Source organism: Kineosporia rhizophila, from assembly GCF_021277265.1.
Taxonomy (GTDB): domain Bacteria; phylum Actinomycetota; class Actinomycetes; order Actinomycetales; family Kineosporiaceae; genus Kineosporia; species Kineosporia rhizophila.
In genome coordinates this window covers 115,344-226,327 of sequence record NZ_JAJSOH010000010.1, presented here as the reverse complement: position 1 = coordinate 226,327, position 110,984 = coordinate 115,344, and the positions used below count along the sequence as shown (strand labels likewise).

Below are 110,984 nucleotides of genomic sequence, written 5' to 3'. Positions count from 1 at the left end.
TCGGCGGTGATGTCGAGGGCGTACTTGATCACCTTCCAGGGCCGGCCGTCGGGGTCCAGCACCGGGTTGTAGGTGGCCTGCAGCCAGATGTCGCGGCCGTCGCGGCCGAGCCGGTGGAACTCGCCGGAGACGAACTCCCCGGCCCGCAGACGTTCCCAGAAGTCCTGGTAGGCGGGCGAGGCCGCGTACTCGGGGTCGACGAACACCTGGTGGTGGAAGCCGACCACCTCGGCGCGGTCGTAGTCCATGATCGTCAGGAAGTTCTCGTTGGCCGCGGTCACCGTGCCGTCGAGGGCGAACTCGACCACGGCCTGCGAGCGGTCGATCGCGGTGACCCGGCCCTCCAGGTCGGTCTGGCGGCGCATCTCCCCGTCGATGTCCCGGGCGATCAGGACGACCCGGTCGATCTGCCCGTCCGGGCCGGGGATCGGTACGTAGTGCCCGCGCAGCCAGACCGCGGCGCCGGCGTGGTCACGGCGCCGGAACACCCCGCTCACACTGTGCCCGGTGCTGACGTGCGCCCACAGGTTGTGCAGGGCGACGCTGTCGGCTTCCTCGGGGGCGCAGAGGATCTGGTGCGGGCGCCCGGTCAGTTCGTCCTCGGAGTAGCCGAACCGGGCCCGGGCCCGGGCGTCGGCCTGGATGATCTCGCCGGCCGTGGTGAACTCGATCTGCAGCGTGTCCTCGGTCAGCGCCTGCAGTTCGGCCTGCCACTCGGCCATCGCGGCGACGGTCTCGCTGAGGTCGCGGAAGATCAGCAGGGTGCGCCCGTCGGTCTCGGCCCGGTGGGCCAGCCGCACCGCCCGCACGGTGCCGACCGTGCTCAGGGCCAGCGGCCGGTCGACCGACGACCAGCCCGGCCGGGGCTGCGGGGCCGGGAGCCCGGCCAGGTCCTGCCCGAGCAGGTCCTCCACGCTCACCCCGACCAGCTCCTGGGCCGGGACCCCGAGAGCGGCGGCGGTCTGCGGGGTCACCGAGACCACCCGTTCGCTGCCGGTCTCCACCGCCAGCACCAGGAAACCGGACAGCACCGTCTCCACACAGGCAGCGGTCAGCCCGGCCTCATCCACCTCGAGCACCTCGGTACGCCCCACGGGTGATGTCTCGACCCGGGCGGGCCCGGGGTTGAGTGATGCCGGGCACAGAGCTTGACCTCAAGTCGAGTTGAGGTTCTAGGTTCTTGACGGAATCAGCACCAGGAGGAAACCCGTCATGACGTCCGCACCCGCCGCATCGCTCGGCGAGCGCTTCCGGGCCGGTTTCCGGCTGCACGCCTCGGGGGTCAGTCTGGTGACCTGCGCCACCGCTGACGGGCCGGTCGGGCTCACCGCCTCCAGCCTGGCCTCGGTCAGCGCCACCCCGCCGATGCTGTCGTTCTCGGTGCGGCGCACCACCTCCGCGGGCGCAGCCCTGACCTCGAGCTCACGCCTGGCGGTCACCGTCCTCGGTGAGAACGACCTGGAGGTGGCGGCCGCGTTCGCCCGGCACGGGGCCGAGCGGTTCACCGCCGACCAGGGGTTCGTCGAGGAGGTCGAGGGGCTCCCGACGCTCAAGACGGCCCCGGTGGTGATGTGGGGACGTCCGTCGCGGGTGATCCCGGCCGGCGAGTCATGGCTGGTGCTGGCCGAGGTGACGGAGGTCGCGTTCGGGCCCGACGCCGGGCCGCTGATCTACTGGAACCGCGCCTACCGCACGTTCACCGCGCCGGAACCCCGGTGAACTTCGAGAACCCGATCGCCACGCTGTTTCCCGGAGCGGCCGGGCGCACGGTGTCGGAGCTGGCCCGGCGGCACGCCCGCGGTGAGAGCCAGGTCGAGGTGCTCGTGGCGGCCCGGTCCGCCGCGGTCGTGCCGGACCAGTTCGTCAAGGTGGCGACCCGGCTGGCGCTGCTCGGGCTGGTCGACTTCCCGGTGACCGAGAAGGTCACCCTGGTGCGCGAGAACATCGTCTGGCCGGCCCTGTACGACCTGGCCGACCAGGGCGCGCGGCTGGACGCGCTGCTGCGCGACGTGGCCGCCACCTGCCCGCCGGTGACCCGGATCGCGATCGCCGGGCCGGTCGCCGCGGGCACCGCGCGGACCTTTCCGGAGCGGCTCGAGGTGGCCCTGATCGCCCCGGACGGCACGGTCGGCGCCGAACAGTGCGACGAGATCGCCGCGCACCTGTCCCGGGCCCTGGGCAACGCCTGCCTGGTCACGGTGGCCGAGGACGAGCTCGCCGCCGCCGGAACCCTTTCCCCGCAAGGGTTCCGGATCGTCTAGACGTCCAGCGCGCCCGGGTCCACGTCCAGCTCACGCAGCAGCCGCACCGCGCGGTTGCCGGGCTCGGCCAGCAGCCGGCGCAGCAGCTCGGTGGTGCCCACCGGGAAGTTCTTCAGCTGGGTGCGCAGCGGCACCGCGTCCTGGCCCAGGTCGGTGCTCTCGATCACGGCCTGCACCCGCACGTGGTCCAGCCCGGCGGCGGTCAGGATCTCCCCGGCCCGGGAGTCCTCCTTCGAGTCGTCGATCATGTGCGGGTAGAGCTGGGCCAGGGCGTGGGTGCGCAGGATGGCCAGCAGCAGGTCGTCGCTGCGGACCCGGCCGCCGTGCCGCTCGGCCAGGTCGCCGGCCTCGAGGCGGGCCCACAGGCTGGGGGCGTGCCCCGGGTTCTGGGGGAAGAAGCGCACGAAGAACGTGGTCCAGAACTGACCCAGGTCGCGCGGCCGGTACTTGCGGCGCCCGAGCAGGGCCTCGCGGGTGCTGCGCAGCTCGACGGGCACCGCGTCGGCCCGCTGCACCGGCTCACCGGCGAGCAGCGACCCGCGCAGTTCGGCCACGTCGACGCCCACCTCGGCCAGGTTCCGGCCGGCCCGTGAGCCCGGGTCCTGCAGGATGGCGGCCAGCAGGTCCACCGGGGAGCGCCGGTCGCCCGCCCCGGAGAGCGACGGCTGCTGCCGGCACCGCTCCAGCGCCTGCAGCATCGGTGTACTGAAACCGATCCGGGCCTCGTCGTCCCAGCGGTCGGGCACGGTGACCTCGGTGCGGCCGGGCTCCTGCTGGGCCGGGTCCTCGTCCTGGGCGGCGAAGTCGCGGATCACCACCGCGAAGGTGACCTCGTAGGGGGCCAGGAACTGCGCCACCCGCTCGTTCTTGAGCAGCGTGGAGAGCATCCGCAGGGTGTCGACGGCCGGGACCAGGGCGTAGAACGGGCCGAAGGCAGAGACGAGGGCGGGGTCGGCCGGGAACGGGGCAAGGTCCGTGGTCATGACCCGAGCCTGGCCCAGCGGCGGACCGGACCGCGTCGGTCGGCAGGCGTAATCCACAATGCGACGAAAGTGTCATACCCCCTGGCCCGGGCCGAGAAGTACGCTGGGCCGCCTGATGGGGACATTCGGGTATCTGGTGATCAGCGCGGCCAAGGCCGTGCGCCGGGCGAGCTGGCAGCGGCGCACCTACGAGGCCGGTCTGGCGCTGTTCTGCGGCCTGGGCACGGCGGTGATCCACCTCTCGCTCACCTACGACCCACCGCAGGACCCGCTGGCCGAGGCGATCGCCTACGCGGTGCTCGGCTTCGTACTCTCGGTGACCCTGATCCCGCTGCGGCTGGTGCGCCCGCTGAGCGCGCTGATGATCTGCGGTCTGCTGGCCATCCCGATGGGCGGGGTCAGCCTGGCCCTGGTGCCGCTCAGCGCCGCCGTCGGCTACCGGTCCTGGCAGGCCGTCCCGATCGTGGTCGCCTACCTGACCGTGCTGGTCGGCTGCGTCGGCGGCATCTACCGGGTCAGCGGCTTCCCCCTGCTCACCTCGTTCCTGCTGGGCCTGATGGAGTTCAGCTCCTTCGTGCTGCTGCCGGGGGCGGTCGCCGCCATGGTGGCCCAGCGCCGGCTGCTGCTGACCACGATGCACGAGCGCAATCAGCAACTGCACGCCGAGCGCAAGCTGGCGGTGGGGCAGGCCCAGACCCGCGAGCGCAACCGGATCGCCGCCGAACTGCACGACTCGCTGGGCCACCGGCTCACGCTGATCTCGCTCTACGCCGGCGGACTGGCCCAGGCACCCAAGTCCGCGATCGGCACCGAGGCGAGTACCCCGTCCTCAATCGAGAGTCCGGAACGCCAGCAGGCGCTGGCGCTGCTGCGCGACACCTCGGCCCAGGCGATGGGCGAGCTGCGGCAGATCCTGAAGATCCTGCACCAGGACGGCGACGGTGACGGCGGGGGCCGCTCGCTGGCCGAGGTGGAAGAGACGGTGGCCTCGGCGCGGGGCACCGGGACACGGGTCGACCTGGCCCGGATCGGCGATCCCCGGCCGCTGCCGCTGATGGCCGAGCACGCGGCCTACCGGGTCGTTCAGGAGGGCCTGACCAACGCGCTGAAGCACGCCGGAGGGGCCGCGATCCGGGTGGAGGTGCGCTACGACGAAGACGCGTTGTTCGTCGAGGTGCGCAACGGCCCGGGCCGCCCCTACGAGGGGCAGAGCACCGGACAGGGGCTGGCCGGCCTGGCCGAGCGAGTCCGGCTCGCCGGCGGGGTGCTGTCTTCGGGGCCCCTGGTGCCGCAGACCCCCGGCAGTCGGGAGACGCCGTCGGACAGCGGGTTCCGGATCGGCGCCATCCTGCCCTACCAGGCCGAGGTGCCGGCCGCCGCTCCGTCGGCCGAGGACGACTTCCCCCAGCAGATGGCCCGCAACTCCCGCCGGCAGCGGATCGGTGCGATCGCCGTGGTCTCGGCCATCGTGCTCTCGCTGGGCTCGTGCATCGGCTCGATCCTGGCCCCGGTGCCGCAGGAGACGGTGTCGCAGACCGACTTCGACGCGGTCCGGGTGGGCGACGCCGAGGGGCGGGTGCGCGACCGGCTTCCCGAGGCGCCCTGGTACCCGCAGACCGGCGCCGACGGGGAGAGCTGCGAGATCTTCGTCGCCGGCGACGACGTGGAACCGGTCGGCAGCAACATCGCCGAGGTCCAGTTCGAGTTCTGCTTCCTGGCCGGGAAGCTGGTGAGCAAGGACCTCTGGGAGATCCCGGACTGACACCCGGGTGAACTCCTGAGATTCCCGAGGCGCCCGAACGCAATTGGGCCAAGGGGAGGATTCAGCGATCCGGCGAGTGTTGATTACCCTTCATCGAATGGATCCGACGTCGCACGGAGCCCTGAGCCTCCGCGGTGCAGCCGGCTACCTGGTGCATGACCCGGTGCACGACCTCGACCGGGCCTGTGCCGGGCCGCTCGAGGCCTGGCGCGAGGCCACCGCCCGCTCCGACCGGGCGCTGGCGCTGGCGCAGGTCGGGCGGCACGAGGAGGCCGACGCCGACATGGCCGAGGCGCTCGCGGTCACGCCGAACAGCGCCTGGGCCCACCTGCGCCGGGCTCGCCTGCACCTGCTGCGCGGCGACGTCGCGGGGATGGGGACGGCGGTGCAGCGGGCCCTGGAGACCGGCGAGCCGCCGCTCACCGGTCCCCAACGGGCCATGGCCGAGGCCCTGCTGCGCCTCGGCTGATCACTCGCGGGGGCCGGCCCCCCGGCTGGACGCGGCCAGGCTGGCCACCGTGGTGATCACCAGCGTGCCGATGATGACGGTGAGCGAGAGCCAGATCGGGATCTCGCCGCCGAACGGGGCCCAGTCGGCCCAGTGGTACTCGTGCATGGCGTGCAGCACGAGCTTGACGCCGATGAAGGCCAGGATGAACGACAGGCCCAGCGACAGGTAGATCAGCTTCTGCAGCAGGCCGCCGATCAGGAAGTACAGCTGGCGCAGCCCCATCAGCGCGAAGACGTTCGCGGTGAAGACCAGGTACGGCTCCTGGGTCAGGCCGTAGATGGCCGGGATCGAGTCCAGGGCGAAGAGCAGGTCGGTGCTGCCCAGGGCGATGATCACGAACATCATCGGGGTGATGTAGCGGCGGCCGTCGCGCACCACGGTCAGGGACCGGCCCTCGAAGTTCTCGGTGGAGGGGAAGCGTCGGTTCACGAACCGGGTCAGCGCGTTGTCGGCGGCGTCCTTCTCCTCCTCGTCGCCGTGGGCACGGTAGTCCAGGACCAGTTTCCAGGCGGTGTAGACCAGGAACGCCCCGAAGATGAAGAACACCCAGGAGAACCGGCTGATCGCGGCGGCGCCGACGGCGATGAAGACGGCCCGGAAGATCAGCGCCAGGATGATGCCGACGGTGAGCGCGTACTGCTGCAGCTCCCGCGGCACGGCCAGCTTGGACATGATGATCAGGAAGATGAACAGGTTGTCCACCGACAGGCTGTACTCGGTCAGCCACCCGGCGAAGAACTCACCGGCGTAGCGGCCGCCCGCAGTGGCCCACACCCCCAGCCCGAAGACGACCGCGGCGGCCACCACGATGCCGACGAAGGTCCCGGCCTCCTTCATCGTCGGTTCGTGCACGTTGCGGCCGATCACGAACACGTCGACGGCCAGCACGGCGATCAGCACGACCGCGGTGATGGCCCAGGTGTAGAGGTGTACGTCCACGAACGGGTCGATCGGCAGACCGGGGGCCGCCCTGTACTACTTCCGGCGGACGGCTGCTCCGAAGGCGTCTGCGACCGATGGGCGACGCGGTGACCGGCCTGGAACAGCAGGATCGTGGCCATGACGACGACCCCGTTCCCCGGTACCGACGACTTCGACCACGTCTTCGCCTGGGCCTTCCTGTACACGGACGACGAGGACGAGGTCGTCTGCACGCATCACCTGCTGCGGGGGATGCGCCGCCTGCCGCGGGTGGCCGAGGTGCTCGACGCCTACGACATCACCGCCTCGGTGATCGAGCGGACGGTGCGGGCCGAGGCCCCGGAGCCCGGAGCGGTCGAGCGCATGCTGACCTGCACGGTGAAGCCCACGCGGTTCTCCGACGCCGCGGCCGCGGCCCTGGACCGGGCCCAGGCCCAGCCGTCGCTCGACGGGGGCGCCGAGCGCACCCCGGTCGACGTGCTGCTGGCGATGCTGGGCGACTCCCAGAGCCGGGCCGTGGGCGTGCTCACCGAGTGCGGCGCCGACATCGGCGAGGTGCGGAACGCCCTGCGCGAAGGATCGGTCCCGGTGCGCCACGAGCGACTGCCGGTCGACCTGCACCGCACCCGGGACGCACTGGTGGGCCGGGAGCTCTACCGGCCGCAGGGACGCGGGATGATGGGCTGGCTGCGCCGTTTCATCCTGAAGATGACCAACGACGACTTCGGCGCCGAGCCGGTGTTCTGGGTGCGACTGGAGGCCGACCGGCTGGCCGCCGCCCGCGGCCGGCGGATGGCCACGGACGACGTCCTGCTGGCGCTGCTCACCACCCATGAGGTGGCCCTGGCCTACCCCCACCTGGTGGGCAACGCCCAGCCCCGCTACCGCGGTGGGCAGGCCCTGCTGGCGGCCGGCGTCGACCACGACCGGGTGCGGGCCGTGATGGACTCGACCGACCTGGGCAAGGACGCGGTGCCGCTGCCCGCCTTCGGCGACTGGCCGAAGGACACCGGGCAGATCCTCGAGCGCCTGCTGTGCGTGCCCGGCAGCCGCAGTGCCCGCCTGCTCGCGGAGCTCGGGGTGTCGTCGGACCTCACCCCGGTGCCGTGCTGGGCTCCCTAGGGCCTAGTTCTGGACCAGGCCGAGCCGGTGCGCGATCAGCGCCGCCTGCACCCGGTTCTCGCAGCCCAGCTTGGTCAGCACCCGGCTGACGTGGGTCTTCACCGTGGCCTCGCTGATCCACAGCTGGGAGCTGATGGCCGCGTTGGACAGGCCCTGGGCGACCAGCACCAGCACCTCCCGCTCACGGGCGCTGAGCTCCTCCAGGCCCTTCTCGGCGAACTCGGGCAGCACGATGCCCGGCGCCGCGTCGGGGGTGGCGGTTCTCGCCGCCGCCGGTGTGCTCATCCCGTCGAGCAGCTGGCGGGTCACCGCGGGGGAGAGGAACGCGTCGCCGTTCGCGGCGGCCCGGATCGCCCGGGCCAGGTCGTCGGCGGCCGCGTCCTTCAGCAGGAATCCGGCCGCGCCGCCGGCCAGGGCCCGGGTGACGTAGTCGCTCTCGCCGAACGTGGTCAGGATGATGACCACCGCTTCGGGCCACGCCTGACGCAGCTTGACCAGCGCGGTCAGGCCGTCGGTGCCGGGCATCTGGACGTCCATCAGCACCACGTCGGGGCGGTGGCGCAGCGCCTCGGTGATCGCCTCGGCGCCGTCGCCGGCCTCCCAGAGCACGTCGATGCCCTCGACCATCGACAGCACGAACCGGATCCCGCCACGCACCAGCGCGTCGTCGTCGGCGATGAGCACCCGGATCGGCCCCTGCGGGTCCGTGGGCTCGGGGGTCGGCTGGCTCATGGGAAAAGCTCCTCTTCCACTTTCCGCTTGCTGACCAGGATCTCGTCCCGGAAGCAGAGTTCGTAGTTGATCGTGGTGTTCTCGTCGTCGGTGTTCTCGAGCCCGTCGCCGGAGTAGGTCCGGCAGATCTCGCCGTTCTCCTTGGTGCGCTGCGACATCGGCTCGTCCGGCAGGAGGTGGCGCAGCCGCTCCATGTCGTCGCCCTTGCGCATCGAGCGGAACGCGCCCTGGTCGACCGGCTCGTCCACGCCGACCACCACGATCGAGGCGACGCACGAGGACATCGCGACCAGGACGGTCACCCCCACCCCGACCAGGCCGATCTTCTGCCGGCGGCTGGTGCGCCGGATCTCCTGCCGGAAGTCACCGGTGACAACCGGTGTGGGATCGGGGATCTCGGCGTCGTAGGGGAGCACCGCGCCGAGCCGGAACTCACCCGTCTCGAGCCGGCTGTGCGAGAGCACGCCACCGGCCAGGCGGACCCGCTCGGTGAGCCCGTGCAGCCCCTGCCCGGTGCTCTGCCCCTCGTAGGGCAGGCCGGGACGGTTGCGGACCTCGATGAACAGGGCCTCGTCGTCGTAGCGCACCTCGACCCGGACCGGCGCCCCCCGAGCGTGTTTCAGGGCGTTGGTGATGCCCTCCTGGACGACCCGGTAGGCGGCGTGCTCGGCCAGCATCGGCAGCGGACGGGGGTGGCCCAGACGCACCAGCTCGATCGCGGTGCCGGTCTGCCGGGCCGCCTCGACCGTCTGCTCGACCTCCTGCATCGAGCGGCCCGCGCCCTCGGCCGGCCCGTCCTGGTGCAGAACCTTGAGGATCTGCCGCAGTTCGCCCATCGCCTGGGCCGAGGTGTCGCGCAGCAGGCCGAGGGCCTGCTGGCGTTCCGGGCTCTCAATTGCGGACGGGGTGCTCGCCTGGGCGCTCAGGGCGGGCTTGGGTGCCTGGGCCAGTCCGCCGGCGTAGAGCGAGATCAGCGTGAGCCGGTGGCCCAGCGAGTCGTGCAGTTCGGCGGCGATCCGGTTGCGCTCGCGCGACTGGGCCTGCCCGGCCACCACCAGCTGCTGCTCGTGCAGCTCGATGTTGCGCTGGTTCATCGTCATCACCAGCAGCCGGCGCTGGGCCAGGATGGCCGCGATCGCGCCGGGCAGGATGCTCAGGAAGCAGAACAGCACGATCGCGATCAGGATGTTGAAGACCGGGTTGCCGGCCTCCTGGACGAACAGCCCGGCGGTGCAGGCGATCAGGGACACGAGGTAGCCGAAGGTGACCGCCAGTGCCTTCTTTGCCCGGTAGCCCACCGAGAATGACAGCACGCTCACGATCAGTGAGCTGCCGCCACCCGGAATGCTGATCAGCGAGCCGAGAACCAGCGCGGTGACCGGAAGGACCAGCCGCAGCGGGGTCAGCACGAGCGAGGCCAGACCGGTGAACAGGGCGGTCGCGATCTGCAGACCGTCCGACGTCCAGGGCATCAGGCCGACCACCGACCAGGCGGTGGTGAGCGCGCAGAACAGCGCCAGGCAGCACTCGAAGACCACCCGGCCGCGGCCGGCGGTACGAACCGCTCGCCACCAGGTGGTCACTGATCGGATCAGGGTCGGCATCAGGTGAACAGCCTAGTGGGCAGGCCGGGAAAGTTGGGCCAGGTCACATTTCGCCGTTCGCTGTGTCCGGCTTCGCCGGTTCTGTCACAGTGCTTCTCGCACTCGGGGAAACATCTGGAACCATGGAGGGTCCCAAAACCATGTCGCTGAAGAAGAGCCGGCGTCTGATCACGGCGGCGGCGGTCGCCGTCGGTGTTCTCGCGGTGGGTGGGGCCGCGCTGGTCTTCACCAACTCCGCGAGCGCGCAGGAGCCCACCGCCACGGTCTCGTTCGTCGACGGCAAGCTGAACTTCCAGGCGCTGCCGGGCCAGGTCAACAACCTGGTCGTGACCAAGGGTGAGACGTTCTACGAGGACGAGGGCCCCTACGGCAGTTCGGCGTACACCTACACGATCGACGACGACGTGGTCATCGAGGCGGTCGGCGACAGTGGTGTCTGCAAGCACCGGGAGGAGACCGACCGGACCCGCCTGGTCTGCTACTGGCGGATGCAGCACGGCAAGAACCCGGGCACGGTCACCGACTTCCGGCTCGGCGACCAGAACGACTCGGTGAAGTTCACGGTCAGCACCGACGACGCCTACCAGAACGACCTGTTCCACCTCGGCGCCGGTGACGACCAGTACGACAGCGCGGGCAGTGAGGACGGCAGCATCGTCCAGGGCGGGGCCGGCTCCGACACGATCAAGGGCGGCGTCCAGATCGGCGACCAGGCCCGTATCGAGGGCGGGTCGGGCAACGACTTCCTGTATGTGCGCGGCGAGGGTGGCCGGGCCTGGGGCAACGCCGGCTTCGACTTCCTGCGGGGCTACGGCAGCAAGCAGTACCTGTACGGCGGCGCCGGGATCGACACCCTCGAGGGCGGGCTCGGGAACGACGAGCTCCACGGCGGCCCGGACAAGGACCGGCTCAGCGGCCAGCGGGGCAACGACAAGCTCTGGGGCAACGGTGGCGACGACAGCCTGGCCGGTGGCCCGGGCGACGACACGCTGAACGGCGGCCTGGGCAAGGACAAGTTCTTCGACAAGGTGGGCAAGAACACGATCAAGCAGTAGTTCTCGCCGAATGGTGTGGCCCCCTGGTCGAAGGACCAGGGGGCCACAGCTGTTCTAGCGGCGGAGGACCCGGACCCCGCCGGCCGGGATCTTGGCGCTGTCCGAGACATTTTCACCGGTCAGCAGGTCGCTGCCGGCCACCGGCAGGTCGACCGGGGTGGCGGCGTGGTTGATCGCGAAAACGTACTCCGCGCCCTCGTTCCCGTGCCGGGACACCAGCTCCAGGTCCCAGGGCAGTTCGCGCTGCACCGAGACACCGGCCAGCTTCAGCACCGGGTCGAGCACGCCGGTCAGCGTCTCATGGTCCAGAACGGTCGAAACGTAGGTTGCGGTGCCGCTGCCCAGGGTGCGGCGGGTGACCGCGGCCTTCCCTGCGGCCGGGCCGTCCAGGTACTCCACCACCGTCTCGGCCTCGAGCGGGAGCAGGTCCTCGGTCCAGATGCTGCCCCTGAGGTCGCCGCTCAGCGTGACCTGGCCGTCGGCCGGCAGCGGCAGCACCTCTTCCACGCTGACCTGCAGCAGGTCTCGCACCGCGCCGTTCCAGCCGCCCTCGTGCACCGCGTCGTCCTGGTCGACCACGCCGGAGAACGGGCCGACCACCAGGTGCCCGCCGCCCTCCACGTAGGCCGTCAGGTTGGCCACCGCCTCGGCCGTGAGCAGGTACGAGGCCGGGGCGAGCACCACCTGGTACGCGCTGAGGTCGGCCGTGGGGTGGGCGAAGTCGACCGTGACCTTGTCGCGCCAGAGCCGCTCGTAGTACTCGCGTACCTGCTGGCGTGGGAAAAGGTCCACGGTGGGCCGCCAGTCGAGGTCCTGGGCCCACAGCGACTCCCAGTCCCAGAGGATCGCGGCCTGGGCCTTCACCTGCGAACCCCGCACCGCGTCGAGGCCCTGGAGGTCGGCGCCGAGCTGGACGATCTCCTGGAACACCCGGCTGTTGGCGCCGGCGTGCGGAAGCATGGCCGAATGGAACTTCTCGGCGCCCCGCCGGGAGGCCCGCCACTGGAAGAACAGGATGGCGTCGGCCCCGCGGGCCAGGTGGCTCAGCGAGTTCCGGGCCATCTCGCCGGGCGCCTTGGCCAGGTTGCGCGGCTGCCAGTTCACCGCCGAGGAGGAGTGCTCCATCAGGATCCACGGACGTCCGCCCGCCAGTGAGCGGGTCAGGTCGGCGTCCAGCGCCAGACCCACCTGGCTGCGCGGGTCGGCCGCGGTCAGGTAGTGGTCGTTGGCCACCACGTCGACCTCGCGCGACCACTTCCACAGGTCCATCGACGGGCAGTTGGTGGCCATGAAGTTGGTGGTCACCGGGATGCCGGGCGAGAGTTCGTGCAGCACGTCGCGCTCGCGGGTGAAGCAGCCGAGCAGTTCTTCGTTGGAGAACCGGGCGAAGTCCAGCCGGTGCGCGGGGTTCGAGGTGGTGGCCGACTGGGCCGGCACGCCCACCTGTGCCCACTCGCCGTAGGTCTGGCCCCAGAAGGCCGTGCCCCAGGCGTGGTTCAGCGCCTCCAGGGTCTGGTACCGGGCCTGCAGCCATTCACGGAAGGCGGCCGCGCTCACCTCGCAGTAGCACTCGGACACGGGCGCGCCGTACTCGTTGTGCACGTGCCAGAGCGAAAGGGCCGGGTGGTCGCCGTAACGACTGGCCAGCTCGGTGGTGATCCGCACCGCGGCCTCGGCGTACTCGGGGGACGAGGGGCAGCAGATGCCGCGGGAGGCGGTGGCCAGCACCGTGCCGTCGCGCATCACCGGGCGCACGTGCGGGTTCTGCTGCCAGAACCACTGCGGCGGAACGACGGTGGGAGTGCCCAGGTCGACCCGGATGCCGGCGCCGTGCAGGCCCTCGATCACCCGGTCGAGCCAGCCGAAGTCGAACTCGCCCGGCCGCGGTTCCAGCAGGCCCCAGGAGAAGATGCCGATGCTGACCAGGTTCACGCCCGCCCGGCGCATCAGCTCCAGGTCCTCGGCCCAGACCTCTTCCGGCCACTGCTCGGGGTTGTAGTCCCCGCCGAAACTCAGCGACCGCACCCCGGGCAGCCAGCCCTCCGTGAGCAGGCTCTGGTTGCTCATGAACTCACCCTCATTCGCAGACGACACGCGTCGACGTGCGGCGATGCAGGCCGTCGGGACTGTTCGTCGGCGCGTCGTCGCACGGCGCCGACCAGACCGGTCGACGAGACGTGTGTGCACGGTCCCATGAATTTGCGCTGAGGCAAAGCCCCAGGTGGTGAGCATGCGTGCGACCAATTCGTGACCTGACGAAACGTTGACACCGGCGTTTTTCAATGTCACGTTGTGACCGGTCACACGCGGCGCCGCACGACCGGCCGCCGCCCGCTTCAACGACGAAGCTGATGCTTCGCAAGGAGGACGTCATGCGGCGAACGCTGCGCGGCAGTCTGGTCACCCTCACCCTTTCCGCCCTGCTGCTGAGCGCCTGCGGCGGGTCCTCGGACTCCGACGCCGACAGCCAGACCGGTGACGCGCCCCGCAAGCCCGGCGAGAAGGTCGAGCTGAACTTCTGGTCGTGGGCGCCGGAGATGGACAAGACCGTCGAGGTCTTCAACCAGGCGCACCCCGACATCCACGTCACCGTCAACAAGCAGGACGGCGGCGACCCCGCGGTCACCAAGCTGCTCACCGCGATCAAGGCCGGCAGCGGCGCGCCCGACGTGATGCAGGCCGAGTACCAGGCGATCCCGACCATGGTGGGCGCCGGCGCCCTGGCCGACATCAAGGGCCAGCTGGGCGACGACGTGAAGGGTCACTTCGCCGAAGGCACCTGGAACGCGGTCACTCTGGGCACCGACGCGGTCTACGCGGTGCCCCAGGACGCCGCCCCGCTGATGTTCTACTACCGCGCCGACGTGTTCGAGAAGCTGGGCCTTGAGGTGCCCAAGACCTGGGACGAGTACGCCGAGGCGGCGCGGAAGATCAACGAGGACGACCCGAAGAAGTTCCTCGGTACCTTCTCGGCCAACGACGCCGGCCTGTTCGCCGGTCTCACCCAGCAGGCCGGGGCCAGCTGGTGGGGCATCGACGGTGACGCCTGGAGCGTCGCGATCGACTCCGAGCCCTCGAAGAAGGTCGCCCAGTACTGGGGCGGTCTGGTCGAGGAGGGCGTCATCGACAACACCCCGATGTACACCCCGGCCTGGAACGCCGCCCTGAACGACGGTTCTCAGGTGGGCTGGGTCAGTGCGGTCTGGGCGCCGGGCGTGCTGGCCGGCAACGCCGCCGACACCGAGGGCAAGTGGAAGGTCGCCCCGATCCCGCAGTGGAGCGCGGGCGAGAACGTCACCGGCGCCTGGGGCGGTTCGGCCACGGCGGTCACCTCCCAGTCCGAGAACAAGGCCGCTGCCGCCGAGTTCGCCACCTGGCTGAACACCAGCCCGGAGGGGGTCAAGGCGCTCGCCAGCATCAGCAACGTCTACCCGGCCGACACCGTCAACTCGGGCGCCGCGCTGACCGAGCCGCCGGCGTTCTTCAAGAGCCAGGCCGACTTCTACGACATCGCCGGTTCGGTGGCGGGCACCGTGAACAGCTTCACCTACGGCCCGAACACCAACGTCGCCTACAGCGCCTTCAACGACGCCTTCGGCAAGGCGGCCACCGCGAAGAAGGCCAGTTCCTTCGCCGAGGCGCTGACCACCATGCAGACCCAGACGCTGGACGACCTCAAGGCCAACGGGTTCAACGTCAAGTAAGAACCCGGTCGGCACAGTCCCGGGCCCGATGAGCAGGAGTCGACGATGACCAGCGTGACCAACGACCGCACGAGCGTGGTACCCGAACGGGTTCCCGACCCACCGCCCGGCCGGCGGCGGATCCGGGTCCCCCGGGCCCCGTACGTGTTCATGCTGCCCGCCGTCGCCCTGTTCGTGTTCTCGATCGCCGTCCCCATCCTGTACACGGCTTATCTCAGCCTGCGTACGGTGAAGGTCGAGGGTCTGGGACTCGGGCCCGGGGCCCGCACCGAGGTCTGGGGCGGGCTGTCCAACTACGGCCGCACCCTCTCCGACCCGGACTTCCTGTCCAGCGTGCTGCGGGTGCTCGGCTACGGCCTGGTCGTGATCCCGGTGATGCTCGGCCTGGCCCTGCTCTTCGCCCTGCTGCTGGACTCGGTGCGGGTGCGGGCCCGGCGCTTCGCCCGCCTGGTCATCTTCATGCCCTACGCGGTTCCGGCGGTGATCTCCTCGCTGCTGTGGGGCTTCCTCTACCTGCCGGCGGTCAGCCCCTTCAACTACGCCGCCGAGCAGGTGGACCTCACCCTGCCCGAGCCGATGGCGCCCGGCCTGGTGCTGTTCGCGATCGCCAACATCGCGGTCTGGGGCGGCGTCGGCTTCAACATGATCGTGCTCTACACCGCACTGCGCTCGATCCCCTCCGAGCTGTACGAGGCGGCCCGGATCGACGGCTGTTCCGAGCTGCAGATCGCCTGGCGGATCAAGGTCCCGATCATCGTCCCCTCGCTGATCATGACCTCGGTCTTCGGGATGATCACCACCCTGCAGGTGTTCGCCGAGCCCACCGTGCTGCGCCCGCTGACCAACAACATCTCCACCAGCTGGAGCCCGTTGATGATGATCTACCGGGACGCGTTCACCCGTAACGACATCTACGCCGCCTCGGCCACCTCGGTGGTGCTCGCCGTGGCCACGTTCGTGCTGTCCTTCGGCTTCCTGCGCCTGGTGCAGAAGCGAGCCTTCGCCCAGGAGGAGAACCGATGAGCACCGTCACCCTGGCGGGTACCCCGAAACCCCGTACCGCCCAGCAGAGGCCGAGTGTGTTCGGCACCGGCATCCTGGTGGTCGGCGCGATCTACTGCCTGATCCCGGTGGTCTGGGTGCTGATGGCCTCCAGCAAGGCCTCCAACGAGCTGTTCTCCACCTTCACCTACGCCCCCGGCGGCAGCCTGTTCAGCAACATCGCCGACCTGACGGCCTACCGCGACGGGCTGTTCTGGCGCTGGATGGCCAACACCGCGCTGTACGCCGGGGTCGGTGCCGCGCTCTCCACCCTGGTCTCGGCGATGGCCGGCTACGCGATGGCCAAGTACCGCTTCCCCGGCCGCGCCGCCCTGTTCAACATCCTGCTGGCCGGCGTGCTGGTGCCCGGCGTGATCCTGGCCGTGCCGCAGTACCTGCTGTTCGCGAAACTCGGCCTGACGAACACCTACTGGGCCGTCCTGCTGCCCAGCATCATCAGCCCCTACGGCATCTACCTGGCGCGGATCTACGTGTCCGCCGCGGTGCCGGACGAGGTGATCGAGGCGGCCCGCACCGACGGCGCCAAGGACTGGCGGGTGTTCCGCTCGGTGGTGCTCCCGATGATGGTGCCCGGCCTGGTCACGGTGTTCCTGTTCCAGTTCGTGGCGATCTGGAACAACTTCCTGCTGCCCTACGTGATGCTCGGCGACGACAAGCTGTTCCCGGTCACCGTGGGCCTGTCCGGTCTGCTCAACCAGGGGGCCCAGCAGCCGGCCATGTACGCGCTGGTGATCCCGGGAGCGCTGCTGTCGATCCTGCCCCTGCTGGCGCTGTTCCTGTTGCTGCAGCGGTTCTGGCAGGTCGATCTGGCCGCCGGCGCCGTGAAGAGCTGAAGTAGCCTTCCGACGTGCAGCTCAGACCGGGCGACAAGCGCCCCACCATCCGCGACGTGGCCAGCGTCGCGGGGGTTTCCCGAGGCACCGTCTCGCGGTTCCTCAACGGGGGCGAGCGGGTCAGCCCGGAGGCGATGGACGCGGTGGCCCGGGCGATCGCCGAGACCGGGTACACCGCCAACCACGCCGCCCGGACCCTCGCCCTGGGCCGCTCCAACACGGTCGCCTTCCTGCTCAGCGAGCCCCAGCACATCCTGTTCGAGGACCCGACGTTCGCCCGCCTGATGAGCGGCTGCACCCGGGCCCTGGCCGAGCACGGCATCCTGCTCACCCTGGTCACCGCGGGCACCCCGGCCGACCGGGAGCGGGCGGTCGGCTACGTCTCGGCCCGGCACGTCGACGGGGTGCTGCTGGTCTCCAGCCACGCCGTCGACCCGGTGGCCGAGGAGCTCCTGGCCACCGGGGTACCGACGGTGGTGTGCGGGCGGTTCCCCGGCCTGGAGTCGCGGATCAGCATGGTCGGCGCCGACGACCTCGACGGTGGCCGGCAGATGACCAGCCACCTGATCGCCCGCGGCGCCCGCACCATCGCGCACATCACCGGGCAGATGGACACGCCCGGTGGGTTCCAGCGGCTGGAGGGTTACAAGCAGGCCCTGGTGGCGGCCGGGCTGCCGGTCCGCCCGGAACTCATCGTGCACGGCGACTACTCGCGGCTCAGCGGTGAGGCCGGGATGCGGGCCCTGCTGGAGCGGGTGCCCGATCTGGACGGGGTGTTCGTGGCCTCCGACCTGATGGCCGCCGGGGCCTGTGCGGTGCTGCGCGAGGCGGGCCGGCGCATTCCGCAGGACGTACGGGTGGGCGGGTTCGACGACGCGGGCGTGGCCGAGCACCTCGACCCGGGCCTGACCACCATGCGCCAGCCGTTCGAGCGGATCAGCCGGGAGATGGTGCGTCTGCTGCTGGGCCGGATCGAGGGCGAGGGAGCCGCCTCGATGTTCCTGCCCTCTACGCTGATCCAGCGCTCCTCCACCTGACTTCACCTGAACTCCCTGAGAACCGAGACTGCTGAACCGATGAGCACCACCCCGGGCCGGGCCCGCTTCGCCGTGGCCGTCCTCTTCTTCACCAACGGCGGGCTCTTCGCCAACCTGCTGCCGCGCTACCCCGAGATCAAGGAGGGGCTGGACCTTTCCAACGCGGCGTTCGGCAGCGCGGTGGCCGCCTACCCGCTGGGCGCGCTGGTGGCCGGGCTGAGTGCGGGTGTGCTGATCCAGCGGTTCCGCTCGTCCCGAGTCGCTATCGCGGCCACCCTGCTGGCCGCCGTCGGTTTCGTCGGGGCCGGGCTGGCTCCGGCCTGGGCCGCCCTGGCCGCCGCGCTGTTCCTGGCCGGGGCGATGGACTCGATCACCGATGTTGCCCAGAACTCGCACGGCCTGCGGGTTCAGCGCCTCTACGGGCGGTCCATCCTCAACTCCTTCCACGCGGTCTGGAGCGCAGGCGCGGTGCTGGGCGGTGCGATGGGCGCGGGACTGGCCGCTCTCGGCGTGCCGGTGACCACTCACATGGTCATCTCCGCGGTGGTGTTCGGTGCTCTGTCGGCCTCCTCCTACCGCTGGCTCCTTCCCGGGCCGGAACCGCGGGAGCAGGCGGAGGCCGTCGAGCCGGGCAGCGTGGTCAGGGGTGCCTGGACCCTGGCCCGGGTCGGAGTGCTGCTGGCACTGGTGACGATCGCGGCCGGGGGAGCGGTGGCCGAGGACTCGGGAGCCTCGTGGGCGGCCATCTACCTGTCCGACTCGCTCGGCGCCACCACCTTCGTCGCCGGCCTGGGCTTCATCGCCCTCCAGGGCCTGCAGTTCGTCGGCCGGATGCTCGGCGACCCGCTGGTCGACCGCTTCAGCCAGCGCCAGGTGGCCCGCGCCGGTGGGCTGATCGTCACCCTGGGCATGGGCGCGGCCCTGCTGGTGCCCACGATCCCCGGCACCATCGCCGGTTTCGGCCTGGCCGGTCTGGGCATCGCCACGCTGATCCCGGCGGCCATGCACGGCGCCGACGAGATCCCCGGCCTGCCGCCAGGAGTCGGCCTGACCGTGGTGAGCTGGCTGCTGCGGGTGGGCTTCCTGGTCGCGCCTCCGGTGGTCGGCGCGGTCGCCGACGCCACCTCGCTCCGTGTGGGGCTGATCGTGGTGCCCATCGCCGGGCTGCTTGTGATCGCCTTTTCTGGAGTGCTTTCCAGCTCCACTCAGGAGCGGACCTCCGACTCCACCGCCCAGCAGAGCGCGTAGCCCACGCAGACCACCGCGTGCAGCACCCACTGCCACAGCAGCAGCCCGGTGATCACGCCGATGATCCCCAGCCCGCCGAACGGCCGCCCGAGATCGACCGGCAGGGCCAGGAACAGGGTGAAGCCCTGCAGGAAGCCGGAGAGGAAGGCGGCCGTGACGACGGCCGAGATCCAGGCCGCCCGCCAGCTCGGCCGGCCCGGTGCGATCACCCGGTACATCCAGGCCAGCGGCGCCCAGAGGATCACCCAGATCAGGTTCAGGCTGAGGTACGAGGCGGCCAGGGCGCCGGCCACGCCGTTCTGGTTCACCAGGTGCTCCACCGTCGGGCTGATCATCAGCAGGGCCACCAGCATCAGCGGCGCCAGGCCGACCAGCGGCAGGGTGAGCAACCGGGCCCGCAGCGAGGGCGGGGGAGCGGCCCGGTGCTTCTCCGGCACCAGCCGGACCAGCGCCTTGCTCAGCCCGCGGCCGTAGGCCGAGGCCATGAACACTGCGAACAGCACCGGCAGCAGCGACAGGGACAGGCCCGCCCCGAACAGCGCGTCCACCCAGCCGTCAGCGCCCTGCTCGTCCGGGATGGCGGCGGCCAGGCTGGCCCCGTAGTCGGCGATCCGCTCGCGGCCGAACATCAGCCCGGCCGCGGCGATCGCCACCAGGAAGGCGGGGATCGCGGCCAGGGTGCCGTACAGCGCGGCCCCGGCCGACAGTAGGGCCGTGTCCGTCTTCACCAGCCCGGCCCGGGTTCCCGACAGCACTCTGGTCACGGCTGACCGGGTCCGCGACCACCTGTTCTGCACCCGCACAGCATCACCTACCCGCTCAAGATCGGCAGCTCAGCCCCGTCGCGGGTCGGCGATCTCCCAGGTGATCGTGGGCGCCGGGCCGGTCCCCGGCCCGAGCGCGGCCTGCGCGCACAGCCGGCCCTGCTCACGCAGCGGGTTGGTGACCGACACGATGCCCGCCTCAAGAGCTTTTACGGACGCGTCCCAGCCAGTGACGACGGCGTCGTCACCGGCCGCTTCCCGGGCTCCCAGAGCCAGTTCGTCACTCATCGCGAGAATGACCGGAGACGAGCCGGAAAGCCGCTCGAGGACGTCCTCAATCGCGTTCCGGCCCTGAAGGCGGTGGTTCTGGGCGACCACGGCGACCAGGGTGTCGGACCAGCGCTCGCCGAGTGCGTCGCGATACCCGGCGAGCCGGTTGCGGGTGACCGGAAAAGGGATGTCCGACGGTAGTTCCCGGGCCGGGACCAAGGACGGCTCGCGGGTGCGGTCGAGCGGGAAACTGAGAACGACGGGAGTGCGCCCGTCTTCCAGTACGGCTCCGGCCAGGGCGGCCGCCGCCTGCCGGTCGTCGGGCGAGACGGCCGTGATGCCAGGGTGTTCCGGCCCACCCTGGATCGCCGCGGGACGGCCGCTGCCGGCCACCGCGGGCAGCACCGGGTCGTCGTCGCTCGTGGTCCACAGCACATACGCGTCGACCGCGGCGGCGAGAACCCGGTCCACGTCGCCGGCATCGCCGCGGGTGGGGATCAGCACCATGCCCAGCCCCTCCTCGACGCACACCTCGGCCACCCCGGCCAGGAACTGTGCGGCCTGCGGATCGTCGAAGGCGTAGGAGAGGTGCTCGCCGAGAACCACCCCGAGCTGGCCGGTGCGGCCCGAGCGCAGGGCCCGGGCGGTGCTGTCGGGGCGCCGGTAGCCGAGCCTCTCGGCAGCCTCGAGCACCCGGTGCCGGGTGGCCTCGGCCACCCGCGAGGGCTGGTTGAAGGTGTACGACACGGTCATCACGCCCACCCCGGCCGCGGCGGCCACGTCCTTGACGGTGGGGCGTCGGCTCCCGGTCCCGGGTCGCCCGGATTGGCCTGGCACGACCCCACCCTAGCTGTGTAACGTTACACAGATGAACTCGTCGCGACCGCACCCCAGCGCTCTCGCCGCGTACGCAGCCTTCGCCGGGATGGGCGTCTTCTGGGGCACCTGGGGCGCCGCCCTGCCCGCCCTGCGCACCCAGGCCGGGCTGACGGAGGGGCAGTTGGGCCGATCCCTGCTCTTCGTCGGCGTCGGTGCCCTCCCGGCCATGTTCCTCACCGGCCGGCTCACCGATCGTCTGGGCCTGCGCCTCACCGCCGTGCTGCTCGGCCTGCTGGGGGCCAGTGGTGTGGTGGTCGCGCTGGCGGCACAGGGGTTCGCCTGGGTCGTCGCCGGGATGCTGCTGGTGGGAGCCACCTCGGGGGCGACCGACGTGGCCATCAACACCCTGGCCGGCCAGGTCGAGCACCGCACGGCCCGCCCCCTGGTCACCCGCGCCCACGGAACCTTCTCGCTGGCGGTGGTCGGGTCCAGCCTCAGCGCCGGGGCCCTGCTCGGCGGCCCGGGCCTGACTGGCACGTTCACCGTCGCCCTGCTGGCCATCCTGCTGTTCAGCGCTCTGGTCTGGCGGGGCACCTCGTTCACCGGCGTCACCCCTGGGCCCGCACCGCGCCCTTCGTCTTCCCCGGGCCTGACCGCCCCCCTGCTCGCCCTCGGCCTGATCGGCGCCCTCGCCTACGCCACCGAGAACGCCCACCAGAGCTGGGGCGCCGTGTTCATCACCGAGTCGTTCGCTGCCTCACCCCAGCTTGCCGCCACCGCGCCGGCCACCTTCGCCGCCGCCGCAGCCCTGGCCCGCCTCATCCTGGCCCCGCTGTCCCGCAGCCATCCGGTGCAGCTCCTGATCGCCGGGGGAGCCGCAGCCACCGTGGGCACCGTCGTGCTCGCCACCGCCCCCAATGTGCCCGTGGCGCTGCTGGGCCTGGCCGTCGCCGCCCTGGGCACCGCAACCCTCTTCCCCACCCTGATCAGCTACGGCCTGCGCACCGTCGACCCCGCCCGCCGCGGGCGCGCCACCTCGGCCGTGGCCACCACCGCCTACCTGGGCTTCCTGCTCGGCCCCGGCTACGTGGGCCTGCTCGCCGACGCCTCCGGCCTGCGCACCGCCCTGCTCGGCATCGCCGCCCTGGCCCTGATCTTCACCGCGCTCGCCGCCCCCGCGAGCCGTTGGGCCGGTGCCCGGCCCGGTGCGGCGCCCTAGGCAAAGGGGTCACTGTCGTCTCGGGGATCCCGCTGCGGGGAGCGGTGCGCGCCCGGCTCCGAGGAGGCGCCCGAAGGGCCGCGGACCGGACGCGCACCTGCACCACGCCCGCGACGGAGGGAATGTCGGCGGGGTGGTGCCTTCCGACCGCGGCGCCGTTGGTGGGCGGCGCGCGCGGTGGGTCTGGAGCGTGCCCGCCGATCCCCTGCCTGTGTCAGGCGCCCCGTTGCGGGGATCGGCGGGTCACGTCACCCGTTCCTCCAGTTAGCCCGCTCCGGCGGCGGATTCCCATTGGTACGAAGCGGACATCGGCCTTGTCTTCTTGATCCGGGCGTCGTCGTGGATCAACGGTGAGTCATGAGTGCAGGTCGGTGGCCCGGTGAGGCCCGAGCGAAAAAAGTTTTCGCTGCGGGGGCAACCTTTCGGGCCCGGCGACGGACTTAGGGGGCGTCAGAAGCGCGGGGCGCCGGTGGTGCCCGATGGTCTCCCAGCCCGTTCAGGGCGGGCCGGGAAACCGCTCGGGCCTGTTCAGGGCAGGCCCGCCGAGCGACGCCGGTCGGGACCGTTCAGGGCGGACCCGGCCGGCTCACCGGCCCCGCGCGGCGAATCCTCCGTGAGGACTCCCGAGGTCACTTGACGGCCTCGGGCCCTCGCGGTCCTCTGCCCGGAAAGGTAACCGCATGAAAAGCCCCACGCGCGGTGGTCTGAAGCGTACGTTCACCGGCCGTCGCCGCCTCTGGAGCGGTCTGATCGCCGGTGTCGCGCTGGCCGCGGTGGCCGGTTCGGTCGCCACTGCCGCCAACTCGACGTCCTCGTCCTCGTCGGCCACGGTGAAGAGCGCGGCCGCGGCCGCGACGCCGAAGGCGCTGAGCACGACCTGGCCGACGCCCACCGGCACCACCAACCTGACCAAGACGCAGCCCGTCAGTGGCACTTTCGACGGTAAGGGCAAGCGGTTCCAGGGCTGGGGCGGCGACCAGGGCGAGAGCCAGGACCCGCTGTTCAAGGTGGCCGACGGCGGCACGGTGAAGAACGTCATCATCGGTGCCAAGGCCGGCGACGGCATCCACTGCGAGGGCACCTGCACGCTGTCCAACGTGTGGTGGGAGGACGTGGGCGAGGACGCCGCCACCCAGAAGGGCAAGAAGTCCGGTCAGGTCATGACCATCACCGGTGGTGGCGCGAAGAAGGCCAGCGACAAGGTCTTCCAGCACAACGGCACCGGCAAGCTGGTGATCAAGGACTTCGTGGTCCAGGACTTCGGCAAGCTGTACCGCTCCTGCGGCAACTGCTCGACCCAGTACCAGCGCTCGGTCGAGCTGGACAACATCCTGGTGGTGGAGCCCGGCAAGTCGCTGGTCGGGATCAACACCAACTACAAGGACACGGCCACGTTCAAGAACGTGCGCCTGTACGACAAGAACAAGAAGATCTCGATCTGCGACAAGTTCACCGGCAACAGCAGTGGCAAGGAGCCGAAGAAGACCGGCTCCGGGGCCGACGGTACGTACTGCAAGTACTCGTCCTCGGACATCACCTACAAGTAGGTCTTCCGGCGTCAAGGCCGGTCCCGCCCTCTATCCGGGGGCTGGACCGGCCTTTCGCGGTTCCGGGCCGGCGGCGCCGAGCAGCCGGTGCCCGAGTTCGCGGGCCCGGTCGGCCAGACCGGGCGGCTCCAGGACCTCGAAGGCGTGGCCGAGCAGCAGCACGTGCGCCAGCACGGTGTCGAGATGGGCTGCGCCGCTGGACACCTCGCAGCTGGATGCGTCCATCTCCACCACCGCGGCGGTGGAGGGCGGGATCTGATTGCGGACGACGGTGGCGGGGGAGTGCACTCGGAACCTCGCCTGTTGGGGGTAGACCCTTGTGGTCACTGCCTCCTGGACGTAGCGCGCGGCATCGGGTGCCGGGCGCGGGGTGAAACGCCAGGTGCGGGCGTGCACCTCGGACATGCGGTCGAGCCGGAAGGTGCGCCAGTCGTCGCGGTCGAGGTCGAAGGCGAACAGGTACCAGCGCCGGTCGGAGGCCACCAGGCGGTACGGCTCCACCCGCCGCTGCTGCGACACCGGCTCGGGAGCGCCGGTGCGGTAGCCGAATCCGGCCTCGACCTGGTCGCGGCAGGCCCGGGCCAGGGTCAGCAGCGCCTCCGGATCGAGCGGGGTCCGGCCGCCGCCGAACGACTCGACCGCCTCGGAAAGGGCGCGCACCTCCTGGCGCAGCCGGGCGGGCAGCACCTGGTCGAGCTTGCTCAGGGCGCGCAGGGTGGCGTCGGTCGCGTCCGGATTGGCCTGCGCGGTGGACGACGGCCCGCCTATCCAGCCGGCCCCGGCCAGCAGGGCCACCGCCGTGGCGATCGCCTCTTCGTCGTCGAGCAGGAGCGGCGGCAGTTCCTGACCGGGCCCCAGCCGGTAGCCGCCACCGGCCCCCGGGCCGGCCTGCACCGGATAGCCCAGGGCCCTCAGCCGGTCCACGTCGCGCCGCACCGTGCGCGACGTCACCGCCAGGCGCTCGGCCAACTCGGGGCCCGTCCACACCTGACGTTGCTGCAGCAGGCCGAGCAGCGTCAGCACCCGCTCGGTCGTCCGCAGATCCTGACCACCACCCTGGCCGACGTGGGCGCCCGAGGCGCTACCGACGTCCTCAATCGGTGCCCTACTGGACGCTGCGCCCGAGTGCGGCCGGTCGTTCGGCATCGATGCACCTAGCCCTTCTGGTCGGCCGACTTCACCCCCACTCTCGCATCCATTGCGGACCGACCCTGTCCGCATAGCCTGGCAGGCTGCCTCTCATGGACACACTGAACTGGAACGAAGTCCTGATCGAGCAGTGGGAACACCACTGGAACACCCAATTGCGAGACCGGCTGGAGGGTCTGACCGACGAGGAGTACCTCTGGGCCCCGGTCGCGGACGCCTGGAACGTCCGGGTCCGCAGTGATCTGACCACGCAGTTCGGGACCGGCGCGCACACCATCGACTTCGCCTTCCCGCAGCCCGAACCCGCCCCCTTCACCACGATCGCCTGGCGGCTGGGGCACGTGATCGTCGGGGTGCTGGCGATGCGCAATGCCGCTCATTTCGGTTTCGAGGCAGCCGATTACGAGACCTGGGAGTACGCCGGAGACGCCAGAACGGCTCTGACGCAACTGGAAACGCAGCTCGACCGCTGGCTGACCGGTCTGAAGGGGCTCAGTGAAGCCGATCTGGCGGTTCCGGTGGGCCCGAAGGAACCCGCCTATCCCGACCGGCCGATGGCCGACCTGGTGCTGCACATCAACCGGGAACTGATCCATCATCTGTCCGAGGTCTGCCTTCTGCGGGACCTCTACGTGCACACCCGACCCGAGAACGGAGCCTCGCGATGAGCCGCGGATTCCAGGTCACGATCGACGCCCACGACCCGGCCGGGCTCTCCCGGTTCTGGTCCGAGGTGCTCGGCTACGTCATCCCCGGCCCGCCCGGAGTCGCGCCGGCCGAGGGGGCCGACCCGCTCGAGGCCTGGCAGGAGTTCCTGGCCGGCATCGGGGTGCCGGCGGATCAGCGCAACACCCGCTCGGCCGTGGAAGACCCGCAGGGCCAGGGGCCGCGGGTGTTCTTCCAGCAGGTGCCCGAGAGCAAGACGGTCAAGAACCGGGTGCACCTGGACGTGCGGGTGGCGCCCGAACTGCGGGGGGAGGAACGGATGGCCGCGCTCGAGAAGGAGTGCGACCGGCTCAGCGGCCTGGGCGCGCGCCGGGTGCAGCGGGTGGAGCCGGAACCGCCGATGGGCTTCGGGCACATCGTGATGGCCGACCCGGAGGGCAACGAGTTCTGCCTCGACTGAGGTGTTCGAGAGGCGCAGAACGGGACAAGACCGCAGGATGGGCGCGGAGCGGGCACGACCGCTCCGGGTCCGTCCGAGCGAGCGCGGGAGCAACCTGGCGTGTCCATGACATCCTCCGACGTAACCACCCGGGTGCCCACCCGGCGCCTGTTCACCTCGGTCGGTCTGTGCGTGCTGCTGTCCCTGCCCGCCGTGGTCGTGCGGTTCTCGGGCCTGCACGTCGAGCCGGTGGTGGCGATGCTGGTGTTCGGGGCCGCGGTCTTCGCCGCCTCGTTCGTGCTGGCCTGGGCGGCCGAGGCGGCCCAGGTGGACATCTCCGGGGGCCTGGCGATCGCCATCCTGGCCCTGATCGCGGTGCTGCCCGAGTACGCGGTCGACCTGTACTACGCGTACACGGCGGGCAGTAATCCCGACTACGTGCAGTACGCGGCGGCGAACATGACCGGCTCGAACCGGTTGCTGCTCGGGCTGGGCTGGCCCGTGGTGGTGCTGGTCGGCCTGTGGGGTCTGGGCCGGGTGCACGACCGGCGCGGGCACGTGCTGCCGCTCGACGCGGGCAACCGTCTGGAGCTCGGATTCCTGCTGTTCGCGGGCATCTTCGCGTTCATCATGCCGCTCACCGCGCAGATCCACGTGTGGATGGGCGGGCTGCTGTTCATCTGGTTCGGCTACTACGCCTACCGGCTCAGCCGCGGCCCGGTCGAGGAGCCGAAGCTGCGCGGCACGTCGGCGGTGATCGGGGCACTGCCCACCACCACCCGGCGCTGGACGCTGGTGGCGCTGTTCGTGTTCGCGGCGGCGGTGGTGCTGATCGCCGCCGAGCCGTTCGCCCACAGCCTGGTGGAGGGCGGCGAGGACCTCGGGATCGACGAGTTCCTGCTGGTGCAGTGGGTGGCGCCGCTGGCCTCGGAGGCCCCGGAGTTCATCATCGCGATCATGTTCGCCGCGCGGGGCAACGCGACGGCGGCGATCGGCACGCTGATCTCGGCGAAGGTCAACCAGTGGACGCTCCTGGTGGGCTCCCTGCCGATGGCCTACTGGGCGGGTGGGGGCGAGCCGGCGCTGCCGCTCGACGACCGGCAGGTCGAGGAGATGCTGCTGACGGCCGCGCAGACCATGCTCGGCATCGCGCTGATCCTGGGGCTGCGGTTCCACCGCTGGTCCGCCTGGCTGCTCCTGGCCCTGTTCCTGGTGCAGTTCCCGGTCACCAGCACCGAGGGCCGGGTGATCCTGTGCGGCGTGTACGGCCTGGCCGCCCTGGTCGCCCTGGCGCTGAACTTCCGCCACCTGCTGCCCACGCTGCGGGCCCCGTTCACCAAGGACCTGATCCCCGAGTCGGAGTACGCCGGGCATCAGCCCTGATGGCCGGGAGCCAGCGTGTGGGCGTGCGGTCGTCGCCGGCCGGTGCCAGGGTCGCGGGTATGGCGAACAAGGAGAACCCCGAGCTGGTCGAGCAGCAGGGAGTGAACGAAGGAACCGGCGCCGAGCCCGCGGCCACCGACGCCCCGGCACCGGACGTGCTGCGCGGCGGCGACGTGAGCCAGGCCCCCGACCGGCGGCAGGCGCTGGCCGGCTACCCGGGCCAGAAGATCGATGAGCAGGCTGCCGGTGAGGCCCCGCCGCACCGTAAGGACGGGGTGTCGGGCCAGGACGCCGGGTTGATGGACTGATCAGGCCTCGCGCAACAGCTGGGCCAGGCTCTTGGCCGGGTGACCGGTGATGTCCTCGACGGCGGTGCTGACGGTGGCCAGCTCTCCGGCGGCGATGGCGGTGTAGGTGGAGATCCACGCCTCCACCAGCCACTCCGGGGCCCCGTAGCCCGCCCGAGAGGCCCGGGCCTGGGCCAGGGTCTCGTTCTCGAAGCGCACCGGCCGCCCGGTCACCTCGGTGATCGTGGCCGCGACCTCGCCCAGCGTAAGAGCCTCCGGCCCGGTGAGGTCCCAGCTGCGACCGGCATGCCCGGCTGGATCGCGCAGCACCGCGACGGCCACCTCGGCGATGTCGTCCTGGGCCACGGCCGCCACCCGCCCCTCGCCGGCCGGCCCCCGCATCACCCCGTCGTCGCCGGCCATCCCGGGGAGGAAGTCGGCGTACAGGTTGTCGCGCAGGAAGGTGAAGGCCACCCCGCTGGAGCGCAGATGCTGCTCGGTGTGCCAGTGGTCGCGGGCGTGCGTGAACGTGGCGTCGGGCGCGGCGCCGAAGAACGAGACGTAGACGATGTGCTCGACCCCGGAGGCGACGGCCGCGTCCACGAAGGCGCAGTGCTCGTCGACCCGAGTGGGCGACTCGGTGCCGGAGACCATGAACAGCGTCTTCAGGCCGGCCAGCGACTCGCGCACGGCGGGCGTGTCGGCGTAGGTGATCGGCCGCGCCTCGGAGAACTCGGGGGCGCGGGTGACATCGCGCACGAGCAGGCGCTGGGCCACGCCCGCCTCGGCCAGGCGGCGGGCGACGCAACCGCCCAGATTGCCGGTGGAGCCGGTGATACCAAGGGGCGCTGCGGTGACCGTCATGGGCCGCAGCCTGTCAGACGCCCTCCCGGCCGGCCTGCCGGCCATGCTGGTAGCCGGCAGACCGGAGGTGGCCGGAACCCGGTGCTGGTTCTGCTGAGCACCGGGTCCGTCCGCAACCGTAGAGGACTGTTTACTTCGTAGGGATCAGCCCTTGCGCGGGCTGCGGTTCTCCGAGGAGACCATCCAGGCCTGCTTCTCCAGGTCGTGGATGATGCTGTGCAGCAGGTCGGCCGTGGTCGGGTCCTCGTTGTCCACGTCGTCGTGCACGGCGCGCGCGGTGGCCGCGGTCTCGCGCAGCATCAGCGTGATCTTGTCCACCGCCTCGGCGGTGTCGACCTCGTCGGAGCCGAAGTCGCTCAGCGTGGTCTGGGCGCAGACCGCCTTGGGGCCGGCGTCGGGCACCACGTCGAGGGCGCGCATCCGCTCGGCGATCGTGTCGCTGTGCTCGCGGGCCAGGTCGACGATCTCGTCGAGCTGCAGGTGCAGGTCGCGGAAGTTCTTCCCCACGATGTTCCAGTGCGCCTGCTTGCCGTACAGGTGCAGGGCGACCAGGTCGACCAGCACGCGCTGGAGGTTGGCCCCCAGGATCGCGGAGGCGTGGAAACCGGTGTTCCCGGTGTTCTGGGACGCGAAGGTGGTCATGATCGGGCTCCTCTACGTTCGGCTGCTGAGGTCCACCCTGAACCCTTCTTTTGAATCTGTCAAAAGAAGTAGGTGAGGCTAACCTATCTCCATCACTGCAGGTCAGCGCCGGAACGACGGTTGTGCACCGGGTGGGTGGCTGTCACCTGCGTAACTTAGGTAGCACTAACTGTGAGTTGTCCCGCCGATGGGCCCAGCCTGCCGAGTGGCAGGGGCGGCGTTCCCGTGGTGCAGTGACCGACGGTGCAGAAAAGTGCCCCCTCGGTGACTCCCCGTTCGAGAAGAGAGCCTTCCTTGCCTGACGCCCCGGCACCTTCCACCCAACTGCAGGTCTGGCCCGGCAAGCCCTACCCGCTGGGCGCCTCCTACGACGGCTACGGCACCAACTTCGCCCTGTTCAGCGAGGTCGCCGAGCGGGTCGAGCTGTGCCTGTTCACCGAGGACGGCACCGAGACCCGGGTCGACCTGCCCGAGGTCGACGCCTTCGTCTGGCACGTCTTCGTGCCCGGGGTCGAGCCCGGCCAGCGCTACGGCTACCGGGTGCACGGCCCCTACGACCCGGCCGCCGGGCACCGCTGCAACCCGAACAAGCTACTGCTCGACCCCTACGCCAAGGCCATCGACGGCCAGTTCGACTGGGACCAGAGCCTGTTCAGCTACGACTTCGGCGACCCGGACAGCCGCAACGACGAGGACTCGGCCGCCGCGATGCCCCGTTCGGTGGTGATCAACCCGTTCTTCGACTGGGGCAACGACCGCCCGCCCCAGCACGAGTACGCGGACCTGGTGATCTACGAGACCCACGTGAAGGGCCTGACCCAGACCCACCCGGACATCCCCGAGGCGATGCGCGGCACCTACTCGGCGATGGCCCACCCGGCGATCATCGAACACCTCACCTCGCTCGGGGTCACCGCGGTCGAGCTGATGCCGGTGCACCACTTCGCCAACGACTCCACGCTGATCGACAAGGGCCTGTCGAACTACTGGGGCTACAACACCATCGGGTTCTTCGCGCCCGACCCCAAGTACAGCTCGATGCCCGCCCCCGGGTCGCAGGTGCAGGAGTTCAAGGCCATGGTGCGGGCCCTGCACGAGGCCAACATCGAGGTCATCCTCGACGTGGTCTACAACCACACCGCCGAGGGCAACCACCTGGGTCCCACGCTGTCGATGCGGGGGATCGACAACGCCGCGTACTACCGGCTGGTCGACGACGACCAGCAGTACTACATGGACTACACCGGTACCGGGAACTCGCTGAACGTGCGTCACCCGCACGCCCTTCAGCTGATCATGGACTCGCTGCGTTACTGGGTCACCGAGATGCACGTCGACGGCTTCCGTTTCGACCTGGCCTCCACCCTGGCCCGTGAGTTCTACGACGTGGATCGGCTTTCCAGCTTCTTCGAACTGGTGCAGCAGGATCCGACGGTCAGCCAGGTGAAACTGATTGCCGAGCCTTGGGACGTCGGTCCTGGCGGCTACCAGGTCGGTAACTTCCCGCCTCAGTGGACTGAGTGGAACGGCAAGTACCGCGACACCGTGCGGGACTTCTGGCGCGGCGAGCCGGCCACCCTGGGTGAGTTCGCGGCCCGGATCACCGGTTCGGCCGATCTCTACGAGCACTCGGCCCGGCGCCCGGTGGCCTCGGTCAACTTCGTCACCGCGCACGACGGCTTCACGCTGCGGGACCTGGTCTCGTACAACGAGAAGCACAACGAGGCCAACGGCGAGGACAACAACGACGGGGAGAGCCACAACCGGTCGTGGAACTGCGGGGTCGAGGGCCCGACCGAGGACGAGTCGGTGCTGGCTCTGCGGGCCCGGCAGCAGCGCAACTTCATCGCCACTCTGCTGCTCTCGCAGGGAGTTCCGATGATCTGCCACGGTGACGAGCTGGGCCGCACGCAGAACGGCAACAACAACGGGTTCTGCCAGGACAGCGAGCTCACCTGGATCGATTGGTCCACGCTGGACGAAGGGCTGCAGGAGTTCACCCGGCAGGCGGCCGCGCTGCGCGCGCAGCACCCGGTGTTCCGGCGCCGGCGCTTCTTCGACGGTCTGCCGGTGCGCCGGCGCGGCCGTGAGGGGGTTCCCGACATCAGCTGGTTCTCGCCCGGCGGTGAGGAGATGAGCGAGGAGGACTGGGGCAGCGGCTTCGGCAAGGCGGTGGCCATGTTCCTCAACGGCCGGGGCATCACCGGTACCGATGCCCGCGGTCAGCGGATCGTGGACGACTCGTTCGTGCTGATGTTCAATGCGCACCACGAGGACCTGCAGTTCGTGCTGCCGCCGGTGGAGTACGGCAAGCAGTGGCAGGTCGTGCTCGACTCGCAGCCCTCGGCGGAAGAGCCGACCACCGTTGACGCGGCCGGGAAGCTGCTCGTCGAGGCCCGTTCCCTGGTGGTCCTGGCCTGCGCCCACGCCTGAGTCTCAGGCGGCCGGGTCGTGCGAGGCTGTGGCCGGCGTCCAGGTGACGTCGAGCCACAGCCGGTCGCCGCTGACCAGCCGGCTCACCTCGACCCGGCCGGTCTCCTCATCACTCGTGCTCGCGGGGGTCTGGGGGATCTGCTCGGCCCCGTCGACCACCACGCTCAGTGAGACCTGGTCGGCCCGGGCCACCACGGCCACCCGGGCACTCGACCGGGCTCCGGTGAGTACTGCGATCACCGGTTCGGTGAGCGCCCGGCGGGCCGGCAGGGGCACCTCGGGCAGGGCGCCGCGCATCGAGGCCTGCACCGAGATGCCGCGGCGCTCGGCCACGTCGATGCAGGCGTGGATCTCGTGCTCCAGCGGGTCGGCCACCTCGTCGCTCTCGGCGAACAGCCGGCGCATCCGGGCGGCCTCGACCGAGCAGGCCTGCTGGACCTGGGGGTCGCCCGGGTCGTACCGGCCGTCGGCGATGCCCTCGAGCAGGGGAGCGGTGGTGGCGGCGAGCTCGTCGTAGCGGGTCTGCCGATCGGTGTGTACCTGCTCGGCGACCTGCTCGGAAAGGCGAAGCCGGGCCTCCTCGGCGGCCGTGTGCCGGGCCACCGCCCCGGACTGCTGCAGGGCCACCGCGGCTACCGCCACCGCCCCCTGCCAGCAGGCCACCAGCAGGCTGGTCACGCCCATCTCGACCAGCGTGGGCTCGTTGCCCTGCCCGGCCACGAGCACCTGCCCCAGGGTGATCAGCTGCTGCAGGCCCAGGGCGCCGAAGAACCAGCCCAGCGGCAGGTCCATCAGTAGCAGCACGGCGTACCAGCCGAAGATCTTCCACGACCAGTGCGGAGGCAGGATCAGCTGCTCGGGCTCGACCGACGCGGTGGCCAGCACCGTGGCCACCAGGGCCACCCCCACCATCGGCCAGCGGGCCCGGCCCCAGGGCCGGTCGAGGGCCACCATCGCGATGGCCGTGAACAGCAGCACGACCAGCGCGGCCAGACAGGCGTACTGCAGCGGGGCCGAGGTGTAGGCCTGCGGGCTGGTCAGCGCGATGGGCAGGAACCAGGCGCACAGCACCGCGGAGGTCACGCCGAGCACCGCGATCCGCAGCCCGCGCAGGAACTCGTCGGCGATGACCACCCCGGCCACCACCCCCGCCGTGGTCGTCGACTCAGGCATCGGCCCACTCCAGACGCACGACGGTGCCCCGGCCGGGGGCGGAGGTGACCGAGCCGGTGCCGCCGGCCCGGTGCATCCGGGAGACGATCGACTCGGCGATCCCCCGGCGGTGCAGGGGAACCTGCGAGGGGTCGAAACCACGCCCCCGGTCGCGGATCTCGACCACCAGCCGGCCGTGGTCGTGCTGCACCGACAGGTCGGCCTCGGAGACCGAGGCGTGCCGGGCGACGTTGGCGAGGGCCTCGCGCACGCTGTCGCGGATCGCGATGGCCGGCATCGAGGGCAGCATCAGGGTCTGCGGTGGGCGGTAGGAGACGGCCACCCCGCCCGCCGCGGTGGTCTCGGCGAGCATGGTGGCCAGGTCGAGCACCGGGGCCGGGCGCACCGCCCGGACCTCGGGGTCGAGCATCTGCAGGTCCCGGCGGGCCTGCTGCTGCAGCCACTCGCTGCGCCGGGGCACGGTGCCCTGCCCGACCATGAGCAGGGTGGCCGCCGCGGTGTCGTGCAGGGTGGCCAGGTGTTCACGCTCGTCGGCGCGCCGGGCCCGGCTCACCTCGGCAGCGGCCCGCTCCCGGTCACCGGCGGCCAGGACCTCGTCGGCCCGCCGTCCGCCTCGCCGCACCATCACGAACAGCCCGCGGGAGAGCACCGCGTCGGCGAGCAGCCAGATCGCCGGCGCGGGCCAGGTGCCGCCTTCGCCGCCGGTCGCCCCCTCGATGCCCACCCAGTAGCCGGCCACCAGCAGCACTGCGGCGAGCGCGCCCACCCGGGCCGAGGTGTGCCACTGGTAGCTGACGATCGTCATCGCCACCAGCGCGTTCATCCAGCCGGTGCCGTCCGGCACGCTGTTCGGCGGGATCAGCCAGTACTGCCCGGCCAGCACCCCGCACACCACCGCCAGGTCGGCGGTGAGCCAGAGCCCGCCGACCGGTTCGCCGCCGGGCAGTCGCAGCAGGCGCAGGCAGAACACCAGGGTCCAGGCGATCAGCCCGGCGGTGACTATCGCGGCGGTCAGCAGCCGGGTGCCCTCGACCAGGAACAGGCCGATGCTGCCGCAGCCCACGGTGACGACCAGACGGCTGTAGGCAGCCCACCGCCGGCTGATGCGCAGCATCGACCGCTCGACGGGCTGGGGTTCCGGCACGGGAGGAGTATCCCAGAACAGTCCTACTGGCGAGTCGGGGTTCGCAGGGCCGACGATGCAGCCGAGGGTCCGGCCGGCGGTCTAGCCGACGACGTGCTCGGCGGTGAAGGTGTCCGGGCCGGCCTGGACCAGGCGCCAGACCCGCAGGTCCTTCCCGGTGCCGCCGCTGTCCTTCTCGTAGAACTTCACGGTGCCCTCGTCGCGGCGCGAGCTGCCCCGGACCACGTAGCCGTTGCCGTGGTCGATGGTGAACTCGGAGACCGTGCCGAGCAGGTCCTCCAGGCTCTGGACGGGCTGCCCGCCACCCATGGCGAGGATTCGGTAGGCGCGGCCGGACACGATGGGTGAAGGTGTGGACATGCTGATCCTCCGGACCGCGGGGTTGGACTCTCGTCCATGGGTGACTCTTCAGTAAGAATCACCCCAAAGGCCCCAGGGCGCCAGGTCAGGTGCAGGCTGGGGCACCCGCCGGCGGATCTGGGCGCCGGACGGGCCGTCTGCGCCGGAAAGGGCCGAAACATTAGGTGAGTGAACGCTGACTAAATTGTCCGTTCATCGACTGTACGCATCGAGTCTGGTGTCTGCCCACCGTGGCCCCGTTAGCGTCCGGGTGACCCACGGCTGACCAGCACCCGTGGATGTGAAGTCCGGGAGATCCTGATGAGAAACCTGCCCATGCTCGGGCTGACGCACGGAAACCGAAGTGCCGTCACCTGTCACCTCAAGTGCGACAGCGCCTGCGCCCGCCCGGCTCCCAACTCCAGCTGCGAACCGTCCTTCCAGAGCATCGCCTCCGCCGCGCTGAGCCGCCGCACCCTGCTGGCCGGGGGCGGGGTTCTGGCTGCGGCCGTGGCCATGCCGGTGGTGCACGCGCAGGGCGCCGAGGCCGCTGCCTCGGGCACCTGGGCCACGCCCTCCCCGCTGCGGTTCACGCCGATCGAGTCGGTCGAGGCCACCGTCGACGCCTTCACGGTGCCCAAGGGCTTCCGCTGGGACCCGATCATCCGCTGGGGCGACCCGCTGTTCGAGAACTCCCCGGAGTTCGACCCGACCAAGCCCGACGCCAAGGCCCAGGCCCTGCAGTTCGGCTACAACAACGACTACCTCGACATCATCGAGACGAACAAGCGCGGCACCGAGGCGCTGCTGGTGTGCAACCACGAGTACACCAACCGTCAGATCATGTTCCCGCCCACCACTTCCGAGGCCGAAGAGGCCGAGGTGCTGCGCACGCTCAAGGCCGCGCACGGGATGGCCGTGGTCGAGCTGGAGCGCCGCCGCCGCGGTGAGAAGTGGGAGTACGTGCGCGGGGCGAAGAACAACCGGCGGATCACCGCCGACACCCCGTTCCTGATCGACGGCCCGGCGGCCGGCTCGGCCCTGCTGAAGACCAAGGACGACCCGGAGGGCGTGCTCGCGCTCGGCACCTTCGGCAACTGCGCCGGTGGCACGACCCCCTGGGGCACCGTGCTTTCCGGTGAGGAGAACTTCAACGGCTACTTCGTCGCCGACCCGGCGGCCCGGGGCAGCAAGCGCTACGGCCTGACCAACACCCCCAGCAGCTACGGCTGGGAGAAGGTCGACCCGCGCTTCGACGCCACCAAGGCCGGCTACGCCAACGAGCCCCACCGGTTCGGCTGGATCGTCGAGATCGACCCCACCGACCCGAAGTCCACGCCGGTCAAGCACACCGCGATGGGCCGGATGAAGCACGAGGGCGCCAACGTCCGGGTGGACTCCGACGGCACCGTGGTCGCCTACATGGGCGACGACGAGCGCTTCGACTACCTGTACAAGTTCGTCGCCAAGAACAAGTTCCGCAAGGGCGACTCCCGCGCGGCCCGCAAGCACAACCTCAAGCTGCTGAGCGAGGGCGACCTCTACGTCGCCAAGTTCACCGGTGAGATGCGCCAGGACAACGCGAACCTCGGCTCCGGCACCTGGATCCCGCTGACCAAGGACGGCAAGTCGGCGGTTCCCGGCTTCACCCTGGACGAGGTGCTGGTCTTCACCCGGGAGGCGGCCGACGCGGTCAAGGCCACCCCGATGGACCGTTGCGAGGACGTCCAGCCCTCGCTGAAGTCAGGCAAGGTCTACGTCGCCTGCACCAACAACACCAACCGGGGCGCCGACGGCAAGCCCGCCCCGGACGCGGCGAACCCGGTGAAGGGCAACAAGAACGGCCACATCATCGAGATCACCGAGCGCAAGAACAAGGCCGACGCCACGAAGTTCGAGTGGAACCTGTTCATGGTGTGCGGTGACACCGACGAGGCCGGCACGTACTTCGCCGGCTGGGACGGCCCGGTGGCGCCGATCTCCTGCCCGGACAACGTGGCCTTCGACTCGGCCGGCAACCTGTGGATCTCCACCGACGGCCAGCCGGGCACGATCAGCAAGAACGACGGCCTGTTCCGGGTGCCGGTGGCCGGCAAGGAGCGCGGCCACCTGGTGCAGTTCCTGGCTGTGCCGGTCGAGGCCGAGACCTGCGGCCCGGTCGTCCACGACAAGGACGGCTCGGTCTTCGTGGCGGTGCAGCACCCGGGTGAGAACGGCACCTGGGCCGCGCAGCACTCCTACTTCCCGGACTACGTGAAGGACGGCCAGAAGCCGGGCAAGGGCGACTGGCGCGGCCCGCGTCCGTCGGTCGTCCAGATCACCCGCAAGTAGGTCACCCGCAAAGAGCCGAGTGCGCCCCTGTCCCGGTCACAGGGGCAGGGGCGCACTCGTGTCGAGCCGGACGCTGAGAAGTGGCCCGGTCAGCACCTCTTCGGTGAGAACGGCCCGGATCTGCTGCTCGATCAGGGCCAGGGCGGCGGGTGCCCGCCGCACCCCGGGAACCAGCTTCTCCTGCAGGCGGTCCCAGTAGGGCCGGGGCTCCCACCTCGGCCGGGAGTAGGGCCGGCCGGGCTCGAAACCCTCCAGACGCTCGCTGTCGCGCCAGTGCTCGAAGCGCACCGATGAACCGCTGTCGTGCAGGACCAGCGTGTCCGTACCTTCCGAAAGTGCTTTAAGGACGATTGTTCGCAGCCCTTCAGTGCCCTGTTCCTCGTAGCCGAAGGCCCAGCGGTTGAGCAGACCTACGCGCAGCATCCGGGAATCGGCCGACCAGGGAACCGTGTGGGCCTCGCTCGCCGGTGCGCCGTAACCGGCCAGGACCTGCTCGGCGGAGATGCCGCGGGTGAAGGTGATGGTGAAGCCGGCTCCGGTGGGGGCGGTCAGGGTCCACGGAGCGCGCTCGGCCGCCATGCCGGAAATGGTAGACACGCCCTCCTCGCCGGAACAGGGCTCCCGGCGGCCCGGGCGGTGTCCGGCCCGTCTTTCGATCGGTGCTCGACTGGCGCTCGGTCGGGGATCGGGCATCCTGACCGGATGTCTGCACCCGAACCGGAACTGGACCCCGAGGTGTACCCGCCGATCGACCCGCGCGAGCCCGTCCCCGACGACCCGGGCGAACTGCTGCCGGACACCCCCGAGACGCTGCCGCCGGCTCCCGCCGAACCCGGGCCGGGAGACCCGGAGGACCCGGACGGGGTGCCCGAACCCATCTGAGCAGCTCCCAGGGGCGGAACTTGCCAAGGGGGTAAGGCTAGCCTTACCTTTCGTCGCCGGACCAAGTGACGGAAGAACCCTGACTGGAGAGCTCGTGACGCCTGCGATCGACGCGCCCGCAGGCGACCCGGTCGCGCGCACGCAGCACCGGATCACCCGGGTGCGGGTCAGCACCGGCCTGGCCGGCATCCTCGGCCTGGTCGTGCTGCTGGTCCTCTCGATTGCCCTCAGCCTGATGATCGGCTCCGGCAGCGTGCCGCTGAGCGACGTCTGGCAGGGTGTGTTCAGCCCCGACCGCTCGGTCGAGGGGCAGCTGATCATGCAGGAGCTGCGCATCCCGCGCACCGTGGCCGGGCTGCTCGCCGGGGCCGGCCTGGGCCTGGCCGGTGCGGTGATCCAGGGGGTGACCCGCAACCCGCTGGCCGACCCCGGACTGCTCGGGATCAACGCCGGCGCCTCTGCGGCCGTCGTGTTCGCCCTCGGCTGGCTCGGCCTGACCTCGGCCGACGTGTACATCTGGTTCGGCTTCCTGGGCGCCGCCCTCGCCGCCACCCTGGTCTACGGCATCGGCTCGCTGGGCCGCGAAGGCGCCACCCCGGTCAAGCTGGCCCTGGCCGGGCAGGCCGCCAGCGCCGCCCTGCTCGCCCTCACCACGGCGATGCTGCTGAAAGACACCGAGACCTACGACCGCTACCGGTTCTGGCAGGTCGGCTCGCTGGTCGGCCGGGACAGCGCGGTGCTCGGCCAGGCCGCGCCGTTCATCGCCGTGGGGGTGGTCCTCGCCCTGCTGCTCGGTCCGCAGCTGAACGCCCTGGCCCTGGGTGACGACGTGGCCCGCGGCCTGGGCCAGAAGGTCGGCCTGGTCCGGGTGGTCAGTGCGGTCGCGGTGGTGCTGCTCACCGGGGCGGCCACGGTGGTCGCCGGGCCGATCGCCTTCGTCGGGCTGGTGGTGCCGCACGCCGCCCGCATGCTGGCCGGGGCCGACTACCGCTGGCTGATCCCCTACAGCCTGCTGCTGGCGCCCTCGCTGCTGCTGGTCTCCGACGTGCTCGGCCGGCTGATCGCCCGGCCCGGTGAGCTGCAGGTCGGCATCATCACCGCCGCCGTCGGGGCGATCCCGTTCATCCTCCTGGTCCGCCGACGGAAGATGGCCGAGCTGTGAGCAGTACTGTCCTGGCCGACGTCGAGGTCCTGACCCGGGCCCGCCACAGCGGCCGCGGCCGGGAGATCGGCGTGACCGCCGTCCTGGTCACCGGCATCGTGGCGATGCTGGTGCTCAGCCTCTCGTTCGGCGACTTCCGCATCCCCTTCGCCGACGTGGTCAGCACCCTGCTCGGCCAGGGCGATGCCGGCAATCACTTCATCATCGTCGAACTGCGTCTGCCCCGGGCGGTCACCGGGCTCTGCGTCGGGCTGGCTCTCGGGCTGGCCGGCGCCCTGTTCCAGGCGCTCCTGCGCAACCCGCTGGCCAGCCCGGACATGATCGGGGTGACCCAGGGGGCGGGTGTGGGCGCGGTGGTGGCCGCGATCACCTTCGGGGTCAGCGGTTTCGCCCTGTCGGCCTCGGCCCTGACCGGCGCCCTGGTCACCTCGACCCTGATCTACCTGCTGGCCTGGCAGCGCGGTGTGGCCGGGTACCGGCTGATCCTGATCGGCATCGGCGTGGCCGGAGCCTCCGCCTCGGTCATCTCCTACCTGATGACCAGCGCCGACGTGACCGTGGCGCAGGACGCCCTGGTCTGGCTCACCGGCTCGCTGAACGGCTCCTCGCTGGAGGCGTTCTACCCGCTGCTGATCGGCCTGGTCGTGCTGCTGCCGCTGACCGTGGTGGCCGCCCGGCCGCTGCCCGCCCTGCAGATGGGCGACGACACCGCCGCCGGTCTCGGCGTGCCGGTCGAGCGCAGCCGCCGGTTCCTGCTGATCTGCGCGGTGGGGCTGACCGGGGTGGCGGTGGCCGCCGCCGGCCCGGTCAACTTCGTGGCGTTCGTGGCCGGGCCGGTGGCCCGCCGCCTGCTGCCGGCCAAGCCGGCCGCGCTGTTCCAGGCCGCGCTGGTCGGCGCACTCCTGATGCTGGTGGCGGACTTCGCCGCGCAGCACCTGCTGTGGTCCACGCAGTTCCCGGTGGGGGTGGTCACCAGCCTGATCGGTGCGCCCTACCTGCTGTGGCTGCTCTCGCGGGCCAACCGGATCGGCAAGGGTGGGTAGTACACGATGACGGCCGAACACACGCTCGGGGCTCGGGACCTGTACCTGGGCTACGACGGGCAGAAGGTGGTCGAGGGCCTCGACCTGGACGTCCCGCCGGGCCGGGTGACGATGATCGTCGGCCCGAACGCCTGCGGGAAGTCGACCACCCTGCGCGCGATGGCCCGCCTGCTGGCCCCCACCTCGGGGCAGATCCTGCTGGACGGCAAGGACATCCAGAAGACGCCCACCAAAGAGGTGGCGAGCGTGCTGGGCATTCTGCCGCAGACCCCGGTGGCCCCCGACGGCATCATCGTCAGCGACCTGGTCGGCCGCGGCCGCTACCCGCACCAGGGCTGGCTGCGCAAATGGACGGCCGAGGACGACCAGGCGGTCGCCGAGGCGATGCGCGCCACTAGCGTGCTGGAGCTGGCTTCCCGCCCGGTGGACGCGCTTTCGGGCGGTCAGCGCCAAAGAGTCTGGATCGCGATGGCTCTGGCCCAGCGCACCGACCTGCTGCTGCTCGACGAGCCCACCACCTACCTCGACGTGGCGCACCAGCTCGAGGTTCTCGACCTGCTGATCGACCTGAACACCACCCGGGGCACCACCGTGGTGGTGGTGTTGCACGACCTGAACCTGGCCTGCCGCTACGCCGATCACCTGATCGCGATGCGGGCCGGAAAGGTGATGGCGGTGGGGGATCCGCGGGAGGTGGTCACCGCCGGCCTGATCGAGGAGATGTTCGGGATGCGGTGTTCGGTTGTGCCCGACCCGATCTCGGGCAGCCCGATGATCGTGCCGATCGGCCGGCACCGTGTCGCAACCGAAACCGGTTGACAGCTTAGGTAATGCTAACCTGATCTCATGCGTTCCTCACTGCCCCAGCGGCGTTCGCGGCGTACGGTTCTCGTCGCTGTCGCCGCTGCCACCATGGTTGCCCTGACTGCCTGCGGCAGCGACTCGGACTCCGACGCCGAGGCCGCCTCGTTCGACTCCGAAACCAGCTCCAGCAGCGCCTTCCCGGCCACCGTCGCGACCAAGTTCGGTGACGTGACCATCGAGAAGAAGCCCGAGCGCGTCGTCGCCCTGGGCTGGTCCGACGCCGAAACGGCGCTCGCCCTGGGCGTCCAGCCGGTCGGCGCCAGCGACTGGCTGGCCTTCGGCGGTGAGGGTGTCGGCCCCTGGGCCGAGGGCAAGTACACCGAAGCCCCGCAGATCATCGGCACTCTCGAGCCGGAGTACGAGAAGATCGCCGCGCTCAAGCCCGACCTGATCCTCGACGTGAAGTCGAGCGGCGACCAGGAGCGGTACGACACGCTCAGCAAGATCGCCCCCACGGTCGGCATTCCCGAGGGGGCCGACGCCTACCTCACCCCGTGGGCCGACCAGACCACGATGATCGCCACGGCGCTCGGTGAGAAGGAGAAGGGCGAGCAGATCGTCGCCGACATCGACGCCGAGTACCAGAAGTACGCCGACGAGAACCCCGAGTTCGCCGGTAAGACCATCACCGTCGGCTCGAAGACCAGCGAGGGCTACGGCGCCTACGTCAGCGGCACCGGCCGGGTGAACTTCGCCGAGAAGCTCGGGTTCAAGAACAACCCGACCGTCGAGGAGCAGCGCGAGGCCGGCTCCTTCTCGGTCAGCGTCTCGAGCGAGAACCTCAAGATGCTCGACGCCGACCTGGTCACCATGGCGCCGATCGGCATCGAGGCCACCGACATCAGCGAAGACCCGCTGTTCCAGGCGGTTCCCGCGGTGAAGGCCGGCCACAGCGTGGTCATCGACGACAAGAACATCAGCTCGGCCTTCGCCACCGAGTCGCCGCTGTCGATCTCCTACGCCCTGGAGAACGTGGTGCCGCTCTGGAAGGCCGCCCTGGCCAAGTAGTCCCAGCTGTCTCTGCCCCACAGTCAGGTCCCGGCTGCGGGAAACGACCCCCGGTTCGCCTTGCGAACCGGGGGTCGTGCCTTTGGTGACCAAGGCGACCGGCGGACGTCCGCGGAGATGGTCGCCGCAAACGTCCATCGATTGATTTTCGATAGATAATCAGTGATACTCGATGCATGTTGATTGATCATCGAGTGGTCTTCGTGCTCAAGGGGTTCCTGGCGGTGCTGTTCGGCGTCCTGGTGATGCTGCAGACCTTCTCGTTCCCCGGTCAGTTCGCCTACATGGCCGAGCAGAATCCCGACGACGCGCACCTGCGCTGGCCGCTGACCGTCCTCACCGGGTTCTGGCTGCTGTGCGCCGAGGCCGTGGTGGTCTCCACCTGGAAGCTGCTCGGCCTGATCCGGCGCGACCGCATCTTCAGTGAAGACGCCTTCACCTGGGTGAACGTGATCCTGGCGGCGATCGCGGCGGCCTGGCTGGTGCTCACCGGCTTCTTCCTGTGGGTCGGCTTCAACGCCGACGACCCGGGCGTGCCGTTGTTGCTGTTCCTGCTCGTGGTCGGGCTCGCCGTGGCCGGGCTGCTGATGCTGGTGATGCGCGCACTGCTGCGTCAGGCCACCACTCTGCGCTCCGACCTGGAGGGGGTCATCTGATGCCGATCGTCGTGCGGATCGACGTCGAGCTGGCCAGGCGCAAGATGAGTGTGGGGGAGTTCGCCGAGAAGGTCGGCCTGAGCGCGGCCAACGTGGCGGTACTGAAGAACGGGCGGGCCAAGGCGGTTCGCTTCAGCACGCTCGACGCGATGTGCCGGGTGCTGGAGTGCCAGCCCGGCGACCTGCTGGAGTGGGTCGAGGAGGAATGATCCCCGACCCACTCCCAAGCCTTACAGGCCGTCTGCGATCGCGGCGGTCACCCGCAGCCAGGCTGCACGGCTGGCCGGCGAGAGCGCGTCGTAGGTGATCGGGCCGCCGGAGACCAGTGCCGGGTCGTGCGGCACGTCCAGCACCACCCGGGTCAGGCTGCCGAAGTGGGCGTGCAGCCGGTCGTGCAGCTGCGGATCCGCCCGCCGGCCGGGAGCACTCAGCACGGTGACGGCGTTGCGCACCACGTCGGTCTTGCCCGCGGCGGTCAGGCCGTCGGCCAGCCAGGCGGCCGAGGCCGCGGTGTCCTCCCGGATGGTCGAGACGATCACCAGCTGGTCGGCCGCATTGATCGCGGCCTGCCAGTTCGAGGCCCGCATGTTGTTGCCGGTGTCCACCACCAGCACCCGGTAGAACCGGGCCAGCGCCCGGTGCAACTGGTCGAAGGCCCGGTCGTCGATGCTCGCCGCCGAGGCCGCGTCCTCGTCACTGGCCAGCACGTCGAACTGGGCACTGCCCTGCGAGCGCACGTAGTTGTCCAGGTCGCCGACCCGTGACGAGCGCACGTCGGTGAACCGGTCGAGGTCGCGCAGCAGGTCGACGGCGGTGTTGCTGTGCCGGGCCGGGTTGGCGCGCCAGCCCAGGGTGCCCCGGGTCTCGTTGTTGTCCCAGGCCAGCGTGTAGCCGCCGCGGTGCATGCCGAAGGTGGCAGCGATCAGCAGTGTGGCCGTGGTCTTGTGGGCTCCCCCCTTCGGGTTGACCACCACCACGGTCTTCGGCCCCCGCAGGCTGCGCTGCACCGACGCCACCGACTCGCGGTACTCCAGTTCCTGCGGGCTCGGGGAGGGAGAGATCAGGCCGCCGGTCAGCCGACGCAGCACTCCCTGCCAGCCGTCCTGCGCCGGCCCGCTCGGAGCCGGGGGACGGGTGGCCAGCAGGTCGGGGAGTGTGGGTTTCGCCTGGGGCACACCGAGTTCCTTAGCCATCCGGTTGGTGGACGAAGGGGGCGGGATCGTGGGGATACCAGAGGACGTGGGTGGGCCACCAGGGGTGCTGGCGGCGGCTGCCGGAGTGGGCTGGTTGGTGATCGGGCCGGCCGGTCCGGTCGGGGCGGCGGGCTGGCTGTTGCCCGGGATGCCCGACGTCGGGCGGATCGGCAGCCCGGCCGCGGTGGTCTGCTCCGGCAGGGTCGGAGGAGAGATCGGGACGCTCGACGTGGGCGGCGGGTCGTCCGGGCCGAGTGCAGCGTCGGTGCCATTCTCCGGCAGGAGGGTCGGGCTCAGCGCGTCCGAGCCGGCCGTGCGGGGCCCCAGGGCATCGCGCAGCGGGCCGTGCTTCGAGCGGCCCAGCTTCGCCCGGCGGGCCGAGCCCGGCAGTGGGCCGGGAGCCACCTGTTCCCAGGCGCGTGCGGTGCTGTTGGGCGGCTGGTCCTCCAGCGGCAGAACCCGGCCGTCCGGATGCACCACCAGGTGTGAGTGACCCTCCGGGTCGACTGTCTCGACCCGCAGGGGCCGTCCCAGGCCTGCGGTCTGCACGCTCAGGTGCTCCAGCACGGCCGCCCGGGCCTGGGCGACGTCGCCCCCGCCACTGAGCACGGTCCGCGGGGAGCCGTTGATCGTGACTTCGGCGGAGCCGTCCTCGGCGATGTTCGCGCTGACCTTGGGCCAGTCCGGCACGGCGCCGTACGGATCGGTGATGCTCACGCGGCTGCCTTTCTTGTGCGGGGGTGAGGGAGGCGCCTGGAGGGGACGACGCCGGCCGCCGCTGCATCCGGAGGTCGAGCCACGGAGAACCCATGATCAACCTGGATGAAACGGGCAGGCACGTCACGGAAGATACGTCACGACTCAACGGAAAGTCACCAATCCACCGAAACGTGACACAAATGTTTGTGGGGATGAGCGCTGAGTGGCACAACCTAAGCTGCGGACGTGAGCAATGTTGAGGAAAGGCCCGTCGAGGTGGTCTGCGACAGTGCACCGGCCGACGGTGTGGAGGTGCTCGAACCGCGCGACGTTCCGCTGGGTGGCCCGCGGTCGATGTCGGTGCGGCGCGCGCTGCCCCAGCGTCAGCGCACCCTGATCGGGGCCTGGTGCTTCCTCGACCACTACGGCCCGGACGAGGTGGAGGCCACCGGCGGCATGCGGGTCGCCCGGCACCCGCACACCGGTCTGGCCACGGTCAGCTGGCTGTTCACCGGCGAGATCGACCACCTGGACTCGGCCGGTTTCGCCGCGCGGGTCAGGCCGGGCGAGGTGAATCTGATGGTGGCCGGGCACGGCATCTCGCACCAGGAGATCTCCACGCCCGAGACGACCACGCTGCACGGCGCCCAGCTGTGGTACGCGTTGCCGGAGGCCACCCGGGACATGCCGCCCACCTTCCATCACTACGCGCCCGAGCCGATCCGGTTGGGCGGGGCCGATGTTCGGGTGTTCATCGGCTCGCTGGCCGGCAGCAGCTCACCGGTGCCCACCTACACGCCGCCGCTGCTCGGCGCCGAGATCCTGCTTCCCGCCGGGGAAGTCCTGGAGTTGGCCATTGCCGAGGGTTTTGAGCACGGCGTGCTGGTCGATCAGGGCGCCGTGCAGGTGAACGATCACGCGGTGGCGGCCGACCACCTGGCCTATCTGCCACCGGGGCACCGGAAACTGGTACTCCGCGCAGACTCGTCCTCTGTTCGTCTGGTTCTGATCGGAGGTGAGCCGCTGGGCGAGCAGATCGTCATGTGGTGGAACTTCGTGGGCCGCGACCACGACGAGATCGCCGGGTTCCGGGCCGCCTGGCAGGCCGAGATCAGTGGCTCCGACGGTCCGAAGCGCTTCGGTGAGTTCCCTTCGGGGCAGCCGGATCCGCTTCCGGCCCCGGTACTTCCGCCGCTGCGTCTGCGACCCCGAGGCTGAGGGCCAGCAGGCGCAGGTTGTCGCCGGAGGCGCTGCCGGGGGCGGCGTTGTACACGAAGAGGGTCTGGTCGTCGTCGCCGGCCAGCGTCAGCGCCTCGAACTGCAGGGTGATCGGCCCGACCTCCGGATGCGTCATGCGCTTGGTGCCGTGCGTGCGCGCGTGCACCCGGTGCCCGTCCCAGGCCGCCCGGAACTCGGGGCTCCTGATCGTCAGTTCGCCGACCAGGGCGTTCAGGGCCGGGTCGTCCGGGCGCCGTCCGGCCTCCAGTCGCAGGGTGCCCACCGCGTCGGCCGCCACCTGCGCCCAGTCGGGGAACCGTTCGCGGGCCAGCGGGTCGAGCAGCACCCAGCGGGTGTAGTTGCGTTCTGCCGCAGGCAGTTTCCGCCAGTTCGTGAACAGGGCGGTGGCCAGGGGGTTGGAGGCCAGGACGTCGGTGCGCCGGCCCAGCAGCAGGGCCGGGTGGTCGACCAGCGAGGCCAGCATCTGCTGCACGGCCGGCCGGACCCGCTGACTCCGGGGCTGGGCCCCCGTCTGGCGGCGCACGGGCCGGGCGAGATCGATCAGGTGGGCGCGAGCGGCGTCGTCCAGGCGCAGGGCCCGGGCCAGCGCCTCCACCACCGACTCGGACGGGGTGCTGTGCCGGCCCTGTTCCAGCCGGGTGTAGTAGTCCACGCTCACCCCGGCCAGTTGCGCCACCTCTTCCCGGCGCAGCCCCTGCACCCGGCGCGGGGTGCCGTTCGGATCGGTGTCCAGGCCGACCTCCTCCGGCGTCCGGCCGGCCCGGCAGTTGCGCAGGAAGTCACCCAGATCGCTCATGTTCCCCATCCTCACGCGCCCCGGCCCTCGGGGGCAGCCTCCTGGGTGGGTGCGTCGTTCCCAGGCAGGGCTGGGCGAGGCAGACCGTGGTGACGTGGGTCCGGCGAGCGGGAACCTGGACCTAACGAAAGCAACCACAGATGAGGAGTTCTCATGTCCACCTGGCTCGTCACCGGCGCATCCCGCGGAATCGGCCTGGAACTGGTCCGCACCCTGCTCGAGCGCGGCGAGAACGTGGCGGCGACCACCCGCTCGGCCGAGCGGCTCGACCAGGCCCTGGGTGGCAGCGCCGACTGGCCCCGCCTGCTGCCGCTGGAGATCGACCTGGCCGACGAGAAGCAGGTCGGCGAGGCGGTGGCGGCCGTCACCGAGCGGTTCGGCGGCCTCGACGTGGTGGTGAACAATGCCGGCTACGGCCACCTCGGCGCGGTCGAGGAGATCTCCGACGCCGAGGTCCGGAAGATGTTCGACGTGCAGGTCTTCGGCGTCTGGAACGTGCTGCGCGCGGTCCTGCCGCAGATGCGGACCGCCCGGGCCGGGCACATCGTCAACGTCTCCTCGATCGTCGGCCTGGTCCCGTTCCCCGGGTGGGGCCTGTACACCGCGGGCAAGTTCGCCCTGGAGGGCCTGACCGACTCGCTCGCCGCCGAGGTCGCCCACCTGGGCATCCGGGTCAACCTGGTCGAGCCCGGCTACGTGCGCACCGACTTCCTGCGGGCCGGTTCCCTGGCCCTGCCGCAGGCGCCGGTGGAGGGGTACGAGGCCGTCCGGGAGATGATCGCCCAGCACCAGGCCATGCCCGGCACCCAGCTCGGTGACCCGGTGAAGGTGGCGGCCGCGATCGTCGAGGTGGTGGAACGGGGCGACGCGCCGCTGCACCAGCTGCTCGGCTCCGACTCCTACGCCCTGGCCGGCGGTCGCCTGGACACGCTGCGGGCCGAGGTGGAGGCGGGCAAGGCGCTGGCCTTCACAACCGACGTGTAGCGCATGAGGTCGTCCGGCGCTGGTAGTAGGCGTAGGTGGCCAGGCCCAGAGCGATTCCCCAGGGCAGCCACAGCAACCCGGGAACCCCGGCGCCGGTGAGGCCACCCTGGAGGGCGAACCGGAGCACCGAGAGACCGGCGACGGTGATCATCACGCTCATCACGGTTCCGGGGATGACGGCCAGCAGTACCGGCACCCGTCGCCCACCCAGCCCGGGCACCCAGCCCGGCAGGACCTCGCCCCAGCGCATGATCAGCCCCAGGGTCAGCACCGAGCCCAGAAGTGCGGATGCGGGCAGGCTGTAGGCGATGAGTGGGCTGACGTCCTTGGCCGACAGGTCGGCGCTCAGGTCTCGGATGAACTCGCGGTCCACTCCCAGCGGGATACCCAGGTTCCAGACCGCGCGTTGCACCGCGTAGGGCAAGGGGGCCAGGGCGGCAAAGATGGTGGCCCAGCGTCCGATCCGGACCCACTGCCGAGGTTCAGCCGGCCTGTGCAGGTCAGCCAGGGCGGTGGAGGCCAGGAGGATGGCGCCGGTCAGGCAGAAGAGCTGGTGCAGCACGGCGGCGTCCACTCGTCCGAAGTACCCGTGCATCCCGTAGGCCGCGGTCTGGAGCATGCGCACGTCCGGAACCAGGAGGAAGAGCAGGGCCGGCGCCAGGAGCCCGGCCGTCCGGACCCAACCCGGAAGGTCGCGTCGCGTCGCGGCCGTGAGCGCCGCCAGTGCGGTCAGGGCGGTGACCGACAGCACGGCGCTCACCGGCCGGGCAGAGGCGCCGGCCAGCCAGCTGCCCATGCTGGCGGCGTCGTCGTCGGCGGCGCCCAGCGGGGCGCCACCGGCGAAAACCCAGTAGCCGTGCAACAGGAAGGCGAGGATGCACCACAACTGGGTGGCGCGTTTGCGGATCGACATGGTCGGGCTCCTTGAGTGGGTGGGTGCCATCAGATTCGCGGCCGCCCGCCCGGGTGGACATCTGCCGATCGGGAGATACCGGGCGGCCGAGGCGCCGGATATCTTGAGCTGGTGGCAGCCTCGGCGATGGTGATGCGAGTGGCCCGGCGGATGGGGCGCCGGGCGCTCGCGGCGACGGCGGTCGTGGTCCCACTGATGACAACTGTCGTCGTGCATCCGCGACCCGACCCGCTGTTGGCGCTGCCACCCGTCCTCAATCTGGTGTTTCTGGCTCTCCTTCTAGGCCGCAGATCCGTCGACGTTCGTAGGTTTCCGTCCGCAGTGGTTGCGGCGAGCCTGGTCTCGGCAACTGCCACAGCCTTCTGGGTGTTCGACGAGCAGCGCACCCGGGCGGGGCCCTGGCCACTGCTGCAGACCCTGCTCCTGATGGTGCTGATCGCTCTGGTCTGCCGGCGGGGTGCCGTCCGGCTGGCGGTCGTCGCCGGTTCTCTGGGCGTTCTGGCTGTGGCCGTCCTGGGGATACCGGTCACCGGCGAGGTGGACGAAGGCTGGTGGAACCTCGTACTGGTCAGCGGATTCTGGTCGCTGGCCGGTCTGTTCGCGGTCGCCTCGGGGTGTTACCTGCGCTGGCTGGATGCCCGCCGGGTCCGCGCCGTCGCCCACGCCCATCGCACCCAGCGTCTCCGACTGGCCACCGATCTGCATGATTTCGTGGCCCACGACGTCAGTGCGATGGTGATCCGGGCGCAGGCTGCCCAGGTGCTGCTCGATACGGATCCCCAGGCGGCGGGCCGCCTGCTGCAGGAGATCGAGAGCGACGGAACTCAGGCGCTGGCGTCGATGGACCGCACCATCCAGGTGATGCGTGATCTGGAAGCCGGGGTAGGAACAACCTCTCGCACGCCGCTTCCCGGAGTCGAGGACCTGCCCGAACTCCTCGATCGTTACCGGAGTCCCGGTGCTGGAGCGGTTGAACTGGACCTGCACACCGATCTGATTCCTGCCCTGCCCCGGGAGACGTCGGCAACGGTGTACCGCATCGTCGTGGAAGCACTGACCAACGTCCGTCGTCATGCCGGCCCCGAGGCCCGGGTCACGGTGAGTCTTGTGCCGGAGGGGGAAGTCCTGGTGCTGCGCATCATCGATCAGGAACCTGAAGACGTCCGTGCGTCTGCTGTTCGGGGTCTCGCGAAACGCCGTTCCGGCGGGACCGGGCTACGCAACCTGGCCCAACGGGTGCAGGCGCTCGAGGGCACCTTCGCGGCCGGGCCCCTGCCCTCCGGCGGTTGGCAGGTCAGGGCAGAGTTGTTGCTCGGAAACAGAACTGGCGACGGGGGTGGTGGGCGATGAGGGTCAAGGTACTGATCGCGGACGATCAGGAGGCGGTGCGCTTCGGGTTCCGCACCATTCTGTCGGCCGCGCCCGACATCGACGTGGTGGGGGAGGCGGTCGACGGTGTTCAGGCGTTGGAGCTGGTGCGTCGGTTGCGGCCGGACGTGGTGGTGGCGGACATCCGGATGCCGCGGATGGACGGGCTGGAACTCACCCGCGTCCTGCGCGACAGCCTGCCCGCGGTCAGGGTGGTCGTGGTCACCACCTACGACCTGGACGCCTACGTGCACACCGCCCTGCGCAACGGCGCCTGCGGGTTCCTGCTCAAGCACTCCGGCAGCGCGCTGCTGACCGAGGCGGTGCGGGCGGCGATGGTCGGCGACTCCCTGATCAGCCCGGCCGTGACGGTCCGCCTGCTCCGGCAGCTGTCCCCGATCGAGGCGCCGTCGGTCGGCGGGACGCCGCTCACCGACCGGGAGCTCGACATCGTGGCCCTGGTGGCCGACGGCCTGACCAATCCCGAGATCGGGGTCGAACTCTTCATCACCGCGGGCACGGTGAAGACCCATCTGACCCACGTCCAGCAGAAGCTGGGGGTGCGCAACCGGGTCGGCATCGCGGCCTGGGCCTGGGAGACCGGGCACCGGCGAGGTGGACAGCCGCCCGGCAGCGAGGTCAGGTCGAGCCGCGGGTGAGCTCTCAGGTGCCCTCTGGGCTCGCGCGTCCGGAAACGGTCCGGATGATGGGCTGGACGGTTCAGCTTCCTGTTCCGCTTGTTTCGGTTGTCCCGGGTGTTCTGGATGGTACGGATGAGGCTTCGGCGCAGTTCTGCGCACCGGCCGGGCTGGACCCGCCGACGTAGCGGCAAGGGTTTCGTCTACCTGGACGAGCAGGGTGTCCGGCTGGCCGAGGCCGAACAGGTGCAGCGGATCCGCGAGCTGGTGATTCCGCCCGCCTGGCAGGATGTCTGGATCTGCCCCTGGCCCAACGGGCATCTGCAGGCCGTGGGTACCGACGCGGCCGGACGCCGTCAGTACCTCTACCACCCGCAGTGGCGTGAGAGCCGGGATGCCGACAAGCACGTCAAGGTCCTGGACTTCGCCCGTCGGCTGCCCACTGCCCGGCTGCGGGTGGCGGAGCACCTCGAGATGCCCGGCATGCCCCGGGAACGGGCGCTGGCCATCGCCTTCCGGCTGCTCGACGTGGGCCTCTTCCGGATCGGGGGTGAGGCCTACGCCGAGGAGAACAACAGCTTCGGCCTGGCCACCCTGCGCCGGGAACACGTCCGGGTCCGACGCGGTGGGGTGGTGGAGTTCTCCTACCCGGCCAAGTCCGGTGTGCATCGGGTGTTCTCGATCAGCGACGAGCCGATCGCGGACGCGGTGAGCACGCTGAAGCGGCGGCGCGGCGGAGGAGAGGAGCTGCTGGCCTGGCACCGCGACCGGTCGTGGGTCGACCTGGGCAGCACCGACATCAGTCACTACGTGAAAGCGGTGGTGGCGCGGGACGCCTCGGCCAAGGACTTCCGTACCTGGCACGCCACCGTTCTGGCCGCCATCGCCTTCGCCGGGCTGGAGGGCCCGACCTCGGCGACGGCCGCGAAGCGCGCGGTTTCCCGGGTGATGCGGGAGGTTTCGGAGCAACTGGGCAACACCCCCGCGGTCTGCCGCGCCTCCTACGTGGATCCCCGGGTGGTGGCCGGGTTCCAGCAGGGCACCACCGTCCGGGCCGCCGTGGCCCGGGCGGCCCGACGGTGCGCGCCGGAACAGCTGAGCGCCGACGAGTCGGTCGAACGAGCCGTCCTGCGGTTGCTGCGCGGGGTGCGGGGCTGAGCCGAACGGGTGGTGCCGGAAGCGGATGCGGATCGTGACCGAGCTGCTAGACCGGTAGGCATGACCACTGAATCCCAGGGCGTACCCGGTGCCGAACTCTCCGACGACGACCTGCGCCGCGAGGTCGCGCGCCTGCACGAGACCCGGCACGAGGTCATGCTGAACGGTACGGAGGACGCGTTCGAGGTACACACCCGGCGCATGCTGGAGCTGGAACAGGAGTTCCTGCGCCGCTTCCCGGACGACGCGGCCCCCGACCCGGCCCGCACCCGCGCGGGGCGCCGCGAGTAAGGAGTGCCGCATGTCCGAACTGCTCACCGGTGACCTGTACCAGTTCGAGGCGCTCCTCGACGAGGACGACCGGGAGGTGCTGGAGCGGGTCCGGGCCTTCCTCGACACCGAGGTCCGGCCGATCGCCAACGACTACTGGGGCCGGGCCGAGTTCCCGCACCAGCTGATCAAGGGCTTCGCCGGCCTGGACATCGCCGGGCTGGCGCACCCGCTGTCGGCCGGGGAGCCGCAGCGCAGCCTGCTGAACGGGTTCCTGGCCCTGGAGCTGGCCCGCGCCGACGCCTCGGTCGCCACCTTCTTCGGGGTGCACACCGGCCTGGCGATGGGCAGCATCACCGCCTGCGCCTCGGCCGAGCAGAAGGAACGCTGGCTGCCCGCGATGTCGCGGATGGAGAAGATCGGCGCCTTCGCCCTCACCGAGCCCGAGAGCGGTTCGGACATCGCCGGGGGCATGCGCACCACCGCCCGCCGCGAGGGCGAGGAGTGGGTGCTCGACGGGGCCAAGCGCTGGATCGGGAACGCCACGTTCGCCGACCTGATCGTGGTCTGGGCCCGCGACACCGAGGACGGCAAGGTGAAGGGCTTCGTGGTGGAGAAGGGCACGCCCGGCCTGACCACCCGCAAGATCCAGAACAAGATCGCCCTGCGGATCGTCGAGAACGCCGACATCACGCTGGAGGGCTGCCGGGTGCCGGAGAGCAACCGGCTGACCGGAGCCACCTCGTTCCGCGACACGGCGGGTGTGCTGCGCCGCACCCGCAGCGGGGTGGCCTGGGAAGCGGTCGGCGTCATGATGGCGGCCTACGAGATCGCGCTGCAGTACAGCAAGGAGCGCCAGCAGTTCGGCCGCCCGATAGCGGGCTTCCAGCTGGTCCAGGACCTGCTGGTGCGGATGCTCGGCAACACCACCGCCTGTCTGGGCATGGTGGTGCGGCTGGCCCAGCTGCAGGAGGAGGGCACGTTCCGCGACGAGCACTCCGCCCTGGCCAAGGCCTACTGCACCACCCGGATGCGGGAGGTGGTCGGCTGGGCCCGGGAACTGCTGGCGGGCAACGGGATCGTGCTCGACTACGACATCGGCCGGTTCGTCGCCGACGCCGAGGCGCTGTACTCCTACGAGGGCACGCGGGAGATCAACAGCCTCATCGTCGGGCGGGCGGTGACCGGCGTGAGCGCGCTGGTCTAGTTGGGTAATTGAAGGACGCGGGGTGCCGGTTCGCTACGAACCGGCACCCCGGTCTGTGGGGCACCTTCGCGGCCGCGAGTACGTCAGGTCCCTGGGTCGCCTTGGGCTGTGGGGCAGCTTGAGCGGTGTACCTCGGGCCGTGGGTTAGCTCAGGCTGTGAGGTCGGGTTTTGTCTCCCTGGTCTGCGGGGCACCGTTCACCGAGTGCCGCGGCTCGAGCGGGTCGGTGTTCCCACCGAGCAGCTGGCCCAGGTCCAGTCCGCCGGCCTTGGCCGTCTCCAGCACCTGCAGCAGCAGCGCGGGCACCGAACCGGCCACCTTGTTGAGCGCGTCGTTGCTGTCGGCGCCACCGTTGCTGAGCACCGTCAGGTTCTTGATGTTGGCCATCGGCGCCGCCACCTCGCGGGCGATCTTGGGCAGGGCCTCGATCAGGTCGGGCAGCACCCGCAGCCGCGCGGCCTCGTCGTTGAACGCGCTGAGCGCGGCCGCCAGCTCCTTCTGACCCTCGGCCTCGGCCAGCAGCTGCTGCCGCTGACCCTCGGCCGCCGCCAGCATCTTCGCCTTCTCCACCTCGGCCTGCGCCGTACCCTCACGCTGGAAGGCGGCGGCGCCGGCGGTACGGGCCTTCAGGTCGGCCTCACCCGCGAGCTCCCGCTGACGCGCCTGCGCCTCGGCGTTGGCGATGGTGACGGCCTTCTGACCCTCGGCCCGGCGCTCGGCCGCCTGCCGCTCGGCCTCAGCCGGGGCGATCACGTCGGCCTCGAGCGCCTTCTTGCGCTGGGCGGCGCGCTGCTCCTCGACCGAGATCTGCCGCTCGGTGCGCTGGCGCTCGGTGTCGATCCCGGCCAGCACGACCGCCCGCTCGGCCTCCGCCTCGGCCAGCGGACCGGCCTGCGCGGCACGCGCCTGGGCGGCGTTGACCTCGGTGTCGATCTCGGCCTGCTTCATCGACAGCTGACGCTGCGCCTCGGCGATCGCCTCCTGCGACTTGGCCTCGGCGGTACGGCCCTGCTGGTCGGCCTCGGCGGCGGCGATGCGGGCGTCCCGGCGGGCCTGGGCCTCGCCGACCTCGGCGTCGCGGCGCACCTCGGCGATCCGCTTACGGCCCAGCGACTCGATGTAGCCGTTCTTGTCCCGCACGTCCTGGACGGTGAGGACGTCGAGCTCCATCCCGATCGAGGCCAGGGCGGCGCCGGCCTCCTCGGCGACCGAGCGGGTCAGCTGGTCGCGGTTGCTGTTCAGGTCCTCGACGGTCATCTTGGCGCAGATCGCGCGCATGTTACCGGCGATGATCTCGGTGAGCTGGTGCCGCAGTTCCTCGCGGTTGGCGGTGAGGAAGCGCTGGGTACCGGTCTCGATCGCCTCGTCGGTGGAGCCGAAACGCACCAGGGAGACCACGTCGACGGCGATACCGACGCCGTTGCTGGAGATCGCGGAGCCGACCGAGACCTGGATGTTGAACGGCTCCAGGCTCATGAAGTCGACCCGCTCGAGCACGGGCACCCGGAACCGGGCCCCACCGCGCACGATCTTGGGCCGGCCCCGGCCGGTGAACACGGCCACCATGTTCGGCGGCACCTTCACGTAGTTCTTGGCGTACAGGACCGCCAGCAGCAGGAAGGCGATGACCACTGCGGCCACGGCCCACGCGATGGGGGAGATTTCGTTCATTGAGGGCTTTCCTTTGTAGGGGGTGGGGGAGGAGCTGGGGGAGGGCTTTGCGGAGGCCCGAGCTTCCGGGGCCGGTGGCCATGGGATCTCACGGCCGTCGAGTCCACTGCCGGCAGTTTCAGGCCGTCGTAGTCGCCCGGGCGCCGGATGCGGCTCAGTTCGAGAAGGAGCTGCGGTGCACCACGACACCGCCCGGTTTCAGGTCGGTGATGGTCACGGCCGAGCCCTTCGGCACACCCTCGCCCAGGTCGGAAGACGCCGTCTGGGTGATCCGGGCGCCCTGCCGGTCGTGGAAGGTCACCTGGCCGGTGCCGTGCGGAAGGATGTCGAGGGTGACCACGGCGGGCCGCCCGATCCAGCCGTAGCGGCTGGTGAGCGAGTTGTACTGCTGGCGGCCGAGGGGTTTGAGGATGAACTGGTGGGTGGCCGCACCGGTGGCCAGGAAGGCCGCACCGGCGATGGGCCAGGCCAGCAGGGCGGGGACACCGCTGTAGGCGGCGATGAAGCCGGCCGCCCCGAAGCCGACGAGCGAGATCGCCAGGACCCGGATGCTGAACCAGGTGGGCGCATCGAGAGCGGCAGACCCTTCCGGGATGACGCCACCGGCGTCGGCCGAGGCGTCGGCATCCAGGCCGCCCGCCTCAGCTACTTCACCGCCGAGGTCCGCGCCCGCGTCGCCGGCCGAGAAACCGCTGTCGTGCCCGGGTTCTCCGTCGGCCCCACCCAGTTCGCCGAGCAGCACGCTCAGGAGAAGAACCAGGAATCCCGTCGCGCCAACCGCGATGAAAATGATCTGCGAGTCCGGCATGACGACGAGCGATCCTCCTGAACCTGGCTGGCGTGGCATGGGTCTGGTGCGGGCAGGGCGTGGTGCGGAACAGCGTGGGGCTGGAGGGCTCGGCGCAGGCCTCGCTCACCTGACTTGGCCGGTGGGTACCGGCCCAGCATTCAGCAGACGCATAAGTCAGCCTGTGTGTTGCATGTGATCGTGCAAGTGATCTGCGGACCTCGTCGTCAGAGGCGCAGCAGCAGGTCTGTCACCCGCTCGGGCCCCTCGGCGAGCACGTTGTGACGCACCGGCCATTCCTCGTAGCGCCAGGCCGGGTCTTCGCTGACGCGGCGCATGCTTTCGGGGGCCTGCAGGCCACCTGGCGTCTTCAGCGCGGCTACGAAGTGTTTCACCGGCACCGTCTTCCAGGCCCCGCTCAGTCGCGTGGGCTGGAGCAGGGTGGCCAGCGGGTGGGGGCGGGCGCGTTCGTCGAAGAACGGCAGGGGAGCCACGCCCAGGCCGTCGGGGGTGACCGCCTCGAGGAAGTACTCGCGGTTGGCCGGGGTGGTGAAGGTGTAGCAGCTCTCGCCGTTCTCCAGCACGTCCGAGTCCAGGTGCACCAGCGCCGCGATCTGCTGCGGGACCTGGTCGGCGACCTGGTTGATCACCGAGCCCCCGTAGCTGTGCCCGACCAGGACCAGATCGTCCTGCCCGGTCGCCGGGGCCTGGTCGAGCACCTGCTGCACGTGCGTGTCCAGATTGATCGCCCGCTGCCCGGCGAGCTCGTCGCCCTCGGCCAGACCGGCCGGTGTGACCGGGACGGCCCGATGGCCGGCGGCGGTCAGGCGCTCGACCACCGGCTGCCACCACCAGCCGCCGTGCCAGGCGCCGGGAACCAGGATGAAGTTGGTCACGTGAGCCTCCCCAAGGCCGAAGCTTTCTGGTCAGGCCCAATCTAGGCGGCAGGTCCGACAGTTTGGCGGGTCACGATCCGGTAAACCGGCCTGAACTGCCTACATTGACGGGCCGGGCCGGGCTGCGGTACCACTGCGCTGCTGACTCAGGATCCGCCGCCCGGGCGAACCGTCGGCTCGTCCTGCTCATGGTGGAGAGGGAATTGGGTGCCTGAGGTCGGAACAGCGGCGCGTGGTGCGGAGGTCTTCGGCCAGGATGCGCTGATCGTCTGCGACAGCCTGGTCCGGATCTACCAGACCGGCTCGATCGAGGTCCAGGCCCTGCAGGGGCTCGACCTGCTGGTCGACGCGGGCGAGATGATCGCTCTGGTGGGCGCGTCCGGGTCGGGCAAGTCCACCCTGCTGTCGCTGCTGGCCGGAATCGACGCCCCGACCGCGGGCCGGGCCCGGGTGGCGGGCTGGGACCTGCTGGACATGTCCGCCCGCGACCGGTTGCGTTACCGGCGCCAGACCGTGGGTTACGTGCGCCAGCAGACCGCGCAGAACCTGATCCCGTACCTGACGGCCGCCCAGGTCGTCGACCTGCCCATGACCCTGGCCCGGGTGCCCCGCAAACTGCGCGCGCAGCGGGTGAACTCGCTGTTGGAGGCGGTCGGGGTCAAGCACTGCGCCGACCGCTACCCCGGGCAGATGTCCGGCGGAGAGCAGATGCGGGTGTCCATCGCGGTGGCGCTGGCCAACGAACCTCAGGTGCTGCTCGCCGACGAGCCCACGGGCGAGCTCGACACCGCCACCTCGGCCCAGGTGTTCGAGGTGTTGCGAGACGTGAACAAGAAGCTCGGGGTCACGATCGTGGTGGTCACCCACGATCCGGACGTCAGCGGGCAGGTGGAGCGCACGGTGGCGATCCGAGACGGGCGCACCAGCAGCGAGGTGCTGCGGCGCACCTCCACCGCGGAGAACGGGGACGACGAAGTGGTCCACGAGGAGTACGCGGTGATGGACCGGGCCGGGCGGGTGCAGGTGCCCAAGGACTACCGCGAGGCGCTGAACCTGACCCGTCGCGTGCGGCTGGCGCTCGAGGGTGACCACGTGAGCATCCGCCCCGACCAGGTGGAGACCTCCCCGGCCGACTCGAAGAGCCTGGGTGAAAACGCATGAGCGAGAAGCAGAACGGTCAGGGCGGGTCGCCTTCCTCCGAGACCGGAGGACGGGTGGACGCGGCGCAGCCGCCCATCCTGAGTCTGCGGGGTGTCAGCCGTTCCTACGGAACTGGTGCGGGCGCCGTCCATGCTCTGAAAGATGTCTCGTTCGACGTGCAGCCCGGCACGATGGTGGCCCTGGTCGGGCGTTCCGGATCGGGCAAGACCACGCTGCTGAACCTGGTCGGCGGGCTGGACTCGCCCGATGCCGGCGAGATCCGGCTGGAGGGGACCGACGTCACCGGCCTGGACGAGGCCGGCCGGAGCCGGTTGCGGCGCGACGGCGTGGCCTATGTGTTCCAGACCTTCGGCCTGGTACCGGTGCTCTCGGCGGCCGAGAACGTCGGGGTACCCCTGCGGATGCGGCGTACCCCGCGCGCCGAACGTGAACGTCGGGTCGCCCTCTTGCTGGAACTGGTGGGCCTGCAGGCACACGCCGAGCAGCGTCCCGACGAACTTTCCGGCGGCCAGCAGCAGCGGGTGGCCATCGCCCGCGCGCTCGCGGCTTCGCCGCGGCTCCTGGTGGCCGACGAGCCGACCGGTCAGCTGGACGCCGAGACCGGCCTTTCGGTGATGGCCCTCCTGCGCGGGGTGGTCGAGTCCGAGGGAGTGACGGCGCTGATCTCCACCCACGACGAGGTGATGATGCGTCTGGCCGACCGGGTGCTGCGGATCTCCGACGGCCAGATCGCCGAGGACGTGCTCCAGAAGACCGAGGCATGATCACCCTGCTGGCCCGCCGGGCCGCGGCGTCCTGGCCGCTCCTGGCCGCGGTGGTCGCGGTGGTCGTGATCGGGGCCACCCTGCTCGGGGTCTCGACCCGGCTGCTGACCGGCTCCGCCGACCGCGCCCTGTCGTCCGGCCTGGCCCGGGTGGAGCCGGAGGAGGCCGAGGTGACCGCCTACCTCACCGACGTCCCCGGCGAGAACGGTGCCGAGGCCACCCGCCGGACCGAGGAACTGCTCACCCGCACGCTGTCCCCGCTCGGGGAGCCGGACGTCCGCACCCGGGCCTCGAGCTCCATGCGCGAGGTGCTGCGGCGGGGGACCGACCCGCAGGTCGCGTACCTTTCCGGGCTGAGCGATCTCCAGCAGGGGACGGAACTGCTCAGCGGGAAGTGGCCGGGGGAACCGGCCGACGGTGAGCTGCCGGCCGTGGTGCTCGAGGCCACCGCCCAGGCGATGGGGCTGGAACCGGGTGACCGGGTGCACCTGGGCCGACAGGCCACCACCGGCCGACGCGACCAGGTGCTGAGTACCGAGCTCGTCGTCACCGGGGTGGTGGCGCCCCGGCCGGACGCCGGCTGGGACCGCGACCCGCTGGAGGCCGCCGGGGTCGACCCGGCGCTCGAAGCCGGGTTCCCCTACCCGGTGCGGGCCTACGGGCCGCTCCTGGTCGATCTGCCCACGCTCTGGGACACCGGCATGATGTTCGACCGGGTGCAGACCGACGCCCTTCCGGACCTGAGCAGCCCGAGCGTGGCCGAGCTGGACCAGGTCTCGGCCGGTCTGGCCGGCCTGGACCGTACCCACCGCGATCTGCTCGGTGACCTGATCGGCAATCAGCGCGTCGCCTCGGCGTTGCCCTGGACCCTGGACCGGGCGCACGCCCAGGAGGCCACGACCCGTTCCACCGTGCTGGTCGTGGTGCTGCTCGGCACCCTGCTCACGGCCTCCGCCCTGGCCCTGGCCGGACGCCTGGTCACGCGGTCCCGGGCCACTCACACGGCGCTGTTCGCGGCGCTGGGGGCCAGTCGCGCCCAGATCCTCGGCCTGGCCGCCGGCGAGGCGTTGCTGCTGGCGCTGATCGCCACGGCGGTCGCGCTCCCGGCCTCCTCGCTCGGGCACTCCGCCCTGACCCGGCTGCCGGACCTGGCCGCTGCGGGTCTGGCCGAACCGCCCGGTCTGAGCCTGGTCCAGGTGCTGGTGGTGCTGGCCGGTTCCGTCGTGCTGGCCGCGGTCCTGCTTCTGCCGGCGCTGCAGCCGGATCCGGTGACGTCGGGCCGGGCCGGCCGGAAGGAAACCGGCGCGCTGGTCCGTTCCGGTGCCGACGTGGCCCTTCTCGTCCTGGCCGGAGTGGGCTTCTGGCAACTGAAGGTGCAGCCGGGCGGCGAGACCGGCATCGACGTCGTGCGCATCCTCGCACCGGGCGTCGTCCTGCTGGCCGGGGCCGCGCTGATGGTGCGCCTCACCGGCCTGCCGCTGCTCCTGGCCGACCGCCTCGCCCGCCGCTCCGACCGTCTTCTGCTGCCGCTGGCGGCGTTCGACGCCGCTCGTCGGCCCCAGGCGGCGGCCGCCGCGTTGCTGCTCGTACTGGCCTCGGCCGCGGGCACTTTCGGGGTGGCCTTCGCCGCCACCTGGCAGCAGTCGCAGGCCGACCAGGCCGATCTGGCGGTGGGTACCGACCTGCGGGTGGCCCTGACCGGACCGGCCCGTGCGGGGCAGAGCGAGGCCCTGACCGCAGCGACGGGCGGCACGGTCTCACCGGCGATGAGCCGCAACGTCATCGTGGGCAACTGGCTGGGCGGCACCGGCGACCCACCCCAGCTGGTCGCCGTCAACACCGCCTCGGCCGAGCTGCGGGGGAGACCGCCCGAGGGGAAGACCTGGCCCGGGGTGACCCGGGAGCTGGCCGAGCCGGGCCCGGTGACCGGTTTCGAGCCGTCCGGTCCGGGCCCGATCGAGGTGGTCGCCCAGGGGTCGTCGGGGGCCGGGCAGGTGATCTCGGCCCGGCCCGGAGTGGTGGTCCAGGACCCGGCGGGTCTGCGGATCGGCTGCTATCTGCCGGTTTTCGAGCTCGACGGCAAGAAGCACGAACTCTCCGGCTGCGACCCGGCGCAGGCCGGGTCCAAGGTGGTCGCGGTGATCCTCGACCTCGACCTGAACGCGCCGCCCAACCCGGGTGCAGCCGCTTTCGGCGCTGTTCCGGTCGACCTGAACCTGCGGTTCCCCGGGGCGCGGACCGCTCCGGGACAGTGGACGATGGACGGCTCGTTCGGTGAGGACGCGGGCGACGCCGTGATCACCGGTGTGCAGGGCGAGTTGGCGAACCGCGGCGAGGACACGGTTCTCAGCCTGCGCGCCGACGTCCCCGAGGACGTCCTCACCTTCCTGACCGGGCATCTCGTGGTCACCGGCTTCGAACCGCAGGAGGTGGTGCCGGTGGCGGTCTCCCAGCGGTTCGCCGACGTGTCCGGGGCGACCCCGGGGCGCCGGCTCAACGTCACCCTCGGCACCACCCCGGTGTCGGTCCGGGTCCGCTCGGTCGTGCCGGAGGTGCCCTCGGCCCCCGGCGCGAGCGCGGTGCTGGCCGACCTGGACTCGCTCAGCCGGGCGCTGATCACCCGCAGCGACCTGTCGACGATCGGCCAGGCCTGGTGGGTGAGCGACGCGAAGACCCCGGAAGCGGCGGCTGCCCTGGGCCTGGGGGAGGTGACCTCTCGGGCGCAGGTCCACCAGCAGCTCTCCCGCGGGCCGCTCCGGATCGGCCTGCCGGCCGCCCTGATCATGCTGGTCCCCGCGGCCCTGCTGCTGGCGATCGGCGGGCTGGTCATGCACGTGGTCTCCGACCTGCGGGTGCGGGCCCTGGAGGTGGCCCGGCTGCGGGCCCTGGGCCTGACCCGACGAACCGTCTCCGGCGTGCTGCTGGCTCAGCACGGTGGTCTGCTGGCCATGCTGGTGGCCGCGGGTGGCGTGGTCGGTCTCGTCGCTGCCGGACTCATCGGCCCCCTGCTGGTCCGGTCCGACCTGGGCGGGGCCCCGGCGCCCCCGGCCCGGCCCAGCTGGCCCTGGACCGAGCAGGCCCTGCTGCTGAGCGCGTTGCTGGTGGCCGGGCTCCTGGTGATCCAGGTGGTGGGCCACGTCCAGGTACGGGCGGCCGATGCGCGGACCCGTAGGAGCGGACGATGAGCGGCTTCCCGTTCCCGCACGGCCCCAGCGTCCGCGGCCGGCTCCGCGCCGACCGTGGTCCGCTGGCCCTCACCGCCGTGGTGATGTTCCTGGCCGTCCTGATCGCCGCGGCCACGCCCCCGCTGATCGAGAAGGCCGCCGACCAGGCCCTGGCGGACGCCGCACGGGAGGCCGGAAGCCGTTCCTGGCTGAGCGTGCGCGGGAGTTTCGACCCCTCCTCGCCCTATCCGCCGCGGTACCGCGACCCGAGCTCGGCCGAGCTGGTCGAGGCCACCGGCCGCACCGCCGACGACCTGCTCGCACCGGCCCTCGAGCCGGTCTTCGGGCCCCCGGTGATGCGCGCCTCCAGCACCGTCTTCGACGTGAGTTCCGGCCCGGCCCCGGGCCTGAGCTTCCGCCTGGTCCATGCCAATGGCGCGGGCGAGGACCCGGGGCCGCGGGTCACCTGGGTCAAGGGTGAGGCTCCGGGCGCGGCCGAGGAGACCGTGCGCCGGACCCTGGCGCCCTGGCCGGTGCAGGTCGGCCTGTCCGAACCGGCCGCCGAACTGCTCGACGCCGGCGTGGGTGACGGGATCAGCGCCGGCAACGACCGACGCGAGTCCCTCGAGCTCACGGTCAGCGGCATCTACCGCCCCCAGGACCCGGCCGAGGACGTCTGGCAGGTCGAGACCGGCCTGGTCCGGCCGGAGACCTTCACGGACACCCGCGGCATCAGCCAGAGCTCCTTCTCCGTGCTGATGTCGGCGGAGTCGCTGCCCGACGGCCGGCTGGCGGTGAACCCGGACGGGATGAACCTCACCGGGGTCTTCCGGCCCGAGCCCGGTGCCCTGAACCGGCAGAACGCGCAGAGCGTGGCCGACGCGCTGGTCCTGATGGAATCGGGAGCGGCGACCGCCGAGAGCGGGCCACCGCTGGAGTACAGCAGCGGCCTCGACACCGTCCTGCAGCGCACGCTCGGTCAGATCAGGGTCGGCATCGGCCTGGCCACGGTGATCCTGCTGGCCGTGCTCAGCGGTCTGGGCCTGGCCCTGTTCCTCACCGCCGAGCTGCTGACCCACCGCCGCGCAGCAGTTCTCACCTCGACCCGCCGACGCGGGGCCGGCCTGCCGGGTCTGGCCCTGGAACTGGCGGTCGAGTCGGTCTCGCTCACCCTGCTGGCCGGTGGTGCGGGCCTGCTGTTCGCGTGGCTCGTCGCGGGTGAGTTCTCCCTGGCCTGGGTGGTTCCGGTGCTGCTGCTCGCCGCCACCTGCGGACCGCTTTTCGCCGTGGTGCAGGCGGCCCGGGCGACCAGCCGGAAAGCCGCTCCGGCCAACCGGTCTGCGCGCCGCAACCGGCGGATCACCCAGCAGATGCGCCGGGTCGCGGCGGAGGCCGTGGTGGTCCTGCTCGCCGTCGCCGCCCTGGCCGCGTTGAGCCAGCGCGGCATCGTGGTCCAGGACACGGGGGAGTCCGATCTGCTGCCCGCCTTCGCCCCCACCCTGCTCGCGGTCACTGCGGGGGTCCTGCTGCTGCGCCTGATCCCGCTTCTCCTGCGCGCCGTCCTGCGACTGGCCACCCGGGGGGAGGGGAGTCTGCCCCTGCTCGCGGCCAGCCGGGCCGCAGACACCGGCGCGCGCCCGCTGCCGATGATCACCGTGGTGGCCACGGTGGCGCTGAGCGTGTTCGTTCTCGCGGTCCGGGCCACGGCCGGCCAGGACGTGGTCCTTCCGCCCGAGATGCTCCAGGACGCGCAGCCTTTGCCGGCCGCAGTGGCCGACGGGGTGCAGAGTCTGGCGGTCGCCGCGGCCCTGGTGCTGACCCTGCTGGCCGTGCTGGCCCTGGTGCTCGGTGCCTCGGCCTCGGCTCCGGCCCGCGGCGAGACCCAGGCCCGGCTGCGGACTCTGGGCCTGACCCCCTCGGACACGCGCTGGATCACGGCCGGGGAGTTGCTGCCGGTGGCGTTGGTCGGCGGCCTGGTGGGCTGGGCGGTGGGCGGGGTGCTGGCCTGGCAGGCCGTGCATCTCCTCTCGTTGCGGGTGCTGTCCGGGGGCCCCGACGATCCGCCCCTGGTCGTGCCCCTGGTGGCCCATCTGCCGGTGGTGTTGCTGCTGCTGGCCCTGGCCGGGGTGGTCGCCGTGGAGACGTCGCTGCGCCGCCGCGAACGTCTGGGGCAGGTGCTGCGGGCCTGAGCCCACTTGCGTAACCGGATCGACGTTCCGTATGTTGTGGAACGTTGATCCGGTAATGCTGTGCGTTCGGAAGGAACCGTTCCATGTCCCAGACCTCCACTGCCCCAGCCATCGTCTCGGTGAAGCCGGTCGTCCTGCCCGCCCCCGAACGGGGTGACGACCTGCAGGTCCGGGTGTCCGCCCCGATCGAGGGCGAGAACCTGCCGGTGGTCGTGTTCTCGCACGGTTTCGCCCAGTCGCTCGACGCCTACGCGCCCCTGGCCGATCACTGGGCCCAGAGCGGCTTCGTCGTGCTCCAGCCCACCCACCTGGACTCAAGCACCCTCGCCGTCACCCCCGAAGACCCGAGGTACCCCGCAATCTGGCGCACTCGCGTCCATGATCTGGTTCGTATCCTCGACGACCTCGACACCCTGATCGCGGCGGTACCCGGACTGGCAGGCCGGGTCGACACCGGCCGGATCGCGGCCGCCGGGCACTCGTGGGGCGGCCAGACCGTCGGCACCCTGCTCGGTGCCCGGGTGCTGGACGACGACGGCCGGCCGGGAGAAGACCTCTCCGATGCCCGGGTGAAGGCCGGGCTGCTGCTGGCCGCCACGGGAGTCGGCGACGACCTGACGCCGTTCGCGGCCGAGCACTTCCCCTTCATGAAGCCGGACTTCTCCGCGCTGAGCACGCCGACTCTGGTGGTGGCGGGGGACAAGGACCAGTCGATGCTCTCCGAGCGGGGGCCGGACTGGTTCGTCGACCCGTACCGGCTCAGCCCGGGCGCCCGCGCCCTGCTGACGCTGTTCGGTGGTGAGCACACCCTGGGCGGGATCGTCGGGGTGGCCCACACCCAGACCACCGACGAGAACCCTGAGCGGGTGGCCCTGGTGCAGCGGGTCAGCGTGGCCTACCTGCGGCACGAACTGGGGCTGGACAGTTCGGAGTGGACCACTCTGCTGCAGGACGGCGTGGGCCCGAACGCCTCGCTGGAGGAGAAGAAGTAGAGCCACTGCGCAGGCGCCCCGGCCCCTCCTCGGGCAAGATCTGCTCATGGCAGCTGCGGAGCACGACCGACGGGGGACGGGAGTCGTCTTCACCCCCTCGCCCCTTCTCACCGTGACCATCGAGGGCCGGCCCGACGGGGACACCGAGATCCACGTGCACGGTGGTGGTCAGGGGGTCTGGATCGCCCGGATGATGTCTTCGCTGGGCTGCGAGACCCGGCTCACCGGCCCCTTCGGCGGGGAGAGCGGCGAGGTGCTGATCCCGCTGATCGAGCGCGAGGGCATCATCCCCCGGCCGCTGCGGACCAACCACACCAACGGCTCCTACGTGCACGACCGGCGCGAGGGTGAGCGCGAGGTCGTGGCCACCCACAACGCCTACGCCATCTCCCGGCACGACCACGACGAGCTCTACGACCTCACCCTGGTCGAGGGCCTGAACGCCGGGGTCGTGGTGCTGGGCGGGCCGGACGGCGAGAACCTCATCGAGCCGGAGACCTACCGGCGGCTGGCCTCCGACCTCACGTCGCACGAGGTGCCCGTGGTGGTCGACCTGTCCGGCGACTACCTGGAGGCTGCGGTCTCGGGTGGCGTGCACGTGGTGAAGGTCAGTCACGAAGAGCTTTTGGACGATGGGCGCGCCTCCTCGGAGGACCCGAAGGATCTCATCAAGGCGGCTGAGAAACTCCGCGAGGCCGGGGCGGCGAACGTCATCGTGTCGCGGGCCGGAGACCCGGCGATCGCCCTGATCGGCGATCGGGTGGTGGAGGTGGAGACCCCCTCGTTCGAGCGGGCCGACCACCGCGGCGCCGGCGACTCGATGACGGCCGGGCTGGCGGTGGGCACCAGTGCGGGCATGGCGCTGGAGGATGCACTGGTCCTGGGCGCTGCGGCGGGCACGCTGAACACCACCCGGCACGGCCTGGCCACCGGCGAGCGGGAACTGATCGAGAAGCTGCGCGAACGAGTGGTCCTGCGCAATCTTTGAGTTCTGGAGGTGAGGGTGCCTTGCGGGCACTGATCACGAACGACGACGGGGTGAGCAGCGAGGGCATCCGCACGCTCACCGAAGCGGCTCTGGCTGCGGGCCTGGACGTGACGGTGGCGGCCCCGCACGAGGAGCGCAGCGGTGCCAGCGCCATGCTCTCGGCCCTGGAGGACGACGGCCGCCTGCTGATCGACCGCACCACGGTGGCCGGCACCGAGGCCCTGGCCGTGCACGCCTCGCCCGCGATGATCGTCTTCGTCGCGGTACGAGGTGCTTTCGGCGAACCGCCGGACATCATCCTGTCCGGGGTCAACCACGGCCCCAACACCGGCCAGGCGGTGCTGCACTCCGGCACCGTCGGCGCCGGCCTGACCGCGGTCTCCCAGGGGCGGGCGGCCCTGGCCGTCTCGCTGATCGGCAGCCGGCCCACCCGCTTCGACACCGCCCGGGCGGCCACCGACCAGGCCCTGGCCTGGTTCCTGGAGAACTGCGAGAACCCCTACGTACTCAACATCAACGTCCCGGACATCCCTCCGGAGCAACTGCGCGGCCTGAAACCCGCCTCGCTGGCCTCGTTCGGTGCCGTCCAGGCCGAGATCGGCGAGATCGGTGAGGGTTTCGTCACCGCCACGTTCCACGAGATCGGTGACGAGCCGGAGCCGGGCACCGACGTGGCCCTGCTGCGCGAGGGCTGGGCCACGGCCACCGCCCTGCGCCCGCCGATCGTCGCCGACGCGGTGAACCTGACCGGGCTCGGGGGGACGGAAGGATGAGTGATCCGGACGAGCGGCTGGCCCAGCGGCTGACCGAGCAGGACGAGACGGTTCGGGTGACCCAGGACGCCCGTTCCGGCGGCCTCGACGACCTCGGCGACCTCGGTGTCGGCGCGGTGGTGATCAACACCCAGGACATGGGCCGGGCTGTGCGGTTCTGGATGCGCGCCCTGGGATACCGGTTGCGCGACAACGACGTCGATCCCGACTTCACCGTGCTGGTGCATCCGGGTGGCGTCGGCGTGCCGGTGTCGCTGCAGCGGGCCGAGAGTCAGGCGGGTGAACCGGGACGGGTACATCTGGATCTGTACACCAGCGAACAGGAACGCCACATCGAGCGCCTGGTCGGCCTGGGCGCCACCCGGGTCACCGAGTGGGACTATCCCTCGCACGCCGACTGGGTGGTGCTGAGAGACCCGGACGGAAACGTGTTCTGCGTGGTCGACCACGTGGGGGAGTGAACGCCCCCCGCATCATCGACCGGCCCACGCGGCTCCCAGCAGTGCCGGCAAGGCACGGAATCGGCGCTGCGGCGGCCGGGGTGGCGCGGTCTGCAGGGGCACGGCGGTGGACATGTCCAGGGTGATCACCGTGTGCTCGCCCGAGAAACCGCCCTGGCCACCGACCTCGAGCTGCCACTGCGGCCGTTCCATCTGCTTGGTCAGCCACTGCACGTCCAGGTCCAGAGCCAGGGCCACGTCGTGGATGCTGGCGCTGCCGCCCATCTCCATCAGGGCGTTGTGCACGTCGGCGGGCCCGCAGACCCCGCTGAGCCGGACGGCCCGGCGGGCATTCGGGGCACGATCGTGTGCGGCCGCCTCGGCCTCGGTGAGATACTCGATGACGCACAGGGTGTCACCGCCCTCGTGCTCCCAGCCGATGTGCGAGATCAGGACCTCGGGCCCCAGGGTCTGTTTGGCCCGGGCGCGGGCCTGGTCGTTGTTCTTGACCGAGTTCTTGCCCGCGTAGGGGTAGGTCACCGTTTCCATGACGGCTCCTCCGCTCTCCGATGAGGGGGAAAGATTTTGCCCCCAGTCGGCCGCCCGCGCGAAGGTGTTAGCGACTTCAAGCAACCCGATCGAGGGTTCACCCGGTCGGGCCACTCGCGACGGGTCTCCCGGCGGCCGGTCAGGGCGCCTGGGTGACCGGTGCCGACGATCCGGAGACCACCAGCGTCCCTAATTGGTAGGAGAGACCGGCCAGTTCGTCGGCAGTGGCCTTGGTGCCCCCGGCCGACTCCTGGTGTTCCCGGGTGGCCTCGGCCATCGCCGAGATGGCCAGGTCGGTCTGCTCCACCGCCACGGTCTGCTGACTGGTGGAGAGCTGGATCTGCCGGGCCGACTCCATCGTGTTCGCCACCAGGGCCACGATCTCCTCGAAGCTGTCCACCGCCTGCCCGACCATCGTGGCCCCGTCGCCGACCACCTCCGAGGCCTCCCGGCTGACCCGCCGGGTGTCCTCCACCGCCGACGACACCGAGGCGACCAGTTCGCCGATCTCCCGGGTCGAGCCGGCCACCCGGTCGGCCAGCGCCCGGATCTCGTCGGCCAGGGCGGCGAACCGGGCCGCCTCGGTGCCCGCGCCGGCCGCCTCGATGCTGGCGTTGATCGCCACGATGTTGGTCAGTTCGGCCAGCTCCGAGACGATCTCCACGACTCCGCTGATCTGGTGCGCCTTCTGGTTCAGGCCCTCCATGTGGGCCTCCACCGATCCGGAGTGCTCGCGGATGCGCTCCATCGAGGAGCGGGTGGCCAGCACGATGTCCCGGCCGTGACGGCCGGCCTCCTCGGTCTGCCCGGCCGCCGACACCACGTCCTGCGCCCCCTCGGCGATCCGGCGCGACTCGGTCAGCATCTCCTTGACCGTGGTGGCGATCTCGGCCGCCGAACTGGCCTGCTGACTCGCGCCCTCGGTCTGGCGCTGGGCACTGAGCACCAGGTCGGCCGAGGACGCCTGGACCGAGCGGACCGCGGACAGCACCCGCCCGCGAACCTGACGCACCACCAGCGAGGCCACCACTGCGGCCCCGACCAGGATGGCCAGGAAGGCCGCGACCACCAGACGGACGCCGTCGCGGGCGACCTGGGTGGCCGCCTCCTCCCGTTCCAGCACCAGGCCCTGCAGGTACTCGTAGAGGGTGTCCATCGCCCGGGTGGTGGTGACCCGCTGCTCGTCGATCTCGCCCCAGGCCGCGACCACCGCCTCGGCCTCGGCGCCCTGCTGCCGCAGCTGGATCGGGCCCTCGTCGAGCCGGATGAAGTTGGCCTGCAGCGAGGCGATCCGCTCCACCAGTTCCCGGCCCCGGGCGGTGTCCACGGTCTCGCCCAGCGTGCGCAGCTGCTGCTCGAACTCCTGGTCCAGGCGGTACTGCTCACCCAGGTACTTGGGCCGGGCGGAGAACAGGTAGGCGCGGTTGGCGGCGGCGCGGGCGTCGCGCAGGTCCATCAGGGTGCGGGCCTGCAGCACCAGCGAGGTGTCGTGCTCGATCACCCGGTCCTTGTGCTCGACCACCCGCTGCTGCACGTTCAGGGCCAGCACGGCCATGCCGAGGGTGAGCAGCAGCACGAAGCCCAGCGCGGTGAACACGCTGGTGGTCACGGTCCACTCCCGGCGTTCCCGCGAGCGTCTCCAGCCCAGCCCCACACCGACCCCCGATCGGACGCGACCCCCGTCGGGTCTCAGCCCCGTCGTCGGCAGCGGGCGCCCCGGCCTTTACTCCGATCGGTGGGTGGAGTCCAGAAGCAGCGCGTGGTGGTGCATGTCGTGCCAGCCGTCGCTGTGCAGAAGCGACTGCACGGCCGTGCCCTCCAGGGCGAAGCCGCAGCGCTGGGCCACCCGGCAGGAGGGTTCGTTGCGGGTGGAGTGCAGCAGCGTGAGCCGGTGCAGACCGTGGGCCCGCGACCAGGTGGTCAGGGCCCGGGTGGCGCGGGTGGCGACCTGCTGGTTGCGCGCCGCGGGGGCCACCCAGTAGGCCACCTCGGCCTCGCCCAGGCTGAGGTCGGCCACCCGGAACCCGATCCGGCCCAGCGCCTTCCCCTCGCCCTCGACCAGCCAGTCGGCCGCCGTCTCGCCCGCCCAGGCGGCGCTCTTGCGCTCGATCCAGGCCGTGGCCTCGGCCTCGTCGGCCAGGGCGAGCGCGTGCCACCGCTGGATATCCGGGTCGGAGTAGGCCTCGAGCAGGAAGGGCTCGTCACCGTGACGCCACGGCCGCAGGAGCAGCCCTTCCCCGCGGAAACCCGGTTGTGGCACCGAGGACCACGAACCGGCCGGGATCACATCTCTGACCAGAGCAGGCATGTGGCCCATTCTAGGGACAGCTCAATGATCAAGAGGCGGGCCACCGGCGGGCGCCGTAGCGTCGCCGCATGACGACGACGGACAGCCGCTCCCAGTCGACGACCAGCACGGTGCGTCTCGGTGTGAACGGCTCCGAGCACGAACTGGCCCTGGACAACCGCACCTCCCTGCTCGACGCACTGCGTGAGCACCTCGACCTGACCGGGTCGAAGAAGGGGTGCGACCACGGCCAGTGCGGGGCCTGCACGGTGCTGCTGGACGGCCGCCGGGTGAACGCCTGCCTGGTCCTCGCCGTGACTGCGCAGGGCCGCGAGATCACCACCGTCGAAGGCCTGGCCGACGGCGAGAGCCTGCATCCGGTGCAGCGCGCCTTCGTCGACCGGGACGCCTTCCAGTGCGGTTACTGCACGCCGGGCCAGATCTGCTCGGCGGTCGGGGTGCTGTCCGAGGCCCGGGCCGGCTGGCCCTCTGCGGTCACCCCGCCCGAATCCGGCCCGCCCGAGGTTCCGGTCGCGCTCGACGAGGCCGAGGTCCGCGAGCGGATGAGCGGAAATCTGTGCCGCTGCGGCGCCTACGCCAACATCGTCCCGGCCGTGCTCGACGCGGCCGCAGCCGGTCACGCCCCGGGAATCGAGACCGGGTACGAGCCGGGAGGAACGCGATGAAGCCTTTCGCCTATGCCGTGGCCGAGGCCCCGGGTCAGGCCGTCGACCAGCTCGCCGGCCGGCCGGGCGCCAAGTTCCTGGGCGGCGGCACCAACCTGGTCGACCTGATGCGCCTGGGGGTGGAGTCGCCGGATCTGCTGGTGGACGTGACCCGCCTGGATCTGGACCGGATCGAGGCGACGGCGGGCGGGGGCCTCCTGGTCGGCGCCGTCGTACGCAACTCCGACCTCGCCGCCGACCCGCGGGTGCGCACCGCCTACCCGATGCTCTCCCAGGCTCTGCTCTCGGGTGCCTCCGGCCAGCTGCGCAACCTGGCCACCGTGGGCGGAAACCTGTTGCAGCGCACCCGTTGCCTCTACTTCCAGGACGTGACCAAACCGTGCAACAAGCGTAAGCCCGGTTCCGGCTGCCCGGCCCGCACGGGCGTCCATCGTGACCTGGCCATCCTCGGCGCCGGTGAGCACTGCATCGCGACCCATCCGTCCGACTTCGCCGTGGCCCTGGCCGCGCTCGACGCCCGGGTGCACGTCACCGGCCCGGGCGGGGACCGGCAGGTCGCCCTGAACGAGCTGTACCGGGCACCCGGTGAAGACCCCTCACGAGACACCGTTCTCGACCCGGCCGACCTGATCACCGCGGTCGAGCTGCCCAGTCCGCTTGCTGTGCATCAGAACTCGCTGTACCGCAAGGCTCGAGACCGGGCCTCGTACGCGTTCGCGGTCGGATCGGTCGCGGCCGGGCTGAGCCTCACTGCCGACGGCACGGTCGAGGAGGTCCGGATCGCGCTCGGCGCAGTGGCTCACAAGCCCTGGCGGGCCCGCCTGGCCGAGACCGCACTGACCGGCCGCGTGGCCGGCGCCGAGGAGTTCCGCCGGGCCGCCGAACTCGAGATGGCAGCCGCCGAACCGCTGCCGGACAACGAGTTCAAGGTCCGGCTGAGCCAGAACCTGATCGTCGCCGCCCTGTGCACCCTGGCCGGGATCGAGGAGGAAGCGTGAGCGCCGCCCTGACCGGCCCGCCGCTGGCCCGCGACGAGTCGGTCGAGAAGGTCACCGGAACGGCCCGTTACGCCTACGAGCACGGTGAGCCGGGCGGGACGGCCTACGCCTGGATCGTGACCTCGCCGGTGGCCCGGGGGCGGGTGCTCGCCGTGGACGCCGACCACGTGCTGCGCGACGACGACGTGATCGCCGTGCTCTGGCACGAGAATGCGCCGCGGCTGGGCGATGTCGGTGATCCGGTGCTGGCCGTGCTGCAGTCGCCGGAGGTGGCCTACCACGGTCAGTTGGTGGCCCTGGTGGTGGCGAAGACTCCGGAGGCGGCCCGGGAGGCGGCGGCCGCCCTGCCGGTGCAGTACGAGGAACTCGACCACGACGTCGTCCTGACCCCCGACCACGCCTCGCTGTACAAGCCGGAGAAGGTGAACCCGGCGTTCGCGACCGACAGCGAACAGGGCGAGCCGGACCAGGCGTTCGACCGCAGCCCGGTCCGCGTCGACCACACCTACACCACCGTCGCCCTGCACAACAATCCGCTCGAACCGCACGCCACCACCGCGATCTGGGCCGACGACGGGTCGCTCACCGTGCACGACTCCAGTCAGGGCGGGCAGCCGGTGCGCAAGACCCTGGCCGGGCTGTTCGAGCTGGACGCGGGCCGGGTGCGGGTGCTCAACCCGCACGTGGGCGGCGGATTCGGGTCGAAGGGCACACCGCGGCCGAACGTGGTGCTGGCCGCCCTGGCCGCGAAGGTCACCGGGCGCCCGGTCAAGCTCGCGGTCACCCGGCAGCAGATGTTCTCGCTGGTCGGGTACCGGACGCCGACGATCCAGCGGATCCGGCTGGGGGCCGACCGGGACGGGCGGCTGAACGCGATCATCCACGAGGTGGTCGAACAGACCGCCACCGTGAAGGAGTTCGCCGAGCAGACCGCGGTCTCGACCCGTTCGATGTACGCCGCCCCCAACCGCCGCACCAGCCACCGCCTGGCCCGGCTGGACGTGCCGGTGCCGTCGTGGATGCGCGCACCGGGGGAGTGCCCGGGCTTCTACGCCTTCGAGTCGGCGGTCGACGAGCTGGCCGCCGAACTCGGCCTGGACCCGGTGGAACTGCGCATCCGTAACGAGCCGGAGATCGACCCGGAGACCGGGAACCCGTTCTCCAGCCGCAATCTGGTGGCCTGCCTGCGGGAGGGGGCCCGGCGCTTCGGGTGGCGGCCGGGGCCGCGCACTCCCGGTGAGCGGCGTGAGGGCCGCTGGCTGATCGGGTCGGGAGTGGCCGCGTCGTTCTACCCGACCTACGAGATGCCCGCCAGTGCCCGGGCCTCGGCCGACGGGAACGGTTGCTACACCGTGGCGATCAACGCGGCGGACATCGGCACCGGCGCGCGCACCGCGCTGCGCCAGCTGGCCGCCGAGGCCCTGGACGTGCCCGCCGAGCGGGTGAAGATGCTGATCGGCGACACCGACCTGCCGGAGGCCGGTATCGCCGGTGGCTCGATGGGCACCCGGTCGTGGGGGTGGGCGGTCAGCAAGGCCTGCCGTCAGCTGCGCGAGCAGGGTGTTTCGTCGGTGACCGCGAACACCGCAGAGGACATCAAGGCCCTCGGGAAGAAACACACCCGGGGGGCCTACGGGGCCCAGTTCGTCGAGGTCCGGGTGAACCGTGACACCGGCGAACTGCGGGTGCCGCGGATGACCGGGGTGTTCGCGGCCGGGCGGATCGTCAACGCCCGCACCGCGCGGTCGCAGTTTCTCGGCGGCATGACGATGGGCCTGTCGATGGCCCTGCACGAGGAGGGCGTGATCGAGCCGGCGTTCGGCGACTACCTCAACCGCGACCTGGCCTCGTACCACGTCGCATCCTGTGCCGACGTCGGGGCGGTGGACATCGGCTGGATCGAGGAGGGGGACGAGCACCTCGGCGGGGCCGGGACCAAGGGCATCGGCGAGATCGGCATCGTCGGCACCGCGGCCGCGGTGGCCAACGCCGTCCACGACGCCACCGGGGTCCGGGTCCGGGACCTGCCGATCCATCTGGAAGACGTTCTGCGCTGAGGGCGACCGGCAGACGGAGGGGACGGGCCGGTAGACCGGTCCGTCCCCTTCGTCGGGCCCGGGTGCTCAGATCTCGATCGTGCGCTCCAGGTTGGCCAGCTTGTGCCGGGCCAGGGCCAGGTTGGCGCGGCGCTTGTCCAGGGCCATGTAGAGGAACAGGCCGTTGCCGGTGGGGCCCTGGATCAGCCGGATCAGGTGGTACTGGGTGTCGAGGGTGATCAGGATGTCCTCGATGCTCTCGCGCAGCCGCAGCGACTCCATCGTGCGCAGCTTGGCGCGGACGATCTCGGTGTTGCCCGCGGCCGCCACCTCGAGGTTCAGCCCGCCGCCGCCGCCGGCCTGGCCGAGGGTCATGCCGCTGGTGTAGTCCACCAGCGCGGCGCCGATGGCGCCGTCGATCTGCATGGCTTCCTTGAGGACGATCTCGATGTTGGACACGAAAAGTTTTCCTTCCACGGAACCGACGGGCAACCACTGCTCACGGTGACCGCGTGTACGCGGATTGCGTAGGGACTTTGGTCCTGGGACCTGGGCCCTCACACTGCGGTCTCACCCGCTCGGGGCAGCGCGGGTTCAGCGCCGGTTCGGTGGCGTTTCTGCGTGTCGGCCGAGACGGTCAGCTCGGCAGGCGCACGGCCAGGATCGCGCAGTCGTCGTCGGTGCCTTCGTCGACGAGTTCGCTCAGCAGCCGGTCCAGCAGTTCCGGCAGTTCGAGGCGGTGATGTTCCCGGGCCGCCGCGAGCAGACTTTCCTGCCCGTGCGAGATGCGCCGCCCGGCCCGCTGTACCAGGCCGTCGGTGTGCAGGATCAGCGTGTCGCCCGGGTCGAGGTCGAGCTCGTGGGTGGTCCGCCCGAGGTGGAAGGGCATGCCCAGCAACAGGTCCGGGGCGGGGGTGAGCAGAGTGGCCACCCCGGCGCCGGTGACCCGCAGCGGGGGCGGGTGCCCGGCGTTGGCCCAGTGCAGGCGTTTTGCGCCGGGCCGATCGGGGGAGGGGCACAGGATGGCCAGCACAGCAGACACACCGGTGTCGATCCGCAGGTGTGTCAGCGCCGCGTCGAGCCGGGTCATCACCTCGGCCGGGGGCTGCGGCCGATCCACCAGCAGGCCGCGCAGCAGGCTCCGGATCTGGCCCATGGTGGCGGCGGCCTCGATGTCGTGCCCGGCGATGTCGCCGATGATCACGGCCAGGTCGCCCGGCCCGCCCCCGGGTTCGGTGGGCAGGGCCACCGCGTCGTACCAGTCGCCACCCACCTGGTTGGCACTGGCCGCGGGCAGGTAGCGGGCGGCGAGGTGCACGTCGTCGCGCTCGGGCAGGGTGGTCAGCAGGGCGTGCTGCAGGGTGGTCGCGGTGTCGCGGCGTTCCTCCAGCAGGATCGCCCGCTCGAGGGCGGTCGAGGTGTACTGCACCAGGGCTGCGAGGGCCTCCCGGATGCGCTCCTGGACCGGCCCGGGCGGTTCCTGTCCGAAGGCCGTCCAGGGGGAGTCGGCCGAGCTCCAGCCCAGGGCCAGCGTGCCCCTCACCCCACCGGACAGGGGCAGCCGCAGCCAGGGGCCGCCGGGCCGGTCCTCAGCAGGGGCCTCGCCGAGCACGATCTGGGTCGTCTCGACGCCCAGGTTCTCGGCCGCTACCTGCTCCACCACCTTCACCACGCTGGCCACGGTGGTGGTCACGGCGAGTGCCTCGGACAGGGCCAGCAACAGCCGGGCCTGCTGCTCCGACTCCAGGGTGGCCACGGTGACCAGCTCGGACCGGTGCTGGGCCAGGCGGGCCTGTTCGCCGCGCTGCTCGGCGTCCGCCCACGCAGTCTCGGCCCGCTGCTGCTGGGCCGCCGCCTCGGCGTGGGAACGGCGCAGGCTCAGTTCGGCCGAGCAGGCCGCGGCCAGCCCGGTGAGGACGTGGATGTCCCGCTCGGTCCAGGCCCGGGGGGCGGCGTCGAGGGCGCAGAGGGCACCGACTGTGAGCGTGCCGTCCTGCACCGGGACAGCCAGCCCGGCGGCGATGTGGGATCCGTCCGAGAACGCCCGCTGCCGCGTGAGCTCGTGTCGGCCGAGGTCGTTCACCACCACCGGCTCACCCGTCTGGACCGCCCGCCGGGCCAGCCAGACCCCGGCCGTATCGGGCGGGAACTGATCATCGGCGGTCCGGAAGACCAGGGCTGCGGTTACGTCGAGGGTGTCGCGGACCAGGGGGCCGAAGCGGTCGGCGGTGGGGTCCGGGACCTCAACCATGGCACGGCCGGGGTCGACGATGGACGTGGAGTTGCACGCCCACAGTATGGGCGGTAACGGCATTCGGGTCGTAGTGCGACCTCGGCCCTTGCTTCCTAGAGTGAGGTGGATGGACACGGCTGACAACGGCACTTCGGACCGGGAGCCGGCACGACACCTTCGACTTGTGCGGGAGGAGTCCGGAGTGCGGCCCGACCCCCGGCCCGGTGGAGACGTCTCGGTCTACGACGAGGACGGCACCGTGGTCGTGCTCCTGCGCGGGGTGATCGACATCAGCGTGGTCGGTGAGCTCGAGGAGGCCGGCCGGCACGCGGTCGACCAGCAGTCGCCGATCCTGGTCGACGTCCGGCACGTGGAGATGATCGACTCGGTCGGGATCTCGTTCCTGGTGCGGATCGCCGCCTCCGTGCGCTCCCAGGGCGGCACCACCGAGCTGTGCGGCCCGGCGCCGGTGGTCGAGGAGATGCTCGCCGTGGCCGGGGCGGCCCCGCTGTTCCAGTGGGTGGAGGGCCGAGTGAGCCCGGGCGGCCAGGAGACGCCCTGAGCGCTGCCTCCGGCTGGCTCACCGGGCGGTCGGTCGAGCCGTCCCCTAGTGTCGGGAGCATGAGGCCGGACCCCGGGAGGGGCGAGGTCTTCCGCGTCCCGCCCGGCCGAGCCCGACGCCCCTACCAATCAGGGAGCGTCGACATCCCGATCCTGGTGCGCAATCGACCGCCCGACTTGATCCGTCAGCAGCTCGGGGCCTGGCCCCTGAACGGCCTCACCGGTATGGCGGCGGTGCGGGAGTCCCTCCTCGCGCGGTGCCACCGGGAGGTCCCGCTGCCTCTGCCCGCCGGATCCCCGGTGATGGCCGAGGTGGCCCGCCGGGTCGAGCTGGTTTTCAGTGAACTGGCCGGCAACGCGGTCCGGCACGGCCGGCCGCCGATATCCGTGCAACTGGCCTGCACCGCCGACGCCTGGCTGCTCAGCGTGAGTGACGCGGCGCCGGAGCAGGAGCTCCGAGTGGGGAGACTGGCCGGCGACGAGCCCGGGGGGCGTGGGCTGGCGCTGGTGCTGACCATGGCCGCCCAGGCCGGCTGGTACGTGCACGAGGGCCGCAAGACGGTCTGGGCCGAGGTGCCCGACCAGCCGCCCGGCCGCCTGCTCGAGCAGCTACGGGACGTAGGCTCGCGCGCGGCGACCGGGGACTGAGACGAAGCCCGGCTCAGATCTGGATGGTGCGCTCCAGGTTGGCCAGCTTGTGCCGGGCCAGGGCCAGGTTGGCCCGCTGCTTGTCCAGGGCCAGGTAGAGGAACAGGCCGGCCCCGGACTGGCCGGTGATCAGCCGGATCAGGTGGTACTGGGTGGTCAGCGTGATCAGGATGTCCTGGATGCCGTCACGCATCCCCAGCGACTCCATCGTGCGCAGCTCCGAACGCACCACCTCGGTGTTGCCGGCGGCGGCGACCTCGAGGTCCAGCACGGCCCCGCCGGCCTGGCCCAGGGTCATCCCGCTGGTGTAGTCGACCAGGGCGACGCCGATGGCGCCATCGATCTGCATGGCTTCCTTGAGGACGGTGTCCAGGTTGCTCACGGTGTCTTTCCTTCCGGCCACGAGGGCTGAATCTGTGGAACGAGGAGCGTTGGCGCCGGTGGCGGGGCACTGAGCTTCGGCTCCGCGTCTCAACTTCCTTGTCGGCGCCCGGAGCCCCCGACTGTTGTCGTCCTCAGGACCCTCAGTGGTCCTATCGGGCGACGACTACCCAGAGCAAGCTGATCCCGGCCGCTGTGGCGGACAACACCGTCTATTTCCTGCGTTCCTGCACTACGCAGCGGCATGGTCACGCTCCGCCGGTCTGCGTCGATCACTCCTCGTGATCGCGGATGATCAAGGACTCACCCGTTCGGGCTAGTGCTGCTCTCGGGGGAACCGGCCGCGCTCGTACTGCGGCGGCCAGGTCACGTCGTCACCCAGTTCGTGCGCCGCCCGGTGCGGCCAGCTGGGGTCACGCAGCAGCACCCGGCCGAGCAGGACGGCGTCGGCCGAGCCCTCGGCGAGGACCTGCTCGGCCTGCTTCGGCTCGGCGATCAGCCCGACCGCGGCCGTGGGCAGACCGCTGACCTCCTTCACCCGCCGGGCGAAGGGCACCTGGTAGCCGGGGCCGAGGGTGATCTTCTGGTCCGGGTGGTTGCCGCCGCTGGAGACGTCGACGAGGTCGACGCCGTGCTCCTTCAGGGTGGCAGACACCTGGGCCACCTCCTCGACGTCCAGACCGTCGGGCACCCAGTCGGTGGCGCTGACCCGGACCAGCAGCGGGGTGGCGTCGGGGATCACCGCCCGGATGGCGTCGACCACCTCGACCAGCAGCCGCGAGCGCCCGGCGAGGTCGCCGCCGTAGGCGTCGGTGCGCAGATTGCTCACCGGCGAGAGGAACTGGTGCAGCAGGTACCCGTGGGCGGCGTGCACCTCCAACACCTGGAAGCCGGCCGCGATCGCCCGCTGCGCCGCCTCGGCCCAGGCCTGCACCAGGCCGGGCAGGTCGGACGCGGGGATCTCGGCGGGAACGTCGTAACGGCCGAAGGCGGCGGCGGAGGGGGCGACGGTCTTCCAGCCGCCCTCGTCGGCCGGCACCGAGCCCTTGCCCCGGAAGGGCGCGTAGGTGGACGCCTTACGGCCGGCGTGGGCCAGCTGGATCGCCGTGACCGCGCCCTGGGACCGGACGAAGCGGTTGATCCGCTCGTAGTCCGCGGCCTGCTCGTCGTTCCAGATCCCGGCGTCCTGCGGGGAGATCCGGCCCTCCGGCACCACCGCGGTCGCTTCCTGCATCACCAGCCCGGCGCCACCGCGGGCGAAGCTGCCCAGGTGCACCAGGTGCCAGTCGCTGGGCCGGCCCTGCTCGCTGGAGTACATGCACATCGGTGAGACCCAGGCGCGGTTGCGGACGGTGACGCCGCGCAGGGTGAACGGAGAGAAGAGAAGGCTCATGACGGGAAGAACCCGGTCGCGGGGAAGGGACTTCCCCGCGCCGGGTGTGAACTAGGCCCGCCTCGGACTCAGACTCGGGTTCAGAGCCGGAAGCGCCCGACCAGCTGGTTCAGGCCGTTGGCGACCTGGGCCAGGTCGGAGGCCGCCCGCTCGGCGTCGGCGATGCCGGCGCTGGAGGACTGCGAGGCGTGCGAGACGGCGTTGATGTCCGTGGCGATCCGCGAGGCGGCGGTGGCCGTCTCGTCGATGCTGCGGGCGATCTCCGAGGTGACCGCGGTCTGCTCCTCGACCGCCGAGGCGATCGTGGTCTGGTAGGAGTTCACGTCCTCGATGGTGCGGGTGATCCGCTCGATCGCCTCGACCGCGTCCCGGGTGTCGGCCTGGATCGCCTCGACCCGGCGGCCGATGTCCTCGGTGGCCCGGGCCGTCTCCTGGGCGAGCTGCTTGACCTCTTCGGCGACCACGGCGAAGCCCTTGCCGGCCTCACCGGCACGGGCGGCCTCGATGGTGGCGTTCAGGGCGAGCAGGTTGGTCTGCTCGGCGATCGAGGTGATCACCTTGACCACGTTGCCGATCTCCTCGCTGGAGCTGCCCAGCTTGCCCACGGTGGCGGTGGCGGTGGCAGCCTCGGTGGCCGCCCCGGCGGCGACCCGCACGGCCTCGGCCGAGGAGTTCGCGATCTCCCGGATGCTGGCGCTCATCTCCTCGGTGCCGGCCGCGACGGTCTGCACGTTGCCGGAGACCTCCTGCGAGGTCACGCTCAGGCTGTTGGCCTGCGACGTGGTCTCCTGCGCGTTCGCCGCCACCTGGCTGGAGATGGCCGTGAGTTCCTCGGAGCTGCCGGTCAGCGTGCTGGAACTGGTACGGATGTCCTCCATCGCGGCGTGCAGCGAGTCGCTCGCCCGGTTCAGCGCACCGGCCATCTCGCCCACCTCGTCGTTGGCGGTGACCGGCACCCGGCGGGTGAGGTCGCCGTCGGCCAGTGCGACCAGACCGTCGCGGACCCGGCCGACGGTGGAGGAGATCATCCGGGCCAGCCACCAGCCGAACCCGACCATCAGGAGCACGCCGACCGCCACGATCGTCCAGGAGCGCATGATCTCGGAGCGGGCCGAGTCCTTGGCCTCCTGAGCGCTGGCCGCCATGTCGGCCAGCGCGTTGTCGGCCAGTTCGTTCAGGCCGTCGCGCACCTTGTCGGAGACCGTGGCGAACTCGCCGGTGACGATCTGGCCCAGCTGGCGGTACTCCCGGCCGGTCAGGTCGTCGCGCTGGGTCAGCGGGGCGATCTGGGCGGTGTAGATCTGCTCCAGGGCGCTCAGGTTCTCGCGCTCGGTCGCGATCGTGGCCTGGTCGGCCTCGTCCAGGCCGGTGGCCTCGAGCGCGTCGAACTTGGCCGCCACCCCGGCTGCGCCGGTGCTCACGGCCTCGAGCGCGGCCTGGCCGGCGGTGCCGTCGGCCAGACCGCTGAGCAGGATGTCGCGGCGCAGACCGGCGAACTCGGCGCGGGCCTGCAGGGCGATCTCCACCCGCTTGGCCTGGACCTGCACGATCTCGTCGGTGGCCTGCTCGACCGAGCTCACCGCGCGTTGTCCCAGCACCCCGATCCCGACACTGAGCAGGGCGGCGACGATGATCAGACTGAAGATCTTCTTCAGCAGCGAGAGGTTGCCGAAGAAGGCGGCGGGGGACTTCGCGGCGGGCATGGACATCCTTTTCGGAGGGGCTGTCGCGGTCTGCCGGCGCACCTCTTGCGACGTGCTCACGCAACCAGCGTCTGGCTTCCTCTGCCCATCGTCGAGAAGCCACGCAGGGTTAGCCCGGAGTGACCCGCTCACCCGGACGGTGCAGCCGCCCTCACCCAGCGCTGACCGTCACGCGCTGCCGGAGTCGCCCCCACGGTCGGGACGCAGGTGCCGGCGCGACCCTTCCACCTCGGCCAGTTCGTCCTCGTCCAGCTTGCGGGTGTCCCGCAGCGGCACGTAGGGCTCGGCCCCTTCGGGCAGGCCGTCCTGCTCGGCCCGGGCCCGCTCCAGCTCGGCGTTGAACTCCGCGCCCAGCAGGATGGCCAGGTTCGAGATCCACATCCAGATCAGGAAGATGATGATCCCGGCGAAGGTGCCGTAGGTGGCGTCGTAGCTGGAGAAGTTGGTCACGTAGAAGCCGAACCCGGCCGAGGCGAGGAGCCACAGCACCACCGCGAGCATGCCGCCCGGGGTGACCCACTTGAAGCCCTGCTTGGCGTTCGGCGAGGCCCAGTACAGGATCGCCAGCACCAGCATCATGATCAGCACCAGCACCGGCCACTTGACGATGCTCCAGGCGGTGACCGCGGCGTCGCCCAGGCCGAGCAGGTCCCCGGCCTGCTGGGCGAGCGGGCCGGTGAAGACCACCATCAGGGCCGCGACGATGAGCAGCACCAGCAGCACCAGCGTGGTCAGGATCCGGGTGGGCAGGGTCTTCCAGATCGGCCGGCCCTCGGGGATGTCGTAGACCACGTTGGAGGCGCGCATGAATGCGGCGACGTAGCCGGAGGCCGACCACAGGGCGGTGGCCAGACCCAGGACGAAGGCGAAGCTGGCCGAGGCGGGCTTGTCGCCGACCTGGAGCAGGATGCTGTCGAGGGTTCCGCTGAAACTGCCGGGCAACACCGGCTTGATGTTGTCCCGCATCTCCTTGATGGTGTCGGGACCGGCGAAGCCGAGCAGCGAGATCAGCACCACCAGGGCCGGGAACAGCGCCTGGATGCCGTAGTACGTGAGGGCGGCGGCGGAGTCGGAGAGGTTGTCCTCCGAGAACTCCTTGCCTGCGCCTTTCAGTACTTTCAGCCAGGACTTCTTGGGCAGTTCGGTGGGCGACTCAGCCGGGTTCTCGTCCGGTAGCTGGTCGCTTTCTTCCGGGTTTCGTCGCTTGGTTCCCCACATGGGCTCATGGTGGCGCCCCCGGCGGGGGCCCGCCGGTCGAGAGGACACCCGGTGAAAACCCCCATAAGTGCTGTTCAGAACCAAAAACGGACGGGTGCGGGCCCCTCTTCGGGGCCCGCACCCGTCCGTTGTCGGTTCAGTTCGGTCCGATCACATGTGCACAGCGACGTTCTCGTTGTCGGCGGCCAGGGCCGCGGTGACCGAACGGCTGGGGTACAGCGCGAAGGCCAGCGCCGCGGTGACGGCGAAGAACACCGCCGACCAGACGAAGACCGCGTCGTACGAGGCCAACTGGGCCTGTGCGGCCAGCGCCGGGGTGACCCCGCCGGCGGCGTTGGTGGTCAGGTAGTCGGTGGCCGCCGAGGCCGCGACGCTGCTCAGCAGCGCCACCCCGATCGAACCGCCCACCTGCTGCGAGGTGTTCACGGTGGCCGAGGCCACGCCCGCCTGGTGGGCCTGGACGCCGATCGTGGAGGAGCCCATCGCGACGGCGAAGATGCAGCCCAGGCCCAGGCCGGTGAGCACCAGGCCGGGCAGCAGCGCGGTGACGTAGCTGCTGTCCAGGCCGAAACCGGTGAACAGGAGCATGCCGGCGGCGGCCAGCAGCGAGCCGACGCCCACCTGCATCTTCGAGCCGATCTTCGTCTGGAAGGCCGGCGTGCCGTTGAACTGGGCGCTGATGCCGATCGCGAACACCATCGGCAGGAAGGCGAAACCGGACTGGATCGGCGAGTACCCGAGCACCTGCTGCACGTAGAAGGTGACGAACAGGAACACCGCGAACATGCCGATCGCGGAGGTCAGCATGACCAGGTAGGAGGTGCCGCGGACCCGGTCGAGCAGGATGTGCATGGGCAGCAGCGGGTGCGCGACCAGACGCTCGGCCACCGCGAAGCCGATCACCAGCAGCACGCCGGCGACCAGGCTGACCACGGTCAGGGTGTCGCCCCAGCCCTCGGTCTCGGACCGGGCGAAACCGTAGACCACGAAGAAAATTCCGGCCACGGCCAGGATCGAGCCGGCCCAGTCGAAGGCCGGGCGGCCGCCCTCGCGCTCGTTGGCCGGCAGCAGACGCAGGCCGCCGACCAGGGCGATGACGGCGAAGAGCACGTTCACGTACAGGCACCAGCGCCAGGACAGGTACTCGGTCAGGGCGCCGCCCAGCAGCAGGCCGATGGCTGCGCCGGAACCGGCCACCGCGCCGAAGATGCCGAACGCCTTGCCCCGGTCCGCGGAACCGGCGAAGGTGATGGTGAGCATGGCCAGTGCGGCCGGGGCCAGCAGTGCGCCGAAGGCACCCTGGGCGGCGCGGGCCGCGATCAGGACCTCGATGCTCGGGGCCCAGCCGCCCACGGCCGACGCGGCGGCGAAACCGACCAGCCCGACCAGGAATCCGAGCTTGTTGCCGAACATGTCGTTCAGCCGGCCGCCGATCAGCAGCAGGCTGCCGAAGGCCAGCGAGTAGGCGGTGACCACCCACTGCCGCTGCGCGTCGTCGAAACTCAGGTCGGTCTGCGCGGCCGGCAGGGCGATGTTCACGATGGTCGCGTCGAGCACGACCATCAGCTGGGCGATGGAGATCAGGCCGAGCACCAGCCACTGGGCGCGGGTGGCGCCGCGGTGGTGGCCGGAGCTCGCGGTGGGGGAGTGCTCGTCGTTGAGCGCTGTCGTGTGCGGAGCCGCTGCGGGAGAGCGGTCGGACATGGGGTGGCCTTTCCGGCGGATTGGCCCCGCGCGGAGTCAGGTTGCGCGGGGTTGAAGCGGAATAGATGTTCCGGGATTGCCATCACTGTAGCGGAATAGTTGTTCCGCGTTGGTACCCTCGTCGGGTGAACAGTTCCTCCGCGGGCGGCAACGGCAGCGGAACCCCTGTCGGCGGGGCCGAGGCGAATGAGAGCGTCACCGAGCGCATCCTCGAGGCGGCGTCGGAGGTGTTCGCCGCCGACGGCCTGCACGCCACCCTGGCCGACGTGGCCGCCCGTGCGGGCGTGGGGGTGGCCACCGTGTACCGGCGCTTCCCCAACAAGGACGAGCTGATCCTGGCGCTGTTCCAGCGTCGTTTCGAGGAGGCGCTGGAGCAGGTACGGCTGGCCGTGGAGGCACCCGACCCGTGGGAGGGGTTCGTCGCGTTCTTCGAGGGCGGCGTGCGCCGGTTCTCCGGCGACCGGGGTTTTCGCGACTTCGTGATCGGCAGCTACTCCGAGAGCGTCGGCTGGTCGCGGGGTACCTCACCCGACCGGGTGGAGGTCATGGTGCACCAGCAGCACGTCCGGATGGGTGAGTACCTCGACCGCATGCTGGCCCGGTGCCAGGAGGCCGGGGTGATCCGCGACGACCTGGTGGCGAGCGACCTGTTCGCCCTGACCATGGCCGCGGTGAGCAGCATCGACTTCGCCGCCCACAAGAGCGGACCGGACATCTACCGGCGGGTGATCGGCGTCATCCTCGACGGGCTGCGCCCGGCCCGGAGCGCGCCGACGCCCCTGCCCGTGATCAGCCGGGGCTGACGGGCAGGGGCGTGGTGGTGCTGGGGCGACGGGTCAGCGGTTGCGGCGCCGGAGCCAGACCAGGACGGCGGTGAGCAGACCGGCCAGACCGCCGAGCGCGGGCAGCAGCCAGGGCTTGTCCTGACGCTGCTCCTGGGTCTTCACCTTGGCCTGCTCGGTGACCACCTTGGCCTGGGCCGCGACGTGCTGGGCCTGCTCGGTGGCGACGGTGCGGGCGGTGCCGGTGGCGACCTTGGCCCGTTCGGCCACGTGCTGGGCCTGCTCGGTGGCGACGGTGCGGGCGGTGCCGGTGGCGACCTTGGCCCGCTCGGCCACCTGCTGCGCCTGCTCCGTGGCGGTGCTCTTGGCCGCCATCGCGTGCACCTTGGCGCTCTCCTGGAGGTCACGGGCGCGGGCCTTCGCGGTCTCCTGCACCTCGTGCACCTTCTCGGTCGCCCGGCCCTTGACGTCGGCCTTCGCGGCCAGCGCCTCGACCGTCTCGGCGAGCTCGTCGCGGGTGTGGTCGATCTCGGCGCGCAGCTGCTCGGTGTCCGAGGTGTCCTTCGCGTCGCTCATCGGTGGGCACTCTCCTTGACGGCCTCGACGTCGTGCTTCGTGCTGTTCACGGCCTGGGTCGGGACCGGCGGGGTGGCCTGCTTGATCTGCTTGCGCCCGACCATCGCCATGACCCCGGCGACGAGGAGCAGGACGGCGGCCACGATCAGCGCGGAGGCCCAGGCCGGAAGCACCTCGGCCAGGCCCAGGACGGCCGCGGCGACCAGGACGCCGACCCCGAACAGGGCGACCAGGCCGGCGCCGCCGAAGGCGCCCACGCCGACCCCGGCGTGCTTGGCCTTCTCGGCCAGCTCGGCCTTGGCCAGCTCGACCTCCTGCCGGGCCAGCTGGGGCACCAGCCGGGTGAGGTCCTGCACCAGCTCCGGGGTCGACTTCTCGTGACCCGTGGGTACCGGGCCAGGAGCGGCCGCCGGGCTCGGCGGCCTTTCGTTCGTCACGCTCATGGCTTCTCCAAGGTCGGCCTTGCGGTTCCCCTCGAATCTAGGTCTGACCAGCGCGACCGCATCCCGAGCGGACACCGCTGGAGCAGCACCCGGGCCGGCGGTGCGACGAAAGTGCACGATGTCGGGCCGTGCGGATGCGACCTTGGGCGGAGGCCGGGCCGCCCAAGATCACGGAATACTTCCCGGCATGAGCGAACCCGTGATCACCCGTCCGGCCCGGTCCTGGCCGGTCGCCGCCGTAGCCTGTGTCGTCCTGCTGGTGCTGACGGTGGGCCAGCTGCTGGTGGCCACGTTCTTCGCCTCGGGGCTGGAACAGTTCGAGGGCAAGGGTTTCGGGGCCCGGCTGGTGCTGTACCCGGCGATGATGCTGGCCGTGCCGGTGATCTGGTGGTTCGTGACCACCCGGCGGCAGGACCCGCCGTGGGCGGCCTTCGCCTGGATCATGCTGCCCTACCTGATCGACGTCACCGGCAACACGCTCGACCTGTACGACTCGCTGGTCTGGTGGGACGACGCCAACCACTTCGTCAACTGGATGTTCCTGGGGCTCGGGACCGGGCTGCTGATCACCCGGGGGGAGCGCGGAAGGGCGCGCCCGGGCTGGGAGATCGTGCTGCTGGTGGCCGGGGTGGGCGCGATCATGGCGATCTTCTGGGAGGTCGGCGAGTACTACGCGTTCATCCGGGGCGGCACCGAACTGGACACCGCCTACACCGACACCCTGGGCGACGAGGTGCTGGGCACCCTGGGGGCGATGACCGCCGGGGCGATCACCGCCTGGCGCACCTCCCGCCGGCTCTGACCCGGTCGGCTCAGAGCGCCTTGCGCCCCTCGCTGATCAGCTGCAGCCGGCGCAGGCTCTCGGTGTTGCGCGGGGCGATGCTGACCTGCCGCACCGGCTTGGGGATCAGCTTGCCCGGGCCGGCCGTGGCGTCCTCCTGCATGTGCACCAGGCAGCCGCCGTCGGCCTCCTCCAGTTCGAGGAACACGGTGGCCTCGCCCACCGGCCAGCCGCGGGCCTTGAGCACCAGCCGGTGGCCGGGCACCGAGTCCAGGACCGAGGTGCTGTCGTCGATCACGGCCGGCCACACCCCGAAGGAGTGGTGGATCCGCGAGCCGACCGCCGGCCAGTTCGCGTCGACCGACCGGATCCGCGAGGCGCCGACCACCCAGCCGGAGTAGAGCCACCCGTCGGACAGGACGGAGAAAACGTCTTGCGGGGACGCTTTCACGAGCCGCTGGACCTCGATCATTGGGCCATTCCACCGGTTACGGTGGCGGCGGGCAACCGCAGACCACCCCGAGTGGCAGGCCTGTCGGCCTGGGCAAGACTGATGGATGCCCGGCCCGCCTTCTGCGGAGCCGGCCTCGCGGTGAGCAGAACCCGCGCGGCGCACGCCTCATCCGACACCAGGAGGCTCCATGGCCCCCAAGGCCCAGCAACAGGACGTCCCCGGCACCACCGCAGCGATGGATCCGGTGCCCGACCACGGCGAGAAGAGCTACCGCGGCTCCGGCCGCCTGGAAGGCAAGATCGCCGTGATCACCGGTGGCGACAGCGGTATCGGCCGCGCCGTGGCCATCGCCTACGCCCGGGAGGGTGCCGACGTCGTCGTCTCGTACCTCAACGAGCACGAGGACGCCGAGGACACCGCGAAGTGGGTGCGGGAGGCCGGGCGCAAGGTCGTGCTGATTCCCGGTGACGTGTCCGAGCCGGCCCACTGCCGGTCGATCGTCGAGAAGACCGTGGCCGAGTTCGGCCGGATCGACGTGCTCGTGAGCAACGCCGCCTACCAGGCGGTCTACGACACGATCGAGGACGTGAGCGACGAGGAGTGGGACCGCACGATCGCCACCAACCTCAGCGCCTACTTCCACCTGACCAAGGCGGCCGTGCCGCACATGCCGGCCGGTGGCAGCATCATCGGCTCGTCGTCGGTCAACTCCGACACCCCCAACCCCGGGCTGGCACCGTACGCCGCGACCAAGGGGGCCATCGCGAACCTTTCCGCGGGTCTGGCCGGCCTGCTCGCCGAGAAGGGCATCCGGGTGAACAGCGTTGCCCCGGGCCCGATCTGGACGCCGCTGATCCCGGCGACCATGCCGCCGGAGAAGGTCGAGAGCTTCGGTAAGGACACGCCGCTGGGCCGGCCCGGGCAGCCCGCCGAGGTGGCGCCGGTGTACGTGATGCTGGCCTCGGACGAGTCCAGCTACGTCTCGGCGGCCCGGATCGCGGTCACTGGCGGCAAGCCGGTTCTGTAGGTGTGCTCGGCCCGGTGGCGCAGGCGCTACCGGGCCGGGTGGTTCAGAGCAGCTGGATCTCCTCCGGGTCCTGTCCGGTGGTGACCACGGCCTCGGCGATCTCATGCACCTTCACGTTGCGGTGCTGAGACGTCTTGACCAGACGCTGGAAGGCCTCGTCGGGCAGGATCCGGTGGCGTTCCACCAGGACTCCGACCGCTTCGCCGATGTGCTGGCGGGACTTCATGGCGAACCGCAGGTGCTCTTCGCGTTCCAGTCGGGACAACGCCACGGCCGTGTGCACCGCGAACAGCGGGCCAGACTCAGTACCGTTCTTCCGAAGGCGTTCTCATGGCCGGAATACACGCTGAGCACGCCTATCGGCTGCTCGCCGTAGGTCAGGGGAACGGCCATCACGCGGCGGATGTCGGCCCGGGTCGCCGCCGCGCTCAGCAGCGGCCACTGGTTGGATGAGTCGGTGAGGATGGCCGTCACCACCCGATGGCCGGCATCGGCCCGTACGGCCGGCCCCTGGCCCGGACGCTGCTCGGCCGGCAGTTGTGCCCGCTCGCAGGCCAGCGTCGCGTCGTCGCTGGCGGCCGCCACGGTCAGCTCGCCGCCCCGCTTCAGCATTACGGCCGCCCGCTGGGCCCCGGGGATGATCGTGATCGCCCCGGCGAGGACACCGGCCAGCACGTCGTCCTTCTCGGTGTGCCCGGCCAGTTGCCCGGCCGGCGACTCGGCCAGGGCGAGGGAGAGGTGACCGCGCTCGTCCGGCAGTCGGCTGACCGCGTCGGCCGCCCGGTCGTCGTCGGTGAACTCGTCCGGGTCGGCGGTGTCGGTGATCACCCGCAGCCGGACCGGGCTCTTCCAGGTGGGTTCGCAGTTCCCAGCGCAGAATCGTTACCCCGGTGCGTATCTCGGTGGCGATGGTGACCGGCGGGCCGCGGACCAGGATCGCCGTGCCGTCCACCACCAGCAGGTGTCAGGCGACCTTAGGGCACCGGTGGGCGGCCCTGGACCGCCGCAGCGACCAGCTCGGCCGCCAGCTCCCGGATCTTGCGGTTGCTGTCGTTGCTCATCCGGACCAGGACGGCGAACGCGTCCTCGGCCGAGCACCGGCGGCTCAGCATGATCATGCCCTTGGCCTGGTCGATGACCGCCCGGGAGGCGAGCGCCTGGCGCAGCTGCTCCTGCACCGACCGCATCTCCTGGATCGTCCGGCTGTCGCGGACGAGGGTGGCCGCGGCCTGGACGAAGGGCGCCAGCTGGGCGAGGGCCGGTTCGCCGAAGGTGTGCCCGGCCTCGCCGTAGAGCATCAGCAGACCGATCGGCTTCTCCTCCAGGACCAGCGGCAGGGCGAGCCAGGACCCCGAGCTCGCCGTCCCGCCCGCCACCCGGGCCAGGTCGGGCCAGCGCGGGTCGTCCAGGGCGTCACTGGTCGCCACCGGTGAGCCGGTGGCGTAGGCCTCGAACATCGGGCCGCTGCCGATCATGTACTGCAGCCCGTCACCGGCCTGGGCCAGGGGGGAGGTGGAGACGATGCTGTCGGGGTCGGCCGGGTCGCCGAGGAGGAGGGACGCGGACTGGACCGCCGGTGCCGCCTGGACCGCCAGCTCGGCCACCCGGCGTAGCAGCGCGGGCAGGTCGGTGTCGCCAACGCCCAGCCGGGCCAGCTCCACCAGCGTCTCCCGGTAGGCAGGATCGGCCGGATCGGCCGGGTCGGATCCCGGGACCGGCTGAAGGATCCAGCGGACCTGTGCGGTCCTCTCCTCCGGCAGTGACCGGGCGGCGGCCACGTCGCAGACCACCGGGGAACCCCCGCGCGGGAGCAGTCGCAGCGACGCGTGCGCGGCCGTCGTTCCGTGGAGTGCGGAGTGCAGCAGGTCGCGGGCGGCGCGGCGGTCGTCGGGAGCGACGAAGGCGAAGACCGGTTTCTGGTTCTCCAGCCGCCCGACGGGCACCTGCAGCAGTTCCTGGGCGGCCGGGTTGACCTCGAGGAGGGAACCGGCCGGTGAGGTGGTGACCACCGCGACCGGCAGGCTGTCGAGCATCTGCCGGGTGAGGGCCCGGCCCTCGGTCCGGGCCCGGGCCGCGGTGTCGAGCTCGGCGAGCTGGACCGTCAGCTCCTCCTCGGCCAGGGCCAGGTCGTCGGCGACCCGGCTCAGCGTCTCGGACGACGGCGGCCAGCTCCGGCCCCCGGCCGGGCTCAGCAGGGCCTGGTGCGCCGAGCGGAGCATGAGCAGAGCCTCGTTCGGCGGCCGGGCCGGACCGGCCGTGGAGACCACGGGGGGCTGATCCTTCTCGTCGAGAGTCTGGTTCTGCGACATCTCTTCGCCGACCTCCCGCTTCCGCCGCCTGGGGCGCCTCCGACCGTTTTTCGCCCGATCATGATGCCATCGCCCGGCCCTCGGTGCAGGCTCACGGCCCGGTCCGGCCCCCGGCCTCCGGCCCGGCCGGGAACTCGGTCGGGAACTCGGCCGGCAGCGCGGCCGGGAGCTCGGTGAGCCGCTGGCTCGCGAGCCGGTAGAGCAACTCCGGCACGGCCTCGGGGGAGCACGGGTCGAGGGACCGCAGACACACGCCGCACGTCGCCCGCACGAGTTCGGCCGGGTGCGCGGCGAACTCGCGCTCGAGCCGCCGGCCGACCTCGGCCACGCGGTCGTCACCGACCGGGCCGGGACCGGCGCAGCCGTCGGTGAGAACCGGGAAGGATGCCATGAAACATTCCTCGCAGAGCCGGTTCCCGGTTCCGCCGGTGGTTTCGACGCCGAGAACCGCAGATCCCTGTCTACACGCGACCGGCGCCGGCGCAAACCCCCGGCGGCAAGGATCAGGCAATCAGATGATCAAGGGAGCAGGCCCGCCGGTCAGCTGCGCCGGGCCCGCTCGTTCGCCTTCTGGATGGCCTGGACCAGTTCGTCCTTGGTCATCTTCGAGCGGCCGCTGATCTCGAGCCGGCGGGCCACGTCGAGCAGATGCTTCTTGGTGGCGTTCGCGTTCACCCCGCCCGCGGTCGGCTGGTCGCTGTCCCGCCCGCCCTCGGCCCGGGCGTCGGAGGGGCCGTTCTCCTCCTTCGGCTCCCACCCGTCGCCCACCCGTTCGTGGGTGTGCTTGAGGGCGGCGTAGGCGACCTGGTGGGCCCGGCGCTCGTCACCGTCGTACTCCTCGATCGCCGAGTCGTACGTCTTGGTGAAGGTGCGCTGCGCCTTGTCGTCGGAATGCTGCAGGGTGGAGGGCAGTTCGCTCTGCTTCGGCCGGCCGCCCTTGGTGGTCTTCGGCATCGTTCAGCTTCCTTCCTTCTCCGGGTGCCCTGCTGCCGAACCGGGTGCGGAACCCGGCCGGCTGAGGATCTGGTGGGCCGCGGCCTTGACCCGCTCGGGCAGGAACCGCTCGGTGGTGACCAGGACCTGGTTGACCACCGATCCGGCGACCACATGGTCCTTGCCGGCCATCAGGGCCTCGTAGGCCTGCCGGGCGATCTCTTCCGGATCGTCCTTCGGGCCTGCCCCCAGCCGGGTGTCGCGCATGTCGGCCCGGTCGAAGAAGCTGGTCGCCACCGGTCCGGGCAGCAGGGCGGTGACCGTGACCCCGCTGTCTTCCAGTTCGGTGCGCAGGCCCTCGGCGAACGAGTACCCGAACGCCTTGGACGCGGCGTAGGCGGCCTCGTAGGGCCCGGGCTGGGTGGCCGCGATCGACGAGGTGATCAGCACCTTCCCGGCGCCCTGTCCGACCAGGTCGGGCAGTACCCGCCGGGCCAGGTGGACCAGCGAGGTGACGTTGACCGCCACCAGATCGAGCTCGTCGGTCAGGCTCGGTGCGGTGCCCGGCCCGGCGCCCTCGGCGAACGGCCCGCTCGCCCCGATGCCGGCGTTCAGGGCCAGCGCGTCGATCGGCCCGGCCTTGCGGATCTCGCCGTACAGATCCTCGATCTCGCGGTACTGCCGCAGGTCGGCGCGCACCGTAGTGACCCGGGCCCCGAGCGCCTCCAGGTCGGCCTGCGCGGGGCCCAGGTCCTCGTTCGCGGTGATCAGCAGGTCGAACTGGTGCAGAGCGAACTGCCGCGCCAGGTGGTACCCGATGCCGGTGGAGGCCCCGGTGACGACGGCCAGTCTGCGCATGGTCTCGACCTTCCGTGGGAGAGGACTACGGGGTGGGCATGCCGCCGGTGACGGTGAGCGTCTCGCCGACGGTGTAGCTGGACTCGGCCGAGGCCAGGTAGACTTACGGCGGGGCGAGCTCGGCGGGCTGCCCCGGGCGGCCCAGCGGGGTCTGCTGCCCGAACTCCGGCAGCGCCTCCGGCGGCTGGCCTCCGGCCGCCTGCAACGGCGTCCAGATCGGTCCCGGCGCAACCACGTTCACCCGGATCCCCCGCGGCGCCAGCTGCTGGGCCAGCGCCTTGCTGAAGGTGTTGATCGCGGCCTTGGTGGTGGCGTAGTCGACCAGGGTGGGCGAGGGGCTGTAGGCCTGCACCGAGCTGGTGTTGATGATCGAGGAACCGGCCGGCAGGTGCGGCAGCGCCTCCTGGATCACCCAGAACATGGCGTGGATGTTCGTCCGCATGGTCTGGTCGAAGCTCTCGGAGGTGATGTCCTCCAGCCGCTCGGCGGTCTGCTGTCGCCCGGCCACGTTGACCACCAGATCCAGCCCGCCCAGCTCCTTCGCCGCGGTGTGCACCAGGGCGCGGGCGTACTTCTCGTCGGCAATGTCTCCCGGCGCCAGCACCGCCTTACGCCCGGCCGCGCGCACCAGTTCGGCCACCTCGTCGGCGTCGGGCTGCTCGTCGGGCAGGTAAGAAAGCACCACGTCGGCACCCTCGCGGGCGTAGGCGATCGCCACCGCCCGGCCGATCCCCGAATCTGCCCCGGTGATCAGCGCCTTACGCCCGCTCAGCCGGCCGGTGCCACGGTAGGACTGCTCCCCGTGGTCGGCCTTCGGGCTCAGCTTCTGGTCCAGCCCGGGACCCTCCTGGTACTGCTCCTCGGGCTGCCGCATCTGGTACTGCTCGGCCGGATTGGCGAAGGTGTACTGATCGTTGCTCAAAGAAATCCCTTTCCCAACAGCGTCTTTCAAGAAAAATTATGGACGGCGAACCCGCTGCTCACCCTGGCCGGCAGCCGGTTCGACCGGATGCCGAGATCCTGGGCAGGCACGTCGTAGGTGCTGGCCGCCAGCCGCATGGCCAGCGCCTCCAGCACGCCCACGACGATGCGCTCCCCAGGGCAGCGGTGACCGGTCTCCGGGGAACCCGCACCCTGCGGTACGAGATCCCAGGCTCCGGGTGGGTTCTCGAGGAAGCGCTCAGGCCGGAAATCCTGAGGCTGCGGCCAGAGCTCCTCGTCGTGGTTCTGCCCGTAGAGGTCGGGAAGCACGGTTGTACCCCGCCGGATCGGGGCGCCTCGCCACTCGGTGTCGGTGGCGGCCCGGCCTCCGACGAACGGGGCGAAGGGGTAGTAGCGGCGCACCTCGTGGCTGAACGCGGTGGCGAAGGCGGTGTCACCAGAGGCGAGGCGTTCTCGGTGCTGCGGCCAGAAGTGCAGGGCGTGGGCCGCGTAGGTGACGAACCAGCAGATCGCCACGGTCGGGCGCAGCACGTTGAGCAGTTCCACCGCGGCGGTGCGCTCGGGCAGAAAATTGCCGTCGGCGTCGCGGTGTTCCGAGATGATCTGCAGGGCAGATCCCTCCGGCGCTTCGAGGGCGCCGCTACGAACGTCACTCACGACGTTGGCCAGCCACTTCTCCCGGCGGTAGCGGGCCGCCCGCGCCCGCCAGTGCCGCCGGCCGGCCGAACCGAACCCGTCCACCAAAGAGACCAGATCGTCTCGGAGACCGTCGATCTCGCTGTGGGGCACGTCCAGCCCGGCCCACCCGGTGACGGCCCGGGTGAGGACCCGGGCCGAGGCGTCGAAGATCACGACCTCCTCGGCCCGGGCCCACCGTGGACGCTCGGCCTCCCACGCCTTCATCACCGCGACCGTCAGCCCGGCCACCGCCTCCGGCGGCATGAGCAGCCCGGTGAACATCGCCTTGCGGTGCCGGTGGGCGTCTCCGTCGAGCGTGTGCACAGCGCCGTGGCCGAACAACGTGGAAAGGATCGGCTCGGGGACGGCGCCGGCGCGGCGGATGTTCTTCTCGTCGTAGAAGAACTGCAGCCCGTCGGTACCCCTGACCCCGGTGAAGCGTAGGCCGGCCAGCCGGCCCCGACCCGGGCGCCAGAGGTAACCGTCGCGCAGAAGGCGCGGGAGAGCGTCCATTGTTCCTACTGACCCTTCATCGAACCCTCACCGGACCCTCATCGAACGGGTGCCACCTCGTCGGCCATCACCGCGGCGGTGCGCTCCCAGACCCGGTGCAGGCCGAGGGTGGCGATCAGTTCGGTGGTGAAGGCCTTGTCGGCCGAGGAGGCCTGCAGCACGCCCGGGCCGTCAGCCGGGATGCCGGAACCGGTGAGCACCTCGACGGCGTCGCCCCAGGCCCCGACCGCCTTGGCGTGCCGGTACATCTCCTGCAGCAGGATCACCGTCTTGATGTCCGGCTCGTGCCCGGTGCCGCCGGCCACCACCACGGCGTCGAACTCGATCGAGCGGGCGGTGAGCACGGTGCGCTGCACCACCTCCTTGTTCCGGCCCTTGCCGATGAACCCGCCGTGCGGGGCAATCACCAGCAGCTCGGCCTCCTGCTTGAGCAGCGCCTTACGCAGCGAGCGGATACCGGCGATGTCGGAGTCCGAGTCGGCGATCACGCCGATCTTGCGGCCGGCGATCGGCCCGGGAACGGCGACCACCTGCGACAGGGCGGGGGAAAGGACGACCTCGCCGACCGCCTCGACGCCCTTCGGCACGGGCAGGCCCAGCCCCTCGGCCACCTGCTCACACAGTCCGCCGTCGACCCGGGCCAGGACCAGCAGTTCGCGCTCCTTCACCGACTGCTCGTAGCACTTGCCCAGCTCGAACGTGAAGGCCTCGACGATGTGCTGCTGCTCCAGCGTGGTCAGGCTGCGGTAGAACATCGCCGCCTGGGTGAAGTGGTCGTCGAACGAGACCGGGTTCGCCCGCACCGCGTTGCCCTCGATCCGGCGCGGGGTCTGCACGTAGCCCTGCTCCGGGTCGACCTCCGGCAGCCCGCCGTCGAGGCTGTTCGGCCGGTAGGGCGCCACCCCGGTGTGGATCGCGGTCTGGTGCATGCCGTCGCGCAGCATGTCGTTGACCGGGACGTGCGGGCGGTTGATCGGCAGCTGGCTGAAGTTCGGCCCGCCCAGCCGGGTGAGCTGGGTGTCCAGGTACGAGAACATCCGGGCCTGCATCAGCGGGTCGTTGGTGACCTCGATGCCCGGCACCAGGTTGCCGGTGTGGAAGGCGACCTGCTCGGTCTCGGCGAAGTAGTTGGTCGGGTTCCGGTTCAGGGTGAGCCGGCCGAGCTTCTGCACCGGGACCAGTTCCTCGGGCACGATCTTGGTCGGGTCGAGCAGGTCGATGCCCTCGAAGGTCTCGGTGCCGTCGTCCGGCATCACCTGCACGCCCAGCTCCCACTCGGGGAAGGCACCGGCCTCGATCGCGTCGGCCAGGTCGCGGCGGTGGAAGTCGGGGTCGACCCCCGCGGCGATCTGCGCCTCTTCCCACACCAGCGAGTGGACGCCGGCCACCGGCTTCCAGTGGAACTTGACCAGGTGGGTGTTGCCCTTGCGGTCGACCAGCCGGAAGGTGTGGACGCCGAAACCCTCCATGGTGCGGTAGGAACGCGGGATGCCCCGGTCGCTCATGTTCCAGAAGGTGTGGTGGGTGGCCTCGGTGTGCAGGGAGACGAAGTCCCAGAACGTGTCGTGGGCCGACTGGGCCTGCGGGATCTCCCGGTCCGGGTGCGGTTTGCCGGCGTGGATGATGTCCGGGAACTTGATCCCGTCCTGGATGAAGAACACCGGCATGTTGTTGCCGACCAGGTCGAAGTTGCCCTCGTCGGTGTAGAACTTGGTGGCGAAACCCCGGGTGTCGCGCACCGTGTCGGCCGAGCCGCGCGAGCCCAGGACGGTGGAGAACCGCACGAACACCGGCGTCTCGTGGCCCTTCTCGGCCAGGAACCGGGCCTTGGTCACGCTCGCGCCGGTGCCGTAGGAGACGAACACGCCGTGCGCGGCCGCCCCGCGGGCGTGGACCACCCGTTCCGGGATCCGCTCGTGGTCGAAGTGCGTGATCTTCTCGCGGAAGTGGAAGTCCTCCATCAGCGTCGGGCCGCGCTCGCCGGCCTTCAGCGAATGGTCGGTGTCGGGCAGTCGCAGCCCCTGGGCGGTGGTGAGGTGGTCACCCGACTGGGCCCGGGGGTCGACCGTGTCCTCGCGCTCGCCGGTGCCGGCCCCGGTCGGCGAGACCGCCTCGGGTGCGCTCTGGTCGGGCTTGCGTCGAGTGGGCATGCGATCTCCTGTGCTGGTTGAAGAGATTCGTTGTTCTCTGGGATCTCTCAGGGCTGGAAGACGACCTTGACCATGCCGTCCTGCTTCTTCTGGAACTGCGCGTAGGCACTGGGGGCCTCGGCCAGCGGCAGCGTGTGGGTGGCGAAACCCTCGACCCCGAACGGGTCGCCGGCCTGCAGCACGGGCAGGATCTCGGGCACCCAGCGCCAGACGTTGGCCTGACCCATGCGCAGCTGGATCTGCTTGTCGAACATGGTCATCATCGGCAGCGGGTCGGCCTCGCCGCCGTAGACCCCGCTGAGCGAGACCGTGCCGCCGCGGCGTACCAGGTCGATGGCCAGGTGCAGGGCGTGCAGCTTGTCGATCCCGGCGGTCTGCATCAGCTTGCGGGCGATCGGGCTGGGCAGGAAGCCGACGGCCTTGTGGGCCACCCCGGCGCCGGGCGAGCCGTGCGCCTCCATGCCGACCGCGTCGACCACCGAGTCCGGGCCGCGGCCGTTGGTGAGCTCGCGGATCACCTCGGTGACGTCGTTCTCGTGCTGGCGCAGGTCGATGGTCTGCACCCCGCGGGCCGCGCTGCGGGCCAGCCGGTCCGGCTCGAGGTCCACGCCGATCACCTGGCCGGCGCCCTGGTGCATGGCCACCCGGGTGGCCATGTCACCGATCGGCCCCAGGCCCAGGACCACCAGCGAGCCGCCCTGGGGGACGTTCGCGTACTGCACGGCCTGCCAGGCGGTGGGCAGCACGTCGGACAGGAACAGCCAGCGCGTGTCCGGGCCCTCGTCGGGCACCTTGATCGGCAGCGTGTCGCCGAACGGCACCCGCAGGTACTCGGCCTGGCCGCCGGGCACCTGGCCGTAGAGCTTGGTGTACCCGAAAAGCGAGGCACCCATGCCCTGTTCACGGTTCTGGGTGGTCTCGCACTGGGACTGCAGACCCTGGCCGCACATGTAACAGGTGCCGCAGGAGATGTTGAACGGGACCACCACGCGGTCGCCCGGCTTCAGTTTCGTCACCTGCGGGCCGACCTCGGCCACCACGCCCATCGGCTCGTGGCCGAGGATGTCGCCCGGGTCGAGGAAGGGCCCGAGCGGGTTGTACAGGTGCAGGTCCGAACCGCACAGGCCGGTCGAGGTGATCTTCACGATCACGTCGGTCGGGTCCTGGATCACCGGGTCGGGGACGGTCTCGACGCGAATGTCTTCTTTACCCTGCCAGGTCACAGCTTTCAACGCAGGCTCCGATCACACTGGTACAAGTCGGATCCGCGGTGTTCTCCACGGACCGGCCGAATCCGGCCGGTGGGGCACTCGCCTGCGACTCTGCCAGATACCGATCCGTATGCCAGTCGAAGCCGTTCTCAGTAGTTCGCCGACTTGTCCGTGCGCCGTGAACCCAGTGGTGGGAAACGGGAATCACCCTTTCGTCCGCGCAGGGCCAGCAGCAGTTCGTCCAGTGCTTCCACGGCCGTGTACCGCGGTCGCCATCCGAGTTCCCGCAGTTTCGCCGTGGACATGACCGGTACGCCGGCGGCCAGGTCGATCCAGCCCGGCTCGGTCGGCTGCAGTCGCAGCCTCCAGGTCAGGTCGGCGAGCCCGCGGAGGACGGCCAGGGGCAGTCCGGTGCGTCGTCCCCCCAGGGCGTGGGCCAGGTCGGCGGGATGCAGCACCGGTTCGGCGGCCACGTTGAAGGCGCCGCCGGCCCGGGTGCGCAGCAGCGTGTGCACCGCAGTGGCCACGTCGTCGGCGTGCACCGCCTGGATCACCAGTTCTCCGGGCAGTGGCACCACCGGCGGGCGCACCCGGCGCACCAGCCCGGTCGGTACCAGCGGGCCCAGGAAGATCCGGGCGATCTCACCGGCGGCCGCGGCCTGGAACACCAGGGCCGGGCGCACCCGGGTGAGCCTGGTGTCCGGATGGTCCCGCTCGAACTGGTCCATCAGCCGCTCGACGGCGGCCTTGTGCCGGCCGTACACCGAGCTGGGCACACCTTCGGTGGGCCACTCCTCGCCGACCTCGCGGTCTTTGGGCCCGGCCGAGTAGGCCCCCACCGAGGAGACCACGACGAGATGGGGCACCTGGGCGGTGGCCGCGGCGGTGAGCACGTGGTCGGCGCCGATCACGTTGGTCAGGCGCTGGGTGGCCTCGTCGTGACCGGGCTGGATCTTCCAGGCCAGGTGCACCACCGCGTCGGCGCCGAGGAAGGTCTGCACCAGGTTCTCGCGGGCGGCCGGGTCGGACAGGTCGAGAGGCTGCCACTGCACGCCCGCGGGTGGCTCGGCCGGGGCGCGGCGCGAGACACCGATGATCTCGTGGTCGTGGCCGGTCAGTTCCCGCAGCAGGGCCGAGCCCAGGTTGCCGCTCGCCCCGGTGATGACGATCCGCATGCTCATCCTTCGGTTGTTCTCCGGCGGTCAGGGGCGACGTTGCCTGGGATGCGGCCGCCCCGCCGCTCGAGGTGGCCCTCGGACGGCTATCGAGAACCTGCACCTCGTCGCCCCTTCCGGGTAGGGGGGCGTCCGACCCGGAAGCCCTTGTCAAGATCCGCCGGTCCTGCCTAGCGTCTGTGTCACGCACTCGATGAAGCGTGATCCGAAGGAGAACCGTGCAACTGGTCAAGGCCGATGTCGTCGTCACGAGTCCCGACCGCAATTTCGTCACCCTCCGGCTGGAGACCGCCGACGGGGTGGTGGGTCTGGGCGACGGCACCCTGAACGGCCGGGAACTGGCCGTGGTCGCCTACCTCGAGGAACACGTGGTGCCGCTGCTGATCGGGCGCGATGCCTCGCGGATCGAGGACACCTGGCAGTTCCTGTACCGCAGTGCGTACTGGCGGCGGGGCCCGGTGACGATGGCGGCGATCGCCGCGGTGGACACCGCGTTGTGGGACATCAAGGCCAAGGCGGCCGGGATGCCGTTGTACCAGTTGCTGGGTGGGGCCTCGCGTAACGGGTTGCTGGCCTACGGGCACGCCTCGGGCAAGGAGCTGCCGGAGCTGTTCGACAGCATTCGCGCCCACCAGGAGCAGGGTTACAAGGCGATCCGGGTGCAGACCGGGGTGCCGGGCCTGAAGTCGATCTACGGCATCGCCTCGAACGCCACCTACGACGGTGGTCGTTACGACCACGAACCGGCCCAGCGTGGTGACCTGCCGGCCGAGGAGGACTGGGACACCCGCAGCTACCTGCGGCACGTGCCCACGGTGTTCGAGGCGGTGCGCAACGAGTTCGGGCCGGAACTGCCGCTGCTGCACGACTCGCACCACCGGCTCACCCCGATCCAGGCGGCCAAGCTGGGCAAGTCGCTGGAGCCGTACGACCTGTTCTGGCTGGAGGACGTGACCCCGGCCGAGAACCAGGAGGCGCTGCGGCTGGTGCGTCAGCACACCACCACGCCGCTGGCGATCGGGGAGATCTTCAACTCGGTGTGGGACTACCAGCTGATCATCCGGGAGCAGCTGATCGACTACGTGCGCAGCGCGGTCACCCACACCGGGGGGATCACGCACCTGAAGAAGGTGCTCGACTACGCGAGCCAGTACCAGATCAAGTCGGGTATGCACGGCCCGACCGACATCTCACCGGTCGGGCTGGCGGCGCAGATGCATCTGGGCCTGGCGATCCACAACTTCGGGATCCAGGAGTACATGCAGCACGGCGCGCGCACGAACGAGGTGTTCGAGCAGTCGTTCACGTTCACCGACGGGCTGCTGCACCCGGGGCAGCAGCCCGGCCTGGGGGTGGAGCTCAACCTGGCCGAGGCGGCGAAACACGAGTACCAGCGCGCCTATCTGCCGTTCAACCGGCTGGCCGACGGCACGGTGCACGACTGGTAGGAGTCAGCTGGGCAGGGACAGGGCCGGGCCCCGGGAGCGGATGACCACCCGGGGCCGGGGTTCCCGGTGGACCCCGGTCACGATGAAGTGCACCTGGTGGGCGATCGTGACGGTGTGGTCGCCGTACCGCTCGTAGAACCGGTTCAGCAGGGTCAGGTCGACGGCCGACTCGATCCCGTGCGTGCTCTCCCACTCGGGGGCGACCAGCATGGCCAGCAGGGCGCGGTGCAGCCGGTCCATCTCGTCGTCCACCGCGATGATCTCGTCGACCACCGAGACGTCCCGGTCGACCAGCAGGGTGTGGGTCAGGCCGATGCCCTGGGCGGCCACCCGGCCCATCGCGACCACCTGCTCGTGCGAGGTGCCGGGGGCCACGCACCGGGGGTAGCGGCGCCGGGCCAGCTTGGCCACGTGCCGGGCCAGGGCGGCCATCCGCTCCAGGTCGGCCCCCACCCGCAGGGCGGCCAGCATCCGGCGCAGGTCGGTGGCGACCGGGTTGCGCCGGGCCATCGAGTACAGCAGCCGGTGCTCCAGTTCCAGGTGCAGGGCGGTGATCTCCTGGTCGGCGTCGATCGCCTGCTGGGCCACGGCCACGTCGCAGCGGGTGAGGGCCTCGGTGGCGCGGCGCATGGCCAGGTCGGCGTGCTCGCACAACTGCAGGAGCAGTTCGTCGACACGTCGCAGGTCGGTCTCGATGGTGTTGCGTTCGCCGGTCATGTTCCAGGGCTCCCCGGGTGTGCGGTCAGGTCGCCTTGGCCGGCGTTTCGACCCATGACCCGCTCCGGGCAGGTCATGATGATCGCAACCATCCGAGCTGCCATCGGCTCATTGTCGCAGATCATGGCGAAACGATAATCATCGATCGGCAGGCGGAATCGACCGTCGCCGACCGTGAATCTCCTGGCCACCGCGAGTTCACGACCGGTCCGGGGCCTACGCTCTGCCCTCATGGCATGGGAACAGGTGGTGACCACGGCGTTCCTGGTGGGCGAGTACGCGATCAAGTTCGTCGCCGTCGGGACCGTGCCGGAGAACCGCCGTCCGGCGTCGTCGTCGGCCTGGCTCCTGCTGATCCTCTTCCTGCCGCTGGTCGGCTTCCCGCTGTACTGGCTGATCGGCAGCCCGTACGTGAGCGGCCGCCGCTACAAGATCCAGGCCCAGGCCAACCACATCCTGGCCGAGCGCACCGCGCACCTCCCGCTGCACCCGCCCGGCGTGCCGCCCTCACCGGCCCTGGCCGGTCTGCTGCACCAGAACCGGGTTCTCACCGGTCTGCCCTGCGTCGAGGGCCGGCCCGAGGCGTTGCACGACGACCCGCGCGCCACCTTCACCGCGATGGCCGAGGCGGTGGACCGGGCCCAGCACTACGTGAACGTCGAGTTCTACATCATGAGCTGGGACGAGGAGACCGACCGTTTCTTCGGCGCCCTGGCCCGGGCGGTCGGGCGGGGTGTACCGGTGCGCCTGCTGCTGGACCACCTCGGTTCGCGAAGGTACCCGCACTGGAAGGAGTTCCGGCAGCGGCTGACCGCCGCCGGGATCGACTGGCACCTGATGATGCCGATCAACCCGCTGCAGCGCCGCTGGCGCCGCCCGGACCTGCGCAATCACCGCAAGCTGCTGGTCGTCGACGGTGAGGTGGCGTTCGTCGGCTCGCACAACCTGATCGCCCCGCACTACGGCAGCGACCACAACCGCCAGATCGGCCGGGCCTGGCGCGACCTGTCGCTGGAGGTGCGCGGCGACGTGGTGCTGGCGGTCGAGGCGGTGTTCGCCACCGACTGGTACATCGAGACCGGCCACATCGTCGAACCCCGGCGCCCGGTGCTGCTCGGGGAGGAGAACGCCGAGAGCGCGATGCAGATCGTGCCCTCCGGCCCGGGTTTCCCGACCGAGCCCAACCTGCGGCTGTTCGTCAGCCTGATCCACCTGGCGGCCGAGCGGGTGGCGATCACCAGCCCGTACTTCGTGCCCGACGAGTCGCTGCTGGCGGCCATCACCACCGCCGCCTACCGCGGGGTGCGGGTGGAGCTGTTCGTGGGTGAGCAGGCCGACCAGTTCCTGGTCGGGCACGCCCAGCGCTCCTACTACCGGGCGCTGCTGGAGGCCGGGGTGCACATCCACCTCTACCCGGCGCCGGCCGTGCTGCACGCCAAGTACCTGACGGTGGACGACGAGGTGGCGGTGATCGGCTCGTCCAACATGGACTTCCGCTCGTTCGCGCTCACCTACGAGGTGATGCTGCTGGGCTACGGCGGTGACCTGGTCAAGCGCCTGCAGGCCAACGACGAGCTCTACCGCTCGGTCTCGCGCGAGCTGACTCTGGAGGAGTGGCTGCGCGAGCCGTGGCGCCGGCGGTACCTGGACAACGTGTGCCGGCTGACCGCGGCCCTGATGTAGGCCGCCCGGTACGTCCACCCCACGATCAGTGACACGGGCCACAAGTTCTGTCCGTTCCGGCCGTTTGGGTTGGGCCAATTGGGTGATTACGCCCGGGACGCTGGGTGACTGCGCCGATACTTAGGAGTTAACACCCAGCCCTGGAAAGGCCCATGCCGCTCAACCAGCCGATCCTGCGCCCGGCCCCCGCGCCGGCGTCAGCCCGGAGCCTGCCGGCGGCCGCCCTCGTGGTGGCGGCGGAGCTCGCCGTGACCGCCGCCACCTGGCTGGTGCTGTGGCGGCTGGACCTGGGCCACGGGTCGCTGCCGACGGTGCTGCTGGCCTGGGGCACCTGCTTCGTCCTCTACACCGCCCCGGTGCAGGACCGGCTGGCACGCCGGCTCGGAGGCGGCGGGCACTCGGTCAACCTGGTGCTGATCGCCGTCGCCGTGTGGTTCGCGCTGACCACCACCGAGCTGCCGAGCATCTACCCGGTGGTGATCGGGGCCCTGGCGATGGAGACCGCCCAGCGGGACTCCTCCACCCGGACCGCACTGGTCGGCCTGGCGCTGATGTTCGGCGGCGCCGGCGCCACCCAGTTCGCCGTGCACCAGGGCTGGATCGGCAGCCTGATCGCCCCGGTCGCCTCCGACCACCTGGCCGTGGTGATGCTGGCGGTGGGCGGCGTGGTGGCGGTGCGCGGGGGGGTCAACGCCCGCCACTCGGCCTCCCCCCGCCTCGCCCTGGCCCAGGAACAGCGACTGCGGCACGCCGAACTGCACTACGCCGCCACCCACGACGCGCTGACCGGGCTGCTCAGCCGCCGGGGCCTGGAGCCGCAGTTGTCGGCGGCCGGGGCCCAGGCACGGCCCGGGGCCGGGGTGGCCCTGCTGTTCCTCGACCTCGACGGGTTCAAGGCGATCAACGACTCGCACGGTCACGCGGTGGGCGACGAGCTGCTGGCCGGCGCGGCCGTCCGGTTCGCCCAGGCGCTCGGCGACGGGGCGGCGCTGGCCCGGATGGGCGGCGACGAGTTCGTGGCCGTCGTGCCCGGGGTGCCCTCGCCCGCCGCCGCGGCCCAGTGGGCCCGGGCGGTGCAGGAGTCGCTGGACGAGCCGTTCCGCCTCGGTGACCAGGACGGTGCCCGGGACGACGTCGAGGTCGTCGTACGGGTGGGCGTCAGCGTGGGCCTGGCCTACACCGACACCCCTTCCGGCCTGGGCCCGCTGATGCGTGACGCCGACCGGGCGATGTACCGCCAGAAACGCCGGCGCCGCGAGATCCGGCTTCCGGAGCCGGGTCTGGCCTCAGTCGCCGGGCGCCCCTGAGGCCGGGTGCGGCTGGGCCAGGGCGTTGATGATCTGCTGCAGCAGGCGCCGCCGGGGTTCGCCGGGCCAGCGGTTGTCGGCGGCCTCCTCGTCCACCCGGTGCAGGAGCCGCCGGGCCTCCATGATCCGCCGGGCCCGGGAGGTGGACTCGTCCTGGGTGAGCGAGAGCAGCAGCTCGTCCAGGTCGATCAGGGCGGGCAGGGCCCGCCGGGGCGCTGAGCCGGATGAGCCGGCCCGCTGCTCCGGGATCCCGTCACCGGCCCGGACCTCGAGCACCTGGTCGGCCCGCGCGTCTTCCAGCAGGTTGCGCACCTGGCGCAGCAGCCCCGGAGGCTGACCGTCGCCGCAGACACTGCGGTAGAGCAGTTGCTCGGCCAGTTCCAGCCGCGGGTCGAAGTGCACCTCCAGACCCGGGTCGGCGAGGCGCCCCCGACGGCTGCCCCGCGGGCGCCGGGCCGGTGCGGCCTCCGGCTCGTCGGCGGCCGGCGGTCCGCCGACCAGGCCGAGTTCCTTGTGGTGCTGAGTCGGTCTCATGCATTCCCCCTGTCGCGAGAACTGCTGCCCGGGCCGACTCCGGCGGCCCGCAGCAGTGGTTCCAGCGCGATGGTCGGATCGGTGAGGTACTGCTTCAGCGCCCGTTCCATGGCCGGCCGGCGGGGGGAGAGGGCGGTGACGAACTCGTCCTTGTCGTTCATGCTCAGACCCCCGTCGTGCACGTTGAGCCGGGCCGCCAGACCGGCCAGGCACAGCCGGATCCCGTCGATGTCGAGGTCCGGATTGCGCAGCGCCCACCAGGTGACCACGTCCTCGGCGTACTGGTGCCCGGTACGCCGGGCCGGCACCAGGACGTCGCCCTCGCCAGTCTGACCGAGTCGCTGGAACTTCGGGTGACCTTTCTGCAGATCGCTGAGCCGCCGGCCGTGCTGCAGAACCAGGTTCTGGGCCCCGCGCAGCAGGTGCTGACAGCTCGCCTCGAAGAAGACCAGGGCCGCCCAGTCCATGAATCCCTCGGTGAACACGCTCGGGTCGTGGTTCTGGCGGGGCCGGGCGGGGACGTGCGCGAACACCTCATGGGTGAGGATCGCCGGCAGCGAGAGGTAGGCCTCGGGCCCGAAATGCTGCTCGTGCACGCAGATGCTGATCGAGGCCTCCTGCTCGCCGAGCACCACGAAGGCGGCCGCGGTGTACGGGTCGAGGGCGACGTCGCCCGCCTCGTACGGATGCAGCCGGGTGGGGGCCACCTGCCAGGTGACCCCCGGCCACCGCGGGCCGAGCGGGGCTCCGAGCACCTGCTCGTAGAACTCGTGCACCTGCGCACAGACCCGTTCCAGCAGCAGGCCGACCGGGTCCTCGAGCGCGTGCCGGTCGAGACCGGCCAGGTCGCGCTGCAGCGAGCGGTAGAAGTCGGCGCCGTCCGGGTCGAGCCGGCCGTACTCGACGATCAGGTCGATCTGCCGGCTCAGCGCCTCACCCAGGCGGACCAGCAGGCCGGTGGGTGAGCCGGTCCGGGCGCGCGGGGGCCGGGCGCCGAACTGCAGGGTGTGCAGCAGGGCCCGCGACTCCGGGTCGTTCCCGCGCAGTTCGGTCAGTTCGCCCAGGCTCTCGTGCCACAGCATCAGGACCGTGCCCCGGGCCCGGATGCTCTCGGCCACCCAGTCGGGCTCACCCCCCTCCGGCGGCCGCGGCCGCAGCCGGTGCGCCGGGAACGCCGTCACTGCCGGCGGTGCTGGGCACCCCGGCGCGGGCCGATCGCGTCGGCGGCCTTCCGGGTGAGCCGGGGCCAGATCCGGGTGGTCCACAGGTCCCAGGCGAACTTGACCGCCAGGCCCTGGCCGATCTCGATGACGATCTGGGTGGCGTCCGGCACGTTGCCCTGGCCGCTGGGCCGCACCTGCATGGTGCGCCGCAGGTCGAGCGCGCGCTCCTCGAGGGCGGTGAGGTCGAGGACCTCCTGCCCGGAGGCCGTACTCTCGGCCCCGGGCGCGGACAGCGCCTCGGCCAGCACCTCGTCGACGACCCCCTGGATCTCCTGCGCGGACATGCTGCCCCGCGCGAAGACCCACGTACGACTCTCGTCGACCTCGGACATCTCGAGCTCAGACATGGCGTCACAACCCCCGTATGCAGGCGCCTCAGGAGTGAAGTCTAGGCCGAGGAGCACCAGCCGGGGGAAGCCGCGCCGCAAACGGCCGACGTCCGAACGGGATTCAGCACACTGACCGGTAAGTAGCCACCGGGGCAAATCATTCGCAACCACGCACCGGGGATCGCCTCAGGCGCTGGCGTTCTGGCTCTCCCACTCGGCCACCAGCTTCTTCGGCGCCTTCTGCCGCCAGGCCGTGACCAGCAGTTCGCCGACCACGGCGGGCTCGCTGCCGGCCAGCTTCACCCGGACGCCGTCGAGTTTCTGCCCCCACCACAGCTCTTCACAGCTGTCCGGGTGCTCGGCCACGGCGTCGTGCACGTCCTCTTCCGGGACGAACACGTGCAGGCTGTCGCGTTCCGCGGGCATCGTGGCGAAGATGCTGCCGCGCACGCGGAATGACGTCATGGCGAAGTGCGGCTGCTCGCGGGTCTCGGGCAGGCCGAGCGCGATCGCGCGAACCTCGATCTCGTCCATGGTCGTTCCCTCTCGAGGAGGTGGATCCAGATGGTTCCGGAGCTTGACGGACTTGCCGGACGGGTCACCGCCCGCCCTTCGCGGGCCAGCGTACTCCGCCTCCGGTACTGACGGGTGAGTAGAGCCGGATGGGACGGAGAAGGCCGTGAAACGGCGAAGTGCCCGGCCGGTGAACACGGCCGGGCACCTGAGCGTGTGCTGGGAGCGCGCGCCTACGGCGGGCTACTTCCCGGTTACGGCAACGACTCCCAGCACACACCGGGATTCAGCTCCTCGACCCGGAGCTGACTTCTGAGCGATGAAACAGTTTCGGCGTTCCGTCGGCGGTCTCGATCTGTTCCGCCTGGTACCACTGAGTGATCAGTGGGTCAGGTGGTCCAGTTCACCCGACTTGGCGCCGGCGATCCAGGAGGCGAACCCGGCCGGGGCCAGGCGCAGGGTCGGGCCCTGGCCGTGCTGCTTGGTGTCCCGCACCTCGACTGCGGCCGCGTGCTGCCGCATTTCGACGCACGAGCCGTTGGCGCTGGAGAGTTCCGACTTGATCCACTGGGTCGGTTCGGGGGTGGTGCTCATCTCACGAACTCCTTCACTGGGATGGAAGTGCCGTACAGTTCGCCGAAAATCTTCCTGTACTCGGCCAGTTCGCGCGCTGTCTCCATGTAGCGCGAGTCCAAGTGGCTCTCCGTGTAGACGACGGCGGGATCCGCCGGGTCGGGAAAGTCCAGCATGGTGAACACGCCGCCCGCGATCCATGGATGAGGTCCGGCGGAGAACGGGCGGATTCGAATGTCGATCTCGTTGCTCAGGTCCACGAGGTGGTCGATCTGATCCCGCATCACGTCGTCCGAACCGACGACGTAGCGGAGGGCAGCCTCCCCGAGGACAATCCTGATGTCGCAGGCAGGATCGTTGGACATTAGCACGCGCTGACGCTCTAACCGGAAATTGAGTCTCTTCCGCCGAACCTCGTCACTCTGGTCCCGCAGGGTGGCAAGAATAGCCAATGCATAGGCCGGGGTCTGGAGAAGTCCGTGAACCAGATCGCCGTCCCAGGCGCGCATTTTGCTGCACGCCGCCTCCAGGTCGGCGAGAAGTCCGAGATCTCCCGAAACCACATCTCGATAACTGTCCACAATGCCCGGTTTGAGGGCACTGCGACTCAGATGAATCAGCTCTTCGGTCTGGGTCTCAGGAATGCTGTAGATCCGGGACAGTTCCCTGATGTCTCCCGGTTTCGCCAGGGTTCTCCCGGATTCGATCCGATAGATCTTCGTGTGGTGCACCAAGAGTGCAGCAGCAGCGTCTTCCTGGGTCTTGCGCGCCCGTTCGCGCCACCCTTTTAACCGCTGTCCCACCCTTCTCTGAGCCAGAGAAGGTGGTCGTTCGTGCTTCCCCGCTTCGGTGGCCATACCGCGCATCCCCTCGTGGTCAGCCTGTCTTTAAACCCATCCCCGTGGCCTCTGCATTGCATTGCCTGCATTCAAAACCCTGCATTCAGTGGCCTGTGAGATGCAGGGTTGCACAGAACATGCCCTGTTCGCCACCTTGGGTGACATGTCCGATACGCGCAGTCGCCATGTGGCAGTGCCTCGACGCCGCCGCCCTACGCTTCGGGTCGAGCCGGCCGTCGCTCTCCACCGTGATGACGGTGGGATATGTGAGGCGTGCGGGGCGATCTGGCCCTGCTCCGGGATCATTTCGACGCTCCGGACCGGGCGGGTGGAACTACCCCTGGTCAACGGGCGGGGTTACAACACCGGGGTCGCCATCACCGCGGCGATCATGGACGACCTGGTCATCTTCTGGGCCGGTGACCGCACCCTGGCGGTGCTGCACCGGGGACCGCTGGCGGACTGGCTGTGGCGTCCTGAGGGCCGGCGGCTGATCCAGGACGACATCGTGCTCTACGACCATGACGGTCGGCTGGGGCTGACCATCGACGAGGAGGCGGCGTACTTCGTGGACGAGCAGGCGGTCGAGACGCTCCGATCGGTGATCATGAGATGAGCGTGATCCCGAGGCAGGAAGGATCCTCCGCGGCCGAGCTGATGGCCCAGTTGCGCACCGAACTGTCCGAGCTGGAGCGCACTCTCGTGGGCCCGGCCGGTCAGGTGCGCTCGGAGGGCGACCAGGTGCGGGCGGTGGCCCGGCGGCGGATGCGGCACACCGTGGAGGCGCTGACCTTCGTGCTGGACGCCCATCCGGTGGACGGGCAGGGCCGCTGCCACACCTGTGGGCGGCTGCGCCGGTGCCCGGCCTCGGAACTGTTGCGGGCGTGGGTGTCCGGGTGGCTCAACACCGGGGGACTGGCCGACCGTCGGGAAGGGGATCCGGAGCTCGTGTCGAGCCGGAGGCTCGACTAGGCCGTTCCGGCGGGCGCAGCAGGGGGTTTCACGGGGGCTGAGGCGGCGGTCGAGGGTGCCGCCGCCTGGGTTTCGGCACAACGACAGGAATCAGTGACCCTGCAGAAACTTCCCGGCCGGTCACGGGGTCCCGGCCGGGGAGTTCCTGGAAGGTCACATGGACGAGTGCACGAGACGGAGGTGATCGCCGGCATCGGCCGGTTCGGGCAAGGGTTCGCGAAGTGGCTCGTCGAAGACCACGACCGTGCGACCGAGACCTCCCCGGAGGTCGACATCCCCCAGCACGGTGGGGTCGGGCAGCGAGTACTCGCCCGGAGGCAGTTCGATCGTGCCGCCACCGGCGTCGCGGGCCTCGCGCGCGACCTGGCGCAGAACGAGCGAGGGATCGTCTCCGGGTAGCAGGTAACGAGCCAGGTGATAGGTGCCGGACTCGTCCGGGGCGATGTCCTTGTCCATCACAAAATCATTACGGTGAGTCACGGGCTTCGCCACTTGAGTCGCATGCGGACCATCCCCCCGCGCGCATCCCTCCCTCAGGTGCGCGGACCCGTGACCCACCCGGCCTGATCGTGGACAAGGCTTCCGGCGGTCTCCGGGCGCTGCGGGGTGAGCCGGCCGCCGGGAGCTCTGTGCACGATCACGGCGAATTCTGGACCGGGTGGAGGTGGGCGTGGCGCGCGCCCACCTCCACCTGACATTTCCGGTGCACCGATGAGAACCGCCGGGCACCCGGGTCCTACTGCTGAAGATCCAGTGCAGCAGATGAGAGGACCCGACGATGCGCAAGCTCACCGTGATGACGTTCCTGAGCCTGGACGGCGTGATGCAGGCCCCCGGCGGCCCGGACGAGGACCAGGACGGCGGCTTCCCGCACGGCGGCTGGTCGTTCGACTACTTCGACGAGATGCTCGGCCGGACCATGGACCAGGAGATGTCCGAGCCGTTCGACCTGCTCCTGGGCCGCCGCACCTACGACATCTTCGCCGCACACTGGCCGCAGGCCACGCCCGAAGAGGGCGGCGAGGGCATCAACGCCGCGGTGAAGTACGTGGCCTCACGCAGCCCGCAGACCTTCCGCTGGGAGAAGTCGGTCCAGCTGGAGGGCGACGTGGCCGAGGCCGTCGCGGCGCTGAAGCAGACCGAGGGGCCCGGGCTGCAGGTGCACGGCAGCAGCGACCTGCTGCAGACTCTGCTGCGGGCCGGTCTGGTCGACGAGTTCCGGCTCAAGATCTTCCCGGTCGTGCTGGGCCGCGGCAAGCGGCTTTTCGGTGACGGCGCCCTGCCCTCCGCGTTCCGGCTCACGCACAGCCAGACCTCTTCGAGCGGCGTGATCGTGGCCTACTACCAGCCCGCCGGGCCGGTCACCACCGGGTCCTTCGCCCACGAGTGAGGCCCTCAGCCCGGTAGGGCCCGGACGAAGTCGGCGACCCGTTCGCCGATCAGCACCGCGGTCGCGGCCGGTCCGCGTGTGGGGGTGGTGGGCAGGATCGAGGTGTCCGCCACCCAGACCCCGCGCAGGCCGTGCACCCGTCCGTACTGGTCCACCACTGCATCCGGATCGCTCTGCGGCCCCATCGCACAACTCCCGCAGGCATGGATCGCCGTGCCCAGGTGGGCGCGGATCCAGGAGTTCAGCAATGTGTCGTCGGCCAGGATCGACGGGTCCATCTCGGCCAGGCCGCCGAAATGCTCGGCGAAGGCCCGGGTGTGCAGGAGAGCGGCCGCCACACGCACCACCTCGCGCAGGCGGCTCCGATCGGCCTCGATGCTCAGATAGTTGTAGTCGATGGCCGGTTGCACGTGCGGGTCGGCCGAGGTGGTGGTGACGGTGCCGCGTGAGTGGGCCTGCTGCAGGGCGACTGTGAAAGACCGGCCGGGGCGGCCGGAGGGCAGGCCGAGCGCCTCGTCGAGAGGGCGCAGCATGGGCAGGATCTCGAGGTCGCCCTCGGGGGAAGAGCCGAAATTGAGGACGCTCTGGAACAGCTCGCGCTGGTCGGGGAACGTCGGGTAGGGGGTCGGGTTCCAGAGCAGGGAAAGATTCGGGTGGTCGGAGAAGTTCTTGCCCACGCCGGGGGAGTGGTGCACCAGATCGATCCCGGCCGCCTTCAGCTCCGGCGCCGGTCCGACCCCGGAAAGGGCCAGCAGGTGAGGAGTCTTGACGGCCCCGGCGCTGAGCACGACCTGCTGGGTGGGGATCACCTCTGTCCGGCCCCGGGTCTCGACCTCGACGCCGGTCGCCCGCGTGCCGGAGAACACAATGCGGCGGGCCGAGGTGTCACCGCGCACGGTCAGGTTCGCGCGCTGACGGGCCGGGTTGATGTACGCGGCGCCGGTGTTGATCCGCACCCCGTTCTGGGAGTTCACCGGTAGGGGACCGTAACCGCCTGCACCCTGGGCATTCTTGTCTGCCTCGAAGCGGAACCCGAGTTCGGCGCAGGCCTCGGTGAAGGCGTGGGTGAGAGGGTGCTGGTCCTGCCGGGCCCGGCGCACCGGCATCGGCCCCTCGTGGCCGTGCAGTTCCCGGTCGTCTGCGAAGTCGTGGTCGTGCTCGAGCCGGCGGTAGTAGGGCAGGCACTTCGCGTATGTCCACTCGCGGTTGCCCGCCGCCGCCCAGGCGTCGAAGTCGGCCTTGCGGGCCCGGACGAAGTAGGTGCCGTTGATCGTGGTGGACCCGCCGAGGATCCGGCCCCGGGCCACCTGGTAGCTGCGTTCCGCGGTCAGCCGGGCCAGGAAGGCCCAGTTGCTCGGGTGCCCGGGCATGGCCGCTGCGAGCTGGGAGGCGTCCAGGAGCTCGGCCGGGAAGGCCGGGCCGGCCGGGCCGGCCTCGAGCAGCAGCACCCGGCACCCCGGATCCTCGCTGAGCCGGGCGGCCAGCGGCGCTCCGGACGCACCCGCGCCCACCACCACCACGTCGTACCCGCGCACCCGTCCACGGTAACCGGTCGGCGATGAGTTCCGGCCGGCCCGGGGGTCACATGAGCAGACGACCCAGGAGGAGACCCGTGGCCAAGCTGATCTACTCGATGATCACCTCGCTCGACGGCTACACCGAGGCCGCGGAGGGCGACCTCGGGTCCGGGGTGGCCGAGGACGCGGAGGTGCACACGTTCGTCAACGACCTGTTCCGCCCGGTCGGCACCTACCTGTACGGCCGGCGGATCTACGAGACCATGGTCTTCTGGGAAACCGCCCTCGAGAAGCCCGGTCTGGAGCCCCAGCACGAGCAGTACGCCCGCGACTGGCAGGCCGCCGAGAAGGTGGTCTACTCCACCACGCTCACGTCGGTCTCCAGTGCCCGCACCCGGATCGAGCGCAGCTTCGACCCGGAGGCCGTGCGCCAACTGAAGGCCGACTCGCCCCACGACCTCACCGTCGACGGGCCGAACCTCGCCGGCCAGGCCGTCCGGGC

The 110,984-nt window shown here is 70.9% G+C and carries 109 protein-coding genes and 1 pseudogene (2 of these 110 cut by a window edge); 56 read left to right on the top strand and 54 right to left on the bottom strand.

Annotated features, from left to right (window positions below):
• A protein-coding gene (locus tag LWF15_RS17170; protein WP_232811842.1) for a methyl-accepting chemotaxis protein crosses the window boundary here: on the bottom strand, window positions 1-1,094 show its beginning. Its footprint begins 1,741 nt before the window's first position; 1,094 of the gene's 2,835 nt are visible here — the first part of the coding sequence; the start codon lies at window positions 1,092-1,094; the stop codon falls past the left edge of the window.
• A 118-nt stretch (window positions 1,095-1,212) separates the two neighbouring features.
• Between LWF15_RS17170 and LWF15_RS17165 the strand changes: the two genes are divergently transcribed.
• Together LWF15_RS17165 and LWF15_RS17160 are read left to right on the top strand one after the other, a co-directional pair.
• Entirely contained in the window at window positions 1,213-1,719 is a 507-nt protein-coding gene (locus LWF15_RS17165) for a flavin reductase family protein (protein ID WP_232811841.1), read from the top strand.
• Window positions 1,716-2,261, top strand: a complete 546-nt coding sequence (locus LWF15_RS17160; RefSeq protein ID WP_232811840.1) for a hypothetical protein — start codon at window positions 1,716-1,718, stop codon at window positions 2,259-2,261. The genes LWF15_RS17165 and LWF15_RS17160 overlap by 4 nt, the downstream gene beginning before the upstream one ends.
• On the opposite strand, the gene LWF15_RS17155 is transcribed toward LWF15_RS17160, so the two are convergent.
• A complete protein-coding gene (locus LWF15_RS17155; RefSeq protein ID WP_232811839.1) occupies window positions 2,258-3,244 on the bottom strand; it encodes a Clp protease N-terminal domain-containing protein in 987 nt (328 codons plus the stop codon). The two genes, LWF15_RS17160 and LWF15_RS17155, sit on opposite strands and share 4 nt — an antisense overlap.
• Window positions 3,245-3,359: 115 nt before the next feature.
• Here LWF15_RS17155 and LWF15_RS17150 point away from each other — a divergent pair, with 115 nt between their 5' ends.
• The gene (locus LWF15_RS17150) at window positions 3,360-5,006 is read left to right on the top strand and encodes a sensor histidine kinase (protein WP_232811838.1); all 1,647 of its coding nucleotides are present in this window, start codon (window positions 3,360-3,362) and stop codon (window positions 5,004-5,006) included.
• 97 nt (window positions 5,007-5,103) lie between these two features.
• A complete protein-coding gene (locus tag LWF15_RS17145) occupies window positions 5,104-5,475 on the top strand; it encodes a hypothetical protein (RefSeq protein ID WP_232811837.1) in 372 nt (123 codons plus the stop codon).
• Here LWF15_RS17145 and LWF15_RS17140 read toward each other — a convergent pair whose 3' ends face one another.
• A complete protein-coding gene (locus tag LWF15_RS17140) occupies window positions 5,476-6,456 on the bottom strand; it encodes a TerC family protein (protein ID WP_232811836.1) in 981 nt (326 codons plus the stop codon).
• A 120-nt stretch (window positions 6,457-6,576) separates the two neighbouring features.
• Here LWF15_RS17140 and LWF15_RS17135 point away from each other — a divergent pair, with 120 nt between their 5' ends.
• Window positions 6,577-7,560, top strand: coding sequence for a Clp protease N-terminal domain-containing protein (locus LWF15_RS17135; RefSeq protein WP_232811835.1), 984 nt, complete (start codon window positions 6,577-6,579; stop codon window positions 7,558-7,560).
• Window positions 7,561-7,563: 3 nt separating this feature from the next.
• On the opposite strand, the gene LWF15_RS17130 is transcribed toward LWF15_RS17135, so the two are convergent.
• Both LWF15_RS17130 and LWF15_RS17125 read right to left on the bottom strand, forming a co-directional pair.
• The gene (locus LWF15_RS17130) at window positions 7,564-8,292 is read right to left on the bottom strand and encodes a response regulator (RefSeq protein ID WP_232811834.1); all 729 of its coding nucleotides are present in this window, start codon (window positions 8,290-8,292) and stop codon (window positions 7,564-7,566) included.
• Window positions 8,289-9,896 carry a sensor histidine kinase gene (locus LWF15_RS17125; protein WP_232811833.1) on the bottom strand — a complete coding sequence of 536 codons (1,608 nt, stop codon included), beginning with the start codon at window positions 9,894-9,896 and terminating at the stop codon, window positions 8,289-8,291. The genes LWF15_RS17130 and LWF15_RS17125 overlap by 4 nt, the downstream gene beginning before the upstream one ends.
• Window positions 9,897-10,018: 122 nt before the next feature.
• Between LWF15_RS17125 and LWF15_RS36500 the strand changes: the two genes are divergently transcribed.
• Complete coding sequence (locus LWF15_RS36500) at window positions 10,019-10,951, top strand: calcium-binding protein (RefSeq protein WP_269810306.1); 933 nt, start codon at window positions 10,019-10,021, stop codon at window positions 10,949-10,951.
• 54 nt (window positions 10,952-11,005) lie between these two features.
• Here the strand turns inward: LWF15_RS36500 and LWF15_RS17115 are convergent, their stop codons facing one another.
• Window positions 11,006-13,018 (bottom strand): beta-galactosidase, encoded by a 2,013-nt coding sequence (locus LWF15_RS17115; RefSeq protein ID WP_232811832.1) that lies wholly within the window; start codon window positions 13,016-13,018, stop codon window positions 11,006-11,008.
• A 305-nt stretch (window positions 13,019-13,323) separates the two neighbouring features.
• Between LWF15_RS17115 and LWF15_RS17110 the strand changes: the two genes are divergently transcribed.
• Genes LWF15_RS17110 through LWF15_RS17090 form a run of 5 tightly spaced genes read left to right on the top strand, consistent with a single transcriptional unit; the run spans window position 13,324 to window position 18,835 of the window.
• Window positions 13,324-14,655 carry an ABC transporter substrate-binding protein gene (locus LWF15_RS17110; protein WP_232811831.1) on the top strand — a complete coding sequence of 444 codons (1,332 nt, stop codon included), beginning with the start codon at window positions 13,324-13,326 and terminating at the stop codon, window positions 14,653-14,655.
• Window positions 14,656-14,700: 45 nt separating this feature from the next.
• A complete protein-coding gene (locus LWF15_RS17105; protein ID WP_232811830.1) occupies window positions 14,701-15,678 on the top strand; it encodes a carbohydrate ABC transporter permease in 978 nt (325 codons plus the stop codon).
• Window positions 15,675-16,550 (top strand): carbohydrate ABC transporter permease, encoded by an 876-nt coding sequence (locus tag LWF15_RS17100; RefSeq protein ID WP_232811829.1) that lies wholly within the window; start codon window positions 15,675-15,677, stop codon window positions 16,548-16,550. Before LWF15_RS17105 ends, LWF15_RS17100 begins: the two co-directional genes overlap by 4 nt.
• 14 nt (window positions 16,551-16,564) lie before the next feature.
• Window positions 16,565-17,587 carry a LacI family DNA-binding transcriptional regulator gene (locus LWF15_RS17095; protein WP_232811828.1) on the top strand — a complete coding sequence of 341 codons (1,023 nt, stop codon included), beginning with the start codon at window positions 16,565-16,567 and terminating at the stop codon, window positions 17,585-17,587.
• Window positions 17,588-17,626: 39 nt separating this feature from the next.
• Complete coding sequence (locus LWF15_RS17090; RefSeq protein WP_232811827.1) at window positions 17,627-18,835, top strand: MFS transporter; 1,209 nt, start codon at window positions 17,627-17,629, stop codon at window positions 18,833-18,835.
• On the opposite strand, the gene LWF15_RS17085 is transcribed toward LWF15_RS17090, so the two are convergent.
• Window positions 18,793-19,599, bottom strand: coding sequence for a YihY/virulence factor BrkB family protein (locus LWF15_RS17085; RefSeq protein WP_232811826.1), 807 nt, complete (start codon window positions 19,597-19,599; stop codon window positions 18,793-18,795). The genes LWF15_RS17090 and LWF15_RS17085 overlap by 43 nt on opposite strands.
• A gap of 69 nt (window positions 19,600-19,668) precedes the next feature.
• Window positions 19,669-20,706, bottom strand: coding sequence for a LacI family DNA-binding transcriptional regulator (locus tag LWF15_RS17080; RefSeq protein ID WP_232811825.1), 1,038 nt, complete (start codon window positions 20,704-20,706; stop codon window positions 19,669-19,671).
• Between the two features lie 31 nt (window positions 20,707-20,737).
• Here LWF15_RS17080 and LWF15_RS17075 point away from each other — a divergent pair, with 31 nt between their 5' ends.
• The gene (locus tag LWF15_RS17075) at window positions 20,738-21,907 is read left to right on the top strand and encodes an MFS transporter (protein WP_232811824.1); all 1,170 of its coding nucleotides are present in this window, start codon (window positions 20,738-20,740) and stop codon (window positions 21,905-21,907) included.
• A 680-nt stretch (window positions 21,908-22,587) separates the two neighbouring features.
• Window positions 22,588-23,454, top strand: a complete 867-nt coding sequence (locus tag LWF15_RS17070; protein ID WP_232811823.1) for a pectate lyase — start codon at window positions 22,588-22,590, stop codon at window positions 23,452-23,454.
• 30 nt (window positions 23,455-23,484) lie between these two features.
• On the opposite strand, the gene LWF15_RS17065 is transcribed toward LWF15_RS17070, so the two are convergent.
• Window positions 23,485-24,600: a helix-turn-helix transcriptional regulator gene (locus LWF15_RS17065; RefSeq protein WP_232811822.1), complete on the bottom strand. Its 1,116-nt coding sequence runs from the start codon at window positions 24,598-24,600 to the stop codon at window positions 23,485-23,487.
• Window positions 24,601-24,695: 95 nt separating this feature from the next.
• Here LWF15_RS17065 and LWF15_RS17060 point away from each other — a divergent pair, with 95 nt between their 5' ends.
• The 4 genes from LWF15_RS17060 (at window position 24,696) to LWF15_RS17045 (ending at window position 27,399) form a co-directional block, all read left to right on the top strand.
• A complete protein-coding gene (locus LWF15_RS17060) occupies window positions 24,696-25,271 on the top strand; it encodes a DinB family protein (protein WP_232811821.1) in 576 nt (191 codons plus the stop codon).
• On the top strand, window positions 25,268-25,729 hold the full coding sequence (locus LWF15_RS17055) for a VOC family protein (RefSeq protein WP_232811820.1): 462 nt from the start codon (window positions 25,268-25,270) through the stop codon (window positions 25,727-25,729). The genes LWF15_RS17060 and LWF15_RS17055 overlap by 4 nt, the downstream gene beginning before the upstream one ends.
• 105 nt (window positions 25,730-25,834) lie before the next feature.
• A complete protein-coding gene (locus tag LWF15_RS17050; protein WP_232811860.1) occupies window positions 25,835-27,091 on the top strand; it encodes a hypothetical protein in 1,257 nt (418 codons plus the stop codon).
• A 59-nt stretch (window positions 27,092-27,150) separates the two neighbouring features.
• A complete protein-coding gene (locus tag LWF15_RS17045) occupies window positions 27,151-27,399 on the top strand; it encodes a hypothetical protein (RefSeq protein WP_232811819.1) in 249 nt (82 codons plus the stop codon).
• Here the strand turns inward: LWF15_RS17045 and LWF15_RS17040 are convergent, their stop codons facing one another.
• The gene (locus tag LWF15_RS17040) at window positions 27,400-28,242 is read right to left on the bottom strand and encodes an SDR family oxidoreductase (protein WP_232811818.1); all 843 of its coding nucleotides are present in this window, start codon (window positions 28,240-28,242) and stop codon (window positions 27,400-27,402) included.
• Window positions 28,243-28,386: 144 nt separating this feature from the next.
• A complete protein-coding gene (locus LWF15_RS17035) occupies window positions 28,387-28,884 on the bottom strand; it encodes a Dps family protein (protein ID WP_232811817.1) in 498 nt (165 codons plus the stop codon).
• A 294-nt stretch (window positions 28,885-29,178) separates the two neighbouring features.
• Between LWF15_RS17035 and glgX the strand changes: the two genes are divergently transcribed.
• Window positions 29,179-31,317 carry a glycogen debranching protein GlgX gene (gene glgX / locus LWF15_RS17030; protein ID WP_232811816.1) on the top strand — a complete coding sequence of 713 codons (2,139 nt, stop codon included), beginning with the start codon at window positions 29,179-29,181 and terminating at the stop codon, window positions 31,315-31,317.
• A gap of 3 nt (window positions 31,318-31,320) precedes the next feature.
• Here glgX and LWF15_RS17025 read toward each other — a convergent pair whose 3' ends face one another.
• From LWF15_RS17025 to LWF15_RS17015, 3 genes are all read right to left on the bottom strand, one after another.
• Window positions 31,321-32,490 carry a hypothetical protein gene (locus LWF15_RS17025; protein WP_232811815.1) on the bottom strand — a complete coding sequence of 390 codons (1,170 nt, stop codon included), beginning with the start codon at window positions 32,488-32,490 and terminating at the stop codon, window positions 31,321-31,323.
• Window positions 32,483-33,634, bottom strand: coding sequence for a sensor histidine kinase (locus LWF15_RS37600; RefSeq protein WP_232811814.1), 1,152 nt, complete (start codon window positions 33,632-33,634; stop codon window positions 32,483-32,485). The genes LWF15_RS17025 and LWF15_RS37600 overlap by 8 nt, the downstream gene beginning before the upstream one ends.
• Before the next feature lie 81 nt (window positions 33,635-33,715).
• On the bottom strand, window positions 33,716-33,994 hold the full coding sequence (locus LWF15_RS17015) for a hypothetical protein (RefSeq protein WP_232811813.1): 279 nt from the start codon (window positions 33,992-33,994) through the stop codon (window positions 33,716-33,718).
• Between the two features lie 300 nt (window positions 33,995-34,294).
• Here LWF15_RS17015 and LWF15_RS17010 point away from each other — a divergent pair, with 300 nt between their 5' ends.
• Window positions 34,295-36,304 (top strand): PhoX family protein, encoded by a 2,010-nt coding sequence (locus LWF15_RS17010; protein WP_232811812.1) that lies wholly within the window; start codon window positions 34,295-34,297, stop codon window positions 36,302-36,304.
• Between the two features lie 36 nt (window positions 36,305-36,340).
• Here LWF15_RS17010 and LWF15_RS17005 read toward each other — a convergent pair whose 3' ends face one another.
• Complete coding sequence (locus LWF15_RS17005; RefSeq protein WP_232811811.1) at window positions 36,341-36,883, bottom strand: DUF6461 domain-containing protein; 543 nt, start codon at window positions 36,881-36,883, stop codon at window positions 36,341-36,343.
• Window positions 36,884-37,006: 123 nt separating this feature from the next.
• Between LWF15_RS17005 and LWF15_RS17000 the strand changes: the two genes are divergently transcribed.
• The 7 genes from LWF15_RS17000 (at window position 37,007) to LWF15_RS16970 (ending at window position 42,128) form a co-directional block, all read left to right on the top strand.
• Window positions 37,007-37,186 carry a hypothetical protein gene (locus tag LWF15_RS17000; RefSeq protein WP_232811810.1) on the top strand — a complete coding sequence of 60 codons (180 nt, stop codon included), beginning with the start codon at window positions 37,007-37,009 and terminating at the stop codon, window positions 37,184-37,186.
• A gap of 151 nt (window positions 37,187-37,337) precedes the next feature.
• Window positions 37,338-38,348 carry a FecCD family ABC transporter permease gene (locus LWF15_RS16995; protein WP_352396558.1) on the top strand — a complete coding sequence of 337 codons (1,011 nt, stop codon included), beginning with the start codon at window positions 37,338-37,340 and terminating at the stop codon, window positions 38,346-38,348.
• Complete coding sequence (locus tag LWF15_RS16990; protein WP_232811808.1) at window positions 38,345-39,391, top strand: FecCD family ABC transporter permease; 1,047 nt, start codon at window positions 38,345-38,347, stop codon at window positions 39,389-39,391. Before LWF15_RS16995 ends, LWF15_RS16990 begins: the two co-directional genes overlap by 4 nt.
• 6 nt (window positions 39,392-39,397) lie before the next feature.
• Window positions 39,398-40,210, top strand: a complete 813-nt coding sequence (locus tag LWF15_RS16985) for an ABC transporter ATP-binding protein (RefSeq protein WP_232811807.1) — start codon at window positions 39,398-39,400, stop codon at window positions 40,208-40,210.
• Window positions 40,211-40,237: 27 nt separating this feature from the next.
• Complete coding sequence (locus LWF15_RS16980) at window positions 40,238-41,263, top strand: iron-siderophore ABC transporter substrate-binding protein (protein WP_232811806.1); 1,026 nt, start codon at window positions 40,238-40,240, stop codon at window positions 41,261-41,263.
• A gap of 176 nt (window positions 41,264-41,439) precedes the next feature.
• A complete protein-coding gene (locus LWF15_RS16975) occupies window positions 41,440-41,919 on the top strand; it encodes a DUF2975 domain-containing protein (protein WP_232811805.1) in 480 nt (159 codons plus the stop codon).
• Window positions 41,919-42,128: a helix-turn-helix domain-containing protein gene (locus LWF15_RS16970; RefSeq protein WP_232811804.1), complete on the top strand. Its 210-nt coding sequence runs from the start codon at window positions 41,919-41,921 to the stop codon at window positions 42,126-42,128. Before LWF15_RS16975 ends, LWF15_RS16970 begins: the two co-directional genes overlap by 1 nt.
• A 21-nt stretch (window positions 42,129-42,149) precedes the next feature.
• On the opposite strand, the gene LWF15_RS16965 is transcribed toward LWF15_RS16970, so the two are convergent.
• The gene (locus LWF15_RS16965) at window positions 42,150-43,829 is read right to left on the bottom strand and encodes a MinD/ParA family ATP-binding protein (protein ID WP_232811803.1); all 1,680 of its coding nucleotides are present in this window, start codon (window positions 43,827-43,829) and stop codon (window positions 42,150-42,152) included.
• A 228-nt stretch (window positions 43,830-44,057) separates the two neighbouring features.
• On the opposite strand from LWF15_RS16965, the gene LWF15_RS16960 reads away from it, so the two are divergent.
• Entirely contained in the window at window positions 44,058-45,029 is a 972-nt protein-coding gene (locus LWF15_RS16960; protein WP_232811802.1) for a pirin family protein, read from the top strand.
• Here the strand turns inward: LWF15_RS16960 and LWF15_RS16955 are convergent.
• Window positions 44,923-45,855, bottom strand: coding sequence for a helix-turn-helix transcriptional regulator (locus LWF15_RS16955; protein WP_408623408.1), 933 nt, complete (start codon window positions 45,853-45,855; stop codon window positions 44,923-44,925). The two genes, LWF15_RS16960 and LWF15_RS16955, sit on opposite strands and share 107 nt — an antisense overlap.
• A gap of 144 nt (window positions 45,856-45,999) precedes the next feature.
• On the opposite strand from LWF15_RS16955, the gene LWF15_RS16950 reads away from it, so the two are divergent.
• Window positions 46,000-46,830, top strand: coding sequence for an SDR family NAD(P)-dependent oxidoreductase (locus LWF15_RS16950; RefSeq protein ID WP_232811800.1), 831 nt, complete (start codon window positions 46,000-46,002; stop codon window positions 46,828-46,830).
• On the opposite strand, the gene LWF15_RS16945 is transcribed toward LWF15_RS16950, so the two are convergent.
• The gene (locus LWF15_RS16945; RefSeq protein WP_232811799.1) at window positions 46,814-47,743 is read right to left on the bottom strand and encodes a hypothetical protein; all 930 of its coding nucleotides are present in this window, start codon (window positions 47,741-47,743) and stop codon (window positions 46,814-46,816) included. The two genes, LWF15_RS16950 and LWF15_RS16945, sit on opposite strands and share 17 nt — an antisense overlap.
• A 321-nt stretch (window positions 47,744-48,064) precedes the next feature.
• On the opposite strand from LWF15_RS16945, the gene LWF15_RS16940 reads away from it, so the two are divergent.
• From LWF15_RS16940 to LWF15_RS16920, 5 genes are all read left to right on the top strand, one after another.
• Window positions 48,065-49,093: a sensor histidine kinase gene (locus tag LWF15_RS16940; protein ID WP_232811798.1), complete on the top strand. Its 1,029-nt coding sequence runs from the start codon at window positions 48,065-48,067 to the stop codon at window positions 49,091-49,093.
• Window positions 49,090-49,770: a response regulator gene (locus LWF15_RS16935; RefSeq protein ID WP_232811797.1), complete on the top strand. Its 681-nt coding sequence runs from the start codon at window positions 49,090-49,092 to the stop codon at window positions 49,768-49,770. The genes LWF15_RS16940 and LWF15_RS16935 overlap by 4 nt, the downstream gene beginning before the upstream one ends.
• A gap of 114 nt (window positions 49,771-49,884) precedes the next feature.
• Complete coding sequence (locus LWF15_RS16930; protein ID WP_232811796.1) at window positions 49,885-50,907, top strand: DNA topoisomerase IB; 1,023 nt, start codon at window positions 49,885-49,887, stop codon at window positions 50,905-50,907.
• A gap of 60 nt (window positions 50,908-50,967) precedes the next feature.
• Window positions 50,968-51,198: a DUF6158 family protein gene (locus LWF15_RS16925; RefSeq protein ID WP_232811795.1), complete on the top strand. Its 231-nt coding sequence runs from the start codon at window positions 50,968-50,970 to the stop codon at window positions 51,196-51,198.
• 10 nt (window positions 51,199-51,208) lie between these two features.
• Window positions 51,209-52,384, top strand: coding sequence for an acyl-CoA dehydrogenase family protein (locus LWF15_RS16920; protein WP_232811794.1), 1,176 nt, complete (start codon window positions 51,209-51,211; stop codon window positions 52,382-52,384).
• A 149-nt stretch (window positions 52,385-52,533) separates the two neighbouring features.
• On the opposite strand, the gene LWF15_RS16915 is transcribed toward LWF15_RS16920, so the two are convergent.
• The 3 genes from LWF15_RS16915 to LWF15_RS16905 all read right to left on the bottom strand — a co-directional run bounded on the left by LWF15_RS16915 (window position 52,534) and on the right by LWF15_RS16905 (window position 55,737).
• Window positions 52,534-54,054, bottom strand: a complete 1,521-nt coding sequence (locus LWF15_RS16915) for a flotillin family protein (protein WP_232811793.1) — start codon at window positions 54,052-54,054, stop codon at window positions 52,534-52,536.
• 154 nt (window positions 54,055-54,208) lie between these two features.
• On the bottom strand, window positions 54,209-54,862 hold the full coding sequence (locus tag LWF15_RS16910; protein ID WP_232811792.1) for a hypothetical protein: 654 nt from the start codon (window positions 54,860-54,862) through the stop codon (window positions 54,209-54,211).
• A gap of 206 nt (window positions 54,863-55,068) precedes the next feature.
• Entirely contained in the window at window positions 55,069-55,737 is a 669-nt protein-coding gene (locus LWF15_RS16905) for an alpha/beta fold hydrolase (protein ID WP_232811791.1), read from the bottom strand.
• 207 nt (window positions 55,738-55,944) lie between these two features.
• On the opposite strand from LWF15_RS16905, the gene LWF15_RS16900 reads away from it, so the two are divergent.
• The 8 genes from LWF15_RS16900 (at window position 55,945) to LWF15_RS16865 (ending at window position 66,229) form a co-directional block, all read left to right on the top strand.
• Window positions 55,945-56,898 (top strand): ABC transporter ATP-binding protein, encoded by a 954-nt coding sequence (locus LWF15_RS16900; RefSeq protein WP_232811790.1) that lies wholly within the window; start codon window positions 55,945-55,947, stop codon window positions 56,896-56,898.
• Entirely contained in the window at window positions 56,895-57,662 is a 768-nt protein-coding gene (locus LWF15_RS16895; protein WP_232811789.1) for an ABC transporter ATP-binding protein, read from the top strand. The genes LWF15_RS16900 and LWF15_RS16895 overlap by 4 nt, the downstream gene beginning before the upstream one ends.
• Window positions 57,659-60,847, top strand: coding sequence for an FtsX-like permease family protein (locus LWF15_RS16890; protein WP_232811788.1), 3,189 nt, complete (start codon window positions 57,659-57,661; stop codon window positions 60,845-60,847). Before LWF15_RS16895 ends, LWF15_RS16890 begins: the two co-directional genes overlap by 4 nt.
• Window positions 60,844-63,015, top strand: coding sequence for an FtsX-like permease family protein (locus LWF15_RS16885; protein ID WP_232811787.1), 2,172 nt, complete (start codon window positions 60,844-60,846; stop codon window positions 63,013-63,015). Before LWF15_RS16890 ends, LWF15_RS16885 begins: the two co-directional genes overlap by 4 nt.
• Before the next feature lie 83 nt (window positions 63,016-63,098).
• The gene (locus LWF15_RS16880; protein ID WP_232811786.1) at window positions 63,099-64,007 is read left to right on the top strand and encodes an alpha/beta hydrolase family protein; all 909 of its coding nucleotides are present in this window, start codon (window positions 63,099-63,101) and stop codon (window positions 64,005-64,007) included.
• Between the two features lie 46 nt (window positions 64,008-64,053).
• Complete coding sequence (locus tag LWF15_RS16875; RefSeq protein ID WP_232811785.1) at window positions 64,054-64,995, top strand: 1-phosphofructokinase family hexose kinase; 942 nt, start codon at window positions 64,054-64,056, stop codon at window positions 64,993-64,995.
• A 20-nt stretch (window positions 64,996-65,015) separates the two neighbouring features.
• Entirely contained in the window at window positions 65,016-65,768 is a 753-nt protein-coding gene (surE, locus tag LWF15_RS16870; RefSeq protein ID WP_232811784.1) for a 5'/3'-nucleotidase SurE, read from the top strand.
• Complete coding sequence (locus LWF15_RS16865) at window positions 65,765-66,229, top strand: VOC family protein (RefSeq protein WP_232811783.1); 465 nt, start codon at window positions 65,765-65,767, stop codon at window positions 66,227-66,229. Before surE ends, LWF15_RS16865 begins: the two co-directional genes overlap by 4 nt.
• Window positions 66,230-66,241: 12 nt before the next feature.
• Here LWF15_RS16865 and LWF15_RS16860 read toward each other — a convergent pair whose 3' ends face one another.
• The 3 genes from LWF15_RS16860 to LWF15_RS16850 form a co-directional block, all read right to left on the bottom strand.
• On the bottom strand, window positions 66,242-66,757 hold the full coding sequence (locus tag LWF15_RS16860) for a hypothetical protein (protein WP_232811782.1): 516 nt from the start codon (window positions 66,755-66,757) through the stop codon (window positions 66,242-66,244).
• 139 nt (window positions 66,758-66,896) lie between these two features.
• Complete coding sequence (locus LWF15_RS37595; protein WP_232811781.1) at window positions 66,897-68,366, bottom strand: methyl-accepting chemotaxis protein; 1,470 nt, start codon at window positions 68,364-68,366, stop codon at window positions 66,897-66,899.
• A 114-nt stretch (window positions 68,367-68,480) separates the two neighbouring features.
• A complete protein-coding gene (locus LWF15_RS16850) occupies window positions 68,481-69,065 on the bottom strand; it encodes a GNAT family N-acetyltransferase (RefSeq protein ID WP_232811780.1) in 585 nt (194 codons plus the stop codon).
• 68 nt (window positions 69,066-69,133) lie between these two features.
• Here LWF15_RS16850 and LWF15_RS16845 point away from each other — a divergent pair, with 68 nt between their 5' ends.
• The 3 genes from LWF15_RS16845 to LWF15_RS16835 are packed head-to-tail and all read left to right on the top strand — an operon-like array spanning window position 69,134 to window position 72,785.
• A complete protein-coding gene (locus LWF15_RS16845) occupies window positions 69,134-69,730 on the top strand; it encodes a 2Fe-2S iron-sulfur cluster-binding protein (protein WP_232811779.1) in 597 nt (198 codons plus the stop codon).
• Window positions 69,727-70,728, top strand: a complete 1,002-nt coding sequence (locus tag LWF15_RS16840) for an FAD binding domain-containing protein (protein WP_232811778.1) — start codon at window positions 69,727-69,729, stop codon at window positions 70,726-70,728. Before LWF15_RS16845 ends, LWF15_RS16840 begins: the two co-directional genes overlap by 4 nt.
• Window positions 70,725-72,785, top strand: a complete 2,061-nt coding sequence (locus tag LWF15_RS16835) for a xanthine dehydrogenase family protein molybdopterin-binding subunit (protein ID WP_232811777.1) — start codon at window positions 70,725-70,727, stop codon at window positions 72,783-72,785. Before LWF15_RS16840 ends, LWF15_RS16835 begins: the two co-directional genes overlap by 4 nt.
• A gap of 66 nt (window positions 72,786-72,851) precedes the next feature.
• On the opposite strand, the gene LWF15_RS16830 is transcribed toward LWF15_RS16835, so the two are convergent.
• Together LWF15_RS16830 and LWF15_RS16825 are read right to left on the bottom strand one after the other, a co-directional pair.
• The gene (locus LWF15_RS16830; RefSeq protein WP_232811776.1) at window positions 72,852-73,223 is read right to left on the bottom strand and encodes a hypothetical protein; all 372 of its coding nucleotides are present in this window, start codon (window positions 73,221-73,223) and stop codon (window positions 72,852-72,854) included.
• Window positions 73,224-73,401: 178 nt separating this feature from the next.
• Window positions 73,402-75,015 (bottom strand): GAF domain-containing SpoIIE family protein phosphatase, encoded by a 1,614-nt coding sequence (locus tag LWF15_RS16825; protein ID WP_232811775.1) that lies wholly within the window; start codon window positions 75,013-75,015, stop codon window positions 73,402-73,404.
• 109 nt (window positions 75,016-75,124) lie between these two features.
• Between LWF15_RS16825 and LWF15_RS16820 the strand changes: the two genes are divergently transcribed.
• On the top strand, window positions 75,125-75,559 hold the full coding sequence (locus tag LWF15_RS16820; RefSeq protein ID WP_232811774.1) for an STAS domain-containing protein: 435 nt from the start codon (window positions 75,125-75,127) through the stop codon (window positions 75,557-75,559).
• Window positions 75,560-75,618: 59 nt separating this feature from the next.
• On the top strand, window positions 75,619-76,206 hold the full coding sequence (locus LWF15_RS16815; RefSeq protein WP_232811773.1) for an ATP-binding protein: 588 nt from the start codon (window positions 75,619-75,621) through the stop codon (window positions 76,204-76,206).
• A gap of 13 nt (window positions 76,207-76,219) precedes the next feature.
• On the opposite strand, the gene LWF15_RS16810 is transcribed toward LWF15_RS16815, so the two are convergent.
• The 5 genes from LWF15_RS16810 to LWF15_RS16790 all read right to left on the bottom strand — a co-directional run bounded on the left by LWF15_RS16810 (window position 76,220) and on the right by LWF15_RS16790 (window position 82,605).
• A complete protein-coding gene (locus LWF15_RS16810; RefSeq protein WP_232811772.1) occupies window positions 76,220-76,588 on the bottom strand; it encodes a hypothetical protein in 369 nt (122 codons plus the stop codon).
• Between the two features lie 315 nt (window positions 76,589-76,903).
• Window positions 76,904-77,980 carry an NADH:flavin oxidoreductase/NADH oxidase gene (locus LWF15_RS16805; protein WP_232811771.1) on the bottom strand — a complete coding sequence of 359 codons (1,077 nt, stop codon included), beginning with the start codon at window positions 77,978-77,980 and terminating at the stop codon, window positions 76,904-76,906.
• 80 nt (window positions 77,981-78,060) lie between these two features.
• Entirely contained in the window at window positions 78,061-79,683 is a 1,623-nt protein-coding gene (locus LWF15_RS16800; RefSeq protein ID WP_232811770.1) for a methyl-accepting chemotaxis protein, read from the bottom strand.
• A 168-nt stretch (window positions 79,684-79,851) separates the two neighbouring features.
• Complete coding sequence (locus LWF15_RS16795) at window positions 79,852-80,901, bottom strand: YihY/virulence factor BrkB family protein (protein ID WP_232811769.1); 1,050 nt, start codon at window positions 80,899-80,901, stop codon at window positions 79,852-79,854.
• Between the two features lie 150 nt (window positions 80,902-81,051).
• Complete coding sequence (locus LWF15_RS16790) at window positions 81,052-82,605, bottom strand: MFS transporter (RefSeq protein ID WP_232811768.1); 1,554 nt, start codon at window positions 82,603-82,605, stop codon at window positions 81,052-81,054.
• A 125-nt stretch (window positions 82,606-82,730) separates the two neighbouring features.
• On the opposite strand from LWF15_RS16790, the gene LWF15_RS16785 reads away from it, so the two are divergent.
• The gene (locus LWF15_RS16785) at window positions 82,731-83,408 is read left to right on the top strand and encodes a TetR/AcrR family transcriptional regulator (protein WP_232811767.1); all 678 of its coding nucleotides are present in this window, start codon (window positions 82,731-82,733) and stop codon (window positions 83,406-83,408) included.
• A gap of 33 nt (window positions 83,409-83,441) precedes the next feature.
• Here LWF15_RS16785 and LWF15_RS16780 read toward each other — a convergent pair whose 3' ends face one another.
• Together LWF15_RS16780 and LWF15_RS16775 are read right to left on the bottom strand one after the other, a co-directional pair.
• On the bottom strand, window positions 83,442-83,963 hold the full coding sequence (locus tag LWF15_RS16780) for a DUF3618 domain-containing protein (protein ID WP_232811766.1): 522 nt from the start codon (window positions 83,961-83,963) through the stop codon (window positions 83,442-83,444).
• Window positions 83,960-84,406, bottom strand: coding sequence for a phage holin family protein (locus LWF15_RS16775; protein ID WP_232811765.1), 447 nt, complete (start codon window positions 84,404-84,406; stop codon window positions 83,960-83,962). The genes LWF15_RS16780 and LWF15_RS16775 overlap by 4 nt, the downstream gene beginning before the upstream one ends.
• 187 nt (window positions 84,407-84,593) lie before the next feature.
• Here LWF15_RS16775 and LWF15_RS16770 point away from each other — a divergent pair, with 187 nt between their 5' ends.
• Window positions 84,594-85,208 (top strand): hypothetical protein, encoded by a 615-nt coding sequence (locus LWF15_RS16770; protein WP_232811764.1) that lies wholly within the window; start codon window positions 84,594-84,596, stop codon window positions 85,206-85,208.
• 10 nt (window positions 85,209-85,218) lie between these two features.
• On the opposite strand, the gene LWF15_RS16765 is transcribed toward LWF15_RS16770, so the two are convergent.
• Window positions 85,219-85,659, bottom strand: a complete 441-nt coding sequence (locus LWF15_RS16765) for an SRPBCC family protein (RefSeq protein WP_232811763.1) — start codon at window positions 85,657-85,659, stop codon at window positions 85,219-85,221.
• Window positions 85,660-85,828: 169 nt separating this feature from the next.
• On the opposite strand from LWF15_RS16765, the gene LWF15_RS16760 reads away from it, so the two are divergent.
• Entirely contained in the window at window positions 85,829-86,668 is an 840-nt protein-coding gene (locus tag LWF15_RS16760) for a glucose 1-dehydrogenase (RefSeq protein ID WP_232811762.1), read from the top strand.
• 43 nt (window positions 86,669-86,711) lie between these two features.
• On the opposite strand, the gene LWF15_RS16755 is transcribed toward LWF15_RS16760, so the two are convergent.
• From LWF15_RS16755 to LWF15_RS16705, 11 genes and pseudogenes are all read right to left on the bottom strand, one after another.
• Window positions 86,712-86,894 (bottom strand): ANTAR domain-containing protein, encoded by a 183-nt coding sequence (locus LWF15_RS16755; RefSeq protein ID WP_232811761.1) that lies wholly within the window; start codon window positions 86,892-86,894, stop codon window positions 86,712-86,714.
• Window positions 86,891-87,496, bottom strand: coding sequence for a GAF domain-containing protein (locus LWF15_RS16750; RefSeq protein ID WP_232811760.1), 606 nt, complete (start codon window positions 87,494-87,496; stop codon window positions 86,891-86,893). The genes LWF15_RS16755 and LWF15_RS16750 overlap by 4 nt, the downstream gene beginning before the upstream one ends.
• A 146-nt stretch (window positions 87,497-87,642) precedes the next feature.
• Complete coding sequence (locus tag LWF15_RS16745) at window positions 87,643-88,977, bottom strand: ANTAR domain-containing protein (RefSeq protein ID WP_232811759.1); 1,335 nt, start codon at window positions 88,975-88,977, stop codon at window positions 87,643-87,645.
• 91 nt (window positions 88,978-89,068) lie between these two features.
• Window positions 89,069-89,368: a hypothetical protein gene (locus LWF15_RS16740; protein ID WP_232811758.1), complete on the bottom strand. Its 300-nt coding sequence runs from the start codon at window positions 89,366-89,368 to the stop codon at window positions 89,069-89,071.
• A gap of 149 nt (window positions 89,369-89,517) precedes the next feature.
• Entirely contained in the window at window positions 89,518-89,931 is a 414-nt protein-coding gene (locus LWF15_RS16735) for a ChaB family protein (protein ID WP_232811757.1), read from the bottom strand.
• Between the two features lie 3 nt (window positions 89,932-89,934).
• On the bottom strand, window positions 89,935-90,768 hold the full coding sequence (locus tag LWF15_RS16730) for an SDR family NAD(P)-dependent oxidoreductase (protein ID WP_232811756.1): 834 nt from the start codon (window positions 90,766-90,768) through the stop codon (window positions 89,935-89,937).
• Between the two features lie 25 nt (window positions 90,769-90,793).
• Window positions 90,794-91,642, bottom strand: a pseudogene (locus LWF15_RS16725) (SDR family oxidoreductase).
• A gap of 74 nt (window positions 91,643-91,716) precedes the next feature.
• Entirely contained in the window at window positions 91,717-92,901 is a 1,185-nt protein-coding gene (locus LWF15_RS16720) for a cytochrome P450 (RefSeq protein WP_232811755.1), read from the bottom strand.
• A gap of 38 nt (window positions 92,902-92,939) precedes the next feature.
• A complete protein-coding gene (locus tag LWF15_RS16715; protein WP_269810303.1) occupies window positions 92,940-95,051 on the bottom strand; it encodes a catalase in 2,112 nt (703 codons plus the stop codon).
• Between the two features lie 47 nt (window positions 95,052-95,098).
• On the bottom strand, window positions 95,099-96,283 hold the full coding sequence (locus LWF15_RS16710) for a zinc-dependent alcohol dehydrogenase (RefSeq protein ID WP_269810302.1): 1,185 nt from the start codon (window positions 96,281-96,283) through the stop codon (window positions 95,099-95,101).
• Between the two features lie 128 nt (window positions 96,284-96,411).
• Window positions 96,412-97,437, bottom strand: a complete 1,026-nt coding sequence (locus tag LWF15_RS16705) for an NAD-dependent epimerase/dehydratase family protein (RefSeq protein WP_232811754.1) — start codon at window positions 97,435-97,437, stop codon at window positions 96,412-96,414.
• Between the two features lie 218 nt (window positions 97,438-97,655).
• Between LWF15_RS16705 and manD the strand changes: the two genes are divergently transcribed.
• Window positions 97,656-98,885, top strand: coding sequence for a D-mannonate dehydratase ManD (gene manD / locus LWF15_RS16700; RefSeq protein WP_232811753.1), 1,230 nt, complete (start codon window positions 97,656-97,658; stop codon window positions 98,883-98,885).
• A gap of 3 nt (window positions 98,886-98,888) precedes the next feature.
• Here manD and phoU read toward each other — a convergent pair whose 3' ends face one another.
• The gene (phoU, locus tag LWF15_RS16695; RefSeq protein WP_232811752.1) at window positions 98,889-99,602 is read right to left on the bottom strand and encodes a phosphate signaling complex protein PhoU; all 714 of its coding nucleotides are present in this window, start codon (window positions 99,600-99,602) and stop codon (window positions 98,889-98,891) included.
• A 231-nt stretch (window positions 99,603-99,833) separates the two neighbouring features.
• Here phoU and cls point away from each other — a divergent pair, with 231 nt between their 5' ends.
• Both cls and LWF15_RS16685 read left to right on the top strand, forming a co-directional pair.
• On the top strand, window positions 99,834-101,285 hold the full coding sequence (cls, locus tag LWF15_RS16690) for a cardiolipin synthase (protein ID WP_232811751.1): 1,452 nt from the start codon (window positions 99,834-99,836) through the stop codon (window positions 101,283-101,285).
• A 152-nt stretch (window positions 101,286-101,437) separates the two neighbouring features.
• The gene (locus LWF15_RS16685; protein ID WP_232811750.1) at window positions 101,438-102,592 is read left to right on the top strand and encodes a GGDEF domain-containing protein; all 1,155 of its coding nucleotides are present in this window, start codon (window positions 101,438-101,440) and stop codon (window positions 102,590-102,592) included.
• On the opposite strand, the gene LWF15_RS16680 is transcribed toward LWF15_RS16685, so the two are convergent.
• The 6 genes from LWF15_RS16680 to LWF15_RS16655 all read right to left on the bottom strand — a co-directional run bounded on the left by LWF15_RS16680 (window position 102,572) and on the right by LWF15_RS16655 (window position 106,621).
• Window positions 102,572-103,126 carry a hypothetical protein gene (locus tag LWF15_RS16680; RefSeq protein WP_232811749.1) on the bottom strand — a complete coding sequence of 185 codons (555 nt, stop codon included), beginning with the start codon at window positions 103,124-103,126 and terminating at the stop codon, window positions 102,572-102,574. The genes LWF15_RS16685 and LWF15_RS16680 overlap by 21 nt on opposite strands.
• Window positions 103,123-104,307, bottom strand: a complete 1,185-nt coding sequence (locus LWF15_RS16675; RefSeq protein ID WP_232811748.1) for a hypothetical protein — start codon at window positions 104,305-104,307, stop codon at window positions 103,123-103,125. The genes LWF15_RS16680 and LWF15_RS16675 overlap by 4 nt, the downstream gene beginning before the upstream one ends.
• Window positions 104,304-104,696 carry a hypothetical protein gene (locus LWF15_RS16670; protein WP_232811747.1) on the bottom strand — a complete coding sequence of 131 codons (393 nt, stop codon included), beginning with the start codon at window positions 104,694-104,696 and terminating at the stop codon, window positions 104,304-104,306. Before LWF15_RS16670 ends, LWF15_RS16675 begins: the two co-directional genes overlap by 4 nt.
• A 168-nt stretch (window positions 104,697-104,864) precedes the next feature.
• Entirely contained in the window at window positions 104,865-105,212 is a 348-nt protein-coding gene (locus LWF15_RS16665) for an MmcQ/YjbR family DNA-binding protein (RefSeq protein ID WP_232811746.1), read from the bottom strand.
• A gap of 360 nt (window positions 105,213-105,572) precedes the next feature.
• Window positions 105,573-105,785, bottom strand: a complete 213-nt coding sequence (locus LWF15_RS16660; RefSeq protein ID WP_232811745.1) for a DUF397 domain-containing protein — start codon at window positions 105,783-105,785, stop codon at window positions 105,573-105,575.
• Complete coding sequence (locus LWF15_RS16655; RefSeq protein WP_232811744.1) at window positions 105,782-106,621, bottom strand: helix-turn-helix domain-containing protein; 840 nt, start codon at window positions 106,619-106,621, stop codon at window positions 105,782-105,784. Before LWF15_RS16655 ends, LWF15_RS16660 begins: the two co-directional genes overlap by 4 nt.
• Window positions 106,622-106,931: 310 nt before the next feature.
• Here LWF15_RS16655 and LWF15_RS16650 point away from each other — a divergent pair, with 310 nt between their 5' ends.
• Together LWF15_RS16650 and LWF15_RS16645 are read left to right on the top strand one after the other, a co-directional pair.
• Entirely contained in the window at window positions 106,932-107,219 is a 288-nt protein-coding gene (locus LWF15_RS16650) for a hypothetical protein (RefSeq protein ID WP_232811743.1), read from the top strand.
• Window positions 107,216-107,575 carry a hypothetical protein gene (locus LWF15_RS16645; RefSeq protein ID WP_232811742.1) on the top strand — a complete coding sequence of 120 codons (360 nt, stop codon included), beginning with the start codon at window positions 107,216-107,218 and terminating at the stop codon, window positions 107,573-107,575. Before LWF15_RS16650 ends, LWF15_RS16645 begins: the two co-directional genes overlap by 4 nt.
• A 153-nt stretch (window positions 107,576-107,728) precedes the next feature.
• Here the strand turns inward: LWF15_RS16645 and LWF15_RS16640 are convergent, their stop codons facing one another.
• Complete coding sequence (locus LWF15_RS16640) at window positions 107,729-108,031, bottom strand: hypothetical protein (protein ID WP_232811741.1); 303 nt, start codon at window positions 108,029-108,031, stop codon at window positions 107,729-107,731.
• A gap of 322 nt (window positions 108,032-108,353) precedes the next feature.
• Here LWF15_RS16640 and LWF15_RS16635 point away from each other — a divergent pair, with 322 nt between their 5' ends.
• Complete coding sequence (locus LWF15_RS16635) at window positions 108,354-108,965, top strand: dihydrofolate reductase family protein (RefSeq protein WP_232811740.1); 612 nt, start codon at window positions 108,354-108,356, stop codon at window positions 108,963-108,965.
• A gap of 5 nt (window positions 108,966-108,970) precedes the next feature.
• Here LWF15_RS16635 and mftG read toward each other — a convergent pair whose 3' ends face one another.
• Window positions 108,971-110,500 (bottom strand): mycofactocin dehydrogenase MftG, encoded by a 1,530-nt coding sequence (mftG, locus tag LWF15_RS16630; protein WP_232811739.1) that lies wholly within the window; start codon window positions 110,498-110,500, stop codon window positions 108,971-108,973.
• Window positions 110,501-110,577: 77 nt separating this feature from the next.
• On the opposite strand from mftG, the gene LWF15_RS16625 reads away from it, so the two are divergent.
• Window positions 110,578-110,984, top strand: the 5' portion of a protein-coding gene (locus tag LWF15_RS16625; RefSeq protein WP_232811738.1) for a dihydrofolate reductase family protein. The gene runs 154 nt beyond the window's last position; the window shows 407 of its 561 coding nt (coding positions 1-407); the start codon lies at window positions 110,578-110,580; its stop codon lies off the right edge, out of view.

Excerpts from the sequence above, each read along its gene's own strand:
- LWF15_RS16850 (WP_232811780.1), bottom strand. The coding sequence starts at position 69,065 with ATGCCTGCTCTGGTCAGAGATGTGATCCCGGCCGGTTCGTGGTCCTCG.
- LWF15_RS16985 (WP_232811807.1), top strand. The coding sequence starts at position 39,398 with ATGACGGCCGAACACACGCTCGGGGCTCGGGACCTGTACCTGGGCTAC.
- LWF15_RS16740 (WP_232811758.1), bottom strand. The coding sequence starts at position 89,368 with ATGGCATCCTTCCCGGTTCTCACCGACGGCTGCGCCGGTCCCGGCCCG.
- LWF15_RS17125 (WP_232811833.1), bottom strand. The coding sequence starts at position 9,896 with ATGCCGACCCTGATCCGATCAGTGACCACCTGGTGGCGAGCGGTTCGT.
- LWF15_RS16790 (WP_232811768.1), bottom strand. The coding sequence starts at position 82,605 with ATGTCCGACCGCTCTCCCGCAGCGGCTCCGCACACGACAGCGCTCAAC.
- LWF15_RS16730 (WP_232811756.1), bottom strand. The coding sequence starts at position 90,768 with ATGCGCAGACTGGCCGTCGTCACCGGGGCCTCCACCGGCATCGGGTAC.
- LWF15_RS17005 (WP_232811811.1), bottom strand. The coding sequence starts at position 36,883 with ATGGCGGCCGAGCGCGCTCCGTGGACCCTGACCGCCCCCACCGGAGCC.
- LWF15_RS16950 (WP_232811800.1), top strand. The coding sequence starts at position 46,000 with ATGTCCACCTGGCTCGTCACCGGCGCATCCCGCGGAATCGGCCTGGAA.
- LWF15_RS16805 (WP_232811771.1), bottom strand. The coding sequence starts at position 77,980 with ATGAGCCTTCTCTTCTCTCCGTTCACCCTGCGCGGCGTCACCGTCCGC.
- LWF15_RS17015 (WP_232811813.1), bottom strand. The coding sequence starts at position 33,994 with ATGTCCACACCTTCACCCATCGTGTCCGGCCGCGCCTACCGAATCCTC.
- LWF15_RS16665 (WP_232811746.1), bottom strand. The coding sequence starts at position 105,212 with ATGGACGAGATCGAGGTTCGCGCGATCGCGCTCGGCCTGCCCGAGACC.
- LWF15_RS17065 (WP_232811822.1), bottom strand. The coding sequence starts at position 24,600 with ATGCCGAACGACCGGCCGCACTCGGGCGCAGCGTCCAGTAGGGCACCG.
- LWF15_RS16875 (WP_232811785.1), top strand. The coding sequence starts at position 64,054 with ATGGCAGCTGCGGAGCACGACCGACGGGGGACGGGAGTCGTCTTCACC.
- LWF15_RS16865 (WP_232811783.1), top strand. The coding sequence starts at position 65,765 with ATGAGTGATCCGGACGAGCGGCTGGCCCAGCGGCTGACCGAGCAGGAC.
- LWF15_RS16660 (WP_232811745.1), bottom strand. The coding sequence starts at position 105,785 with ATGAGCACCACCCCCGAACCGACCCAGTGGATCAAGTCGGAACTCTCC.
- LWF15_RS16925 (WP_232811795.1), top strand. The coding sequence starts at position 50,968 with ATGACCACTGAATCCCAGGGCGTACCCGGTGCCGAACTCTCCGACGAC.
- LWF15_RS16885 (WP_232811787.1), top strand. The coding sequence starts at position 60,844 with ATGAGCGGCTTCCCGTTCCCGCACGGCCCCAGCGTCCGCGGCCGGCTC.
- LWF15_RS16840 (WP_232811778.1), top strand. The coding sequence starts at position 69,727 with ATGAAGCCTTTCGCCTATGCCGTGGCCGAGGCCCCGGGTCAGGCCGTC.
- LWF15_RS17060 (WP_232811821.1), top strand. The coding sequence starts at position 24,696 with ATGGACACACTGAACTGGAACGAAGTCCTGATCGAGCAGTGGGAACAC.
- LWF15_RS36500 (WP_269810306.1), top strand. The coding sequence starts at position 10,019 with ATGGAGGGTCCCAAAACCATGTCGCTGAAGAAGAGCCGGCGTCTGATC.
- LWF15_RS17165 (WP_232811841.1), top strand. The coding sequence starts at position 1,213 with ATGACGTCCGCACCCGCCGCATCGCTCGGCGAGCGCTTCCGGGCCGGT.
- LWF15_RS16685 (WP_232811750.1), top strand. The coding sequence starts at position 101,438 with ATGCCGCTCAACCAGCCGATCCTGCGCCCGGCCCCCGCGCCGGCGTCA.
- LWF15_RS16655 (WP_232811744.1), bottom strand. The coding sequence starts at position 106,621 with ATGGCCACCGAAGCGGGGAAGCACGAACGACCACCTTCTCTGGCTCAG.
- LWF15_RS16980 (WP_232811806.1), top strand. The coding sequence starts at position 40,238 with ATGCGTTCCTCACTGCCCCAGCGGCGTTCGCGGCGTACGGTTCTCGTC.
- LWF15_RS16820 (WP_232811774.1), top strand. The coding sequence starts at position 75,125 with ATGGACACGGCTGACAACGGCACTTCGGACCGGGAGCCGGCACGACAC.
- LWF15_RS16755 (WP_232811761.1), bottom strand. The coding sequence starts at position 86,894 with ATGAAGTCCCGCCAGCACATCGGCGAAGCGGTCGGAGTCCTGGTGGAA.
- LWF15_RS16910 (WP_232811792.1), bottom strand. The coding sequence starts at position 54,862 with ATGCCGGACTCGCAGATCATTTTCATCGCGGTTGGCGCGACGGGATTC.
- LWF15_RS16935 (WP_232811797.1), top strand. The coding sequence starts at position 49,090 with ATGAGGGTCAAGGTACTGATCGCGGACGATCAGGAGGCGGTGCGCTTC.
- LWF15_RS16970 (WP_232811804.1), top strand. The coding sequence starts at position 41,919 with ATGCCGATCGTCGTGCGGATCGACGTCGAGCTGGCCAGGCGCAAGATG.
- LWF15_RS17075 (WP_232811824.1), top strand. The coding sequence starts at position 20,738 with ATGAACTCGTCGCGACCGCACCCCAGCGCTCTCGCCGCGTACGCAGCC.
- LWF15_RS16930 (WP_232811796.1), top strand. The coding sequence starts at position 49,885 with ATGAGGCTTCGGCGCAGTTCTGCGCACCGGCCGGGCTGGACCCGCCGA.
- LWF15_RS17010 (WP_232811812.1), top strand. The coding sequence starts at position 34,295 with ATGAGAAACCTGCCCATGCTCGGGCTGACGCACGGAAACCGAAGTGCC.
- LWF15_RS16640 (WP_232811741.1), bottom strand. The coding sequence starts at position 108,031 with ATGGACAAGGACATCGCCCCGGACGAGTCCGGCACCTATCACCTGGCT.
- LWF15_RS17055 (WP_232811820.1), top strand. The coding sequence starts at position 25,268 with ATGAGCCGCGGATTCCAGGTCACGATCGACGCCCACGACCCGGCCGGG.
- LWF15_RS16815 (WP_232811773.1), top strand. The coding sequence starts at position 75,619 with ATGAGGCCGGACCCCGGGAGGGGCGAGGTCTTCCGCGTCCCGCCCGGC.
- LWF15_RS16720 (WP_232811755.1), bottom strand. The coding sequence starts at position 92,901 with ATGGACGCTCTCCCGCGCCTTCTGCGCGACGGTTACCTCTGGCGCCCG.
- LWF15_RS16745 (WP_232811759.1), bottom strand. The coding sequence starts at position 88,977 with ATGTCGCAGAACCAGACTCTCGACGAGAAGGATCAGCCCCCCGTGGTC.
- LWF15_RS16895 (WP_232811789.1), top strand. The coding sequence starts at position 56,895 with ATGAGCGAGAAGCAGAACGGTCAGGGCGGGTCGCCTTCCTCCGAGACC.
- LWF15_RS16800 (WP_232811770.1), bottom strand. The coding sequence starts at position 79,683 with ATGCCCGCCGCGAAGTCCCCCGCCGCCTTCTTCGGCAACCTCTCGCTG.
- LWF15_RS17130 (WP_232811834.1), bottom strand. The coding sequence starts at position 8,292 with ATGAGCCAGCCGACCCCCGAGCCCACGGACCCGCAGGGGCCGATCCGG.
- LWF15_RS16670 (WP_232811747.1), bottom strand. The coding sequence starts at position 104,696 with ATGTCTGAGCTCGAGATGTCCGAGGTCGACGAGAGTCGTACGTGGGTC.
- LWF15_RS17155 (WP_232811839.1), bottom strand. The coding sequence starts at position 3,244 with ATGACCACGGACCTTGCCCCGTTCCCGGCCGACCCCGCCCTCGTCTCT.
- LWF15_RS17105 (WP_232811830.1), top strand. The coding sequence starts at position 14,701 with ATGACCAGCGTGACCAACGACCGCACGAGCGTGGTACCCGAACGGGTT.
- LWF15_RS16770 (WP_232811764.1), top strand. The coding sequence starts at position 84,594 with ATGAGCGAACCCGTGATCACCCGTCCGGCCCGGTCCTGGCCGGTCGCC.
- LWF15_RS16715 (WP_269810303.1), bottom strand. The coding sequence starts at position 95,051 with ATGCCCACTCGACGCAAGCCCGACCAGAGCGCACCCGAGGCGGTCTCG.
- LWF15_RS17150 (WP_232811838.1), top strand. The coding sequence starts at position 3,360 with ATGGGGACATTCGGGTATCTGGTGATCAGCGCGGCCAAGGCCGTGCGC.
- LWF15_RS16880 (WP_232811786.1), top strand. The coding sequence starts at position 63,099 with ATGTCCCAGACCTCCACTGCCCCAGCCATCGTCTCGGTGAAGCCGGTC.
- LWF15_RS16680 (WP_232811749.1), bottom strand. The coding sequence starts at position 103,126 with ATGAGACCGACTCAGCACCACAAGGAACTCGGCCTGGTCGGCGGACCG.
- LWF15_RS17115 (WP_232811832.1), bottom strand. The coding sequence starts at position 13,018 with ATGAGCAACCAGAGCCTGCTCACGGAGGGCTGGCTGCCCGGGGTGCGG.
- LWF15_RS16780 (WP_232811766.1), bottom strand. The coding sequence starts at position 83,963 with ATGAGCGACGCGAAGGACACCTCGGACACCGAGCAGCTGCGCGCCGAG.
- LWF15_RS17045 (WP_232811819.1), top strand. The coding sequence starts at position 27,151 with ATGGCGAACAAGGAGAACCCCGAGCTGGTCGAGCAGCAGGGAGTGAAC.
- LWF15_RS16735 (WP_232811757.1), bottom strand. The coding sequence starts at position 89,931 with ATGCCGAAGACCACCAAGGGCGGCCGGCCGAAGCAGAGCGAACTGCCC.
- LWF15_RS17145 (WP_232811837.1), top strand. The coding sequence starts at position 5,104 with ATGGATCCGACGTCGCACGGAGCCCTGAGCCTCCGCGGTGCAGCCGGC.
- LWF15_RS17090 (WP_232811827.1), top strand. The coding sequence starts at position 17,627 with ATGAGCACCACCCCGGGCCGGGCCCGCTTCGCCGTGGCCGTCCTCTTC.
- LWF15_RS16845 (WP_232811779.1), top strand. The coding sequence starts at position 69,134 with ATGACGACGACGGACAGCCGCTCCCAGTCGACGACCAGCACGGTGCGT.
- LWF15_RS17070 (WP_232811823.1), top strand. The coding sequence starts at position 22,588 with ATGAAAAGCCCCACGCGCGGTGGTCTGAAGCGTACGTTCACCGGCCGT.
- LWF15_RS17000 (WP_232811810.1), top strand. The coding sequence starts at position 37,007 with ATGTCTGCACCCGAACCGGAACTGGACCCCGAGGTGTACCCGCCGATC.
- LWF15_RS17135 (WP_232811835.1), top strand. The coding sequence starts at position 6,577 with ATGACGACGACCCCGTTCCCCGGTACCGACGACTTCGACCACGTCTTC.
- LWF15_RS16975 (WP_232811805.1), top strand. The coding sequence starts at position 41,440 with ATGTTGATTGATCATCGAGTGGTCTTCGTGCTCAAGGGGTTCCTGGCG.
- LWF15_RS17040 (WP_232811818.1), bottom strand. The coding sequence starts at position 28,242 with ATGACGGTCACCGCAGCGCCCCTTGGTATCACCGGCTCCACCGGCAAT.
- LWF15_RS17035 (WP_232811817.1), bottom strand. The coding sequence starts at position 28,884 with ATGACCACCTTCGCGTCCCAGAACACCGGGAACACCGGTTTCCACGCC.
- LWF15_RS16955 (WP_408623408.1), bottom strand. The coding sequence starts at position 45,855 with ATGGGGAACATGAGCGATCTGGGTGACTTCCTGCGCAACTGCCGGGCC.
- LWF15_RS16920 (WP_232811794.1), top strand. The coding sequence starts at position 51,209 with ATGTCCGAACTGCTCACCGGTGACCTGTACCAGTTCGAGGCGCTCCTC.
- LWF15_RS17025 (WP_232811815.1), bottom strand. The coding sequence starts at position 32,490 with ATGCCTGAGTCGACGACCACGGCGGGGGTGGTGGCCGGGGTGGTCATC.
- LWF15_RS16825 (WP_232811775.1), bottom strand. The coding sequence starts at position 75,015 with ATGGTTGAGGTCCCGGACCCCACCGCCGACCGCTTCGGCCCCCTGGTC.
- LWF15_RS16890 (WP_232811788.1), top strand. The coding sequence starts at position 57,659 with ATGATCACCCTGCTGGCCCGCCGGGCCGCGGCGTCCTGGCCGCTCCTG.
- cls (WP_232811751.1), top strand. The coding sequence starts at position 99,834 with ATGGCATGGGAACAGGTGGTGACCACGGCGTTCCTGGTGGGCGAGTAC.
- LWF15_RS16705 (WP_232811754.1), bottom strand. The coding sequence starts at position 97,437 with ATGCGGATCGTCATCACCGGGGCGAGCGGCAACCTGGGCTCGGCCCTG.
- LWF15_RS16915 (WP_232811793.1), bottom strand. The coding sequence starts at position 54,054 with ATGAACGAAATCTCCCCCATCGCGTGGGCCGTGGCCGCAGTGGTCATC.
- LWF15_RS17110 (WP_232811831.1), top strand. The coding sequence starts at position 13,324 with ATGCGGCGAACGCTGCGCGGCAGTCTGGTCACCCTCACCCTTTCCGCC.
- LWF15_RS16775 (WP_232811765.1), bottom strand. The coding sequence starts at position 84,406 with ATGAGCGTGACGAACGAAAGGCCGCCGAGCCCGGCGGCCGCTCCTGGC.
- LWF15_RS17050 (WP_232811860.1), top strand. The coding sequence starts at position 25,835 with ATGACATCCTCCGACGTAACCACCCGGGTGCCCACCCGGCGCCTGTTC.
- LWF15_RS16795 (WP_232811769.1), bottom strand. The coding sequence starts at position 80,901 with ATGTGGGGAACCAAGCGACGAAACCCGGAAGAAAGCGACCAGCTACCG.
- LWF15_RS17100 (WP_232811829.1), top strand. The coding sequence starts at position 15,675 with ATGAGCACCGTCACCCTGGCGGGTACCCCGAAACCCCGTACCGCCCAG.
- LWF15_RS16760 (WP_232811762.1), top strand. The coding sequence starts at position 85,829 with ATGGCCCCCAAGGCCCAGCAACAGGACGTCCCCGGCACCACCGCAGCG.
- LWF15_RS16945 (WP_232811799.1), bottom strand. The coding sequence starts at position 47,743 with ATGTCGATCCGCAAACGCGCCACCCAGTTGTGGTGCATCCTCGCCTTC.
- LWF15_RS16765 (WP_232811763.1), bottom strand. The coding sequence starts at position 85,659 with ATGATCGAGGTCCAGCGGCTCGTGAAAGCGTCCCCGCAAGACGTTTTC.
- LWF15_RS16645 (WP_232811742.1), top strand. The coding sequence starts at position 107,216 with ATGAGCGTGATCCCGAGGCAGGAAGGATCCTCCGCGGCCGAGCTGATG.
- phoU (WP_232811752.1), bottom strand. The coding sequence starts at position 99,602 with ATGACCGGCGAACGCAACACCATCGAGACCGACCTGCGACGTGTCGAC.
- LWF15_RS16860 (WP_232811782.1), bottom strand. The coding sequence starts at position 66,757 with ATGGAAACGGTGACCTACCCCTACGCGGGCAAGAACTCGGTCAAGAAC.
- LWF15_RS16635 (WP_232811740.1), top strand. The coding sequence starts at position 108,354 with ATGCGCAAGCTCACCGTGATGACGTTCCTGAGCCTGGACGGCGTGATG.